Genomic DNA, 115343 nt, shown 5'->3' on the forward strand with positions numbered 1-115343 from the left:
AAAAATGGATTAAAAGAATGTTATTCAACCTTGCTTGATTTAGAAAATAAAATAAATACAGTAAAAGAACAAATAAATTCAGCAAATACTAAGCTTACGTATGCAAAATCACAAGTTGATATAGGTATGATGACTGAAAATAACTACAAAGCTGCAGTATTAAAAAGTAAAGATTTAGATACTTCATTAAGACAATTGATTAATACTTATAATACTTTGAAGGAGTCTATTCAAAAACCTTGGATCTTAAAAACTAAGTAAAATAATATAGGGGATAAATAAAATCAAACCAAACTATAAATCCTAACTTTATAGTTTGGTTTGATTTCTCTTAAGATATTTAATTGAGTTATGGTGGTAATAACCATAGTATATTATAACTAGAATAATTACAATTTAATTACAAGGTATACTTTAGTATAATATTCAAAAAAGCATTTTGATTATATAATGAATAATAGAAAATATGATAATAATAAGATTATTTTAAAAGAGATAATTATTCTAAAAAGAATATTATCTCTTTTAAATATGAATGAGTTATTAAAAACTTTTGAGAGGATATGATTAAATTATGGGAAAAATTAATGTAGTAATTGTTGACACAACAGGAAATAAGGAGAGAAAGGTAGGATTACCTGACGATATTAAAATAGGAATTATAATGGTTAAACTTGTAGAGAAAATCAAACTTCCTTCAATAGGGCCTGATGGAAATCCAATTAGTTATAAATTTATTCATAAGGTTTCAGGAAGGCAGCTCTTAGAAACTCAGACACTTACAGATGCCAATATAAAAGATGGTGATGTTTTAAGATTACAACCAGAAATAACTGCAGGTGCATAACTATGGAAGATATATTAAATTTAGATATTAATGAAAATAGGTATTCACGATTTGAACTTATACCTTGGTGGAATCAAGAACTTCTACATAATTCAACTATAATGGTCGTTGGTGCAGGAGCAATTGGAAATGAACTTATTAAAAACTTAGCTTTGCTAGGGATTGGAAAAATATTAATAGTTGATATGGATAAGATTGAACAAACTAATTTAACACGGTCAATCTTATATCGTATGAGTGATATAGATAAATATAAAGCAGATGCAGCAGTGGAAAAAGCTATGGAGATAAATCCAGATGTTACGGCTATTCCATTAAAAGTTAATGTAGCTACAGACATAGGGCTTGGAGTATTTAGAAAAATGGATATTATTTTGGGAGGTCTTGATAATAGAGAAGCACGCCTTTCAATTAACCAAGCTTGTTATAAGGTAAATAAACCCTGGATTGATGGAGCAATTGAAGTATTAAATGGATTTGCTAGAGTTTTTGTTCCACCAGGTCCATGTTATGAATGTACTATGACAGAAACTGATTGGAAGTTAATTAATAAGAGAAAATCTTGTGCCTTACTTACACATGAACAAATGCTTGAGGGCAAAATCCCAACAACTCCAACTTCCTCTTCTGTTATAGCTGGAATTCAAGTTCAAGAAATGCTTAAGTTGTTACATAATGATAGAAACTTACCAACACTTGCAGGAAAAGGTTATGTTTTTAATGGCTTGACTCATGATTCCTTTGTAGTTGAATATCAAAGAAAAGATGACTGTATGAGCCATGATACCTTTGAAGTTATTAAGGAAATGCCTTGGTCTGCAAGAAATACTTCCATTAGTGAAATGTTAAAGCAGGCAAAGGAAGATTTAGGTGAGGAAGCAATTTTGGAATTCGATAGAGATATTGCAACTACTGCAGCTTGTGTTTGTGGAAATTCAAAAGAAATATTTAATGTGGTAAATAAGCTGAAAAATAGAGATATTATTTGTGAAAAGTGCGGAAAGACCATGAGATTTGAGACGATCCATTCTATTTCTGGAAATGAAGAATTTTTAGATAAAAAGTTATTTGATATAGGAATTCCGTTGTTTCATATTATTAGTGCAAGAAGTAGATTAAACTATATTCATTATGAATTAACAAGTGATAAAAATGAAGTTCTAGGAGGTCTATTTTAATGAATGCAAGGTTAAGAAGAATTACAGCAGATTATGAAGAAATAAAAAAGAATTTTGATGGACATAAAAATATAATTGTTGAGCCTATTGGAATTGAACCAGCTGAAAAATATAAGGTTACATATTATATAAATGGGATTTATTTAAATGGAGAAGGAAAAATTGAAACTTTAAACAAGCATGTTATCATGATTACTTTACATTCAGAATATCCAAGATATAAGCCTATTTGTACTATTGAAACTCCTATATGGCATCCTAATTTTAAAGATGGACAAATTTGTATTGGTGACATATGGGGAGCTGGTGAAGCCTTATCAGATATTGTGATAAATATTGGGGATATGATTCAATATAAATCATGGAATTCATTTAGTCCACTTTCTGCAGATGCAGCAAAATGGGCAATCGAAAATAAGCATTTGTTTCCAGTTGGAAATATAGATTTATGGACAGGTGAAGAAATTTCTGAAACTCAAGCTTCAAATTTTGATATAGATATACTAAGTGATGATGAAGCAATAGAGGAAGAAGAAAGTTTTAATGTCGTAGAATCATTGCAAGCAGAAGAAAAGGTAATAATTGAAAATAATGAAGATAGTGAAATAATTGAAAATGGATTAGAAATAGCTACAACACTATTAGAAGAAGCACAAGAAAATGATTTTGATATTACAGAAGAAGAACTTGAAGGGATTGAATTTGTTCCAGCAGCAGCCAGACTGCAAAATAGTCAGCCTGTAGTTACTAAAGAGAAAAGAATTAATTTTAAAACGATATTTTTTAAAGGAATTTTATATGGATTAATCGGTGGAATAATTGGATGGATATTATCAGAACTTGCTCCTATTAGTTATGAAAAAATACTTGCATTCAAGGGATATACTATCCATGGCCTTGCAAGAGATTTTGCTTTAGGGAAAATTACCAGAGAACAATATTATTCAATAAGAGGAACAGCTGTTATAATTGATTCTTGTTTATTTTCTTCAATTATTGGAGGGACAATTGGTGCTTTCATGGGAGCTGGTGAAGGATTATATTATGGATCAAAGAAAAAAGCTCTTAAATATGGATTTATAGGACTTGTAGTTTCTCTTCTTATTGGATTAGTAGGTGGCTTTTTAGGACAATTATCATATACTTTACTATTGCATGATAATAGAAATGCTTCAGAGATTTATGAAGGCTTTGCTAGAGCTATTGGATGGGCTGTTTTAGGAACAGGAGTTGGAGTATCAGTTGGGTTGATTAGAGCTGAAAAAATAAGAATAATTAATTGCTTATTAGGTGGGATTATTGGTGGATTTATTGGTGGTTTTCTATTCAATTTCATAGCAGAAGGTTTTAATATTGGTGAATTTGATGGAGGAATAGTAGCAAGAGGTATAGGCATTACAATCATGGGAGCGTTGATTGGTCTTGGCATAGGTATGTTAGAGCAATTTGCGAAAACTGCATGGTTAAAGGTAGTGCGTGGCGAGTTTGAAGGAAAAGAATATCTTGTATTTCAAGGGATAACAAGCATTGGAAATAGTGGAAAAAATACTATTGCTTTATTTAAAGACAAATTAGTTGCTCCAAAACATTGCGATATAGTTCAAGAAGGAAATAAATATGTAATTATAGATAAAGGTTCACCATCAGGAACCATTGTAAATGGTATGAGGATAACAAGGCATGTATTAAAAAAAGGAGATGCAATTTCAATTGGAAATTCAGTTCTTGTGTTCAATACAAAATAATTTTAAAAGGAGAATGGCGTGAGAATTAAAAATGTAGTTACAGTTTTTATTTGTATACTTTTAATGAGCAGACCTGTTGCTGCTATGAATTTTGTCCCCGAAAATCTTTATAATTCAGTTACAGTAATTTATACAGATAAGGGAATGGGAAGCGGCTTTGCAATTGATAAAAATACAATCATTACTAATGCACATGTGGTTAACGGGTTCAACACAGTTACAGTAAAGTTATACAACGGGAAAAGTTGTGTTGGTAAGGTTTCGAAAATTGATAAAAATATTGATTTAGCTTTAATTCAAGTGGAGGAAGCTTTAACACCTCTTAAACTTGTTTCTGAAGATAATATTGCAATAGGCAAAGAGGTATATGCAATTGGAGCACCTGAAGATATTCCATATACGATGACTAAGGGAATAGTTTCAGCGAAGAATAGGAAAGTAAAGAATCATGAATATATTCAAATCGATGCTTCAATAAATTCAGGGAATAGTGGTGGACCTCTTATTAATGAAAATGGAGAAGTTATTGGAATAAATACTATGAAATTATTAGATGCAGAAGGAATTGGCTTTGCAATAGGAACTTCAACTATTAATAACTTTGTTAATAATACTGTACCTGAAAGCAGCAATGCTAATAATGATCAAGAAGAAGATAATAATTTAAAACAAAATGATATAGAAACTAATTATAAAAAAGTCTTAGCAGAAAATGAAAAGCTAAAGATTATTATTATGGTTCTGGCTATATTACTAGTTATAGCAACGCTGGTAATAATAAAATTACAAATTAAGAAAAAGCAAAAAAGTAAATATGATTTTGAAATAGATATTTATGAATAAAAACAGGGGGAGATGAAGATGGATTTTACAGGGAAAATATGCCCTTACTGTAAAGGTGAGTTTAAAGAAGATGATGAAATTGTCCTTTGCAGTATCTGTGAAATGCCCCATCACAAGGAGTGCTGGGTTGAAAATCAAGGGTGCACAACCTTTGGCTGTACAGGAACTATTATGGGAGTTGATAACTATAGCGGAGAAGCAGTTTGTAAGAGATGTGGAACAGCATATATTGATGGACAAAGATTTTGTAGCTACTGTGGAGGAAATCTTTTAGACAATGGATTTGAAGATTCATCGCAGTTTGGATATTCTTATGGAAACCAGCAGACTTCGAGTAATACAACACAACAAAATTCATTTAACATAAATTACGGCTCACAGAATAAAGTAGATGAAAAAGAAGATATGCGTAAATTTATTGGAGAAAAACAAATTTACTATGTAACGAAATTTGATAACCTTGATTATTTTAATAAAAAATTGAGTTGGAACTGGGCTAGTGCATTTTTTGGTATGTATTGGTATCCATATAGAAAAATGTATAAGATTTCTATAATTTATTATATATCGAGTCTTATTTTTGGACTAATACCTGGTTTCTCAGGAATCTCAAGATTGACCTTTTTCATTTTATCTGGGATGTTTGGAAATTACTTGTATAAACGTCATGTTGAAAAACATCTTGAAATAGCAAACGCTATGGATAATTATATGAAGCAAGATTATCTATTCAAAAAAGGAGGAACTAGTACTTGGGCTGTATTGGCAACTATAGTAATTACAGTAATTATGCTTAATGTGATTGCAGGTTTGTAGTGTTGGTTTTATTAATAAATGGGAGGGAATAATGTTGAATTATATAGGGAAAATATGTCCATATTGCAAGGATGAATTTAAAGAAAATGATGAGGTTATTAGTTGTAGTGCATGTGAAATGCCTCATCATAAAGAATGCTGGACACAAAATCAAGGATGTACAACTTTTGGCTGTACAGGAATCATTACGGAAGCTAATGATACTTTAGCTGAAAAATGTGGAGAAATTTATGAAGATGGAAAAGGTATTAATACTGCTATAGGTAATATGAATTATAAAGATCAGCAGCAATATGATAATATCTCAAATAATTTAAATAGCGGCAGAAATATAGATGAAGAGATATATACACTTATTGGAAAGAATCAGGAGTATTTTTTACCAAAGTTTGAAGAATTGAATAATAGAAAAAGTAAAATGAGTTGGAATTGGGCAAGTGCATTTTTTGGAGCATACTGGTATGCATATAGAAAAATGTATATAACTCAAATTTTATATTATATAGCATTTTTTTTGTATTCAATGCTTCTAAACATAATTATGATTATGTTATTACCAGCTGGATTTAATAGAAATAAAGATCCTTTAGCATATTCAACATTTGAACTTTTCAATTTTGTTGTACCTTTTTTACTATCAGGTTTTTTTGCTAATTATATTTACAAATGTCATATTGAAAAACATATTAAAAGAGCAGATGATATTGAAGATTGTGAAAGGGAAAATTATTTGATGAATAAAGGCGGAACTAGTGGATTAGCATTAATGATTTTTTTAATTGTCAATGTATTTATCAAAATTATGTTTAGGGGGTGAATTTAAATGAAAGAAATTGAAATTGTAGAAGATGAAAAGATTAATGCTTCTAATGAAACGATTAAGTTGCCTGATAATTTTATCACGATTGGAGAAACGGACGTTAATGATGTAAAAATTTATATTAAACAAGATGTATATAATGAAATTGAAAAATTTTCAAAAGCAGACACAACTCGTGAACGTGGTGGAATTTTAATAGGTGATTATGCAGAAGTTAATAATAAAAAAAATGTTATAATTTCAGATTTCATTGAAGCAAAGTATACAGATGCTACTGCTTCAACCTTAACATTTACACATGAAACTTGGAATTATATTCATAATGAACATGAAAATTTATATCCAGATAAAAAAATCTTAGGCTGGCAGCATACTCACCCTAGTTACGGAATATTTTTATCGAATTATGATATCTTTATTCAAGAGAATTTTTTTAATCTTCCCTGGCAAATTGCGTATGTGGTTGATCCAATAGCAGGAACAAGAGGTTTTTTTCAATGGAAAAATGATAAAGTTGAAAAAACAAATAGCTTTTATATCTTTGATGATATTGGTAAAAAGCTTGAAATAAAGCTTGATAAGTCAAATAAGAGTAAAGGAAAATTGAGTTTATTTTCTTTAATAACTTTTTTTATATTAGCTAGTGTATTGGTATTTACAATATTTGAAGGCACTGAAAAAATTAATTATGAAGAAAAACAAAATGAACTGCTTATAGCTAATAATCAGCTAACAACTGAAAAAGATGAATTAACAAAAAAGCTACAAGAAAGCAAGGAATTAATAGAAAAATTACAACAAGCTGAAAATACACCAAAGGAAAATAAAAAAACAGACGAAGTAGATAAAGATATTTTAAAATTAAAGCCTTATACAATACAAGCTGGAGATACATTAAATGAAATCTGTAAAAAGCATAATCTTGATTATGATAAAAATAAAGCTTTGGTATTAAAAATAAACGGAATAACAAATGAAGATAAAATTTATGTTGGAGAAAAATTGTATTTACCATTAAGTTAGGAGAATTCGTTATTGAAGAGAATTTTTTGAGGCAACCGATGGAACACCAAAAGACTTGAAACATTCTAGGCATTCAGATATAATTGATGATCATTTAGGGGGTGGTATTGCAAAAGTTAGTTGGAAAAAAGATGTTAAAAAAATTATATTAGGGATTTTTGTATTTTTAGAAGAGTAAGATTAAATTAAAAATATTAGGAAAAGCTGAGTTGTTTAAATTTAATAGCTGTGAGAACGTAGAATTTAATAGTTAATTATATATTAATTTGTAATGATTAGAAGGAATTTAGCATTTTATGTATAATTATATATATGAAAGGGGTAGGCGTTAATGGAAGAAATAAATATTAGGAAAGTATTAAACATGTATAAAATGTTTAGTAAAAGACAACGTGAGGTATTAGGGAAACTTATTGAAACAAGAGAAAGTTTTACATTTGAAGATTTACAACAAGCGCTTCAGGATGATCCAGAAGCAAAAGAGATTTTGCAAAAGATACATTTTGTTGCAGATGGAGAATATGAAAAGGCAGGTATATCTAAACCTGCATCTAAATCTGAATCAACTGATAATAATGTAAAAGAAATAAATTTAATGATGTGAAAAAATTGAACTCTAGAAATAGAGTTCTTTTTTTGTTCAATAAAATAATCAGTTTAATTTAGTATAATGATTAATTATTTTTTAGAATTTATTGCAACACTTTTCTGAGCTCAATTGTATTATAAATAGAAAAATAAAGAAAAAGGTTATATAACTTAGAAGGAGAGATAAATTTATGAAAAAAGCGATGATTAGTTTATTATGTGTTAGTACAATTATTGGAGGAGCAATTCCGGTATTTGCAGCTGATAATCAATTAGATAGTGATACAATGCATATTATGAGTGATCCAATCTTGATTTCAACTAATGAAGGTATTAATAAAGCTAATGACATTATTATAGAAGGTAAAAATATAGATCTAGGAAAACTAAGCGTTGTTATTAAGGATGGTAAAGTTTTAGTGCCTCTAAAAGTTACTGCTGAAGCTTTAGGTTTTAATGTTAATATTGATAAAGATAATAACGTTGCATTATTAGATAAAGATAGAATAAATGCATCCATAACAATAGGAGAGGATACTTATTACTATTCAAACTTGATTGGAAAGGGAAAAGATGTGGTTTGTGGTAAAGCAATTGGTACAGGAGCATCACCTATAATAATTGATAATGAAGTATATGTTTCAATTAAAGTATATAATTCATTACTTAGAGATGAAAAGGCTATAGGAAGCTTTTGGTGTACTACAAAAGATGGACAAAATATTTATGTTGATAATGGAAATATCGTTATAGGCTGGAAATTAATAAATAATAAATGGTATTATATGAATAATGATGGAACAACCAAAAAGGGATGGATAAAAACAAATAGTAATTGGTATTATGTATATGACAATGGAGAGATGGCAGTTAATACTACTACACCAGATGGATATAAAGTGGATAAAGACGGAAAATGGGATTTTGGAAAACAGATTCAAAAATTAGCGATAGATGGGATAGCAAATCCAATAGAGGAATTTAAAACTATAGAAGATGCTCAAAAAGTTTTAAAGTTTAAAATTTTAACACCAAAAACAATACCTGAAAAATATAATGTGAAATATATTAGTACTATTTCAAAACAAACCTTCCAAATTTGCTATAGTAATGGTGATAACGAAATTTTGTTTAGAATAGGACAAGGAATTGAAAATATCAGTGGAGATTATACTGAGTATAAGAACAATGATATAGTTAAGGTAAATAATAAAGATATTAAATTAAGTGGAAATGATGAGAGTGTAAAACTTGCAACTTGGAAAGTTAATGAGATGTCATATTCTATTTTGGTTAACAAAGGAATGAAAAAAGATGATATTATTAATGTAATAAAGAGTACTTTTTAGTATTGGTTAAGGTTTATAAATACAATTTAGGGGTGGACAAGAATACTAATTAAAATTAATTTGGGCCTAGATTAATTTTTAATAGTTTCTTGTGCGACAAGATGGAAGGATGAGTTTTATAATGAATGTGGTTTCATTGCGTACGGATGAAATTATCTCACAAGATTTAGATCATTATGGAAATATGCTGCTGAGACTTGCATATTCATACATGAAGAATATTTATGATGCAGAAGATGTGGTACAAGAGGTATTTGTACAGCTACTTAAAAATATAGAAAAGCTCGAAAGCGATGAATACAAGAAGAATTGGCTTATTTGTGTTGCAAGAAATATCTGCAAAAATAAATTAAAATCTGCATGGTTTAAAAAGCATGTAGAGTTAACGGAGATGCCATATTATGATGAGTACAAAGATAGTAATGTACTCAATAAGGTTATGCAGCTTCCACTAAAATATAGAGAAATTATTTATTTATATTATTATGAAGATTATACAACAGTGGAAATTGCAACTATAATAGACAAAAAAGAGGCAACAGTACGTTCATTGCTAAGCAGAGGAAGAAATATTTTAAGAAGTGAGTTAAAGGAGGAGTATGATTTTGAGTAAGAAGTATAAACAAGAATTAGATAAAATCGTTATGAGCGAAGATATGAAACAAAGAATACTCAATAATGTCCTCAATAATAATATAGAAGCCAAAGGTATAATACCAACAGTTGTAAAACCTATAAAGTTTAAAAGGAACATGCAGCTGGCAGCAGCTTGTTTTACAGTAGTAATATGTCTAAGTGTTGTTAAAAGCCATCCTGAATTATTTAAACCTGAAACTAGCAATATAAAACAAAATCAAGAGATTAGTAATAATGAGGAAAATAAAATTTCTAGTAACAATGAAGAGAATAAAACTATAAATAATAGTAAAGTACGTGATACAGATGATAATAAAAATCATACATATGATAGTGGTTTGGATAGTACAAGTGATAATGCTGGTTCTGGAAAACATGAAAATTTAAAGACTGATATTAGCAGAAATGCTGATGATAAAAAAGGTACTACAGTTAAAAATGAAAATAGCAATAATAATAATTTAGATAAAAAAGAAAATCAAGTACCAATAGAGAAGAAAGATAAAAATCCAAATGTCTCACAAGTTAATTCTAGTATAGCACCAAATACAAATAAAGAGCCACAAACTAATGAAGCTGCTCCAACAGAAAAGGCTAATGAGCCAGTAGTCACGAGCTCAGCCCCACAAACTAATGAAAATGGTAAAGAAGCTAATAATGAAAGTTTGGAAGATAGTTCAAAGGAAGCAGCTGACAATGAAAATAAGGAAAAAAATATGAAGAGAGAAAGTGATGATGAATCAGATTCTGCTCCTAAGTTTATGATTTCTACCTTTTCTTCAAAAGAATATAAGACAATAGAAGAGGCTGAAGCAGCAGCAAAGCTTCAAATAAAACCAATAGATACATTACCTAAAGGATTTAATAAAGATAATATTAGTGTTATTGCAGATACTACAATACAAGTGGGATATAGCAATGGACAAGATTTTATTACTTTTAGAGCTGGTAAGGACAGTGAAAATATCAGTGGAGATTATAATGAATATACAATTAAGAAGACTACTAAAATTAATGGAATAGACGTAAATTTAAATGGCAATAAAGATAAACTATATAATTTAGCTACTTGGAAAAAGGATGGCATATCCTATTCAATTTCTTCAACCAATGACATTAATGAAAATGAAATGGAAAATATGGTAAAAAGTAGTTTAAATAAGTAGTATCAAATACAAAATTGGAATTTTGAATTAAATGTAGAGTAAATTTCCTGTCTTTATTTTGAGGAATTTAGGGTTGCTTGTAATATTATTTCTTATTATGGTAACACTAATCTTTGAAAGGAGGCAGGGAAATGAAAAATAAAATTGAAAGATTTTTATCTTGCATATTGATATCTATTCTTACCATTTTATTAATACCAATGCAGCTAGTTTATGCAGCACAACCAGAAGATAATAGTAAGGCTGAAGGAACGAATATTGAAGCAAGATCAGCTTTATTAATGGAGCCTATGAGCGGAAAAATAATTTATGAAAAAAATGCAGATGAAAAATTTGCACCAGCTTCTGTAACAAAAATTATGACTATGCTGTTAACCATGGAGGCTGTAGATAGTGGCAAAATAACTATAGAGGATAAAGTAACTTGTAGTGAAAATGCTAAAAAAATGGGTGGAAGTACAATGCTTTTGGATACTGGAGAAATTAGAACTGTAGAGGAATTATTAAAAGGTGTAGCAATTGCATCAGGAAATGATGCAGCAGTTGCGCTTGCAGAATATCTAGGAGGTACAGAAGCGGATTTTGTCAATATGATGAATACAAGAGCTCAAGAGCTTGGAATGAAAAACACAACTTTTAAAAACTGTAATGGTCTTCCAGCAGATGGGCATTTATCAACTGCAAAGGACATTGCTATAATGTCTAAGGAATTATTGAAACATCCAAAAGTCTTAAAATATACAGGAACTTATATGGAGACAATATCTGAAGGAAGAAAATCACCTATTGAACTTGTTAATCATAATAAACTAGTAAGATTTTTTGAAGGCTGTGATGGATTAAAGACAGGTTTTACAGATGAAGCAAAATACTGTATCAGTGCAACAGCAACAAGAAATGGTGTAAGGATGTTATCAGTAATTATGGGAGCACCTACATATAAAATTAGAAATCGTGATGCCGGAGTATTACTTAATCATGGATTCTCAAAATATGAAGGTAAAAAGCTTATTTCAAAAGATGAAGATGTAGATAAAATTTTTATGGATGAACAAACTGATAAATATTTTATGGCAAAAGCTAAAAATGATTTAACTGTTATATTACCTAAGGGGGAAAGTAAAGAACTTGAAAAGAAAATCGTTATCGATGAATTAAAGAAAGAATATAAAGTCGGAGATATAGTTGGGAAATATGAAGTATATTTAGGTAATGATAAAGTTGGAGAAATAGAAGTATATTGTGATAGGGATATTAAGAAAGGTAATATATTTGATAATATTAAATACAACATCAAGAATCTTTTTGAAAAAGGTGTTTAAGTTAAGCGTATAATATTCTCTTTCAGTAAAATAGAATTTAATATGGATAATGTTTTATGGACTGTCTTTAATAAAAGTATATAATATTTGAGTAAAGAATTTAATTTTTTCTTAATGTATTGTATAATGGTTTAGTTTAAGACAGTTCATATTTATTGTTTTTAAGGGATTTTTAATCTTTCTTGTCTTGAAGCATATTAATTGTTATTATATATTAGAGTGTTTAAAATTATACAATTTATTATATTTACTAAATTTATTATGGAGGTAAAGAAGTATAATGGAACTTCCAAAAATTAAAATAAATGATTTTGAAGGCCCTTTTGATTTATTATTACATTTAATTAGAAAAAATCAAATGGATATATACAATGTTAAAATATATGAAATAACAAATCAATATTTAAATTATCTTAATGAGATGAAGGAAATGGATTTAGAAATAACTTCTGAATTTATTGTAGTAGCAGCTACATTAATTGAAATAAAGTCAAAATATCTATTACCTAAAGCCAAAAAAGAAGATGAAGATGAAGAGGATGACGAAAAGAAATTATTAGAGAAACTTATTGAATATAAGAAAATCAAAGGAGTTTCTGCATTCTTTAGAGAAAGATATGTAAGTGCCGGAGATGTATATGGTAAGAAACCTGAAATAATTGAAGAGCGAAAAGATAATATTGTACGAGTTGATTTGTTAAAAGATACAAGCCTTATTGAATTATATAATATTTATAATAATTTGTTAGAGATTTATAACAATAAGCAAAATAAAAATAATGTAATTCAAAAAAAGATATACGTAGATAAATACAAAATAGAAGATAAACTTGAGTTTATTAAGGCAAGATTAATGAATGAAAAAATAAGCAATTTTGATGAGCTTACAAAAGAGTGTGAATGTAAATTAGAATGTGTTGTAACTTTTTTAGCTTTGCTTGAAATGATTAAGCAAAGGATGGTTAAAGTTTATCAAAGTGATAATTTTATGAATATTTTAGTTGAGAGGAGAATGGATAGTGAGTAAAGAAAAAGGTATTCAAATTCCATTTTTAGATGATTTAAAAAAGAATGCTTTAAAATCAGCTATAGAAGCTTTACTTTTCGCAAGTGGAGAACCGTTAAGTCTTCAGGATTTGGTTAATCACCTTGAAGAAAAATCTAAACTTATAGAAATTATTATTCAAGAAATGATAGAGGAATATGAAGTAAATAAAAGTAGAGGAATAAAATTAATTTGTATAAAAGGAAGTTACCAATTAGTTACAAAATCTGAAAATGCAGATTTTATACAAAAACTTCTAAAGAAAAATAAGAGACAATCATTATCTCAGGCTTCAATAGAAAGTTTGGCTATAATAGCATATAAGCAGCCAATAACAAGGATTGATATTGATGAAATCAGAGGAGTTAAGTCTGAAAGTGCATTACAAAGACTCATGGAAAAAGATCTTATAAAAGAAGTTGGAAGGCTAGAAGTGCCAGGTAGGCCAATATTGTATGGAACAACAGATGAATTTTTAAGACAATTTGAATTAAAAGACTTAAAGGAACTTCCTTCTCTAGATTTGTTTGGACAAGACGATTCTGAGGAAGATATAGAAGAAACAAAGGAACAAGTCTAAACAATATTATTAATAAATAAAACCAGATTTTTATAAATTGAAAGAGAAATAGAAAATTTGAGTAAATCAAATAACTATTTCTCTTTTGAATTAAAAAATTAGGAGTGACTCGAGGCATATTTTGTATGCCTAAATATTACTGCTGTCATCGCAATAACATTCATTGGTATCATGCTTAACATTACTATCAACATTTGTAGTATTACCATTATTATCATTTTTATTCTTTTTACACATATCTTTTACAAGACTTTTTATTATATCTAGTATTTGAGGAACGGTATCTACAATTCTGTCATAAGTTGTATCTTGATCTACAGGAAGCATTCTTACTCCATCTGGCTTTACAACTAAAAATGCAACAGGTTTAACTGAAACTCCTGCACCAGATCCGCCACCAAAAGGAAATACTGTGCTGCTAAGGTTTTGCTTTTCATTGGAAAATTCACTACCACCAGATGCAAAGCCAAAACTCAATCTTGATACTGGAACAATATAAGTTCCATCTTTTGTTTCAATGGCTTTACCAATTACGGTATTAACATCAATCATATCTTTAAGATTTTCCATAGTACTTTTCATTAAGTTTTCGACATGTTGTTCATTTGACATAATAAATCCCCTAAATTAAGGGGTCACCTCCCTTGGCTAGTTATATATTTTAACAATAATATTGTTATGTATATAATGTTGGCAAGAGATAAGAAAATTATACTTGAAGTTTCAAATTTTAGTAAAAATTTATCCTCAAAAATTGGGTTGATTTTAAAATTAAATTTTCTTATTTTAAAAGGTATACTTGAGAGAATGAATACTAGTGATGGTATTTGACATAGTACTCCATAAGAAATAGCTGTTTTAGCTGCATCGTTAAAAGAATAATCTAAAATTAATTTTATTCTTAAATATGGTTTGAACTTTGAATGATATAAATCAAATATAAAAGATTTTAAATCAAGATATTTATAAAATATTTTGAAAAGGTCCTCTTCTTTTTTATCTAAGTTAATATTTTCTTTAAATTTATCTTTTTTTTTTGAAGTTAAAGTAATATTGTAGAATTTTATATAATAATCATCCGAAGAATAGTAAATACTAAATTTAATAGGAATAGGTAAAAATAATATAAATAATATAACTAGTACAATAAGAAATAAGTTCATAAAATTCCTCCAAACTCATACTATTATATAATTATTGACTACAATATCCAAAAATAAACCCTAAAAAATATTTAAATTAGGTTTAAAAAATTTTTTTCAAGGTAAACTAAACTCAAAGAGTAAATTTAGAAGGTGATAAATATGCAGAAAGGTATTAAGAGTATTGCTATTATATTATTCAGCCTTATTTTTATTCAGTCATTAAGCCTAAATGTATATGCAGAAAACATAACTGGTACTAATTTTAAGGTAAATGCAAGGTCAGCAATAGCTTTAGATAAAGAAACTGGCACTATTTTATTTGAACAAAATGCATATGAGTTAGTTCCAATGGCAAGCACAACAAAAATTCTTACGTCACTTATTGCTATTGAACAAGGAAATTTGGATAAAAAAGTTACTATAAGCAAGAAAGCAGCAAGTATTAGAGGATCAAGAGTTGGTTATAAGGCTGGAGAGGAAATTGTATTAAAAGAACTAATATTTGGTCTTATGTTTAAATCAGGCAATGATGCGGCTATTGCTATTGCTGAAGAATTGGGAGGTTCCATTGAGGGATTTTCAGAAATAATGAACCATTATGCAAGGGGAATAGGAATATTAGATTCGCACTTCGAATCTCCACATGGATTGGACAGTAGTAATCATTATTCTACTGCTTATGATTTGGCGATGCTTACATCAAAGGGAATGGATTATGATTTGTTTAGAGAAATAGTAGGTACTAAACAAATTTCTAAAGAAAAATATAATTTTACAAGAGATTATAATAATATAAACAAAATTCTTTGGATGATTCCAGGGGCTAATGGAGTTAAGACAGGGTATACAGGTCAAGCTGGGAAATGCTTAGTATCATCAGTTAATAACAATGGAAAAGATATTATTATAGTTGTGTTAAATTGCCCTGATAGATGGAAAGTTACAGATAAAATCTACAATCATGTGTTAGAAAAAGTAGCCTTTGGAAGTAATACTGTTAAAGAATTAGTATAATTATATATTATGGATATCCAAATTAATAATCAAACTTATAATTGGAATATACATGCATCATTGAGAAATTATAATCATAACACTACACTAGAAATTAGATACATTTTTCTGGAAGCAGGCATGTGAAATTGAGCTGATGATGGTTATTAGTGGAAGGTTGTTTCATTTTCTGCTTGTCATAAATTTACTTTAGGAACATGCAGAAATGGGTGCAACCTTCCACTTAGAACCTTCCAGCGAAAATTTCACTAGTCCTGTGGAAGATAAATGTATCTGATTTCTGTAATTGTTGCATAAGTCTAATTCTCACTTTGGACATCTATAAGAATTTGAGAGTAAAAGATAGTCATATTATATGATAGTTCTTTTACTCTTATTATTGTTTTATTCCTAAATGTAACTACTTATATTTTAGTAAAGCAGTTGTGCTACAAGAACTCATAATTTTTGTGTCAAATTAAGTAATTTGAAATAATCTAATATAGAGAAGCAATTTTATCTAAAGGAGAAAGAATGGTAAAAGAAGCTATAGACTGTATAGATGCTGGAACTGAATTTTGCCCTTGTAAATTAGCAGAATATGGACAATGTTTAATTTGTTCTCAATGTCAAGGAGAGGAATTTTGTGACTGTTTAAATTGGAAGGGGGTTTGCATATATCAAGAATTCTTTAATAATAACAATGTGGCAAAAGAAGGGCGCAAAACTTATAAATGTAATATAAAAGACATAACAAATTATAACGATAAGTTAGTTAAAATTGAATTTAATGCGCCGCATAAACTTGTTTTAGACTTGGTTAAACCAGGAAGTTATATTTTTATACGAACTGATGGAAATAATTACTTTGACATTCCTATATCGATTATGAATTGTGATATAGAAGAAGATGCAATAACAATTGCAGTTGAAATTAGAGGAATAAAAACTAACAAACTGCTTTCTGTAAAATCTAATGATAACATAGAAATAAGAGGGCCATATTGGAATGGTGTTTTTGGAATAAAGAATATATTTGCTCAAAAGCAAAAAAAGGCATTAGTTTTAGCAAGAGGAATTGGACTTGCTCCTATGTTGCCTGTTATAAGAAAATTAATTTTACAAGATAATGAAGTACAAGTTGTAATAGATAAAAGTCCATTTGAAATGAATATTGCACAAGAATTTTTAGATAATTATAAAGTAAATGTTTCAGAAAGCTCTTTGTTAGATAAAGGCAGCATTTCGGATCATGCTAAGGTAATTATAAAAGATGCACTTAAAAATGATACAAATTATATTCATATAGCTGGAGCAGATATTTTAACTTATGGAGTTATTAATTATTTAGATGAGCTTAATAGGAAGGATGTATCTCTTTCATGTTGTAATAATTTTAAAATGTGCTGTGGTGAAGGCATTTGTGGCGCGTGTACGTCAAGATTTTCAGGTCATAGAGTAAAAAGATTCTGTAAAGAGCAGGCAGACCCAAGAAGTATTTTTGAAGGGAGAAGATATATATGAAGATTGTTATTGTTGGAGGTGGGTGGTCTGGCTGCACTGCAGCAGTCGCTAGCAAGAAAGCTGGTGCAGACGTTACATTAATAGAAAAGACAGATTTACTATTGGGGCTTGGAAATGTTGGCGGCATAATGCGTAATAATGGACGATATACAGCAGCGGAAGAATTGATTGCTTTAGGCTGTGGAGAATTAATAAAAATTACAGATAGAGTTTCAATTCATAGAGATATAGATTTTCCAGGACATAAGCATGCAACTCTTTATAATGTAAATATGATTGAAGGAGAAGTTTGTAAATATTTAAAAGCTTTAGGTATTAACATTATGATGGAAAGTAGAGTTAATGATATTAACTTTGATGGCCAAAAAATTAAAGGAGTTTATCTAAGTAATGGAACTTATATAGATGGCGATGTATTTATAGAAACTACTGGAACCACAGGACCAATGGGTAATTGCCTTCGATATGGTAATGGATGCTCTATGTGTGTATTAAGGTGCCCATCTTTTGGACCAAGAATTAGTATAAGTGAAAGATGTGGTGTTCCAGATATTCAAGGCGAAAGAGGCGATGATATATTAGGAGCATTTTCAGGATCATGTAAATTAGCAAAGGAAAGTTTATCAGAAGAAATTAGAAATGAACTAGATACTAAAGGGGTTGTTGTGTTAAAGGTACCTAAGGAAGATATAAATTATGACAAGCTTAATACAAAGGTTTGCCAGCAATATGCTTTGAAAGAATTTGCGGAAAATATCATTCTTCTCGATACGGGCCACGCTAAATTGATGACGACTTATTACCCGTTGCATAAACTAAGAAAAATTAAAGGCTTGGAAAATGTAAAATATGTAGATCCATATGCGGGAAGTAAGGGGAATTCTATAAGATATTTATCTGTAGCACCAAGAACTAACGATTTAAAAGTTGTTGGGGTTGATAATTTGTTTTGTGCTGGCGAAAAAAGTGGCTTATTTGTTGGACATACGGAAGCCATAGCAACTGGGGCTTTAGCAGGACATAATTCTGTGAGATTAGCAATGGGAATGCCATTATTAATTTTGCCTTCTTCAATTGCAATTGGAGATATAATAACTTATGCAAATGAAAGAGCTGGAAGTAGAGAAGGAAGAAAGGATAGATATACATTTGCAGGATCTGTATATTTTGAAAGAATGAAAGAACTTGGATTATATACAACTGATGTGGCTGAAATTAGAAGGAGAGTTGAAAAAGTTAATTTAGATAATGTTTTTAATCAAAGATTATGCTGAAAAGATATTTCAAAAATGAATAAATTTTAAAATTTATTTTTGATATATATATAGAACAAAAAGTCAAAAAATTGAATAGTATATATTAACAAAAGAATAGGAGATGGTGAACATGTCAAAACATTCTAATTCTTGTTGCTGCTGTAAGTGTAATTCTTGCTGTTGCAATACAAGACCTAGCTGCTTCGATTGTTGTTGCGGTTGTGGAAATAATATGGGAGGATGCGGCGGTTTCGGCGGAGGCTGTGGTGGCGGATTTGGCGGCTGCGGCGGCGGATTTGGAAGCGGATTCGGCTGTGGCGGCAGCTGGATTTGGATATTATTAATTTTATGCCTTGGTGGAAGATCAGGCTGTGGAGGATTTCTCTGGTAATTTGATTAATCTTAAGGTATAAAACTATAAAGTAGCCTTATTATTAAGTGATAGAAACGCTAAGGAAGTTTAGCGTTTCTATTATTTTATGAATAATAAGATTTGAAAGTTGTATTATATAGTTTAACAAGATATAATTTAAAATGTTGACATGGAAAATATATTTTGATTGAGAGATAATATATTGTAAAAAGAAGTGTTCAAAACATATAGATTTCCAAAGAAAATCTACTTTAATTGATTATTGATGCCCTAAAAGGGTACCCTGTGGGGTATTAACCATTACAATATATTTGATTTATGGAGTGATTAAAGTTATGGAAGAAAGATTGCAAAAATTTATGGCTAGCTGTGGAGTAGCGTCTAGAAGAAAATGTGAAGAACTAATACTTGCTGGGAAAGTAAAAGTTAATGGCATATTGGTAAGTGAAGTTGGAATTAAGATTGATCCTACAAAAGACTTGGTAGAGTATGAAGGAAAAGTAATAAGTAAGGAAGAGAATAAAGTATATATAATGCTTAATAAGCCGGAAGGTTATATAAGTTCAGTTAAAGATGAAAAGGGAAGGCCTACAATTTTGGATATAGTAAAAGTTAAGGAGCGTATTTATCCTATAGGTAGACTTGATTATGATAGTTCTGGATTATTGCTACTAACTAATGATGGAGAAATATATAATAAAATAATACATCCTAGAGTGGAACTTAAGAAAAAGTATATAGCTGTTGTTCAAGGAGAAATAAGCGAAAAAGATATTAATAAATTTGAAATAGGTATAGATATTGGCGGATATATTACAGCTCCAGCTGAATTAAAAATCTTAAGTTATGAAAAAGATTTATCAACCGTTGAAATTTCGATTCATGAGGGAAAAAACAGACAAATAAGAAAGATGTGTGCAGCCTTAAATCATGAAGTGTTGTCATTAAAAAGAATAGCTATTGGAGATATAAAACTTGGATATTTAAAAAGAGGAGAATTTAGAATTTTAAATGAAAATGAAGTAGAATATCTAAATTCTTTATAGACATTAAGTTGGTATTTATTTGATTATATGAGTAATTTATTGAACATTTAGAAATAAGATGTTAAAATTAAAATAAGATATTACAATTTGATAATAGGGTGGCACAATATGGATGAATTAAATAACGAAAATAGCAAAGACTTAATGAGATTAATTCAAGGTAAATTCATTAGGTTAAGTAAAGGACAAAAATTAATAGCTGAATACATATTAAAGAATTATGATAAGGCTGCATTTATGACAGCTGCAAAGTTGGGAATATCAGTAGGAGTGTCAGAGTCAACAGTTGTTAGATTTGCAATTGAGCTTGGGTTCTCAGGATACCCTAAATTACAAAAGGCTTTGCAAGAGTTAATAAAGAATAAGCTTACAACAGTTCAAAGGCTAGAACTTAGAAATGATTATTATACTGATGGTGATGCATTAAAAGGTGTGCTTAAGGCAGATATGGAAAATATAAGAGCAACCTTAGAGAAAATAAACGAAAATACTTTTGAAGATGTAGTAAAAAATATTTTTGAAGCGAAAAGAATTTATATCATAGGACTTAGAAGTTCAACTGCTTTAGCTGAATTCTTAGGATTTTATTTAAATATCATTTTGCAAAATGTTAAGATAGTTAGTTATGGTATTTCAGATGTTTTTGAACAAATGATTAATGTTGGAGACGGAGATTTAGTTATAGGAATTGGTTTTCCAAGGTATGCTGCAAAGACTATTGATGCTTTAGAATTTGCACAAGACAGAGGTGCTAAGGTAGTTGCATTAACAGATAGTTTGTTATCACCTTTAGCATCTAAAGCAGATCATACATTGATTGCACAAAGTAATATGGCATCGTTTGTAGATTCATTAGTGGCTCCAATGTCAGTAATAAATGCATTGATTATTGCCGTTGGAATGAGAGAAAAGGAAAATATCTCTGATATTTTTGGTAATCTAGAGCAAATTTGGCAGACATATAACGTATATTCTTATAATAGTAAGAATGTAGCTGACGAATAAAAAATGAAATTAATTAATAAGCTGCTCTCATAAAATTGAGAGCAGCTTATTAATTAGTAAGAGAATGGAGAGGAAGTTGTGAACATAGAAATTAATATGCCTGAAAATGTAAAATATATTATTAATACGTTAATGACGAATGGATATGAAGCATATGTTGTAGGGGGATGTGTTAGAGATAGTATTTTAAATAGAGAACCTAAGGATTGGGATATAACAACTAAAGCAAAACCTGAGGAAGTCATAAACCTATTTGATAAAGTCATTTTGACAGGGTTAAAACATGGAACTGTTACCGTTATTATTAATAAAGAAAATTATGAAATAACAACTTATAGGACTGATGGTGAATATGAGGATAATAGACATCCTAAAGAAGTGAAGTTTGTAAACTCTTTAAAAGAAGATTTAGCAAGAAGAGATTTTACTATAAATGCAATGGCTTACAATGAAAGAGATGGTCTTATTGATTACTTTAATGGAGTTAAGGATTTAAATAGTAAAATTATAAATACTGTAGGAGAGGCAAAAAAAAGATTTGAAGAAGATGCTTTAAGGATGCTTAGAGCAATAAGATTTTCCGCTCAATTGAATTTTGAAATTAATTATAATGTATTAGAAGCAATAAAAGACCTTAAAGATAATTTGAGAAAAATTTCTAAAGAAAGAATAAGAGAGGAATTTAATAAAACAATAGTTTATAATCCTAGAAAACTTCAGTTATTAAAAGATACTGAAACTTTTGAATATATTATTGAAGGCATAAGCAGCATTTATGACTTTGATCAAAATAATCCGTATCATAGCTATGATTTATATGAACATACACTTTTAGCTACAGAAGCTATTGAACCAATTATCCACTTAAGATTAACCATGCTTTTGCATGATCTAGGAAAAGTAGTTACTAAAACTACAGATGAGAAAGGAATTTCACATTTTTATGCTCACCCTAGGGAGTCATTGAAAATTGCAGAAAAAATACTTGGTACTTTAAAGTATGACAATAATACCACTAATAAAGTCCTAACTTTGATAGAATACCATGATTGCACTTTAAAAAGCAAGGTTTCAATAAAGAGAATGCTAAATAAAATAGGAGAAGAATTATTTAGAGATTTATTAAGAGTTAAATGGGCAGATGCTCTAGCACAAAATCCTAAATATTTTAAAGATACTGTAAAAAACTTACTTGAAGTAGATGAGAAGCTAAACATAATTATTAAAGAAAGAGAATGCTTTTCAGTGAAAGATTTAAAAATTAATGGTGAAGAGCTTATTGCCTTGGGATTTAATAAAGGAAAAGAAATTGGAGAAACGTTAAAATATCTATTAAACGAAGTTATTGCAAATCCAGAATTAAATAAGAAAAGTGAATTGATTAAATTATCAGAAGCTAGATTAAATGAAAATTCTATAATATAAGTAAAAAATATTAAATTGAAGTTAAATTTTTATGTAAAAACTAGAAAAAAATATTATAATAGATTAAGATAGGATTTTTTATGCAAAAGTGAAGTTTTTTGTATAATATGAACTATTGTAGAAAATAGGTAATTAATAAAGTTATTAGAGGTGTTTTTATGAAATCACTAGTTTTTACCAGTATACAGGAAGCATTAGATGCTATAAGGAAAAATAATGATAAGGGATATGTTTTATTTTCAAATGTTGAAAAAATATTAGAATTATCAAAGATGGTTAAAGCAAATGTTGTGCTTTGTTCTACTGCTGGAGAATATGGGAAGAATGGATATGAGGAAGGAATTATTTCGGGTTTTGAATATGAACTCGATCAGGCTGAAGTTGTAGAAATACTTTATCCACCAATAAAAAGTGTTTCAAAGTTAAAAGAAGCTTATAGCAAAGTTAAAAATAATAGTAATGCATTTGCACTATTATTATGTGATGGATTAACAGGGATGGAAGAGAGTATTATTACAACTTTTTATTTTGCTGATGATAATTTTAAAATTATTGGTGGAAGTGCTGGAGATAATCTGAAATTTAAAGAGACCTTTATTTACATTGGAGGTAAAAAGGTTCATAGTGTTGCAATATTTTATAATGCTCAAAGAAGGACAAGTTTAATAAAAGAAAATATTTATGAGCCGAGTGGAAAGAGATTATTGGTAACAGCTGCAGATACTATAAATAGAACTGTAAAAACTTTTAATAAGGTTCCAGCAAGTATAGAATATGCAAGAGTGCTAGGTGTAACAGAAGAAAACTTACCTAACATGTTCATGAATAATCCATTAGGAAAAATATATAAAGATGATGTTGTTATTGCATCACCAATGAAGGTAAATGCTGATAAGTCTATTACTTTTTATTGTCAGGTTATACCAAATACTTTTGTAGAAGTTTTAAAACCTATTGACCCAGATGAACAAGTAAAAAGGACTTTAGGAAGACTGCCTTTTAAACCTAGCTTCATATTTTCTGTGCATTGCATTTTAAGAAGTTTAAAATTTAAAGAAGAAAAACTTTGGAAAAACATTGATAAAGAGATTATATCTTGTTGTTCTAATACTACTGGATTTATTAGTTATGGAGAACAATATTATAAAGCTCATGCAAATCAAACAATGGTAATGTTAATTGTGGAATAAAAGGGGAGAGGAAAATATGTTTAATTTTTTAGGTAAAGACAATAATACGGACAAAATTGATTCTAATATTAATGCTGCTGAATTAAATAAAGTAGAAGAAAAAGAATTTGGATATACAAATGAAATTTTTGATTTAGCAAATCAAATTCAAAGGAATATTGATGTTTTAGTTAATGAAGAAGGAAGTATAACATATGGGTTGGATAGCATTTTAAAAGGTTCAGAAGTTACAACGGAACAGACGGACCATGTAAATGAACATCTTAAAACTTTATCTGAAAATAGTGATAATACAAAACGATTAGTGGACGGAGTATTTTTAAGTCTTGATAAATCAAAAGAAGAAATTAATATGGCAAAAAAAGATTTTAATGAAATTATTAATCAAGTTCAATCAATTTCATCTGTATTTGATGAATTTAATGAAGTAATTTCTGAAATTCAAACTAATTATAATAGTATTCAAGGACTAGCCTCTATAATAACTGGAATTGCTGGACAAACTAATTTGCTTTCTTTAAATGCTTCAATTGAAGCAGCTAGAGTTGGCGAAGTAGGTAAAGGTTTTTCAGTTGTTGCAAATGAAATAAAAAAACTTTCTTTAGATACTCAGGATAATGCAAAAGATATTATGACTTCATTGAAAAACTTAACACAGTCTATGGAAAGATTAATGAGTAAATCGAATGATGGAGTTAATGTAATAAATAAAACCAGTGGAGTTATCGGAGCGTCATCTACTATATTAGATAGGATAGCTAAAGCCGAAGCAGAAGTACATAAAGATTTACAGGAAGTTCAAGTTTCACAAATTAATAATTTGGAAGGAATAAAGGAAATATCAACCAATTTAGTGAAATTAGTTGACAAGTCAAAATCTGAAAATCAGGAATTAGAAGAAATTATCTTTAGTATACAGAAAAAAGCAGATTGTTATACAAACATATTAAACTATCTAAATCAAATTAAAATTTTAAAAGATCAATCAAATAGTTAATTTAGTAATAATATTACATTTACATATGCAGAATTTTAGTATATAATCGTGAAAGAAACAAAACTAGGGGTGCATTAAAACGCTGAGAGAGCTTAATAGCTTAACCCTTTGAACCTGAAGTGGTTAGTACCAACGCAGGGAAGTGAGTTTGCCTATTATGAGAAGTTTACATTGAAAAATGATAAATTTATAAGAAATAGTTCAAGCTTTCTATCCTTGTGATGGAAGGCTTTTTTGTCGTATATAAGGAGATGAGAACAATGCTTGAATTTAATAATGTTACTTTTAAATATCCAGAAGATGATTATACAATGATAAAAGATTTATCATTCTCAATAGAAAAAGGTGAATTTATTTCTATTATAGGTGCCAGTGGCTGCGGTAAAAGTACCATCTTTAGGTTAATAAATGGATTGGAAAAAATTCAAGGTGGAAAGATATTTGTTAATGGGAATTCTATAGAAAATATGAAAAATTATAGTGCATACATGCCTCAAAAGGATTTACTTTTTCCTTGGAGGACTATAGGAGAAAATCTTTCCCTGCCAATGGAACTTCAAAAAATTAATAAGAATGAAAGAGAAAAAAGAATTTTAGATATGCTTAAGGAAGTTGGTTTATTAGGTTACAAAGATAAATACCCTAAGGATTTATCTGGAGGAATGAAGCAAAGAGTTGCTTTTGCAAGAACTATACTAACTGGTTCAGAGTTGCTTTTATTAGATGAGCCATTTAGTGCTTTGGATTCATTAACAAAAATTTCAATGCAAGAATGGCTATTAGAAGAATGGAGGTATTTTAATAAAACTATATTATTCATTACTCATGATGTTGAAGAAGCTGTTTTTCTTTCTAAAGCTATATTTGTAATTCATGATAGTCCAATAACTCATTTAGAAAAAATTGAAGTGCCTCTTGAATATCCTAGAAACAGAAGCTTCCTGCAAAAAACACAAATTATGCAATTAAAAGAAGACCTTATAGAAAGACTTAGACAGAAGGTGAAATTATGAAGAAAAACCTGCCAGCTATAATAGTAATATTAGTCATTCTTGGAATGTGGCAAGGAATTGCTGTTATCATAAATGCACATTATATATTGCCGTCACCAACACAAATATTAGCAAAGTTATGGTTGCTTAGAGAACCTTTATTTATGGTACATTTACCAGCAACAATGGGAGTAACGATTCTAGGACTGTTTATTTCTGTAATTTTCGGATTGGCTTTGGCTATAGTGATGGATTTGAATGAAAATATAGAAAATGCCTTATATCCAATTATAATAGCATCTCAAACCATACCAACAACAGCTATTGCACCTTTATTTGTACTATGGTTTGGATATAGTATATGGGGAAAAGTTTTGGTAACAATATTAATAACTTTTTTTCCAATAACAATTTCAGTTTATGATGGTTTTAAGTCAACTAAAAGAGAAATGGAAGAATTATTAATAACTTATGGTGCAAGTAAAATGGATATTTTTATAAAGCTAAAAATACCAACAGCGCTTCCAGCCTTCTTTTCTGCAATAAAAATGGCAGTGCCATTAAGTATTATTGGTGCAGCAATAGCTGAATGGCTTGGAGCACAAAGTGGGTTAGGGTATTTTAGCAAAAGAATGATGAGCCAGCTAGACGGTGCAGGTGTTTTTGCACCTATTGTATTGCTTTCAATAGCAGCAATGATTATTGTTGCAATAATTAATATAATTGAAAAAAGAATGACAAAATGGAGAAAGGAGATTTAACAAATGAAAAAAAGAATTTTAGCATTAGTTATGTCATGTTTAACAGCTTTTACAATAGTAGGTTGTAACAAGGCTGAAAATAAACAGGAGGCAGATAAAAATAAACCTCTTGAAGAGGTAAGTGTTGTACTTGATTGGTATCCTAATGCAGTCCATGGATTTATTTATGATGCAATTGAAAAAGGATATTATGAAAAAGAGGGCTTAAAGGTAAATATACAATTTCCTTCAAACACTAATGATGCAATAGCGCTTACAGCAGCAGGAAAAGCTGATCTGGGAATTTATTATTTACAAGATGTTGCAATGGCAAGAGGTAATGAAGGTATTCCAGTAAAGGCAGTAGGGACTATAGTTCAATCACCTTTAAATATAGTACTTTCATTAAAAGACAAGAATATTAAGAGTCCTAAAGATCTTGTTGGCAAGAAAATAGGTTATGCTGGAACAGAACTATCTGAGGCTATTATTGGCACAATGCTTGAAAATGTAGGAGCTAAAAAAGATTCTGCTACTACAGTAGATGTAGGTTTTGATATTATGAATTCAATGACAACAGGAAATGTAGATGCAACTATTGGTGGTTTTATCAATCATGAACTTCCTGCTTTAGAGGAACAAGGGTTTCAAATGAATTATTTTTCACCAGCAGATTATGGTGTGCCAAACTACTATGAATTAGTTTTTGTTGCAGGAGAAAACAACCTTGATAAAAATTCAGATAAAATAAAGAGATTTTTAAAAGCTTCAAGGAAAGGCTTTGAAGATATGAAAGCTAATCCAGATGAAGTCCTTAAGCTATTAATGAAAAACCAAAATGCAGAAAATTTTCCACTTAGCGAAAATGTAGAAAAGAAGAGCTTCAAAACTTTAATTCCTGTTATGGAAACTAAAGATGCTAAATTTTTATCACAAGATACAAAGGTTTGGCAGGATAATATTGATTGGCTTACAAAGAAGGGACTTTTAAAGAAGACCTTTAATGCATCTGATGTTGTTGAAAATTTAGAATAAATATATCAATAAAATATTAATCCCAGTAAAGTTTTTATGGAATAAACTTACTGGGACTTTTAAAGTTTAAATAAACTTTTGCTATTTAAGAAATTTGACTACTTCCTCAAATACTGCTTCTTTTTCACATTCTATTGTTATATTATGTCCACATTTTCTTAGACATACATCTTTAATTTGTTTTGAAGTTACATTTTCCTTTATTACTTCAACGCCTTTTTCATTAATTGAATTATCCTTTTCTGAATGAATTATTAGCAAAGGCTTAGCGATCTTATTTAAATCAGTTCGTGCGATTTTTTGAAGTTTACTTAATTCATGAACACAGGATAATGGTATTTTATTGTAACCTAATAAATATTTTGATTCCTCTTCAGGGCGTTCACTTGGAGGCCATTCAGTATATTTCATAAAATGTTTTAATAATGGAATAAACATAGCTCTTTTATCTTTAGTCATTAGAGCCGGTGCTAACAATACAAGCTTATCAACATGGTAGTTTTCACCAAGGATTAAAGATAAAACACCTCCCATAGAATGGCCAATTACATATATTTTACTGCAAGAAGTCTTGAGCTTATTATAGGCTTGAACAACAGAACTTATCCAATGAGCATGTGTTGAAATTTCAAAATCCTCTACAGTTGTACCATGACCTGCAAGCCTCATACCATAAACGGTATAGCCTTCACCTATAAGATTTTCACCTAATTCCCTTAATTCAGCTGGCGTTGAGGTGAATCCGTGTATTAGCAGGCATCCAACATCATTTCCTTTAATAAAATATTCATCTTTAAGGTTTATATTTTCCATATGTTATCCTCCAATGCAAATACATGATGATAGTTGAGCTATCATCAAGATATATATATTATATCATTAGAAACAATTAAAACAATATTTACGATTTAATATCTTTCTCTGTACTCTGAAGGGGTACAGTTTCTATATTTTTTAAATATTTTTCCAAAGTAACTTATTCCATTAAAGCCTACTTCAAATGCTATTTGAGAGATTGGTTTATCACTTTTTAGTAGTAATTCAGCGGCTCTTGAAATTCTATATTCCATTAGATACTCAAAAGGGGTAATTTTTAGAACTCTTTTAAAACAGCGACAGCATTCACTTTTACTTATATTAGCTGCTGAAGCAATATTATCAAGAAAGATGTCTTCTGAATAATGTTTATGTACGTATTCTAAAGCGAGTTTTACTCGTTCGTTATCATACGATATAAGAGAAGGTGATATGTGAATTTTATCTTTTAGTTCTTTAATTAAATTAAGCAAAACAATGCATAAATGACTTTTTATTTCTAATTCATAAGCATAGGTTTTTTCATGAGATAAGTCAAATACTAATTTTAATTGATCTAAAATATTTTTTTGCCAATGAATATTAGGTGTTAAATAAATATATTTTAAATTTTTGCTTTCAATTAAAGGAGTGATATATCTTTTTTCGATTAATGATTTTTCACTTCCACCAATTAAAGTTCTATCAAAATCAATAGAAAACATCATACAATTGTTGTTATCATAAGGTTTAATTTGGTGTAGTATATTTGAATTTATAAAAATTCCTTCTCCAGGAGATAAGATTATTTTTTCATTTTCAATAAAAACAACTACTTTTTCTAAAAGTGAATAAGAAAATTGAAGCTCTTTATGCCAATGCCATCTAATATAGCCATCTTCGAAGAGATTAAATTTATCTGTATAAACAGCTAGTGGAAAATCGTAAGAACCATGCTTTACTGTTTCTTGTAATTTATCGTTAACTTCTATTCTTGTTGCCTGCATATTAATTATCCTCGCTAATATAGTTATAATTTTTGATAATATATTAATTGTAAACCCGTAAATATAATAATAAAATTAATATAGATTTTATAACATAAATCAATATATTTGCAATTATTATAGACGATATTTCTAAGTTACTACAAGCATTTTAGTAAAAAAATTTTATGTTTATAATATTTCTATAGAAAGTGAGTGGAAATCTAGTGAATTATAAATTGAGGTTAAAAGGAATTATCCTTGTAATCATAGGTGCAATGTTGTGGGGAGTATCTGGTACAGTTGCTCAATATTTATTTCAGAAAAAGGCTTTTAGTCCAGAATGGCTTGTTGTTATTCGCTTACTAGCTTCTGGAATAATATTATTGATAGTTTCTTATATAAAAGGAAATAGAGATATTCTGGAAATATGGAAGGTGAAAAAGGATAGAGTGAATCTCTTATTATTTGGAATTATAGGAATGGTAGGCGTCCAATATACATATTTTGCAGCAATAAAATATGGAAATGCTGCAACTGCCACAATACTTCAATATTTATCTCCGGTGATAATTACTTGCTATTTGGCTTTCGGTACTAAAAAGATGCCAAAACTTCAAGAGTTGATTGCTATTCTTTTAGCTATGTTAGGTACATTTCTTATTATTACAAAAGGAAATCTTACTACTATAGCTATTTCTAAGCAAGCTTTGTTTTGGGGAATAAGTTCTGCCTTTGGAGCCGCTTTTTATACTGTACAACCACGTAAGCTTCTTGAAAAATGGGGATCAATTTTAATTGTTGGGTGGGGAATGTTAGTAGGGGGGATAGCGTTTAGTTTTATTCATCAACCTTGGATTTGTGAAGGGAAATGGTCAATTGAATCCATATTAGCAGTTGTATTTGTAATAATTTTTGGGACTTTAATTGCTTTTACCTGCTTTTTAGAAAGCTTAAAGTACATTAAACCAACAGAATCAAGTATATTATCTTCAGCTGAACCTTTGTCAGCAGCTCTGCTAGGGGTATTGTGGTTACATGAACAGCTTGGAATAGAGCAGTGGTTAGGGACTTTATGTATTATAATTACAATAATAATTTTATCCTTTGTAAAAACAGAAACTAAAAGTCAGAACGAAATAATTTGTAAAGAAAATTAATAGTTATAATTCATAACAAAATGCCCTATAAATAATGTGCTTTTAGCATAATATTTGTAGGGCATAATATTATTATTTATTTATTTATTTATTTGTATTTCAGTTCCTAATTTATATTTATCAATAAATTTTATTATAGGATCAAAATTTACTTCTACAGTTTTATCCTTGTCAACATTATTGAATTCGACAATATAGCCAAGAGCGTCTTTAGGGTCTTTAGAAATATCAATTTGTCTATTACCACGATAATAATCATGAACATTTTCTGTTTGGTCAAAGTTGTAATACATATTCATATTACTTGCTAAAAGCAGACTTTCTAATTCATTTGTGCCTTTGCAATAAACCTTTAACGTAGTATCTGTTCTATTTATATTATAGATTTCTCCTTCAGTTTTATCATTAAAAGTAATTAATTTAGTATAATTAACCTTATCAGTAATATTTTTACTGAGTTGATCATGTTTAACGTTTTTATTTAAATCTTTGTAAATTTGTTCTCTTTGATCCTCAGTTACAGTTGAGATTATTGGTATTATACTTAAATTACTTTGAGTTTTCAATTTATCATAAGTTGCAGCTTCAGAATCACAAGTGCCAGTTATAATACGACTATTTATATCTCCTCCTGATGAATATCCAGAATGACGTAATTCATAAAAATTATTACCGGCTTTTAATATCAAATTTGTAGTATCTGCAGGTGAAAATCTATACTTATCATCTTTAGATTGATTTTCAGGTGCACTATAGGTAATCTCTGTTCCTAACATATTAGTTTCTAAATTTTTAATTGTAAAATTAGCATCTGGTACATCGATTGATAGAGCTTTTTCAAATGAATTCTTAAAGGAATCAGAAAAATCAACATTAGTTTCTATTCCCGCATTAATTTTGTATTTAGGAATTACAACATCAATTCTCAATATACCTTTTTCAGGTAAGTAATCTTTCCTTGTATCTTTTTCAAACGTAATTTTTAGTGTTTTACCATCAATATTTTCATATGATGTACTACCTCTAGAAGACTTATTATTTCCATAGGACATAATAATATCTGCAAATTCATCCATGTGATGATCATCCATTGGGGTTGGACATTTTATTGAAACTTCTACTTGTAATTTGTGTTTAGTTGCTTTTACACTATCTATTGATATTCTTACTCCATTTTTTTCATAATTGCCGCCAGTGCCAACAATATAGTTTTTATCAGTTGTTAAAGTTGAAGTAGTATTATAAGTAGAAGTTGCTTGTACATTATCAGCTGCTAAAGTAGGCATTTCTAAAATTCCAATCGTTAAAGCTATTCCTAAGACAGAACTTAATAATTTAATTATTTTTCTATTAATCATATTATCGCCTCACTTTTAATAATTTAATGTATTTATTTTTATTACAAAGCTTAAAGGTATTTTTCATAAATTAATAATCATTAATCTGTAAGCTTAATTTCATTTTCTATTTTATATTTATCTATAAGGATAATATTATCATCTAAATTTATATTCAGTTCTCTGTCTTTGTCAGGATCTTTAAGTTCTACAATATAGCCTAAAGCTTCATTTGGATCTTTGTACAAAGTAATCTCATTACCATTAATATAGGTAGCATTATTCTCACCTTTTACATAGGCATAATGTGCAAAAATATTGCTTGCCATAAGTAAGCTTTCTTTTTCAGATGCGCCCTTCAAATGGATTTTAAAAAGTCCATTATTTCGTTCTATTTTGTATATTTCTCCTTTGGTTCCATCAGAGAAAGTATAGTCTTTAGGATAGTTTACATTATTTTTGGTATCTTTAGTGGTTGTAGAAGTTTGATCTTGAGAAATTTTATTAATATAGTCAAAATCATTTTCTGTAATATAAGAGATTATAGGTAAGATACTTATATTTTTTTCATCTTTAACCATATCATAAGTTACTAAATTAGTTTTATAATTACCCATTAATATGTCACCACTTGTAGAGTAGTTACCATTTGAGTCGATTTTATAATGCTTATCACCTAATTTTAATAGCATTATTGAATTCCAAATTGAATTTTCTCTATAGTCAGTTGAATCATCCCTTTTTGGTTCAGTGTAATTAACTCTTAAACCAATATTATCAACATCAAGTTCATTTAAGGTATAATTAAATTCTGGGATTTTGCCTGAAACTTTTTGTTCGAAGACATTTTTAAAAGAATCTGTAAAATCAACAGGTGCATCAATTCCAAGGTTAACTTTATGTTCTGGTAGGGCAATATCAACTCTTAAATTCCCAGCTGATGGATATTCATCTTTGTAATTATCTTTTTCTAGAGTAATAAGCATAGTTTTGTTATTAATGTATTTTCTTGAAATATCACGTGTACGACAATTAAAATCATTGCCATATGTTAAGGCAAAAATTGAATCAGTATGACTTGAAGTGTCAAAAGGTGTAGTACTTTCAATTTTTATTATTGCTTTTATGCTGTGTTTAGTGGCTAAAGCTTTATCTAAAGTAACTTTAATACCATTTTGACTTGCAATTTTGTTAATGTTTACAAAATAATCTTTGTTTTGTGTATATGTGACAGCGGCCTGAGTTGTAACATTACTAATCTGTGAAGTTATAGAAGTATCAGCAAAAACTGATGATTCCATCACTCCAACTGTCATCATGAAGCCTATAATACCTAAAACTGGACCTAAAATTTTGCTTAATTTTTTATTAATCATTTATACGTCCTCCTTATAAAGGCACTACAAATAATTTGTTTTCGTAGTGCCTTTTTGTATTATTTAGTTAATTGTACTTCGGTTCCAAGCTTATATTTATCAACGTATTTAATCATTTGCTCATTAGTTACTTCTATAGTTTTATCTTTATCTACATCATTAAATGCTACAATATATCCAAGGGAATCTTTCGGATCTTTAGAAATATTGATTTGACTATTACCACGATAATAATCATGAGTCTTTAGTGCTTCATCCAAGTTATAATGAATATGCATAGTGCTTGCCAAGAGTAAGCTTTCTAATTCATTTGCACCTTTACAATAAACCTTTAAGTTATTATCAGTTCTGTCAATATTGTAAATTTCTCCTTCAGTTCCATCGTTAAAGGTAAAGAATTTAGTGTAATTTACTTTATCAGTCATATCTTTACTAAGTTGATCATGCTTGTTATCCTTACTTTTATTTAAATCATTATAAATCTGTTCTCTTTCATCATCTGTCATAGTACAAAGTATTGGCAATACACTTAAGCCATTTTGATTTTTTATTTTATCGTAAGTTGCGGCTTGTGCATTACAGGTACCTATATAATCATGCTTGTCTCCATCAACTGAAGAGCCACCAGAAGGAAGCAATTCATAAATATTACTGCCAGCTTTTAAGATTAATCTTGCATTTTCGACTTGTGAAAATTCCTTAAGATCATCTTTTGAATCAAGTTCATGTGTGCTGTAGGTAATTTGTGTTCCTAATGCATTAGATTCTAATTTTTTAATTGTAGAATCAATTTCTGGAACATTAATAGATAAATCTTTTTCAATTGTGTTTTTAAAGGATTCAGTAAAATCAACATTTGTTTCTATTCCTGCATTAATCTTATATTGAGGTATTACAATATCTACTCTTAATGGCCCTTTTTCAGGGAAGACATCTTTATCGGTATCTTTTTGCATAGTAATCATAAAGGTATTGTCATCAATATTTCTATAGGATGTACTGCTTCTATTAGATTTATTATTTCCATAGGACAATATAATATCGGCAAATTTACTAATTTGATTACTAATAGGAGTCTGGCCTTTTATTAAAATTACTACCTTTAATTTATGTTTTGTTGCTATAGCACTATCTATTGATATTTTTAGTCCATTTTTTTCGTAGCTGTTGTTACTACCTACAATATAGTTTTTATTAGCCGATAAGTTTGAAGTTGCACTGAAAACAGAAGTAGTTTGTGTATTTTCTGCAGCAAGAACTGGCATTTGTGTAAATCCAATAGTTAAAGCAATTCCTAAAACGGAACTTAATAATTTATTTATTTTCTTATTAATCATATAATCTCCTCGCTTTTAGTAGTTTAATGTGTTAATTTTTATCTAGAAAGGTAAATGATAAATAATGAATATTAATCAGTAAGCTTAATTTCATTTTCTAATTTATATTTATCAATAAGTCTTATACTATCATCTAAATTTATATTTAATTCTCTATCTTTTTCAGGATCTTTAATTTCTACAATGTAACCTAATGCTTCATTTGAATCTTTGTATAAAACAATATCGTTATTATTAATATAGGTATGATTTTTTTCATCTTTTGCGTAGGTATAATGTATAAACATACTATTAGCCATAAGTAAGCTTTCTTTTTCAGACGAACCTTTTAAATAGACTTTTAAAAGTCCATTAGTTCGTTCTATTTTGTATATTTCACCCTTTGTTTCATCAGAGAACTTATAATCTTTTGGATAATTTACATTGTTTTTTTTATCTTTAGTAGTTGTTGAATCTAAATCATGAGAATTTTTATCTACATCTTTAAAATCATCCGTTGTCATATAAGAAATTAAAGGTATTATACTAATATTTTTTTCATCTTTAACCAAATCATAGGTTGCAAGATTAGTTTTATAATTTCCCATTAGAGTATCACTAGATCCTGAATAGTTACCATTTGAATCAATTTTGTAATACTTATCACCTAATTTTAATAGCATTATTGAATTCCAAATAGAATCCTCGTTAGAACTTTTAGCCTCATCCCATTTAGGTTCAGTATAATTAATCTTTGTACCAATAACATCAGCTTCAATAGAATTTAAAGTATAATTAAAGCCAGGTATTTTACCTGATATCTTTTTCTCAAATACATTTTTAAAGGAATCTGTAAAATCGACAGGAGATTCGATTCCGATGTTCACCTTATACTTTGAGAGGGCAACATCAACTCTAATATTTCCTTTTGGAGAATATTCATTTTTATAATTATCTTTTTCTAGGGTTATAATCATTGTCTTGTCATCAATATATTTTTTTGAAACATTATCGCTACGACAATCAAAATCGTTATCATAGGTTAACTCATAAATGGAATCGCTATAGCTTGATTTATCAAAAGGCTTATCACTTTCAATTTTAATTATTGCTTTTATGTTATGCTTACTTGCTAAAGCTTTATCTAAAGTAACTTTAATACCATTTTGGGTTACAACTTTGTTAATATTTATATAATAATCATTATTTTGTGTAGAAGTGACAGCTGCTTGAGTCGTTACATTACTAATTTGTGAAGTAGTGGAAGTGTCTGCGAAAACTGGTGATTCCATTACTCCAATTGCTAGCATGAAGCCCATAATACCAAGAATTGGCCCTAAAGTTTTGCTTAATTTTTTATTTATCATTTAGACGTCCCCCTATATTCGTTTTGCTCTTATTTGGCTTGTAAACCATTATATTACCATAATGGTATTTTATCACTAATAATAGGTTATTCCAACTTAAAAATACCATAATTTTATAATATTAAACATTTATCAATAGATGAAATATATTAAATATTTTGAAAATTATGATATAATAAATATATTAATAGTAATCAAATGAAATAATATTTATGAGCAATCATAAAGTATGGAGGGGTATAGAAATGGAGAAAGTTTTAGAATCTATGATTGAAGTAGCACCAGTAATAAAGAAAATATTTGATGAAAAATCTGCCATTGTAATTTGTGATAAGGAGACATGTTTATATAGTTCAGATGGGACAGAAACAAAAGCAGCTACAGAAAAGGGTAAAATATTAGACAGGGAGATACTTAAAAAGTCTGGAATTGAAGAAGTTGTATTCAAAAACAAAAAAGTGTTAAATACTTTATTGAAAAAAGAAATTCATGGTGTAGATACAAAGTCAATAATAATCCCAATTTTAAATGAAAAAAGCGAAGTAGTTGGGATGCTAGGTATTAATACTAATACAGAAGAATATAGGAATATTCTGTCATCTACAGAAGAATTGAATAATTCACTAAAAGAAACAAATTCCACAGTTTCAGAAATTGCTAGTAGTGCTGTGAAGCTATCTGAAAAATTAAATTATATGGTTGATAATACGAAAGCTACAGAAAAGTTAATAGACGAAAGTAGTCAAGCTGTAACCCTAATTGAAAGTATTGCTAAGCAATCAAATCTTCTTGGATTAAATGCTGCTATTGAATCTTCTAGAGCTGGTGAGTATGGAAAGGGGTTTTCAGTTGTTGCTGGTGAAATGAGAAAATTAGCTTTAGATAGTGGAGAATCTTCTAAGAAAATTTCAGCAGCACTTGCTGACATGAGTGATAGTATGAAGGAAATAATCGATACAATAAATGAGCTGGGAGAAATATCTACTACACAAGCTGCATCTTTGGAAGAGGTATCAGCTACCATAGAACATATTTCTTCAAATTCAGAAGTGTTATTCAAACATATCAATAACAACTAAATTTGTTTATGCGATGATTTAAATATTATGAAGTCGTAAAATAGTTACTTATTAGAAAATAGTGAAAATATTAATAAGAATTAGGGCATCACTGGTAAGTAGAATTATTTATGATGCTCTTTTTAATTATAGATCTGGTTGATAAGTAAGCTGAAATATATAAACTTAAAATTTCTAATGTAATATATGGAGTAAATATGTATTATTTAGAAATAAAAAAAGGAAAGTAGATTTATATGTAGAATAAGTAAAATAATATATAAACATTGATAAAGCTATGGATAATAGGAGGGGATTTAATGCAAAAGAGGATTCTTTTTGTTGATGATGAGGTTAAAATATTAAAATCATTTAAGAGACTTTTCATGGATACAGATTATGAGATATTATTAGCTGAAAGTGGTAAGGAAGCATTGGAAATTCTTGAAAATGAAGAAATTGATTTAATAGTAAGTGATATGAGAATGCCTAATATGACTGGATATCAGTTATTGAGTGAGGTTAAAAAGAGGTTCCCACATATAGTGCGTATAATTCTTAGTGGGTTTGCAGAGGAAAGAATTATATTTGATTCATTACAAAAAAACATAGCTAAATTATATATTTTAAAACCTTGGGAAAACACTACACTTATTGAAACTGTAAATAATGTGTTCAAAACAGAATATGCATTAAAAAATAATAAAAATGTACTTAAATTAATAAAGAGTGTAGAAGAACTCCCAACAATTAAAGAATTGTATAAAAAAATCATTGATGAAATAGAAACTAATCAAGGGGTTAATAAAGTAGTAGAAGCTTTAGAAGGTGATAATTCCATTGCGATGAAATTACTACATATTATAAATTCTTCACATTATGCGGTAAAAACTGGATCAATTAGAAGAGCTGTTGCATTTCTTGGATTAGATAATTTTAAAAATATAGTGATTTCATCAGCTTTTATTGATAGTTTGGGGTTTGAATCAGCTGAAAAAGAACTATTGAAGACTTTATGGAAACAATCATTTATAGCTAATAGAATTATTAGTTATATATATACAGAGTTTTTGAATGAAAAAATTCCGGAAACTGAAATGAATGTAGGTCTATTAAATAATATAGGCATGGCTTTTATGATGTATAATTTTCATGACAAATATGAAGAAATTTTACAGGAAGTTGATAATAAAAAAGGTGATTTAATAGCATTGGAGAATAACTGTTTTGGTACAAATCATCAGGAAATTGGGGGATACTTGTTAAAACTATGGGATATGCCTTTTCCTATCATTGAAGCAACAATGTATCATCATAATCCTCTTGATGAAAATATCATCAATAAAAGAGTTGTATATGTTACACATATTGCTGAAAGGTATGCTTGGGATACACTTGGAGAAAAAAACTATATGAATCTAAATGAAAATGTATTCACTGAATTAGGAATGGAAAAAAAGAGTTTTGAGATAAAACTTAAAGATATTTTACAATTACATGGGATATTATAAGTATGAAGTGTGTAACTAGATAGTTGTTCTGGTAATAAAGAGGATTGTTATTAAAATATTAAGACAATCCTCTTAAATATAGGATTTTGAAATGATAAATGATTATAGGTTGTTTTTTTTAGCAATGAGAAGTTGAAGTTTACATAAAGTGTTACTGAATTTTCAAAGCCAAACCATGACAATTAAATTTATGGAGAGGAGTATTACCAATGGCTGATTATCATAAATTATTAGAAGAGCAATTAGCAAATTACGTAGGTGAAGAAGAGATTCCAGAAGCATTTAAAACTTTTTTGGAGTCGGTTAACTTTGCTTATACGGAATTTGAAAAAGATAAGGCTTTGATGGAGAAAACTAATTGTGAGTATGCTGAAAGTATTGAAAAAATGAAAGCTCAAATAGCTAGTCAAGAGAAAATGGCTACAATTGGACAACTTTCAGCAGGTATAGCACATGAAATTAACAATCCATTGGGGTTTGTTAAAAGTAATATTAACACCTTGGAAAGCTATATAAATAAAGTGAAAAAGTTCTTAGAATTGTCAAATGATGCGGAAAAAGAATTAGAAGAGCATTATGAAGACATATATATGGAAATTTTTAAAGATGCTATTGAGTTTAAAAAGAAAAATAAATTAAAACTTGTTTTTGAAGATATGGATGATATTGTATTAGATAGTGAAGAAGGAATTGGAAGAATTGAAAATATTGTAAAGAGCCTTTTGGGATTTGCAAGAGGAGCAGCATCGTCTAAGCTTGGAGATTGTGATTTAAATAGTAATATAAACTCAACTCTCACAATTGCTAATAATGAAATAAAGTATTATGCACAAGTTGAAAAACAACTTGAAGAAATACCAATAATTAAGGCAATTAATGGTGAAATTAATCAAGTGATATTAAATTTATTAGTAAATGCAGCACACGCAATTAAGACAAAAGGGATTCAAGGCATAATTAAAATTCACACTTATTGTGAAAATAATTATGTAAAATGTAAAATTAGTGATAATGGAATTGGGATTTCAAAAGAAAATCTTAATAATATTTTTAATCCTTTCTTTACAACTAAGCCAATTGGAATTGGAACAGGTCTTGGCTTAAGTATTTCTTATGACATAATAGTAAAAAAACATTGTGGATCTATAGAAGTAGACAGCATCTTAGGAGAAGGTACGACATTTATTATTTCACTACCTATAGATATGAAGAAAAAATCTTTATGATTAAAATGTGTAGTTAAGGAGTGTTTTAATATGAAAATACTTGTTGTTGATGATGATAGATTTAACCTTACAGTTGCAAATGAATTTATACAAAAATCTGGAATAGAATGTGAAGTTACTCTTTGTAATGACCCAATAGAAGTTGAGGGATTGATGAAGGAAAAGAATTTTGACATAGTATTTTTAGATATTGTAATGCCTAAAATGACTGGAATTGATGTTTTAAAGCAAATAAGAAAAAATCAAGATTATAACAATATTCAAGTTATTATGCTTACATCACTAACTGATAGTAAGAGTTTTAAAAGTTGTTTTGAAAATGGTGCAGATGATTATGTAAATAAACCAATAAATAAAATAGAGTTTTTTGCTAGATTTAAAGCAGCCGTAAAAACAAGAAATAATGCATTAATGTTAAAAGAAATGTTTGATAGGATAAAGAAGCAGAATAAAGAACTTTTGGAACTTAATAAAACTTTAAAGGATACTCAATTTCATGTTATTCAAAAAGAAAAAATGGCTGCAATTGGAGAACTTGCAGCTGGAGTTGCTCACGAAATTAATAATCCATTAGGATACCTTGGTAGTAATTTAGAAACCTTGGCAAAATTTGTTCCTAGAATACAAACCATGATTGAAGAATATAGAACGTTTATTAGTAAACAAAAAACGCTCGTGGAAGATAGAGATATTAATGAAAAGATATCTCGAATAAGAGATATAGAGAAACAATTGAAGATTGATTTTGTTATAAGTGAAATTGGAGAAATAATTAAAGATTCAACTGATGGGGTAGACCGTGTTTCAAAGATAGTAGGAAGTCTTCAAAGTTTTGCAAAAACAGGATTTGAAGATGAAATGGTCTTAAATGACTTGAATATGATTATTGATGAAGCTGTATTGCTTTTAAATAATGATTTGAAAAGAGTAGCTATAATAAAGAAAAATTATGGAGGAATTCCTAATATATTTTGCAATAAGAGTCAGATTGGACAAGTTATTTTAAATTTGATTACAAATTCACTTCAAGCAATAAGCAGTCAAAATAGATTTGATGGAGAAATAATTATAGAAACTTATAGAGAAAACAATATGGTATGTTGCACAATAAGTGATGATGGGCCAGGAATAGAAGATAATATTATAAGCAAAATCTTTAACCCATTTTTTACAACTAAAGAAGTTGGTAGTGCTACTGGCGTTGGACTAAGTATTTCTCATGATATAATAGTAAAAAAATATAATGGTGAATTTGATGTTGAAAGTATACCCAATATAAGAACAAAATTTAAATTTAAGTTACCTGTAGGAAATAATTAAATAATTGTATAAATGTTCAATTGTCATTGACAATTGAACATTTATCATTTAAATTGATTGTTGTTTTAACTAATCTTGAATTTATCTTGTTCATCAATTAGATTTTTTGTCATGTCATTTAAAGTTACTGCTGTTGAAGCCACATCATTTGATAGGTTATGCATTTCATCTGCTGAAGCTGTTATTTCTTCGGAAGATGCTGAAATTTCTTCTGCAATAGCCGATAGGCCTTCAATTTTGTTTAAAATATCTTCTTTTTCAGTATTTACTTCTGTGGCTGACAAATTCACAGCCTGTACTTTTGGAATTACAGTTTTAATTGCAGCAATTATATTTTCAAAGGAGTTCATTGTTTCATTTATAATATTTACTTGACCATTAAGTTCTGAATTCATATTATTAGTATCTTCTGTAATTACAATAGTATCTTTAGAAATATCAGATATTAATTTTGTGATATTTTCTGAAGATGTTTTTGTTTGTTCTGCTAAAACTTTAACTTCATTTGCTACAACTGCAAACCCTTTTCCAGCATCACCAGCAATAGCAGCTTCTATTGATGCATTAAGTGCCAATAAGTTTGTTTGATCTGCTATCGAATTTATTATGTTGACTATACTATTTACCTCTTTTATATTGATTCCAAAAGCAAGTATTTTATCAGATAAAGTTTTAAAAGAAGAGCTTATGCCACTTACTGAATCCATTAATAGTTTCATATTCGAACTACTATTATTTGCAAGTTCGTTCATTGAGAGTGTATTTTCATCTATATCTTTGATGTTATCTACTATGTTTTCAAGTTTACTGCTGAAATTGTTCAAAATACCAGTGATTTCTACTAAATCATTAGCTTGTGCATTAATTCCGCTTGCCACTTCTTGCATTGAGCTTGCAACATTATCTGAAGATAGAACCATATTTTTAGATATATTTGATAAGTTACTTGAATTTGTATCTATTACAAATGAACTATCTTTAGATACTGTTATCATATCCTTAATTGAATTCTGCATTTTATTCATAGAATTAGCCATATCGCCAATTTCATCGTTATATTTTAAATATTTATCACTTATCATATTAGTAAAATCTCCAGTAGCTAAAATATTTAGAGCATTTGAAGAATACTTAATTCTTGTAGATAATCGATGAGAAATAATATATATAATTATAACCCCTAAAATTAAGAAAAATACCGATCCTAATGTTGTAGAGATTTTTAAGGAATCAAGCTCAGATAAAAGTTCACTTTTTTCTAAAATAACAACTACAGACCATTTCTCTTTTTCTATTGGTGCAAAACCACCATAAGATTCTTTTCCGCCATAAGTGTATGAACTTAAGCCTGTCTCTCCATTAATCATTCTTTTTTGCATTTCAGCTATAGCTTTAAGAGATGGATCTTTTTCAGCTTCTTTAATTGAATTGTATTGGCTTAAAGGCATACTTGGATCTTTAAATGCAATACTGTTACTTTGACTATTAATCATATATGCACTTCCAGTTTTACCAAATGATATTTTTTTAATTAAATTACTAAGTTCCATACCATCTCTTATTGATACTAATACACCTACAACAGATTTATCATCCTTAATTGGCACTGAATATATCATTATAAGTGCATTTTTTTGTTCATTTGGTATAGGATCATTAACTAGATTTTCTCCAGCCATTGATTTTTTAAAATAATTAGTATCCTTTATATTGCCTTGACTACCATCAGTATAGGTTATATTACCATTAGCATCAGCATATCCCATCTTAAGGCTTCCATTCCTTTTAGCTTCAGCTTTTAAAATTGTCATTAACTTATCTTGACTATCATTACTTAAGGAAGCAACTTTTGCAGTAACCTCCATAGAATTTAATTGATTATCTAAATATGCTTGAACAGTATTCGAGGCTTGTGTTGCAATTTGAGGTAGAGTTTTTTCGATATTTGACACTAAAGCATTTGATGCATCAATATATGAAATAATTCCTAGACCTGTGCTTACAACAAGTAATAAGATACTTATTAATATAATTAGTTTAGATTTTATAGACTTAATCATCATAGTGAATCAGCTCCTTAAATATATGTAGTTTCTATAAGACTAACTTTGGTTTTTATGATTTCTTTTTATTATCTTGTAAGTTTAAATCACGAATTTTAATTAGTAATTCCTGAAGCCTTAAGAAGGAGTGGGAAAGTTCTAATATTTCATTTTCAGATAGAACTTTAAATTTATCTAAAAATTTACTTTCGCCTGCTCCTGCCACAGAGAGAATAAGGTTAATAGCCTTAGCAGATAGTGATAGATAGATGACCCTTTTATCATTTTCATCCTGCTTTTTTACTATATAACCAAGTTTATTTAAAGTATTAATGCTTCTACTAGTATTTGGAATTGTAATGTTTAATTTCTTGCTTATTTTTGTAGCTGTAGTTGTCCCTTCAAAATGTATAAAATTTAAAATTCTTGAAAGTAGTGGTGTTATTTCTGAATTAGTAAGGTCTGGTATTAGATCTATAAATTCAACACTAAATAAAGTGTAAAAGTTAACCATGTTTAAAATTAAATTTTGAGATTTATCTTTATTCATAAATTATCTCCTTTAACAATTATTATTTCTTGAAAAAAATTATAACAGAATAGTTATCATTTAACAACTATTTTAGAAAAAATTAGGCACGTGAAAATAAATAACAAGTCAAAATTAAAAAATAATCTTCAAGATAGCTGGTCTTTTTTAAAATGATTCTAATTGCAGAAAAGTTCCGTATTGCAGCATAGCTGCTCTTTTCTAAGGTGCATAGCTGCTCCTTTTAAAGGGGTATAATTTGTGTGACTAAATCACAATGAAATTTTTAAAAAAAGTATATAATAATAATAATAAAATCGATGTTAATGGATAATAGTGAAAAAATATCCAATTATAATTTACTATTGTAGGAGGGAATATTTATGAAGAGAAAAATTTTAATTGTAGGTGGAGTTGCGGGAGGGGCATCTGCAGCTGCAAGATTAAGAAGGCTAAGTGAAGAAGATGAAATTGTTATGTTTGAAAAGGGGCCTCATGTATCTTTTTCAAATTGCTCACTTCCATATCATTTAAGTGGATTGATTGATGAAGCAGATAAAATGGTATTAATGAGTCCAGAAAAATTCCTAGTTCAATATAATATTCAAGCTAAAGTAAATAATGAAGTTTTATCAATAAATAAAGAAGAAAAATATGTGGTCGTTAAAAATTTAGTGTCTGGTGAAAGTTATAAGGAAAATTATGATAAATTAATATTATCTCCAGGTGCAAAGCCGATTGTACCAAATATTCTAGGAATTGAAGAAGCTAATATTTTTACAATAAGAAATGTTGTTGATATTGATAAGTTAAATAAATACATAAAGTCTATTGATGTAAAGGATATAGCTGTTATTGGCGGAGGTTTTATTGGAGTTGAAGCAGCAGAAAATTTAAGGGAAGCAGGTTATAATGTAGCTTTAATTGAAGGAACAGATCAAATACTAAGACCTTTTGATTATGATATGGTCCAAATATTACATAAAGAAATTTATGACCATGGTATAAATTTAATAGTTGAAGATAAAGTTGAAAGGTTTGAAAAGGATACAGTAATTTTAGCATCAGGTAAAAAAATTAGTTCTAAAGTGGTAGTTATGGCTATAGGAGTGTCACCAGAAACTACACTAGCAAAAGAAGCAGCTATAGATATTGGGGAAACAGGTGCAATAAAAGTTGATCAGAATTATAGAACAGCTGATAAGGATATATATGCAGTTGGAGATGCAATAGAAGTTTATAATGCATTAACTCATACAGTAGCAAAATTATTTCTTGCGGGACCAGCACTAAAACAAGCTAGAGCAGTGGCTGATCATATAAATGGGAAAAAAGCTCTAAACAAAGGATATATCGGGTCGTCAGCCATTAAAGTTTTCGATTATAATGGAGCGTCAACAGGCTTAAATGAAGCTCTTATAAATGTTCTTAACATGAAAATAAAATATGAGGTTGTAAGAGTTATTCTAAGTGATAAGGTTGGTATAATGCCAAGTTCGGCACCAATGCATTTTAAATTGTTATTTGAAGTTCCAACAGGAAAGATTTTAGGTGCTCAGGCCATAGGAAAAGGTGATGTTACAAAGAGAATAGATGTAGTGGCTACAGCAATAAAATTTGGAGGAACAATTGAAGATTTAAAAGATTTAGAATTATGTTATGCACCACCATTTTCAACAGCAAAAGATGTAGTTAACTATGCAGGTTATGTTGGATCTAATCTTTTAAATGGAGATTTTAAACAAGTTAATGTGGATTTAGTGAGAGGATTAGTAGAACATAATGCTTATATAATTGATGTTAGAGAAAGAGGAGAATATGCTAATGGACATATTAAAAATGCTGTAAATATACCATTAAGCGAACTTAGACAAAGAGTAAATGAAATACCCAAGGAGAAGCCTGTATATCTTCACTGCAGAACTGGCCAAAGAAGCTATAATGCTACATTAGCACTTCAAAATTTAGGCTATAACAATGTCTACAATATTACAGGAAGTTTCTTAGGATTATCTTTCTACGAATATTTTAATGATAAAACTAAGAATAGGGAAAGTATATTAACTGAATATAATTTCAGATAGATTATATGAATTTTTTTGAAGAGAAATTTCATATATTTATGAATAGAAATTATTAAGAGGCTGATATGAGAATTTATTTTAATTTCGCAACAATTGATGAATTACTAGGAATTGATTGTGATTTTCATAGACAACAAAAAGAATTTGATTTAGAAGAATTAGAACAATATGATGGAAAAAATGGGAAACCTGCTTATGTATCAATAGAAGGAATAGTATATGATATCAGCAATGAATCAATCTTTGAGGAAAGAAAAAATAAGGAAAGCCTTGCTGGCAAAGATTTGACAGAATTATTTAGTTTAAGTCTTAAAATTAATACTATAATTAATAGAGCACCTATAGTTGGTGTAATTGGAGATGACAGGTATGCAGAAAGTAAAATTCTTACTAGAGATAAAAAACATAAACATGAGAAAAAAGAAAGTTGCAAATATCAAGAATTCTATATAAAGGAAACCCTTTCAATGTTAGAAAAGATTATTTCAAAATCAATTAATGAAGTACTAGAATGGCAAGAAAACCTAATAAAATGTCCAGGAGCAGCAGCTCAATTGGGAACGGTAAATAAAAGCGAAGTTGGAAAAAGTAGTACTGGTAGTTCAACTGGTGTATATGGATTAGTAGGTGGTGCATCTGGTGGAGCAGGGGGAGGATTAGGTGTTGCAATAGTAAATGTTGAAAAGGGAGGGGGGGGGATGACAAATCAGGATACAGGAAAAATGATAGCACCAGGTTCTGCCGGAGGAGCTACAGGTGGTGCAGTAGGGAGTCTAGGTGGAACTACTTCAACACCAACTACTACAGCACCAACTGGAAATACGGGAGGAATTCTAAGAAAAGAAGAAAAAGATGTTTGCTGTAAAAAATTGGATGAAGAAGATTAATATTAAAACTTGATTATAGTATTAAAATATTATATACTCAATTAAGAAGATAAATTAATATTGATTAGATACGGTTGGGTAAATTTTATAATTTACTTTCAAGCAATTGGTTTCTGGGGTGGGAAACTCATTTTGAGTTTTTCCATCTTTTTTTGTGTTTCATTTTAAATGAATTTTTAATTTGATTTATAAAATACTTACTGAGAATATGAAGAAGGAGAGAAGTTATGAATAATAAAATCAAAAGAAAAGTGATAAATCCATTTTTACATTTTTTTAGGAGTGAGTCTTCAAGTGGAATATTACTATTGGTATGTGCCATTGTTGCAATAATAATAGCAAACTCTAACTATAATCATATATATGAGAATGTACTTAATGCATATATATCAATAGGTTATAGAGAATTATCTATATCAATGTCTGTTCATCGTTGGATTAACGATGGATTGATGACTATATTTTTTTTAGTTGTTGGAATGGAAATAAAGAGGGAAGTTGTGTTTGGGGAACTAAAATCTTTTAAAAGGACTATACTTCCAATTTCTGCGGCTATAGGTGGAATGGTTGTTCCAGCAATTATTTATGTATTATTTAATATTGGAGAACCAACAATTTCAGGTTGGGGAATACCAATGGCTACAGATATAGCTTTTGCATTAGGAATGCTTTCCTTAGTTGCAAAAAATGCACCTAAAGGTATAGTTGTTTTTCTTACAGCATTAGCGATAGTCGATGATTTAGGAGCTATTCTTGTGATAGCAATATTTTATAATAGCCAAATTTCATGGCTTGCTCTTATTATGGGGCTAGTGATATTTATAAGCATTTTGCTAGCAAATAAATTAAAAGTTAAGTATGTATCAGTTTATATTATTTTGGGCATATTGCTTTGGTTATGTTTTTTGAAATCAGGAGTACATGCGACAATAGCTGGAGTACTACTTGGAATGGCACTTCCTATTGGAGAAAATATTCATAAATTTAAATCTTCAATGTTATATAAGTTCGAACATAAATTAACTTCTTGGTCAAGTTATGTAATAATGCCAATTTTTGCTTTTGCAAATTCAGGGATAGAAATTAGTTTTGAAACTTTTTCTAAGGACATATTTTCGCCAGTAAGTTTAGGGATTATATTTGGACTCTTTATTGGAAAACAGGTTGGAATATTTGTAACTTCTTATTTATTAGTCAAATTTAAAATTGCAAAGTTTCCAGCAAGTGTAACTAAAAGACATTTATATGGAGCAAGTGTTTTGGGGGGGATTGGTTTTACAATGTCAATATTTGTTTCATCGTTATCTTTTACTGACATGGAGATACTATCAATGGCCAAAATATGTATAATGATTGCTTCAGTATTATCAGCATTATATGGAACAATAGTATTTAAAGTTATCAGTTTTAAGAATAAAAGAATTGCCTAATAAGTCTTATGAGAAAATTATAATATTTAAAATTTTAAATAGCAAATTCTTGTTAGAAAAATATATGATAACTTGGCAATTTTAAAATAAAATTATTATTTAATATTGATTATTATTTAATAATATGTTATTATAAATTTAAGAAATTAAGAGAAAGGATTTAAGGAGTGGATTAAAATGGGAAATTTAATAAAAATAAATATGTACGCGGAAAGTAAACAGAAAAATGGTACAATATTAGATTTAAAGAGATTAGAAGCAAATATTGCAACTTATAATATTTGGCTAGAAAATAATCATAGAGAGGACAAAATAGAAACTTATGAAGAGTTTTTACAAATTATATAAAAAGCTTTAAAAGGCAGATTAAATTAAAAGATTTAACCTGTCTTTTAAATTTTTAAATAAATTATAGCTTGTCACAATATTGACATATTTATCTTATATTATATATATAAATAATTTAATTATTTATCCCTTACCAAATTTAAATTATTACCCAGTATTCAGAATAATCTATTTACCCTAGTAGATTATTCTTTCTCAACATTAAAAGTAGTAAACATTGCATAAAATGGTTACTACTTTTTTGTAATTTTGTCGAATAATATTTCTTGGAATATTAAAATAAATCTAGATTATAGTGTGATAATATGTTAATATAAAATTAATCAAAAGATATAAGAAATACTTGTGATATATCAGAAAGTATGTTGATAAACGTAGAAAAATAAGGTATTTTAAAACACTAAAGTTTATATTGTCCCTCTTTTTAATAAAAGTGCAGTCATTAAGTTGTCTGCACTTTTTATTTCTACAATTTATTTGTAATACAAAACTCTAAATAATAATTATGGAAGAATATTCAAAAACATATTATACTAGTAAATAAGAGGTGATTTAAAAATGAGGAAACTTTTATCTGGGTTACTTTCAATGATACTGATTTTAGGGACAGTTCAAGTTGGAGCTTCAGCTCAGTGGAGACAGAACATTGATAGCAGCTGGAGTTGGATAGATGATGGACATAATATTTTTAGTGATGGTTGGAAACAAATTAATGGGAAATGGTACTATTTCAAACAAGGTAAGATGCAGACTGGCTGGCTAAAGTATTGTAATGTAGCTTGGTATTATCTTGGAAGTGATGGAGCTATGAAAACTGGTTGGTTGAAAGATGGAAATGCAGTTTATTTTCTTGATGAGAACGGAGTACTTATTACAGACAGTGTTTTCTGCGGTTTATATTTTGATTCAAATGGAACCGCTTTTTTAGAAGATAATAAAAAAGTGTTAGTTGATAATGAGTATGTTAAAATTACATACTTAGGTATTGATAAACATGGACCATATTATAAAAAAGTAGAGATTCAAGTTGAGAATAAAAGTGAAAAAGAATTATATATTGAAAGTAGCAATATTTTAGTTGATGGGTATGAAAAAAATAGTTGGATCAATCTTGATATTGACAAAGGACAATCTTTATATACTTTTATAGGGTTCTACAAAGATGACATTAAAACAAATTTTGACAACATAAATGGCAATATTGTCATTAAAACATTTAAAGATATGGCTTACTTAAAGGAAGAAGGTTTCACGATTAAAATTTAAATAATAAACTAAATTTTAAATTAAATAGTTATTTTTAAGAAAATGTGATATACTGTTAGAGGCTAAATTGCACAAAAACTTAGCCAGTAAAAGTAGGTCAGGTAGAAATACCTGATCTGTTTTTTACATTTAAATGAATAAATTCCATGAGAAAACCATATATAAATATGCACTATAAAGGTATAATTTATATTGTATCAGCTTAGTTGTTAGTTGATATTCTCATAATCTTTATATTTTATATGAATGCAGCCATAATTGGCTGCATTTTTTAGTTTCACTGAAGATTTATTCTATAAATAAAGGATTTTATATATTATAGTAGAAGATATGTATTTAGAAGTAAAATTAGTATTTTTAACTAAGAAAAATATTAATATTTAAGTTTTCTTGATATTTTAGATAGAATTATAAAATGAAAAGCTTGTAGGAGTTGAGAATAATGAGTTTTAAAACAATAATTAAACTTATGGATATTAAAACACTTGTGGCAGGGTTAGTTCCTGTAATTCTTGGATCAATTTATTCAAAATATGCTTTTGAAAGAGTTAATATCTTATATTTTTTATTATTAGCTTTTGCCATGATATTGATTCAAAGTGCTACGAATATGATTAATGATTACTTTGATTTTAAACGTGGAGCGGATGTAAATAAGAGTTCTGATGAAAAAGCTTTAATCAGTGGAGAAGTAACCACAAAGGGAGTTTTGACAATTATATTTTTTTATCAATTAATCGCCTTTATAATAGGTGTTTTTATTGCTAGTCAGACAAGCTACTACATACTTCTTGTTGCAATTCTAGGAGGAACTATTTCAATTTTATATGCCTTTGGACCAATGCCTATTTCTTATACGCCAATTGGTGAAATTGTTTCTGGATTAACAATGGGGATAGGAATAACGACTACAGTAATATATATTCAGTCAGGTGTCTTTAATTTAAGCACTATATTAGTTGCAATTCCAACAGCATTATTTATTGGAACAATCTTACTGACTAATAATTTAAGTGATATAGTAGAGGATAAAGAAGCTGGTAGAAAAACGTTGCCTATCATTTTAGGTAAAAAAAATGCCGAGAAGTTATGGATGTTTAATGTGGTAATATTATTTCTCTTAACTTTAGGATTAGTACTAATTAATATATATCCTTTAATTATATTAATACCAGTAATTTTACTATTTCCATATAAATCAATTTTAATTTTCTCATCCTATGAGAAAACAGCTGAAACAAAGGGCAGAAGTATGGGACTTATAGGCCAAGTTGGAGTTAAATATCATTTTAGTATTGTTATTGGCTTGGTGATAGCTATTATTATTAGGTGAATGCTTGAATCTTGGACATTAAGCTGAAAAATATAATAGTGTGAATGAGGAGAACTAAATTTAAATATAGTTCTCTTTCTTTATTTGTGTAAGAGAACATACGTTGGTTATTTATAAAGAGTATGGTTTATATACAAATTAAAAAATAAAATAAGGGAACTTTTTACTATAGTTATTTATCTTAATAGTGTAAGGAGGGATAGCAGTGAGTATTGGAACTAAAGTTTTGCGATTTTATAATTTAAGTAAATACAGAGCGGATGAAAGCATAAATGAGAAAATTAATAAAACAGAATTTATTGAGCTCATTGAAGCTAATAAATTGCCTTTATATAGGCTTGCAAAGGGAATAGTTAAAAATGAACATGATATACAAGATGCTGTTAATGAAAGTATATTAAAAGCTTTTGAAAATTTAGGGAAGCTTAAAAATAGGGAGTGTTTTAAGCCTTGGCTTATGAGAATTCTTGTGAATGAGTGTTATGCATTACTAAAAAGGCAAAAGAAGGTCAAGCTTGAAGAAAATATGACTATTTATGATCTGTATTATGAAGAAAATAATCAGCATGAACTTATGGATGAAATAGATAAATTAGAATTAGAATTTCGAACAGTTTTAATACTTTTTTATTACGAAGATATGAGCATAAAATCTATAAGTGAAGTATTAAACATTTCTCAAGGAACGATAAAATCGAGATTAAGCAGGGCAAAAGCTAAACTTAAGGTTATATTAGATGAAAGTGAAGGAGGAGTATAGATGGGAGATTTTGATGATTTAGTTAAGTCTAAAATAAAAAATGAAAATTGGGAAACACCAAAAGCTTTTGACAAATCAATAAGTACCTCCTTAGATAAATTGGAAAATAGAAAAACAGGTAGAATAATATCGCGTAAAGTAATAGTTATAGTTGCAGCAATTATTGTTTTAAATGTTACAACTGTTTTTGCAATAACACCACAGGGAAAGGAACTCATAAAAGGTGTTGTAGACTTTTTTAGTGGGAAATATGAGCAAAAGTATATATCAGATAAAGGTAAATTTGATGAGTTTAATAAAGCTATAGGTATTTCTGTAGAAGACAAAGGTATAAAGGTAACACTCGATAACATTGCAGTTGATGATAGCTTTTTAAATACTTTTTATACAATTGAAAGTACTGAGCCTATAAATAAAGTTGAAAAAGACACTCCGTGGACAGCTAATTTTGCAGCACCATTTCTTATAACAAGTATCAATGGTGACGACAGATATTCAGGAAACAATAATAATTTAGATGCATATTTTAAGTCAGATAAAGTGCTTAAGGTAATGAAAAGGGAAAATATTTCTCAAGTTAATATTAATGATACTTTTAACTTGAAAATAAAATGTGATGAGATTTTTGGGAAAAAAGGAAGCTGGGAACTTACTACTAAGGTTAATAAGAATGATGTTAAGGTTGATACCACTTCTGTTAATCCTAATAAAAAAGCAACTATTAATTTAAGTGATTATCAGCATAACATAAATATTGATAAGGTTATATTATCACCATTTGGAAATCAAATAGTTATATCAGAAGAAACTAGCAATGATAGATTTTTTTCCTTATTTGCATTATTTGACGATAAAGGAAATTCACTAGATGTACTTAATACTGATTTAGCCGGAAGTCGCTATGGAAAGGTCACAAATTCTTATGAATTTATAAAAGCAAATAAAGAAACAAAGTTTATTACATTAGTACCAATAGAATGGAAAGGTGAAAATATAAAAAAGAAGCTTATATTAAAGGAATTGTACAACCTTCCAGTAACATTAGATATTAGTAAAAATGGAAAGATAATAATTCAAGATATACAATTTGATAAGAATGTAATAAAAATAAACTATAAAAAAGATGGTGTAGTAGTATATGATCCAAGCTTGAATTTTTATGATGAAAAAGGAAATGAAATAGATTTGGGAGAAACTTATTTAGTAGATAAAGTTGATAGAGAAAATGGAACATATACTGAAATACGTACATTTGCAAATAATAATGTAAATTTGAGCAAGATTAAAAAAATAGGTTTTTATTCTCAGGATGATTATAAAATTCTAAGAGATCAAGCAATAAAAATTGATTTTAAATAATATATATAATTAAATTTAGGAAGTTCAAGTGTTAGAGAAAATATAACACTTGAACTTTTTTTTAAAATGGAATAAAAATAATATGTATATAATTAAGCATCTTTTTGCTCAATAAAATAAAATTTTTTAATAATTGATTTTTATTATTGACAAAATAATAAGAAGATTAATATAATATACATATGAACAAGTATTCATATATTCAAATATTCACAAGAAAAGAGTGATAAAGATGGAGAATAATAATAGCAATAATATTGAAGTTTGCAATTGTACAATAATTCATGAAGATATAGTTAGTAAAGTAAGAGGATCCATCCCGGAAGAGGAAACGCTTTATGATTTAGCAGATTTATTTAAAGTACTCGGAGATTCTACAAGAATAAAAATCTTATGTACGCTATTTGAAGCAGAAATGTGTGTTTGTGATATAGCAGCAGTACTTGGAATGACTCAATCAGCAATTTCACACCAATTAAGAGTTCTGAAACAAGCAAGGCTGGTAAAATATAAAAGAAGCGGAAAAGTTGTATATTATTCCTTAGATGATGAACATGTTAAGCATATATTTGATCAAGGATTGATTCATATATCTGAAAGAAATTAATTTTAAGTTTGGAGGATAAAGTTATGGAGAGTAATATAAAAATAGCACCTAGCACTGCTAAAGCTAAATTATCAAATGAAAACCATCTTAAACAAATAAAAAAAGAATTTATTTTAGAAGGACTTGGATGTGCTCATTGTGCAGCTAAAATAGAGGAAAAAGTTAATGAATTAGATGGAATTAATTCTGCAAATGTGAATTTCATGACAAAAACTTTAACCTTAGAAATGAAAGAAGCTAATGGAATGGAAGAGCTAATAAATTCTGTAACTAACGTTGTTACTAATATTGAGAGCAAGGTCAAGGTTAAAGAAAAAATAAATACAAAACTCTTGAAAAAAGAAATTTTACTTGAAGGTTTATGCTGTGGAAACTGTGCAGCAAAAATAGAAAGAGAATCTCAAAATATAGATGGAGTAAAATCAGCAGTAGTAGATTTTATAGCTACAAAGCTAATAATGGAAATAGATAGTCCATCTAAACAAAGTGCTATTATAGATGAGGTTGAAGGAATTGTTAAGAGGATTGAGCCAGACGTTAAGGTGGTTGTATTAAATAAAGATAATGCTTCAAAAAACTTGGAGGAACATGAAGAGGATGGACATCATCACCATGAAAGTGAAGGCAGTAAGAGTGAAATGATAAGACTTGCTATTGGTGCTTTGATTTTTGGAGTAGCAACTGCTATGAAATTTCCAAACTATATAGAATTAGTATTGTATTTAATAAGTTATTTGCTAGTAGGTGGAGAGGTGATTTTAGGTGCTTTAAGAAATATACGAAGAGGTCAAATCTTTGATGAAAATTTCTTAATGAGTGTAGCAACTATTGGCGCCTTTGCTATAGGAGAATATCCAGAGGGTGTAGCAGTTATGCTTTTCTATCAAATAGGTGAAATGTTTCAAGATATGGCGGTTAATCGCTCAAGAAAATCTATTACAGCACTTATGGATATTAGACCAGATTTCGCTAATTTAAAAGTGAATAACGATATTAAGAAAGTTGAGCCAGAAGAAGTTAAAATTGCTGATATTATTGTAGTTAAACCAGGTGAAAAAGTACCTCTAGATGGAAAAGTAATTGAAGGAAATTCTATGGTTGACACAGCTGCATTAACTGGTGAATCTGTTCCTAAAGAAGTAGGCATTGGGGATAGCATTTTAAGTGGAGTAATCAATAAAAATGGACTTTTAACTATAGAAGTTGAAAAAGAATTTGGAGATTCTACTGTTGCTAAAATCTTAGATTTAGTACAAAATGCAAGCAGTAAGAAGGCACCTACTGAAAATTTCATAACAAAGTTTGCTAGGTACTATACACCAGCAGTAGTTTTTGCAGCATTAGCACTAGCTGTGATTCCACCACTTGTTATAGAAGGTGCAACATTTTCAGAGTGGATTTATAGAGCTTTATCATTCTTAGTAGTATCTTGTCCATGTGCTCTAGTTGTATCTATACCTCTTGGTTTCTTTGGTGGAATAGGTGGAGCATCAAAAAATGGAGTACTTGTTAAGGGTGGAAATTACCTTGAAGCCTTAAATGATGTTGAAATGGTTGTATTTGATAAAACAGGAACTCTTACAAAAGGTATATTCAAAGTTACAGAAGTAAATGCTGAAAATAATATTTCAAAAGACGAACTTATAGCTTGTGCGGCTTATGCAGAAAATTACTCTAATCATCCAATAGCAGTTTCAATATTAAAGGCTTATGGCAAAGAAATAGATAAGGATAAAATTAAGAACTATGAAGAGATATCAGGTCATGGAGTTAAAGTTGTTATTGAAGGTAAGGAAATTTTGGCTGGTAATTATAAGTTGATGAACAAAGAAAATATAGATTACAATCAAGTTGAAACAATAGGAACAGTAGTCCATGTTGCAATTGAAAGAAAATATGCAGGATATATAATTATTTCAGATGAAGTAAAAGAAGACTCTGCAAAAGCTATGAAAGCCCTAAAGGCACTTGGTATTAAGAAAACAGTTATGTTAACTGGAGATAATAAAGCTGTTGGTAGTAAAATTGCTAAAGAATTAGGAGTAGACGAAGTTCATGCTGAATTATTACCAGATCAAAAGGTTGAAAAATTAGAATTATTATTTAAAGAAAAATCATCTAAAGGCAAGATAGTATTTGTGGGAGATGGAATCAACGATGCACCAGTTTTAGCTAGAGCTGATATAGGAATAGCGATGGGTGGAGTTGGGTCAGATGCGGCGATTGAAGCTGCTGATGTAGTTATAATGACAGATGAGCCTTCAAAAATAGCCACAGCAATAAAAATTGCAAAAAAAACAAGAAGCATAGTAATGCAGAATATAGTTTTTGCATTAGGTATTAAAATTATAATATTGGCTCTTGTAGCAATTGGTTTAGGAACTATGTGGGAAGCGGTATTTGGAGATGTTGGAGTTGCACTCCTTGCAGTTTTAAATGCCATGAGGGCAATGAAAGTTGATAATATGTAATATAGTAGTTATAGAATTTAATTAAATAATAATTAGTTATTAGAAGTAGATTAGGTATTTATTACTTGGTCTACTTTTTTATAGAATTCTAGAACTTTTGAATATAAATTCTAGAAGCCTTAATTTGAGAAGTGGCTTGTAAAATAAAGAGTGAAATATGAGACAATGAAAAATAAATTACTTATATATAAAGATTATTTTGATTTTTTGAGTAATTTAGTTTATAATGTTCACGTGAACAACAACAATTTGACGACTTGTCAAATGGAATAGAGATATTCTTTATAATTCAAAGAATATTAATTTATATTATATATGAGGTGGAAAAATGGGAAAAATAGTTACACTAGGAGAGATGATGCTTAGACTTTCACCATTAGGTTATGACAGATTCTCTCAAGCTAAACAGTTTAATGCATATTATGGAGGTAGTGAAGCAAATGTTTCAGTTTCACTTGCTAATTTTGGAAAAGAAACAAGCTATATAACTAAGCTTCCAGCTAATGATATAGCTCAATGTGCAATTAATGAATTAAGAAAATATGGTGTTGATACAAAAGACATAGTAAGAGGCGGAGAAAGAATAGGTATTTATTATTCTGAATACGGAGAATCACAAAGACCAACTAAGTTCGTTTTTGATAGAAAAGGTTCTTCAATGGCAGAAGCTAAAAGAGAAGATTTTGATTGGGATAAAATCTTTGAAGGTGCAGAATGGTTCCATTGTTCAGGAATAACTCCAGCGCTTTCAGAAGAATGTACTAAAATTACTTTTGATGCTGTTAAGGCAGCTAAGGAAAAGGGATTAACAATAAGTATAGATTTAAACTTTAGAGAAACTCTATGGGATAAAGCTTCATTTAGCAAAACTATAAGAGAACTTTTACCATATTGTGATGTGGCTCTTGGAAGTATTGAGGAGGCTCAAATGGCTTTAGGAGAAAAAGAAGATGAAAAAGCAGACTGTAAAGAAATACTTAAAAAGTTTGTTGAAAAATTCGAAATGAAATATGCTACAATAATTTTAAGAAACAGATTTACAGCTGAAAATGTAGATTGGACAGCAGTTCTTTATGATGGACAAACTTTTTATAATGCAAAGAAATATGATATACATGTTATAGATAACATAGGTGGAGGAGATGCTTTTGCAGCATCACTAATCTATGCAATAACATCAGGATATTCAACTCAAGATATAATAGAATTTGCAACAGCTGGTTCATGCTTAAAATATAGTATGATGGGTGATGCTAATTTATCAACAGTGGCTGAAGTTGAAAGCCTTATGTATGGAGATGCTACTGGTAAAGAAAAAAGATAATATTCTCAAGTTTTATAGAAAAGCTGCCTAAGGCAGCTTTTCTATTTTTGCACTTGTTTTCCATATTCATTTGAGGGAAGGGCAAAATTTTTAAAAAATATTATAAAAATGGCTTGTTTCTGAATATCCAACTGTATCTACTATTCCTTTAATAGATAGATATTTAATATGTGTTTATGTTCTAAATGTAATAAAAATATATTTGTCACAAGATGGTGACAATAAGCAAAGGAAATAATAGTAATATAGGGAAAATATCAATGAAATTAACTTAGATAATAATTTTAGTCAAATATTGAGAAAATTTGAGATTAGCAAGATGTTTTAATAGGGAATATAATATAATTGTCACTAAGTGGTGACACAAAATATTAAAGGAGTGATAACTATTGAGTAATAGAGAAAAAAATATTGATTCCTTAAGAGCCTTATGTGCCCTATTTGTAATAAGTGTACATGTTTGTGCACCTTACCTTACAGCCAATCTTAATGTTTTTAATTCAGACTTTGGGATTTCATCTACAATTCAAGTTTTTGCAAGAGTTGCAGTTCCTGTTTTTGCATTAATAAGTGGTAGGTATCTATTAAGTAATTGGGATGAAATGAGTTTAGCTGGCTTTTATAAAAAGAAATTTTCTAGAATTATAGTGCCTTTCATTTTTTCAATTATTATTTATGGCATACTAAGAATATTTGGTGAAAAGACTGCAACCTTTACATCTTATATTACTGATACTTTGAATGGGACTCCTTATGAACATCTTTGGTTTTTTTATATGATAGTTGGTTTATATGCAGTAACTCCAATATTATACAAAATCAAAAACAAACTTTCTGCTAAAGCTTTTAGAAATTTAGGATTTGTATTTCTTGTAATGGCAATAATAAGCGAAATGGTGCAAGGAGCACTTGGTTTTAAATATATTCCTATATTCTATTTTGTAGATTATCTTGGATTTTTTATAACAGGTTATACTTTGAAAGATTATAAACCAAAGTTCAATCCAAATATCTTACTTTTGATTTATTTATTACTCAGTATTTTGAGAGGAAGTCTTGCTTTAGTTTTACAGGCAAATGGCAACTTACTTTGGAGGTGCATGCATCTTTCTTCTGGACCAATAAACACATTAGCGGATATATATTTATATTTGTTTTTCAGTAATTTAAAACTTGAGAAATATAGATTAGCTAGTATAGGTAAATACACCTTGGGAATTTATATTATTCACGATATGTTTGTTCATGGAATAATGTATTTTACTAATAATACATTGACTGGAGTACTATTTGTTGATATATTCCTTTATTTAGCAATAGTCTTTAGTGTATCACTGCTAATAACAAAGTTAATGTGGAAATGGAGTTTCACAAGAAGAATAATTAAATAAAAAGGACTTAAGAATTATATGAGGAGGTTTTAGCATGGTTCTAGTAAACTGTGTATGGAAACAAGAAGAGATAATAAAAAATATAGAGGCTTTAGAATATAAAGGAGAGCAATTATTTAAACATGTGAAAACTGAAGGAATGAGAATGTATTTTGATTCTATATTAGAAGATATGGCACGAAATATAGATAAATCATCGTTTATGGAATATATGCTCATAATGAAAGCGATAATGGAGATTCCCGGAAGTGCAGCCCTTGCAGTTAGCGTTTTACCTGTTGTTAATAATAGCGTCTTTGAAGGTTATAAGTATACAGTATGCAGACCTAGTACACCAGTAAATAGCCAGAGACTTCTAAGGTAGAAGCAAAAAGAAAAAGGCGTAGAAATGAACATTTAAAGCTGATAGTTATGGCTGAACAATAAATTTAGTGTTATATTCAAAAATTTTATATTAGTAAATATAGTTATGAAGGTTTATAATAAAGTTGTCACTAAATAGTGACTATGTTATATAAGGAGTGATTTATTTTTGAATATTACAATTATTACTTCAGAAAATAGAAGACTATATCCAGCAATAATATATAGTCTTGAAGATAAAGAACAAAAGAACCCAATTCTTGATTTAGATGATATTTACGATTTATTATATAAAAATCAAAACATTTTAGTTATTTCAAGTCAATTTGATCAATATGGCAAGGAACTTAAAATATTCAATGGTGAATTGGGCAAATCAGATATAAAAGCAATGTTTGCATCAAAAGAGATTAAAGAAGGAAATGAATTAGATTCTGTCATGACTTTATCAGAAGCAGCTAAGAAATGGGGATTATCTAATGGATCAACTATAAGGAAAGCAATTGAAAGAGGAAAGTTTCAACCAAATGAAATAAAACATGCGGGTGATGTGTGGGTTACAACTTATTCAGCAATGGAAAGAGTATTCGGTACAATTAAAAATGAAGAAGATGCATATGTAATATATGATGATTTTGAAACGTTGTATTTTACTAAAGCCTATTGGGAGTATGCACAGTCAGCATATTTTAGTAATCCTGTAGTTGACGTTAAGACTGGAAATTTGGAAATGAAATATCAATATATAAAAGATGTATTTATTAAAGGGTTAAAGGCATTATGGGATAAGCAAAAGATAATTATAAAGAAAAGTAGATATAACGATGATATTAAACAGATAATTGGTACAGAAGAGGAATTTTACTTATATATTGAATTATTTCGAAGTCGAAGAAATTTATCGTCAGAATGGATTGATAGATTACTAAATGATTTAAAAACTTTTTCTAAATAAAAGTGTATTTTAACAGGAATTTAGATTTTATCTGGATTCCTGTTAATTTATAAAAGCAACAATTTTTCATAAGCATTTACGGACATTTCAATGGTAAGAATGTATAATTTGGAAGTTTTATATAACAATTTTCTATACGTTGCACTAATATATTGTTATAAGCAAGGGGGGATATAAATATGTTTATTAAGAGATGGCTAAGAAACATATTATAAAAATATATTATGTAAGGGGAGTTGTGAAATGGAAGAAGGTTATAGTGTTCATTATGGAATGGTTGATGTGTTACGTCTATTATTTGCAATTGCAGTTGTATCAGTTCATACAATGGCTTTTAAGTCAATAAATGAAGACTTATGGATTGCAACTAGCATGGGAATTTCTAGACTTGCAGTTCCATTTTTCTTTATAGTTTCAGGTTATTTTTTATATAATCGAATTAAATCAAATAAGGAACCTAAATCAACCTTAAAGAGATTATTAATACTTTATGCTTCATGGGTTGCTATAGAAACTGTTACATTAATTCCAATTGTTTTGAATAGTTTAAATATGCCGTTAATAATGATAGTTGAAAGGTTTTTGTTTGTTGGTATTACAGGAAGTCTTTGGTATATATCTTCTTTAATTATTACAATTTTTATAATAGCACCATTACTAAAAAGAGATAAAATAATACAGTTGCTTATAGTAGGATTTATTTTATATTTATTTGGAACAACTGGGGATACTTATTATAAATTTTATGAAAATACTATGATAAATCCATTAATTAAAGGTTATACTCAAGTATTCTTATTACCACAAATAGGTATTACTGAATCAATTCTTTTTGTAACTTTAGGTGCACTGATAAACAAGCTAAGATTAAGTGAAAAAGTTAAATGTGCGGGAAAACTCAGTATAATTTCAATAATTATATTGCTAATTGAGGCATTTGTATTAAACAAAACTGGGATAGCCAAAGATGCAAATATGTATTTATCTGCTATTTTTGCAGCTCCACTTATATTTATTTGGGCTATTAATTATAAGAGAAACATTTCAAATAATATTGCAAAAATATGCAAGGAATATAGTGTAGGAGTATATTGTTCTCATCAAATTATAATGATTGGACTTATGATGTTTTTGCCTATAGTTGCTGCTAATACTATGATTAGATTTATATCAACTTTATGTATTTCAGCATTAGTTATCACATTACTTAGAAAAACAAGAGCAAAAAAAATTCTTTTGAAATAGATATAATGAAATCCCCTGAATATGTTCGAGGGATTTTTTAATTTTGTAATTTTAGATTAATTGACAATTAATGAATGAACCTTGATAATAGCAATATAGATATATAGTAAGATTTAGAAATGAGGATGGTAATTATGGTATTTTATTTTTCTGGAACTGGAAATTCACTATATGTTGCAAAAAATATAGCTTTAAAACAAAATGAAGAAATTATTTCGATTGCAAAAGAAATTAATTTAAGTAAAGAAGTATATGAGTATAATTTAAAATTAAATGAAAAAATAATATTTGTTTTTCCAATATATTCATGGGCACCACCTAAAATGGTGTTAGAATTTATAGATAAGTTAAAAATTAATAATTATCAAGGAAATTATATAAGTTCAATTGCAACTTGTGGTGAAAATATAGGTAATACTATGGAATTATTAAGTAAAAAGTTGCAGGAGAAAAATTTGAAGTTAAATAGTGGTTTTTCAATAGCAATGCCGAATAATTACATTATATTTGGAGATGTATATAAAAAGGAAAAGAATGAAGAATTAATTAACAATTGTAATGTTATATTAGAGAATATAAATAACTTAATAAGCAATCTAGAAAGAGATAAATTTAATGTTGAAAAAGGTAGTTTACCTAAATTACTGACATTTATCATAAATCCAATGTTTAATAAATTTGCAATAAGTACTAAGAAATTTTATGCAAATGATGATTGTATAGGCTGTAAAGTATGTGAGAAGGTATGTAATAATAATTGTATAAAAGTAAATAAAAAACCGGTATGGGGAGAAAGCTGTTCTCAATGTTTAGCTTGTATAAATTATTGTCCTAAAAAAGCTATACAATATGGGAAAAGTACTTTAAATAAAGGAAGATATACAAATCCAAATATAAAATTAGAGGAAATGTTCGTACGCGGAGTTATATAAGTAAGGAATTAAAAAAGTATTGAAGAACAAAGTCTTCAATACTTTTTTAATATTTAGGTTGAGATTACTAATAAAAATTTTAAGCTATAACTTATTTATCCAATCCAAGCTCCATTTGAACCTAATTTGTATCCATTAACATAAGTATTAGCAAGCATAGCACCATTTTCGTTTAAGTAATACCATGCACCATTATCGTTTAACCATCCAATCTTCATTGCACCTGAAGGTTGTAAGAAGTACCAAGTACCTTTGTCATTAAACCAACCAGTTTTCATAGCGCCAGATTCACTTAAGTAATACCAATTTGTACCTTCTTTTATCCAACCTTTAGCCATTATACCATCAGTTTTCATATAGTACCAAGTACCATTATTAGAAAGCCATTGACCTTTAACTTGGACTCCATCATTATTGTAGAATAGCCAGCCGGCAGTAGTATTTACCCAACCTTTATTTACAGTTGGAGTATTATTATTATTTGTTGTTGAAACTTGTCCTCCTATCAATGAGTATACTTCTTGGCTTTGATTCCAAATAACGATATTACTGTCATCATAAACAAACATTTTATTGAAAGAACCATCAACTTTATATACTTTTATCCAATCTGTATTATCATCCCATTTATAGAGATACCCACCTGATAATCTCCATAAGTTTCCGTTAACATCTGTATCAATGGCGACTTTATTATCAATAACTTCGGCTACTTCACTTGATTGTTCACTTACATTTGTATAGTTATAAGAGCTTTTTGAACTTAATGTTATAGTTTTGGTTTTTATAGTATTTCCGCTTATACTATAATTAATTAATTTATCATTATAAATAGTATAGTTGTTAAGCAAAGTGTGATTTGAATCTAAAGCATTACCGTTGTCTTGTGAAATTATATAGCTAGTTACTGAATTAGCATATTTCACTCCATTTATATTACCAGAAGCTTGAGCTTTTGAAATTTTTTGAATAACATTAAAGCTTATACTACCAGGGACTGAAGCATCAAATATAGATTTCCCTGCAATAGTGACTCCATTTATTTTAGTTATTGCAACACTAGAATTTGATGATGTTACAGTGATTTTAGCTTTTCTATATATAAACTTACTGTCTTGACCAATAACATCTAAATTCGTTGAGCTAACACTGGCTGATATGATTTTAGTTGCACCTGCTCCATCATATTGATCATTAGTATTTAAAATAGTTGCTGTTTTTTCAGTAGAACCATTGTTTGTTGTAATTCTTAGGGATCCAATATTATAGTCTGCATCAATATAGTTTCCATTTTCATCAGTATAAACATTTAGTGAAGTTGCATTTCCATTAGTTGTTTTATCAGCAGTATATTGAATTCCATACCAAGGGGTAGAGAATTTATTACCTAATAGTTCTTTATCAGCTAAACTTTTTAGAGTTGATGCATCAGCTGAAGTATACCTTCCATCAGAATCACGTTTTATATTTTTTCTTAAAGCTGTTGCTGCATCATCTTCTGCATTTTCTTTAATAGATTTATCTGTTAGCGAGCCAGTAGTTAAATCAATAAAATATTTTCCGTTTTGAAGTGAAGCATACTTTGAACCATAATTTTCAACCGATGAACCACTGTCAATGTCTGATAAATTATTAAGCTTTCCATTTGATAAATAGTTGGCTGAATCTTCGCTATTATTAACATTACCATCAATATAAAATTTTCCATCTTTATAAGCTATTGCATTATATATAGTACCTTCTTGAGTATTGGTTTTCTTGTAATCAATTGCATTGGCAGGTATTGTTGAAATAATAGCTGCTGCAACTAAGAGTGATGCTGTTTTGCTCATTCCTTTTATCATATTAATTCCTCCATTTTTTGTTATAATTGCTGATTTTATAAAAATGAAAGCTTTATTTAACTTTCTTGCTATAATATACAATAGATCTTAATACAAAGGGGACTTTTTTTAGAAAAGAATCGAAAACAAAATGTTTTTGGTATACATTGTATAATTATGTGTTATTTATGATATTACAAATTAATGTTTGAATTTTAATTTGTATTTTATAAATTAAATAGAATTAAAAGTACCTGAAATGAATAAGAAAATTGTATTATGTAGTGATAATGTGGTATATTAGAACAGCAGTATTATTATTCTTTATTAATATAACAATAGTAATATAAGAAGAAAAATGAAAGTTTTAATTACATTATATATAATAAATTTATCTTAGAAGTATTAAAAATCAGGGAGAAGATGATATGAACAAAAACATTAAGAAAATTATTATTACTGCTTTTACGGTGATTATGCTTGGGGGGATTTCACAATTAAATAATTTAAAGCTCTTGTCAACAGAGGCTCATGCTGAAACTGGCAATTTAACAATAATTAAAATAAAAACATATAAAGAAGATGTATCGAAGACTTATAATGATGAAGTGCAAGGAGATGTATATCTAAGAACTCTTAGTATAAGTGATGGTGATTTGAGTTTTTCTAAAGAAAAAAATAGTTATGATGTTGAAGTTGATGATGGAATTAGTGAAATTGCTATAATTGCAAAACCAGATTGTGATAATAATGAATATGATAATTATGAAATTACAATAAATAATGTAATTGTTAAAAAGGATGATAAATTCAAAAAGATAGTATCGTTAAATAAGGGAAAAAATATAATAAAGATAACTGTTAAAAATAACAAGGATGAAAAGCGAACTTATACAATTAATATTACAAGAGCAAAAGCATCATCAGATAATGATAACCCTAATAATGAGGCAATTACAGCTTTAAATATAAAAGCAAACCAGTGGGTTATGGTTAATGGAAATTGGCAATATAATGATTCTCAAGGGAATCCAGTAAAAAACAATTGGATAAAAAATTACTATTTAAATGGAAATGGGAATGTAGCCACAGGATGGTTATATTATAGTGGAAACTGGTATTACTTGGGAGGCGATGGTGCTAAAAAAATAGGTTGGCAATTAGTTGGTGAAAAGTGGTACTATATGGATGCTGAAGGAAGAATGCAAACAGGTTGGATTAAAGACACGGATGGAAAATACTATTATTTAAACACTAATGGTGAGCTGACTTATAATAATTTAATTTATGAAAATAATTAGATCTTGATAAAATTTGAAGATATATAGTATATTACTCAGTAGGTTTTAAGACTGAGTAATATACTATTTTTTGTTTAGTTGAAACAGCCTAATCCCTTAAGCTTACTTTCATTTGTAAATTTTATAAAACTTATATCAGGTAAAGCTCCATCAGGTCCTCTATCTTTTGTAAGCTGGCTTGTGTCAAAACTTTGAAAATTATCAGCTGAAATCATTGAAGCATCGAGGTTCCATGAATTATTTGAATTATTTTCTGATGGAAGGTTAGCTTCATCTAAGGTATTATTTTTATAAGAAAGATTGTAATGTAAAACTTCTTTTGTACCTGGAACATCTATAGGATTGCTTATACTTTCGCATTCAACTATATTAAAGTTTCCTTTCTTATTATTATAAGCAGTGTTATTTGTCCAAATTGCTGATTGTCCTGGTTGATGATTAGCATAAAAGCCATGAGCGCCATTATTTACAGAAAGACAGTTTTTAACAGTATGGACTGGAGGCGTAAAATCTATTGCTTTTTTCCCCCAGCCACCAATCTTAAAACCATTAGAATCTCCTCCAGCATTCATATTGAAGGCCCAGCAAGAATCGAAGGTATTAGCACCTTTTGAACTAATACAATCATAACCATCATCACTATTGTTCCAAGCACGGCATTCTTTAAAGGTAACTCCATCTCCATGAGCTCCAAAGCCATCAATGTTTCCAATTGATATACCTTTAACACCAATATTATTATAGGAATCACATCTAAAACAAGCTCCTGTGGCATGTCCTGTAAAATAGAAGCCAATAGCTTGATTATCAGAACAAGTAACTTGGTTAAAAGTGGCATTTCCTTCTATTCTAAAACATTCAGATTGCTTTTGACCCCCTACAGGAACCCCTGTAACTTTTATTGATTGAAAAGTTACATCTTTTGCTGATGGTTTTATATAAAAGGCTGCTACACGTTTTGTAGTTGGCATATTTGAAAAATCAAAAACTGGAACATCACTTGAAGAATAAGCTTTGTATGTAATTCCACTTTTAGAAATTTCATTTACATAATTATAAATGGCATCTGAATCATTAATTGAAAAATTTTTATAAGTACCACCAAGTATGTAAACTGTATCACCAGAAGAAGCTGCCTCTTGTGCTTTTGAGAAACTTGCAAAGGGCTTTTCTAAGGTGCCAGGATTATTATCACTTCCATTTGTTGCTATAAAATAGCTTTTTGAAGTAACAGCAGGTACTGAAGAAGAGGTACATGCTGTTATTACTGTGCTTAATAAAATTGTAATGGAGCATAAACATAGTCTTTTTATTAATTTATTCATAAAAGTTCTCCTAACAATAATTTGTAATTTATTAAAATTAATAATACATATTAATTAAATGAAGATATGTAGATTATACAATAATTGGAGTTTGTTGCTAAAATATATGATAGAGGTATTATGTGAAATATAGGTGAAATTTATAAAAATTAATTCTATAATCATAATTTTATAATGAGTACAAACTTAACAGAATATTCATGAATTTTTTTGTTGACGTATATTGACACCTTATAATAAGGTATGATATACTACATACAACTTAGGGGAGTAGCTTACAAGCTATAGAGCCAACAGCCGGTATTTTAGATGCCTGGTTCTATACTCCATACGGAAAGCAAGACCTTTGATATGATTTAGTCATTACTAATCAATTCAAAGGTCTTTTTTTATATATTTTGCTAAATAAATTGTTCAAGACATAAAGATTTCCAAAGCAAATCAACATTCATTGGTAATTGAGTATTGACATTGATAATTGCAATATATGCCTAAGATTATTAAATTGGAGGGAAAGAATATGAACATATATTATTTAATTTTAGTTTTACCAGCAATAGTTTTTTCGCTTTATGCTCAGTTTAAGGTAAAAGGAACCTTTGATAAATATAGTAATTATGGAAATGCGAGAGGCTTAACTGGTGCTCAAGTTGCAAGAAGAATTCTTGATAGTAATGGACTTTATGAAGTAGCTGTAGTTCCAACTGAAGGAAGCTTGACCGATCACTATGATCCTTCTAAAAAGGTAGTAAGATTATCTGAAACAGTATATTATAGTAATTCAGTTGCAGCAATTGGAGTTGCAGCACATGAGACAGGTCATGCAATTCAACATAAAGTAAAATATGCACCACTTCATTTAAGAAGTAGTCTTGTACCAGTTGCAAATATAGGATCTATGGCTGGACCATATATGGCTATTTTCGGATTAATGTTCCAAGTTTCTTGGCTTGCAGAACTAGGTATATTGTTTTTTGCAGCAGCAGTAGCCTTTTATCTTGTAACTTTGCCAGTAGAATTCAATGCAAGCAGCAGAGCACTTTTAGAATTAGAGACTCAAGGATTGCTTAATTATAGTGAAATTGCTCCTGCAAGAAAAGTTTTAAATGCAGCTGCCATGACGTATGTTGCTTCAGCTATAACTGCTATTGCTAATTTACTTAATCTCGTAATTCTATTTATGGGAGATAGGGACAGAGAATAATAAAAAGGAGGAAGATTTTATGCTTAAAAATAAAAAAGGGTTGCCTCAGTTTCTTACTGTGGCAGTCATAATTACAATACTAATAAACATAGTAATATACTTTGTTTCACAATCAAACTATAAACAAATTGATTATAGTGAATTCCTTACAATGGTAAATAACAAGCAAATTGAATCTGTTGAAATCGATAGTGATAGGCTTGTAATTACACCTAAAAATGAAGATAATGCTTCTGCTTTAAACAAAAAATTATATTATACAGGTAATTTAGATTATCCTCAGTTAGTAGACAAGTTATATAATGCAGATATAAAATTTACTACACCTGTTAAGAATACTCGACTTCCAATAATTAGCTTTTTACTTTCGTGGATTTTACCTTTTGCATTATTCTATTTTCTTGGTAATTTCCTTATGAAGTCTATGGGCAATAAGCTTGGAGGAGGCGCAATGTCTTTTGGAAAAAGCAATGCCAAAGTATATGTTGAAAAGACGACAGGCGTGAGCTTTAAAGATGTAGCTGGACAGGAAGAAGCAAAGGAATCTCTTAAGGAAATTGTTGATTTTCTACACAAGCCTGAGAGGTATACAAAGATAGGAGCTAAGCTTCCTAAGGGAGCACTTCTTGTAGGGCCTCCAGGTACAGGTAAGACATTACTTGCTAAAGCAGTAGCAGGAGAAGCAAAGGTGCCTTTCTTCTCACTTTCAGGATCAGGCTTTGTTGAAATGTTTGTAGGAGTTGGTGCTTCAAGAGTTAGAGATTTATTTTCACAAGCAGAAAAGCAAGCTCCATGTATTATTTTCATAGATGAAATTGATGCAATAGGTAAGAGTAGAGATGGGAATATAGGTGGAAATGATGAAAGAGAGCAAACATTAAATCAGCTTTTAGCTGAAATGGATGGCTTTGATTCATCTAAAGGAGTTGTTATTCTTGCAGCAACAAATAGGCCAGAAGTTCTTGATAAGGCTCTTTTAAGACCAGGACGTTTTGATAGAAGAGTTATTGTTGATAAACCTGATTTAAAAGGAAGAGAAAATATTCTTAAGGTTCATTCAAAGAATATAATTATGGATGAAAGTGTAAAACTTAATGATATTGCTCTTGCAACAGCAGGTGCTGTCGGCGCCGATTTAGCTAATATGGTTAATGAAGCAGCTTTAAGGGCAGTAAGAATGGGAAGAGATAAGGTAAAGCAGGAAGATTTATTTGAAGCAGTTGAAACTATAATTGCAGGTAAAGAGAAAAAAGACAGAGTTATGTCAGAAAATGAAAAAAATATAGTTGCCTTCCACGAAGTTGGACATGCACTAGCTTCTGCACTTCAAAAAAAGACTCAGCCAGTGCATAAAATCACAATTGTACCAAGAACAATGGGAGCATTGGGTTATACTATGCAGATGCCTGAGGAAGAAAAATATCTTATGACAAAAGAGGAGATATTGGAACAAATAGTAGTGCTACTTGCAGGAAGAGCAGCAGAAGACCTTGTGTTTAACGAAGTAACAACAGGTGCTTCTAATGACATTGAAAGAGCTACTAGCCTAGCAAGACAAATGGTAACTATGTATGGTATGTCAGATAAATTTGGAATGATTGGACTTGAATCAATACAAAATAGATATCTTGATGGACGTCCAGTTAGAAATTGTTCAGATGAAATTTCTGCTGAAGTTGATCGTGAAGTCATAAATATTATAAATAAAGCTTATGAAAAGGCAAAGGAACTTTTGAAGAGCAATATGGAAGCTTTAGGTAAAATATCATCTCATCTTATTTTTAAAGAAACAATAATGGGAGAAGAGTTTATGGAAATTTTAAATTCAGTCCAAAATAAAGAGTTAGCGAATGCTTAAGCTATAGATATCAATGCGCAGAATTAGACTTATGTGGTAACTTACCGAAATATGATACATTTATCTTCCGCAGGACTAGTGAAATTTTCGCTGGAAGGTTCTAAATCTGGATTACATTTATACGTAAAACTCTTAAATTGGATATATAAAGAATTGAGCAGAAATAATTTATAATTATGCGAAAAGCTCTACTTATAAATATAATAGGCACTAAAACATCTATAAATTGTAGAGTTTTAGTGCTCTATTTTTATAATTAGTATTATCTTAATCTATCAGAGGAATTTGAAGAACTTATTACTTCTCTTTTTTTTGAACTATGTGCTTGGTCAGAGTCTTTTTTTGAATTTGTGTCACTAGTTAATTCTGAGGGGGAATTTAATATTTTTAAACCTGGTACATCATAAGCATTACGAACCATAACGTTGTTCTCCTTTCATTTTTCATAATTTATTCAAACTTATTTTATCTAACAAGTATATTTTATCTTTATTTATTTCGTTTATACAGGAAGTTTATAACAATAACCTTGAAAATGATAAAAATAAATGCCATTATAATATGTATGTAGTATTTTAATTTTGAGTGAAAATTTTTTTTACTATATACGGTACAAGAGATTTATTTAAAAACTTAAAGATTTCCAAAGGAAATCAACATTAATTGACCATTTATAATTGAAAAATATGTAGTTAGCTGAAAAATGCATGATTTAATTGGAGGTGAAAATTTTGAATTCATATAAGGCAACAATTCTTTTAGTTATAGTAGCTATTGGATTTTTTCTTACATATCCATTTAACAACACTTTTGCAGGAGGTTTGCTAAGCAGTGTTTTTGGTGCTGCAATGATTGGTGGTTTAGCAGATTGGTTTGGAGTAAGTGCATTATTTAGAAAGCCCCTTGGAATTCCTTTTAAAACAGAAATTATTCCAAGGAATCGTGAAAAGATCTTTAATGCCTTAAGTGATATGGTGGGGGAAGAATTGCTGACCAAAGATAATATAAATGAAATGATTAATAAGAATAGCATATCAGGCTTTTTTATTAAATATCTAAGTGAAAATAAAGACAATAAAAGCTTAAAGGAAGTAGCTTCAAAAATAGTTAGGGACATAGTATGGAAGATCAGTCCAAAAGAAACCGGTAAATTAATTGAAGGCTTAATAAAGGAAAATATTCTTAAAATAAAAATTTCTAATATAATAGCAGCAGCAATTGAGGTGTCTATAAACAAAGGATATGACTTGAAAATTATTGATTTTATAGTTGATGAATTAATTAAGCTTACAAAAACAGAGCAAGCAGCCAAGTTAATTGTTAAATTAGTAGAAGAAACGATGAAATCTTATGAAAAAGGAATGAAGAGGAGAAGATTTGTAAATTCAATAATATTTGATATGATTTTGCAGTTATCTCCTTATGAAATTTCCCTTCAAATTCAAAATAAATTGATTGATTCGCTAGGAGAATTTAAAAATCCTACAAATCAAACTAGAGTTGAATTTATGATATGGATAGACCAGAAAATTAAAGAACTTAAAAGTGACTCAGCACTACAAGAAAAAATAGAAAATTGGAAGGCTCAGCAAATTAATAGTGAGTTGGATTTACATAGTAAAATTGCTAATTTCATAGAGAATATTAGAGATAAAAATTTAGAAAATTCTTCTGAAGTTGACAATTTAAATATGAAAATTGAAGAGCAGCTTAATAAACTAATAGATGAATTTAAAGTTAATATTGAATGGCAAAAGAAGCTAGATTATAAAGCTAAAGGATTATTGTTAGAGTTTGTTGATAATAATCATAGTAAAATTGGTTCTATGGTTAAAGAAAATCTAAATAAATTTTCTAATGATATGATAGTTAACTTAATTGAAACTAAGGTGGGGAATGACTTACAAATGATTAGGATCAATGGTTCCGTCGTTGGAGGCCTTGTTGGTATGATGACCTTTCTTTTGACCTTTTGGATTTAGTTGAGGTGTAAATATATGAAAAATAAAAAATTAGCAAATAAAATATTAGTGTTTCTATTTCTTGGATTTGGCATAATTACACTTTTTAGAATATTTATTTTGGATAATTTTAATGTAAGAATGTTAAGTTTTACAATTGAGGCTGCTTTAGTTGGTGGGATTGCAGATTGGTTTGCAGTAACTGCTTTATTTAATAAACCCCTTGGTTTTCCATGGCATACAGCAATTATACCTAAAAATAGAGATAAAGTAATAGAATCGGTCTCAGTTATGGTAGAAAGTGAATTATTAAGTCCTAAATTTCTTGAAGGCAAAATAAATGAAATTCATATAATAGATTTATTAATAGCCTACATAGATAAACATGATACGAAAAAGAGCATTGCTAAATTGATAGCAAAATATGGTCAAGAAGCTATAGGCAAAATTAATAGTAATGAAATAGCAGGTTATATAGAAGCGTTTTTAAAAAATAAAATTAAAAGTACTAAGATATCTCTAAAGTTAAAAATGTTGGTTGACTGGGCAATAAAAAATGGTGAATATGATAATTTTTTAGAAAAAATCATAGATGAATTAATTGTCTTTATAAAGAAAGATAGTACAAGAGAAGAAATATATAATATACTTAATGACGTTGTTCAAAAAAGAAAAAGTGAAACTAACGGCTTAAAGCAAATGCTATTAGAATTATCCTTAGATATTGCACAAGGAACTAATAGCTTAAACTTAAAGGATGCAGCTATTTCTATACAGGAAACTTTACTTCAAATACTAATAAATATGAAAGATAAAAATGATCCAATGTACATAAGATTAGATGAGATGCTTAAGGAAAATATAAAAAAAATGGAAACAGACCTTGTAATAATTAATTCAGTAGAAAATTGGAAAGAAGAAATAATAAGTAAAATCCAATTGAAGGAGGAACTTCAAAAGCTAATTGATGGAACTATTAAAATTACTGCTAACCTTCCAGCTGAATTAGAGAGTCATAATACAGAATGGAGTACATCAAGTAATGTTAAAATAATTAAGTGGCTTTTAATTCAAGTAAACCGGTATTGGTTAAACTTTAAACAAGATGAAAAAATTAAAAAATGGTTGGAAGCATATATTAAAGAAAATATTATGAAGGTATTAAATGCAGAACATCATTTGGTAGGAACTATGGTAAAGGAAACTTTAAACACCTTTACAAATGAGGCTCTTAATGAATTTATTGAAAGTAAGGCTGGAAATGACTTACATTGGATTCGCATAAATGGTTCAATAGTAGGTGCGGTAGTTGGTGTGATATTATATTTATTTGTAAATTTATTTTACGGGCCAGTTGTTGCTCCAATTATTAGAGGTTGGTTTTCTATGTGAAATGTAATTTACTGTTCATAAGTACTAGAATTAAAGAATTTTAGAATATAAGTTCTAAAGAATTTAAGAATTTGCTTGAATAATGCGGGTTAGAAAGATTTGTGTTATGTTATTATAAAAGGAATACTTAAAAATTGTTTTGAGTATTCCTTTTGATCTTTATAAGAGTTAATTATATTAACAATTTAAGTGTTGAATTTTTATTTATTGAATTGCTTTGATATTTGATACTTTTACTACAATTATTAAATAATCCATTCTTGATTTCTTTAAATAAGCCTGTAAAATGTTCTTTGTTCTTATTGAGCGAGAAATTAAAGTCACTATGCGATATTTGAGATGTGTTTGTTAATAGTGAATTTAATTTTTTATCAATTTCCTTATTTTTAGTTTTATAGTATTTTTGTTCGGTTTCTAATTTTTCTATTTGTTTATCTATTGAATTTGATAATTCTTTTAGAGTTGAATTACTTAATTTTAAGGTTTTTGAAGACATATCTTTAATATTAAGTTCGTATTGTTCTGATGAATTGTTGCCTATCGTTACATTTAAATCTGTAGTTGAAGCATGTTCATAGGTAACACCAGTAATAGTTACACCATGTTGTATATCTGCTCCAGCTTTACTGAATTCAATAGTTAACCCTTTTGAATTTCCTTCTTTTGTTATTGTTACAGTATTGCCTTTAACAACAAAGTCACCTTCTTTAGATGCTTGTCCGTCTATCATAAAGCCTTCCCCTGGGACTATAGATAAGTCGCTTCCATGGAGAATTATATCATGTAACTTGCCGGCTTGAGGTCCTTCAGGATTTATTCCATCTTTAAATTTTATACTTAATGTGCTATTTGGACCAGCATCTCCTAAAGCAGTAAGTTTTATATTTGTATCTTTAACACCAGCAGAATCTTGTAATTCAGCGGTAACACCAAATTTTTCTTTGTTGGTATTAATATAGTCTGCTAACTTTGACATAGAATAGTTATCAGAAATCTTAATTTCTTGATCATTAATAACTAAAGTTCCGCCAGCAGAAACAGTACCAGTATTTCCCCTTAAAGTGTAAGTTGCTGGTTTTGCTAATTCTGTTACTCCACTACTCATTACAGTTTTACCATAAACTACAGCATCATCTAATTTGCCAGCATGAGGTCCTTCAGGGTGTATTCCATTTTTATATTCTACAGTTAATTTACTATATTCACCTGGTTCCCCTAAAGCTGTAAGCTTTAAATTTGTATCTTTAACACCAGCAGAATCTTGCAATTCAGCAGTAACACCAAATTTATCTTTATTGGTATTAATATAGTCTGCTAATTTTGTAATAGGGAAGTTATCAGTAATTTTTATTTCTTGATCATTAATAACTAAAGTTCCACCAACTGATACTGTACCAGTATTTCCTCTTATGGTATAAGTAGCAGCTTCACTTGATTGTATACCACTGCCACCACTAAAGGCTACATTTGGTGCTATAACAGAGTTGTTTGGAGAGGATACTGATTTTATTACAGTGTCAGCACCTTCGCCTTCTAAGGTATACTTCATTTTGATGATATTATCAGTTATATTTGTATTGCTGGTTACGGCGGCAGATTTATTATTTTTAACTATATTTGCTATTTCAGATTGATTTGTATCAGAAAGTTTATCAATATGATCAGCAAGTTTGGATAAAGTATCTTTATCCATATAGTCTCTAACATTTGTATCTGCAGGTATTTTGTTTATTAGTTTTTTTATTTTCTTCAAGTCATCAATAATTTTTGTTGCAGTATCATTAGATTTTTGCACAATTGACTTTGCCTCAAGAGCATTATCAATTTTTCTGAATAACTCTTCATTTTTTAGGCGATTTTTCTTGTCTGGAGAAAAATCAATACTTGTTTTCATATGATGGGAACTTTTATTTACCTTGGAAGAATTTTTGAAATTAATATTTGAAGCTTGTACTGAAGAAAGTACAGAATTTCTAAATATTAAATTGCTAGATATTTTCATTTTATTTCACTCCTTTCTTAATAGACAAATGATAGTATGACTTTTTTACTATATTTACCTCAGAATTATTTTCAATTTATTTATCGGAAGAAAAATTAACCACTTAAGATATAAAAAGTTAAAATACAACAAAAAATATAAATATAACTCAAAAAAATACAAAATTCGAATTCGATGTATTACGAATTTTAGAGATAAAATTACTTATATTAAATGAGTAAAAAGAATGTTTTTAGCTGAGTCGTAAAGAGAAATTAATTAGTATAATATTAGGATAAAGATTTGGTCTGTATAAAACATTAGCTTTAGCTTAATACCATAAAATGTTAGACTGATAACATATTAATTTAAAAAATATTGGAGGTACTGATTTATGACAGTAGATATTTTTAATGCATAGCAGAGGCTGTTGCATTATTATAACAATGTGATGAAATAGCCTTTGCAAATCCTAAACCATGAAGAAATAGGAGGAGCAAAATGAGCTATTTAAAAAAATACGAATGGGAATTAATTCCTAAAAATTTACCATTAGTTAAAAGAAATTGTCCTAAGTGTAATGAAAAAGCACATTATATTAATAGTGAAAAATTCAGAGTAAATGCAAATAAAAATAATATTGATATTTGGTTAATTTATCAATGCAAAAAATGCAAATCCACTTTTAATATGCCAATATATGAAAGAACAAAACCAAGTGATATTAACAAAGATGATTATGAAAAATTTCTTTCTAATGACAAGATGTTAGTTAGAGAATATGCTTTTAATTTAAGTATATATAATAAAAATAAAGCTGAAATTTTTTTAGAAGATGTAGGATATGAGGTTATTCAAAAAGAATTAAAAGCCCATAGTGTAAATAAAAACGAGTTAATCATTGAGATTGTTTGTAAATATCCAATAGAATTAAGATTGGACAGGCTTTTAAGCGATAGACTTGGAGTATCAAGGAGCCAAATTAAAAAAATGCATGAAAAAGAAATGATATTCATTAAAGATGATAAAAATTCATTAAATACAAAAGTAAAAAATGAAATGGAGATACATATTGTTAGGTCTCCAGAGAATAAAGATATGCTGCAAGCAATAGTAGTATAGGTCATTCAATAAATTTAAAGTACGAATTATTTATTGTAAAGAACATTCTAAAAAATACAAAATCTATGATTTTGTATTTTTTAGAATGTCATTTTTTATATAAGTAAAAGTTTTATCTTCACCTTCATTTGCAAGCTTATTAAGTAAAGTTTCTAAAAGTTTACGAACATCATTATGTAAGACGTAATAATGCTTCCTATTTTCATAATAATCTAATGAGCTTTTATCTGTGTAATTTTCTTTTAAATAATTTTTTGAAGCACAAACTCTATCTATAAACATTTCAACAACATAATTAATAGGCATTTTCATTCCCATTAAGCCATCAGCTTCGTTTGAACCATAATCTATCCAATATTCAAAATGGTGTCTATTTCGTCCCTTATGATGTAACCATGCAGAAGAATAACCTTCAACAGTTTTTTGGACTCCATTAGGACTAACATATCCACGATAATATTTTATCCCAGCTGAAAATTCTATAAATGAATATTTAGAAAGATCATGAAGTAACCCTTGTTTATATAAACCTACCTTAAAACAATATTTCATAACTAATAGTTTATGATACGTTATAGTCTTAAAATGATTAATAATATTCATAATTTCTCCTATTTTTTAAAATTATCATTATCTAACGAGTACAAGCTAATATTATTATATATTTTTTCAATTTAAATATAAAGAGGAAAAGAGACTAGCATATTATTGATATGTGTTATAATAGAAAATAAAGTAAAAAGATACAGATGTTTGTAAGGAGCGATGGAACAAATGATAGTAAAAAAATTAGAAGAATATATGATTGATGAATGCGTTGATTTGTATATTGACACATTTTCAAGAGAACCATGGAATGACGTATTTGAATCAAGGGTGCAAGTTTTAAATTTTTTAATAATCATATAAAAAACAATTACTTTTTAGGATATGTTGCAATTATAGATGAGAAGATTACAGCATTAAGTATTGGAATGAAAAAACCTTGGATTGAAGGAATGGAGTACTATATAGATGAATTTTGTGTAAGTTACTCGATGCAAGGGAATGGCATTGGAAGTGAGTTTTTAAAAGAAATAGAAAAAATGAATGAATTAAAAGGAGTAAATAGCATAATTTTGAATACAGAAAAAGGGTATCTGTCCTATGATTTTTATATAAAAAATGGCTTTAATTCAATCAATGATTTAGTTGTTTTGGGAAAATAAAAAAGATAATACAAATTAATTTATATAAAATTTAATTAGTTGAGGCGTATATGAAAAAGAAATATTTTTATAATAGTTTATTGATTTGTATGATATTTATGCAGCTAATGGGATGTAATAATCAAAAGATAAAATTGAATAACAAATCAGGTGATAATAGTAGTTTTGCAACTTCAATTACTAGTGAGAATGCTACAACAAAAATTGTTGATTATAGTAAAGCATTTAATGGTATTGAGGGCTGTGCAGTATTTTATAATAACGATAAAAAAGAATATCAATTTTATAATAAAGAAGCCTGTGAAATAGAGGTATCACCTTGCTCTTCATTTAAGATAATTTCAACATTAACAGGTTTAAAGAATGGAATATTAACTTCGGCTGATACAAAAATGAAATATAATGGGACTAAATACCCCTTAGAAGCATGGAATAAAGATTTAACTTTAAAAGAGGCATTTCAAACATCATGTGTTTGGTATTTTAGATCTGTTATTGATAAAGTTGGTCAAGATAGTATGCAGGCGGAACTTAATGAGATTCACTATGGGAATTGTGATATAAGAGAGTGGAAAGGCGGAAACATTAATTTGCTACGTGAATTAAATGGTTTTTGGTTAGAATCTTCTTTGAAAATTTCACCAAAGGAACAAGTAAATGTTCTATCAATCATTTTTGAGGGTAAAACTGATTTCTCTCGTAAAAACATTGAAACTCTAAAAGAAATAATGTTAGTGGAGAGAAAAGGCAATATTTCTATATATGGTAAGACAGGGACAGGATTTAAGAATAATGCTTGGTTTGTTGGTTGGTTAGAGAATGGAAGTGAAAAATATTCTTTTGCAGTTCATTTGAGTGATGGTAAGGGTAAGGATATTTCAGGGCAAATGGCAAAAGAAATTGCACTTAAAATTATAAGTGAATACTATTAAGATAAGTAATGAAGTAATGTTGAGTTTATTTTAATAATATAAGGGAGATAAATTATATGAATAAAGTTTTGGTACTTGGAGGAAGTGGACTTCTAGGAACAGCTATAATAAAGGAAATGGATAAATATGAGAAGTATGAGATTTATACAACCTATTATGAGCATCTGCCTTCAATAAATAAAGAGTTATGTTTTAAGCTAGATTTAGAAGATGTTGAGAATATTAACTGTATTTTAAAAAATATAGAGCCTAAGATTGTTATATCTTGTTTAAGAGGAGATTTTGACAAACAGTTGATTTTGCATACAAAAGTTGCCAAGTATTTGAAAGAAAATAATGGTAAATTGTATTTCTTCTCTACGACAAATGTATTTGATAATGATTATAGCAAGCCACATTATGAAGACGATGCACCTAATTCAAGAACCGATTATGGAAGATTTAAAATTGCATGTGAAAAAAGCATTATTGAGATATTGAAGGAAAATTCATGTATATTAAGAATTCCTCAAGTTTGGGGAAAAGATTCTCCAAGGCTTACAGAACTATTAAATACAATTAATAATAATGAAGCTATAACTGTATTCCCAAAACTTTTTCTTAATGTTAATTCAGATGAAATGATTGCAAAGCAATTAAGTTATATTATAGAAAATAGATTGATTGGAATTTTCCATTTGGCCTCAGAAGATATTGATAATCAAAGTAGCTTTTATAAAAGATTAATAATGAAATTAGGATTTGATAATACACTTATTAATGAAAATTTAGAAGAAGAAGGTTATTTTGCGCTTGAATCAAAAAGGATGAATGAATTTCCCGAGTACTTAAGAGTAAATAGCAAAGCGGTAATTAAATATCTAACAGCCAAATAATAATAAAATTTTGAAAGAAGGTTTTTATATGCATAACTGTGCCTTATGTTCTATTCATGCATGTAACAAAGGAGAATTAGATAAAGCTCCAAAAAATTGTCCAAGTCTTGATGAAAATATAGAAGATATGAAAGAAATATATAAAGAGGAAGAAAACTATAGAATTGCGAAAGCATCAGCATTAGTTGTAAGTAAAGGATATTGTGAAAAGACAAGGTTAGAAGAGATAATGGATTTTGCAAATAGATGCGAATATAAAAATATAGGTATAGCGTTTTGTATAGGATTAGCTAATGAAGCTAAAATGTTAAGTAAGATCCTTAAATATAATGGATTTACTGTAAATTCTATCATCTGCAAGAATGGAAGTATCTCAAAAGAATTTATTGATATAAAGTCAAATGCGCCAATGTGCAATCCAATTGGACAAGCTGAATTATTAAATAAAGCAAAAACAGATTTAAATATCCTTTTAGGATTGTGTGTAGGACATGATTCGCTATTTATAAAATATTCGGAAGCTCCAATAACTATTTTTGCTGTAAAAGATAGAGTTTTAGCACATAATCCATTAGGAGCAATATATCAAGCGGAATCTTATTACAAGGATAAATTATTCCCTGAAAATTGAAACTTCCTACTACTAAAGTAGTAGGTTTGGTATTAAAAATAGTCAAATAATAATATTGAAATAGATACCATGAGAGAGTAAAATGTATTTAATATAAAAATAAGAATGCAATGAGGCATATGTAATTCTCTAGGTTTAGAGATCATATGTCTTTTTTTTATTAAATAAAGGAAGGAAGTTTTATATATGCGTAACTTAGAAACTAATGATTGGATGGTTATTAATAATATTGTTTATCAAATTAATTCTATAGAGGATTCAGTGACCATGAGAAAAAACTTCCTTACTCAAATGGCTTTGATTTTAAATTTTGATAGTGCTGACTTTTATATTGCAGAAGAATTAAATAGTCATACCTTAATTAATCCTGTTTTTTATAATTATATACCTAAAGCTGATGAAAATTATATGGACAAGTATGATGGTATAGATTATAGCAGAGGGTTAATGTTTGGAGGAAAAAGCAAAGTATATAGGGAAAGCGATATAATTTCAGAAGAAAAAAGAGTTCAATCAGAGTATTATAAGAAATATTTTGAGCCAAATAATTGGCATCACACTTTAAATATGATATTAGCTAATAAGGGACAATTTGTAGGAGTGGTTTGTTTTTTTAGATTAAAAGGGAAAGAAGATTATACTTACGAAGATTCTTTTATACTTGATATGATAAAGGAACATCTAGCATTTAGATTATTTCAGGATTTAAATAAAAGTACTGCTGGAAGTGAAAAAATATCGGTTTCTGAATGTGCTAAGACTTATAGTTTAACAAAGCGAGAAGAATCAGTATTACATGAACTTATAAATGGAGCTGAGAGCAATGAAATCAGCAACAAATTATGTATTACACCAAATACTTTAAAAAAGCATGTGTTGAATATTTATAGAAAACTAAACATAAAAAATAGAATTCAGTTATTTAAAATGGTTAAGGAAAAAGAATAAAGTACTACTTTATAAGTATATATATCTTAAAAAGTATAATTAAAATGGTGTTTTTGGACAATTGTTATAAATAGTTTTTGATAGTATATTATTCACAAGAAGTAGTTATCAAAGCTGAGTGTAACATATTTTCATATATTAAATTATTGGGGAGGGATATTACGTGAAAGAAATTGTACTAATTATAAGACCAGAAAAATTAGAAATTGTAAAAAGTATTTTAGATGAATACCACTGTGGAGGTATGACAATTTCAACTGCAATGGGGTGTGGAACTCAAAGAGGTTCTGTTGAAGGTGTAAATGAAATTAAAGGGCTTAAAACAAATATTAATTTATTACCTAAAATTAAGGTTGAAGCAGTTGTAGAAGATAGTGTTTTAGAAGATATATTTTTAGCTGTCATAGACAAAGTTGGAACTGGACATGTTGGTGATGGTAAAATATTTGTAAGAAATATTGAGCAAGCTGTTCGTATCAGAACAGGTGAAAGAGGAGAAAAGGCTTTATAATTATATATATGCAAAGGCGCATGAAGATTAATTTATCTTTATGCGCCTTTTTGATCCTTTTGAAATTAAGGTTGTGAAAATGAAATAAAGAGAATAGAAAGATAACCAATTACGAAAATTTTATAAGCTATAAGTAATATTTGATAAGAGGAGTGAGTTATATGATTAAAAGAACATTAAAAAAGTTTATGGCAGTTGTAATGATGGGGACTATAATTACAGCAAGTTTAGCAGGGTGTGGATCAAGCTCCAAGCCAGCTGCTAGTGGGGATTCTAGCAGTGCAGCTTCAAGCAGCAAAGAATTAAACGTTATATGTTGGTCAGAATATTTGCCAGATGAAGTTGTAAAAGGCTTTGAAGATAAATATGGAGTTACAGTTAATTTGACAACTTTTACAGATCCAGATGAAATGCTAGCTAAGATGAAGTCAGGTGCTAAAGGTACTTACGATATGATAATTGGACCAGCACAAGATATAAAAACTTTAAAAGATCAAGAACTAATTCAAAAGGTTGATACAAGTAAAATTGAAAATTACAAAAATCTTGATGAGCAATATTTAAAAGAAGCAAATGATCCTAAAGCTGAATATAGTATTCCTTATTTAGGCACAAGCATTTTGATTGCTGTTAATACTGATAAAATAAAGGATAATATAAAGTCCTATAAGGATTTATTAAATCCAAAATATAAGGATACAATGGTGGTTGTGGAAGATGCTAGACCAATTGTCGGTATAGGTTTAATGGCAAGTGGTTATAAAATCAACGATACAAGTGATGAAGGGTTAAAGAAAGCTGAAACTTTTTTGACACAATTAAAACCAAATATTCATGCCTTTAATGGAGATAGTCCAAAAACTTTATTATTAAATGGTGAATGTTCCTTGGGGCTAGTTTATGGTGGTGAATGTGCTTTAGCGGCAGAACAAAATCCTGCAATAAAAGTAGTATATCCAGAGGAAGGTATTTATTTTACTTTTGATATGATGATGAAGACAAATGGAGCTAAAAATCCTGAAAATGTAGATTTGTTCATGAATTATATTCTAGATAAAGATGTTAGTGCAACTATTTCTAAAACTTTCCCTTACGTAAATCCTAATAAAGCAGCTAGAGAGGTTTTAGGAGATAAATTTAAAAATAACACAATTGAGAATATACCAGAAGCAGAAATGAAAAAGAGTCAAGGTTTAGTTGATATTGGAGATAATGTTTCAAAGATAGTTGACTTATGGACTAAGTTTAAAGGATAAAAATAACTCGCGTTGGAGGGGATGAAATGTCTGAGGTTATCGTAAAAATAGACAATGTAAACAAACAATATGGAGAAAATCATGTAGTTAAAGATTTAATTCTTGATATAAAAAAAGGTGAATTTTTAACAATGCTAGGTCCTTCTGGTTGTGGTAAAACCACAACCTTAAGGATGATAGCTGGATTTGAAACACCTACTAGTGGAAATATTTATATTGAAGGAGAAGAAATTCAAAATACCGAACCTTATGCAAGAGAAGTAAATACGGTTTTTCAAAATTATGCTTTATTTCCTCATATGACTATTTATGATAATTTAGCTTTTGGTCTAACCGTAAAAAAAGTAAATAAGGCAGAAATTAAAAAACGCGTTACTGAAATTCTTGAGTTGGTACAATTAGTTGGTTTTGAAAATAGAAAGCCTGATCAATTATCTGGAGGGCAAAAGCAAAGAGTTGCCATAGGCAGAGCGCTTATAAACAATCCTAAAGTTTTATTATTAGATGAACCTTTAGGAGCCTTAGATTTAAAGCTTAGAAAGCAAATGCAATTTGAATTAAAAAGACTTCAAAAAAAATTAGGAATTACTTTTATTTATGTAACCCACGATCAAGAAGAAGCTCTTACTATGAGTGATAGAATTGCAATAATGTATGGAGGAAATTTAGAGCAGATAGGTACTCCAAAGGAGATATATGAAACACCGAAATCTAAATTTGTTGCCGATTTTATAGGGGAGTCAAATATTTTTTATGGGGTTGCCAATAAAATAAATAACGATGTATTAGATGTTAAATTAGAAAATGGAAGTGTATTAGCAGTAGATTCACAAATAAGTGATAATGAAATAATTTATGTTTTAGTTAGACCAGAAAATATAAAGTTATCAAAAGAACCAGTAGAAGGCTTTAGCCTTTTTGGAAAGGTTAAAGAACACATATATATTGGTAATGTTAATAAGACAATTATTCTGCTTCCAACTGGCATGGAAGTTAAAATGAACACTACTCCAAAAGTAGAATTGCTGCCAGTTGGTTCGGAAATCTGCGTTTATTGGGAAAAAGAAGATGCTGTGGTTATTAAATCGCAAAGTCAAGAAATCTTCAATATTGTTGATAATCCAGTATTTACAGCAGAAAATCAAATAAAGCATTAGGGGGGATTTAAATGAATAAAAAAGGAAAAATAAATTTACCTCTTATCACAACAGTTGGACCAGTTTCTACTTGGATGATTTTGCTAGTTGCAATTCCATTTTTATATGTATTTATCATGGCCTTTATGTATAAAGATCCAAGTGGAGGAGTAAAACTTGGTTTCACTTTAGAAAATTTTAAACAAGTATTTGATCCATTATATTTGAAGATATTTGGAGAATCGATATTTATTTCACTGTTTACAACTATAGTATGCATAGTAATAGCTTATCCATTCACCTATTTTATAGCTCAGAAAACAACTATAAAAAAGACTGTATTTATGGCAATGGTTATAGTTCCATTTTTAGTTAGTTCTTTAATAAGACTATTTGGGTGGATTAATATATTAAGAAAAGATGGGATATTAAATTCCTTACTAATAAAATTAGGTTTGACTCAACAGCCATTAGAATTAGTTTATAACACTACAGGGGTTATGATAGGGCTTGTATATATGTTATTACCTTTTATGATTTTACCTTTATATAGTTCTATTGAAAAGCTTGATAAATCTTTACTTGAAGCTTGCAGTGATTTAGGAGCCAAACCAGCAAAGGCCTTTTTAAAGGTAACCTTACCGCTTACTATGCCAGGAATATTTGCAGGAAGCATTTTGGTATTTATACCAGCTTTAGGATATTTCTTTGTTACTGATATACTTGGAGGAAGTAAAACTCAGGTTATAGGTAACATTATAAGAAATCAATTTATAACAGCAAGAAATTGGCCATTAGGTTCAGCAATTTCAATTTTCTTAATAGTAATTACCTTGATTTTAGTATGGTTATATCAAAAATCAGGTGGAAGTATGGATGATTTAGGAGGGATATAAATGACAAAAACTCAAAAAAGAAATATAACTAAGGTTTTAAAAAATATATATATTTATCTAGTTTTCTTGTTTTTATATCTTCCTATTCTGTATGTAATTATTTTTTCATTCAATACTTCAAAGTTAAATATTGTTTTCGAAAGCTTTACCCTTCAGTGGTATGGAAGTTTCTTTAAAAACAGAACGCTTATGGATGCACTCATGAATACCTTGATTGTTGGTATTTTAAGTACTGTTTTTTCAACAATTATTGGAACAATTGGCGCTATTGGATTAAGTAAATATAGGTTCAAAGGAAGAGGTATAATAGATAAATTATTATATATTCCTATTGTAATTCCAGAAGTAGTACTAGGAGTTGCTTTACTATCAATATATTCAATATTAAGTGTTCCATTAGGGCTATTAAGTTTGGTTATATCTCATATTACCTTCAGTATCCCTTTTGTTGTAATTACAGTTAGAGCAAGACTTGCTGGTTTTGATAAGTATTTAGAAGAAGCAGCTATGGATTTAGGTGCAAATAGAATTGTGACTTTTTGGAAAGTAGCACTGCCACTTATAATGCCAGGAGTTTTATCTGGTGCAATGCTTGCATTTTCTTTATCTATTGATGATGTTGTTATTAGTTTCTTTACAACAGGACCAGGAAGTACCACTTTACCACTTAAAATTTTCTCTATGGTAAAGACTGGAGTAACACCAGAAGTAAATGCTTTATCTACAGTAATAATGCTAGTTACTATTGTAATAATAGTAATTAATACTTGGTTTCAAGTTAAAAAATTAAAAGCAGTTAAAGCATAAGGACGTGATAAATATGATATATGATGTTGTTATAAAAAATGGAACAATAATCGATACGAAAGGGTTAAGAAGTACTGTTGGAAACGTTGGAATATTAGGTGGAAAAATAAGTGTAATAACAAGAGAAAATATTGTGGGTAATATGGAATTAGAGGTGGAAGGGAAAATAGTATGTCCTGGAATTATAGATATTCATGCTCATGTTGAAGGTAATTTAGATTGTGCTAGGGTTTTGGTAGCTATGGGCGTTACAACTGTATACAATGGGAATTGTGGAATGTCACCAGATAATTTTAAAGAATTCTTTAAGGAAAATGAGAGTTTTTTGATAAATCAAATAGAGCAAATAGGACATACTGCTTTAAGAGAGAAGGTTGGGGTTAAAGACAGATATAAAGCTGCAAATGTAGAAGAAATTGAGAAAATGAAAGAACTTTTAGAAGAAGCTTTTAATTTGGGAGTCAGTGGTTTATCCTTTGGTCTTGAATATGTACCAGGAAGTTCTAAGGTAGAAGTTTTAGAATTAGCAAAAGTTGCAGCAAAATATGGAAAGTTAATATCTATTCATACAAGAGCTGATTGTTATGGAGGTCTTTCTTTCTTAAGAGAAGCCATTGATATTTCAAGGAAGACAGGAGCAGCAGTGAATATTTCACATTTAGTTTATCAATTTGGAATGGGGATGGCAACGGAAGCTCTTCATATGGTAGAAGATGGATTAAGAGAGGGTTTAGATATATCCGTGGATAGTGGTTTATATAGTGGGTTTGCAACTGCAATTGGAAGTGCAGTTTTTGACGAGGGGTGTATTGAAAAATGGGGTTGCGATTATAATAGTTTAATTGCAGGAACTGGGAAATATAGAGGTCAGAGGTTAACGAGAGAAATGTATGAAGAGCTTAGAAAAGATTTTCCTGAGGATACTGGAATAGGTATGGTAGGGATGGAATCTGAAGTCTTCGAGATATTAGAAAAACCATATATTATGGTGTCTACTGATGCAGGGACAATGTACGACAAAGGGATTCCAGGACATCCACAAGATGCAGGAACATATCCTAAGTTTTTTAGAACTATGGTAAGAGAGCAAAATAGAATTAGTTTGATTGAAGCTATCAGTAAATGTACTTATATGCCTGCAAAGCGTCTGGGATTAATAAATAAGGGAATTATTGATATTGGCGCAGATGCAGATATTTTAGTATTTGATCCTAAAGTTATAGCAGACAAAGCAGATTACCCTTGCTTTGGAGCAACAGACACAAGACCAGAAGGCATAGAATATGTTTTTGTTAATGGAGTTATGGCAGTAAAAGGAAACGAAGTTCTAGGAGTAAAACCAGGAAAAACCCTAAAGTCCAAACACGAACTATGGACTTGGTCCAAATAACTGTAAGCCGTAAATTGTAAACTGAGAACTGTAAATTATCTAAAATCAACTGTTAACTTTAAATTGTTAACTGTAAACTGAATAAGTGAGGTGTATTATGGAAATTAAAAAGATGTATATTAATGGAGAATGGGTAGAAGCTATTTCAAAGAAAACAAGAGAGGTAATAAATCCAGCAAATGGACAAGTTATTGCTCTTACTACTGAAAGTGGCACTGAAGATACAAAATTAGCAATTGCTGCTGCAAAGGAAGCTTTTTATGGAAAAGGCGAATGGAGAAGGATGAATGCTCAGGCACGAGCTGATATTTTACTTAAAATTGCAGATAAGATTTCAGAAAAAAGAGATAAATTTGCAATGTTAGATACTATAGATAACGGCAAACCTCTTCGTGAAGCTGAGGGGGATATTGATGATGGAATTCATTGCTTTAGGTATTATGCAGGATTAATTACAAAACCTTATGGCGGAGTTTATGATGTTAATGATGGCTTTGGTGAAATGCATTCTTATACAGTTCATGAACCAGTTGGCGTATGCGGTCAAATAACTCCTTGGAATTATCCATTTTTAATGGCAGTTTGGAAATTGGCTCCAGCAATTGCTGCAGGGAATAGTGTTGTATTTAAGCCAAGTTCAAATACACCATTATCAACTATTGCTTTATTTGAGATATTTGATGAAGTTGAACTTCCAAAGGGGTGTGTAAACTTAGTTTTAGGTTCAGGTGGAACTGTAGGTCAAGAAATAGCTGAAAGTAAAGATGTAGATATGGTTACTTTCACAGGAAGTACAGAAGTTGGGCAAGGAATAGCAAGAGCAGCAGTTGGAAATCTTAAAAAAGTTGGTTTAGAGCTAGGTGGTAAATCACCTAATATTATCTTTGCTGATGCTGATTTTGAAGGTGCAGTAGAATGGGCAATGGTTGGTATTTTCTTTAATCAAGGGGAAGTTTGTTCAGCAGGCTCTCGTATAATTATTGAGGAATCACTAAAGGATAAATTCGTAGCTCGTCTTGCAGAAAAAGCAAATGCAATGACAATTGGAAATCCTGTAAATAACCCTGATATGGGGCCATTGGTTTCAAAAGAACATATGGAAACTGTATTGAAATATATTGAAATAGGAAAAAAAGAAGGCGCAACTTTAGTTTGTGGTGGAGAACGTTATATAGAAGGAGAATGCGCAGAAGGATATTATGTAAGACCAACTATATTTGACAATTGTACATCGGAAATGACTATTGTAAAAGAAGAAATTTTTGGGCCAGTTGTTACTATACAAACCTTTAAAACCGAAGAAGAAGCTATAGCTTTAGCAAATGATACAGTTTATGGTTTAGCAGGAGCTGTATTTACAGCAAATGGAACTAGAGGCTTAAAGGTCATAAAAGAAATCAGAGCTGGTATCACATGGATAAACTGTTATAATCCAACCTTTAATGAAGCGCCTTGGGGTGGTTATAAAATGAGTGGATATGGACGAGAATTAGGTGTGCATGGTTTAGAGGAATATCAAGAAATCAAACAAATTAATATTAATTTAACACCAGGACCTATTGGATGGTATGAACATTAAAATAGTCTTTAATATAGGAAAATGAAAGATGCTGTAGCTACGGCATCTTTTTATTTTGTACTTGTAAGTTAGAATCGGATTGAATCACGAAATTAGTTTTTCATTTTAGGGAAGAGAATTAAAAAGTTAAGTGAAAAGTTAAATTCGTGATTTAGATAAGGCATTGAAAATGTTACACTAAATTCAATTTTAGATGATAAAATAAGTTAGCTAAATGCCAAATAATGCAGTTATTTTATCATTATAAGCATATTTGGGCATCAGAAATAGGTAGCCGAACTTTCTGTGCAAGACTAAATTCCGCCTACCTTATTATTTGCAATACTAAATTCTTGAACTTAGTATTCTGCTATAAGATATGATATAAATAACACAACGGCAATAGAATGTCAATGGTAAGACGAACAGCAGAACTGTGCATATACGGTTCTTTTCAATAGTTCTATTTAGATAATTAGGAAATAGTTAAGCCACTACCAGGATCAATCATCTCAAATGCATGATAAAAATAGTTCGACTACCTTGAATGAAAACCGAGATTCTACATTTGAACAACTGCTGGAATTCTTGAATTTACGTCTAAAATAGTGGCTTTTCTGCTTTCATTTTTTATATTACACAGATATAATCAAACTATAACAGGCTTTTTTGACTGATTTTTGGGCATACTAAAGAGATGTCTGAAAATCTCTTAAAAAAAGTAAATTCCACACATCTGAATTTACTTATTCATAAAAATGAATTTGCCTGCAAAGTTTAATTCAACTTTTCTTAACTGAGAAGTAGTGGTTTTAACACTATTCTATCTGATTCAATTGCTTGTAAGTTTAATGTTTCTAGCAAGTTCGGATCATTTAACAACAGAGCCAGCTCAAATGGAGTACGACCATTTAAACTGGCTCTTGTTGTACTATTGATATTGTTTACCAGCAAAGTCATATCCTGCTGTGAAAAGTTATCCAACGATTGTCCCTTTGGAATAACCCTACGTATATACTCATGATTTTTCTCTAGTTTTCCTTTCTGCCAGGATGCTAGTGGATCACAATAAAATACCTTCGTACGGAATTCACCAGAATCTGTTTTTTCAATGGATTCAGGATCTTTAAATTCTGCCCCATTATCGGTTAGTATGACGGGGAAGTTTTTTCTAAAACTATCCAATCCCAAAAGATCTGTCAGCATATCAAAGATTTCTTTCACACATTTCTGGTTACAATCGTTCAGAAGAAAAATCAACATTAGACTACTGTTTCTAAAAAGCATGGTCATCATTACTTTTCCTTTGTGATTGGAACCATGAACTGTGTCCAATTCAACCACGTTCATATCATAATGTTCAGTGATATATTTCTGAAAGTCTTTATAGGTTCTACGTTCACGATAAGTGTAATCTTTAAGCGGTTCCGTACATTTCTTCTTTCGTGCTTTGTACTTTACCTTTTTAGGAAGATCAATGTTTCTCGCAGTGAAAATTCCCTGGTCAATATAATTGTAGAGTGTTTTGATCGAACAGGGAATTTCATCTTTATGGACTGTAAAAATATGAGCGATGGATTGCCCCTTCTGAATAAGCGGTGTGAGTAGACAATCCAATTCGTAGAGCTGCTGCCTGGATAGTGAAATTCCTTCTCTTGAAATTCTCAACTGTTCTATATAAGCGGTATGTGCGGCATTGGCCCTGTAGTAAAAATGTGGCTGCTTGCAATCATATATCATTCCACAGCCATTACATACGTAAGGCGCACGTTTTGTATACCTGCATGTTTCAGAACAATATCTCAGACACATGCTTCGACAGTCCGCCTTATGGCATAGATGACAACACCTGCTTTCAGGGCAATCATTGCAAAGATGTTGTATAGAGCATCTATATCTATTTAAACAATCATTGATATTTGATGTACGAAGCGTATCGCCTATGCGGTGCTTCCGAATTTCTTTTGAAATTGTGCTTTTATCCTTTCCTACTATTTGTGAGATATAGGTCAATGAATAGGAATGATTCAATCCCTCTTCAATATCATAACGGTCTTGAAGAGTAAGATGTTTCTGGTACTTGTCATTTGAATTTTCCATGTAGACTGCCTCCTTTTGGCAGGCAAATATCATGTGAATATTATACATCTTTTGCAAAGGTAAACTCTAGAGTTCATGCAAAACTAAATTCTAGAGTTATGTATGATTAAATTCTACTTATATTAATAAAATGATACTTCAAATTTCATTTAAGGAATAGTTCGACTAGATTTATGTGCAAGACTAACTTCATGTAAGATGAATTTACTATTGCAATCATGAAGTTACTTTTTCATTTTAGCGAAGAGAATTAAAAAAAGTATTGACTTAGAGTTAACTCAAAGTAGTATGATTAAAACAAGAATTAAACAAAATTTTATCTGTACTATTTATAATAAGATTATAAGCATACTATAAAAATTATATTGTGAAACAGCAATTAAGCTGCACTGAGGCTAGCTATGATAGAAATAAAGAGAATAATTATGGCTATGAATTTAAGGAGGACAAATTAATGAAAATAATTGAACAAGAATTATTAACAGGAGAAAGAGCATTATTTAACAGCGAAGCTTTACAAATTTCATACTCGACATTTGCTGATAGGGAGTCTCCGTTAAAGGAAAGTAAAAATATAAATATAGATCATACTATGTTTAAATGGAAGTACCCACTATGGTATTGTAGAAATATTGTGCTAGATGATAGTACACTTTTTGAAATGGCTCGTTCAGGAATTTGGTATACTGAAAATATTACTATAAAAAATACTATGATTGAAGCTCCAAAGACATTTAGGCGTGCAAAGGAAATTATATTAGAAAATGTTAATATGCCAAATGCGGATGAGACATTATGGAACTGTGATGATATTTCATTGAAAAATGTGACAGCTAAAGGAGACTACTTTGGTATGAACAGTAACAATATTAATGTAGATGGATTTCAGCTTGTGGGAAATTATTCCTTTGATGGAGGGAAAAATATCGAAATTCATAATGCAAGAATGTTGTCAAAGGATGCCTTTTGGAACTGTGAGAATGTAACGGTATATGATTCTTTTATTTCTGGAGAATATTTGGGATGGAATTCTAAGAATTTGACTTTTGTAAATTGTACTATTGAGAGTCTGCAAGGTTTATGTTACATTGAGAATCTTGTGATGAAAAACTGTAGATTATTAAATACTACTTTGGCTTTTGAATATTCTACAGTAGATGTACAAATTAATAATATGATTGATAGCGTCATGAATCCAGCATCAGGTATAATTAGAGCAGAAAGAATTGGGGAACTTATTATGGATGCAACTAAGATTGATCCTAAAAAGACGCAAATTATAGCGGAAGAAATAAGACATGCAGTATAGTCATTTTAATTCTATTCTTAAATATCCCTGCAGATTGGCAAAAATTCAAAAAATTGTAATGCAGTATATTGACATTTCAATGGTTGGAAGACTTGATGAAAATAATAAGATAGACGATAGATGAAAATTTTTGATAAGTAGAATGATTTATGGGGAGGATTTAAATTGAAGTACGATTTTGATACTATTATTAGTAGAAAAAATACAAATAGCGTTAAGTGGGATATTCCTCAAGAAAAAGACATTATCCCTATGTGGATAGCTGATATGGATTTTAAAACAGCAGATCCAATTATTAAAGCTTTAGAAAAGAGGGTGCAACATGGAATTTTTGGATATGCAGGAGTTCCAGATGAGTTTTATGAAGCTGAAGTTAAATGGTGGCTTCAAAGGCATAATTTTAAAATAGAAAAAGAATGGATCGAAGTTACAACAGGTGTTATACCATCTCTTTCAGCTGTTGTCCAAGCTTTTACGGAGCCTGGAGATAAAGTTTTAATTCAGTCACCTGTATATAATTATTTTAATTCATCTATAACAAACAATAAGTGCAGTATAGTATTAAATGAATTAAAATACAATGGTGATTTCTACGAAATTGATTTTAAAGATTTTGAAGAAAAGGCTGCAGACGAAAAAGTGAAAATTTTCATATTATGCAATCCTCATAATCCTGTTGGAAGAGTTTGGAGTGAAGATGAACTTAAAAAGCTAGGTGATATATGTATAAAGCATAATGTAATAGTATTAGTTGATGAAATTCATAGAGATTTAGTATATAGAGAAAATAAGCATATTCCTTTTGCAGCTATAAGTGAAAGTTTTTTAATGAATTCAATTACCTGTACAGCACCAAGTAAAACCTTCAATATTGCAGGGCTTAAAACTTCAAATATAATAGTAGTTAATGAGGAATACAGAAAAAAGGTAAATAGGTCATTAAATATAAATGAAACAATAGAACCTAATGCTTTTGGAATTGAAGCTTTAATTGCTGCTTATAATGAAGGCGAAGAATGGTTAGAACAATTATTGGATTATTTACAAGGAAACAGGGATTATTTAATTTCTTATATTAATGAAAGAATTCCTAAAATAAAGGTAGTAAAACCTGAGGCTACTTATTTAATTTGGATTGATTGCAAAAATATTGGAATAAGTTCAAAGGAACTGAGCGAGAAGATTTTTGAAAAGGGTAATTTAAGAATTAATGATGGACGTACATATGGTGAAATAGGTGAAGGTTTTATCAGAATAAATATAGCATGTCCTAGAGCATTACTGACAGAAGGATTAAAAAGGCTGGAAAAAGCTATTAAGGGAATTGAAATAGAGATGCTATAATTTGAACAAAAGGTTTTATAAATTAAAAAATTCAAACTTAATTATAATACTTTCAAGAGAATATAAAGCTTTATCTGAATAATAAGTATTAGAATTTTAAAAAACTCTATATACTGCTGAATAAGATATGGGATAATAATAAAGTGGCTGTTAAATAAAAGCAGCCACTTTATTATTAAAGATAAAATTGTTGTAGAATTAAAGTTTTCAGTCTTTTCGGACAACGCTAACTTTTTATTGCTAGGTTCTCTGCATAATATGAACAGCAATGAAATTGGATTATTTTTTTCTATATTCTGTTGGATTACATCCATAATATTCTTTAAATTTCTTATAAAAAAAGCTTGTATTTTCATATCCTATATTTCTAGCAACATCTATTACAGGCATATCAGAATTCTTTAAAAGGAAACTAGCCTTTTTTAATTTTGCTTCTTGAAGCACATAAGTAAAATTATTACCTTGAAATTTTTTTATAATAGAATTCAAATAATTAGGATGAAAGTGAAAATGTTCAGCAACAGATGCTAAAGTAGCATCTTTATAATTGTTTTGTATGTAAAGAATTATATCTGTAATTTTTGTATTTTTTAGTAAATAGTAATTTTCAGAATTAGATTGTTTTTGAAATATTTTCAATAGTTCATAAAAGATTATTATCATATAACTGTTAATAACTTCATTTGAACAAGGTGAAGTATCAAAATATTCACAAAGAACATCTGTCATTAACTTATTAAGTTTTTCTGAAGCTCCGGACTTAAAAAGCATATAATCATTGTAATCACTGCTTTGATATATTGCATGAATAAAAAAACTTGAAATCAAGTCATTTTCAGATAGACGATTTAGTAAGATATCATCAAGATGTTTTTTGCTCATAATACAATTTATAATAATATCATTTTCAGAAGTCTCCTCAATTGAATGTTTAGCATTTGTGTCCAATATGCAAACTTCGTCTTTTTTCATTACAATATTTTTTCCATTTACAGTTTGATGGAATTCACCTGAATAAACATAGATCATCTCAATATAATTATGATGATGCTCAGGTGTTTTAGTATAGCGCGGATGAGAAACAAATACAATATCATCCATTCTATTAAGTATGACATCAGTAGTTTTTTTATTAAAATCAATAAAAAATTTTTCTAAGGATATTCCTTTTGGAAGAGGAAATTTTCTCATTATATATTCATCAAATTTTGTATTTTTAATAAAAGATTTTAGTGAGTTAGTGTTTGTAGGATCTATATTGCTGGAAATAAACTTTTCATAAAAAGTATGTTCTCGCAAAAAAGTATCAAGCTCAAATGAATTCATATAAACCTCCATCTAATAAGTAACTATGGTGATTCAAATAGCAATACAAATTGTTGTTGTATATTATTATTTCAAATTTAATTGTTTTCAATAGTGTTTATATTAGTAATTTAGCATAGAAATAATTAAAATACAAATCTATATAATTAGTCTATTTTAGTTTTAAGAAAGTTATATAGAAGTTTGAGTTAGTTGTATAAAATATTTGAATTGGTTATTAAACAAGAAAAAAGTAAATGATAAAATGTTTACATGAAAGGCTTTTCAAAGAACAATTAACTATAACTAAAGAAAACGATTAATAAAATTAATACAGGAGGTCTTCATTATATATTAATTAAGAAAAATGAATAATAAAAATTTGTATTATATAAAAAGATACAATAATTTAAAAATACATAAATGAAATATCAAAACATGCATTGATTTTAAGGTATATAAATAGAGAAAAATGCAATGGAGGAAATATATATGAACAGTTTAGATAAAAATAATTCTTTTAATAAAAGTGAAAAACTATCATTTAGTGAAAAATTGGCATTTGGTGGAGGAAATATTGGTGCAACTTTAGTAATGCAGACAATATCATCGTTTTTAATGTTTTTTTATACAGATGTATATAAAATAAGTGCAGTTGCTGCAGGAAGCCTATTCTTAGTAGCAAGAGTATTGGATTCAATAGTTGACTTCAGTATGGGTTATTTAGTTGATAAAACTAAAAGCAGATGGGGGAAATTTAGACCATATGTAATGTTTGGCTGCTTACCATTATGTGTATTGGGAGTGTTATGTTTTACAGTGCCAGATTTTAATGATACAGGAAAATTAATATATGCTTATGCAACATATTTATTGGTAATGGTACTTTATTCAGTTGTAACAATACCTTGCACAGCAATTTTACCTGCTATTACACAAGATCCAGATCAAAGGGTTAAACTTAACAATTATCCTCAGTTTTTAGGGATGGCAGCATTAATGTTTGTAGTAACATTTACAATGCCTTTAGTAGAAATGCTTGGTGGAGGAAACCAAGGAAAAGGTTTCTTTACTACAATGGTTATATATTGTTCAATTGCTTTATTACTTTTTATATTTTGGTCTATGAAAGTAAGAGAAAGAATTGTTATAGAAAGTAAAGAAGAATTAATATTAAAGGAAGCATTACCAACTTTATTTAAAAATAAATACTTATTATTACTAGTAGGAACGTTTGTTTTTTATATGTCAGGTTTTACTATTAGAAATACTATCCAAATGTATTATTTAATTTATTCTGTTAAAAGACCAGACTTAATACCAACTGTTGGATTACTTTCTATGCTTCCATTAATTTTAACTATACTTTTAGTTCCAGTTTTAGTTGGTAAGATTGGTAAAAAGAATGCTTTAATGCTTGGAATTGCTATTGTGTTACTTTCCAATATAGGCCAATATTTTGTTAGCTTTGATAATATAACAATGATATGTGTATTAACTGTAACAGGCGGTATTGGTGGAGGATTATTTGTACCATTGGTATGGGGAATGCTTCCAGATACAGTTGATTATGCTGATTGGAAATTTGGTAAACGTACAGAAGGGATTATAAGTTCTACATTTATATTTGCTCAAAAAGCTGCTTCAGGCTTAGCTGGGTATATTGTAGGTATTGTATTAGTATTTGTTGGTTATATTCCAAATGCTATGCAATCAGCTGAGACAATGAAAGGTATATCATTCTTATATAATATAGCAGGAGCAATTTTAGTAGGGATAGCATTAATATTTATGTTATTTTATGATTTAGATGCCAAGAAATACAATAAAATCATAGAAGATTTGCATAATAGAATAAAGAAGGATTAGTTAACAAGTATATGCAATAAATATAATTTACGATAAGTATAGAAATGGAAGGTCAATTATGAAGATAGTTAGATTGAGAACAAATCATTTTAAAAATCCACTAGGTTGTAATGTAAGTGATTTAAGTCTTTCGTGGGTCGTTGAAGAAACAAATGCTAAAAAACAAGAAAGTGCACAAGTTATTATTAGTAACAATGATAAATTTAATTTAGAATCTATAATATATGATAGCGGTAAATGCAAAGATGCTGATAGTAGATCCTTTAGACCTAATATTAAACTTGAACCATGTACTAGATATTATTGGAAGGTTAAAGTTATAGGAGATAATGGAGATTTAGCAGAAAGTGATATAGCTACATTTGAAACTGGAAAAGTGAATGAATCTTGGAATGGCATTTGGATTACACCAGATCTTAATAAAGATGTTCATCCATATATGAGAAAAGACTTTGAAGTTGATGGGAGTATTAAGTCAGCTAGAGTTTATGCAACAGCAGCAGGAATTTATGAAATGGAAATTAATGGTGAGAAAATTTCGGAAGAATATCTTCTTCCTGGATATTCTGTTTATGATTGCTGGATGCAATATCAAACTTTTGATGTTACGAAGTATCTTAAACGAGGAAAGAATGTTATAGGAGCGATGCTTGGAAAAGGATGGTTTTCAGGACGCTTTGGTCTTGGAGGGCTTGAAAATACTTATGGGGATAGAATGGCGCTTATATGTGAACTTATAATAACTAAAGAAGATGGAAGCAAAATGATTATTGCAACTGATGAAAGCTGGAAATCTCATGCTGGACCAATTTCTAAAAGTGGTATTTATGATGGAGAACATTATAATGCAAACAATGAAATAAATGATTGGTCAAAGGAAACTTGTGATGATAGCAATTGGACTGGTGTAAAGCCAATAGAATTAAAGGTTGGAGCTATGGAAGAACGTTTAAGTCCACCTATTATAAAACATGAATATTTTAAGCCAAAAAAAATAATTACACCAAAAGGAGAACTTGTTTTAGATTTTGGTCAAAATATGGCAGGTTGGGTAGAATTTGAGGTTAACCTTCCAAAGGATGCTAGAGTTTTTATGCAATATGGGGAACTACTTCAAAAAGGATATTTTTATAGAGATAATTTAAGAAGTGCAAAAGCAGAATATGAATACATTTCAAATGGTAAAAAGTCTCATGTAAGACCTCATTTTACTTATTATGGCTTCCGCTATGTAAAAGTAGATGGGATAGAAAATCTTAATCCAGATGATTTCAAAGCATATGCTATTCATTCACATATGGATGAACTCGGAGAAATTAAGACTTCAGATGAAAGAGTTAATCGTCTGATTTTAAATGCAAAATGGGGTCAAAAAGGTAATTTTGTAGATATTCCAACTGATTGTCCACAAAGAGATGAACGCATGGGATGGACTGGAGATACTCAAGTATTCTCAGGAACAGCAAGCTTTTTTACAGATACAACAGCTTTTTATAATAAGTATATGAAAGAACTTAGAGAAGAACAAAAATTAATTAATGGATCAGTACCTGTAATAATTCCACGTGTCAGAAACCAAAGAGAAGTAGGAACAGGTCATGGTTCAAGTGCTTGGGGAGATGTAGCAACTATTCTTCCATGGACTACTTATCTTTACTTTGGAGATAAATCTATGCTTGAAAAGCATTATGCTGCCATGAAAGCTTGGGTAGATTATATTATTAGAGAAGATGAAGCTGATGGTGGAAAACGTCTTTGGCAAACAGGAGACCATATAGCAGATTGGTTAGCACTTGATAATCCTGATAAAAGTGACATTTTTAATGGAGGAACAGATCAATATTATGTTGCAACTGTATACTACTATTATTCAGTAAAATTAGCTGCTGATACAGCAGAAGCTATTGGAAAGAAGGATGATGCAGAATATTATAGGAAGATTCAAAAGGAAGTTAAAGAAGCCTTTTGCAATGAATACATTACTCCAAATGGAAAGATTTCTATAGATACACAAACAGCTCATGTACTTGCATTATTTATGGATTTACTTCCAAAAGAACATATCAATAGAGTAGCTGAAGCCTTAAAGACAAAGCTAGTAGATAAAGGTATACATTTAGACACAGGATTTGTAGGAACACCTTATATATGTAGAGTGCTTTCTAGCGTAGAAGCAAATAATTTTGCTTATAAATTATTAATAAATGATGATTTTCCAAGCTGGCTTTATAGCATAAATAAGGGAGCAACTACAATTTGGGAACGTTGGAATTCAATAAATACAGATGGATCTGTAAGTAGTACTGGGATGAACAGTATGAATCATTACGCATATGGTTCGGTAGTTGAATGGATTGCTAGAGATGTGTGTGGATTAAATCCTGTTTTTGATAAACCAGGCTTTAAGAAAGCTCTTATTAAACCTCAGCCTTTTGCATACTTAAAGAATGCAAATATTAAATATAAATCAGCTTCAGGAACTTATGTGAGCAGTTGGGAACTTTCAGAAGATGAAAAAGTTAAATATGCTTTTGATGTACCATTTAATTGTGAAGCTGAAATAATTCTTCCAGATGCTAAACTTACTGATGTGGTTTTAAAAGGTGATAAACCTATTAATATTGAAGAAAGAGATGGAAATGTAATATTAAAGGTAGAGGCTGGTAAATTTGAAGCAGTGTACAAGCCAACTCAGGATTATTATCCTTGCTTAAATATAAATAGTTCACTAAAAGATGTTTTAGAAAATGAAGAAGGAATAGAAATTCTTCGTAAATATATAGGAGCGAGTTTAGATGGATTTCAAAATATTCCTGAATTACGTGATATGTCATTTAATAAACCACTTACAGCTAATCCGATTTTTGGGCCACTATCTCTTTTAAATCAAGAACAAATTGATGCATTAGCAATAGAGTTAAGCAAGTGCAGAGTTAAAATTTAAATAGAAAAAGTGTCAATTTAAGCAATATTACAGTAGATATGAGTTTGTAAGAGAAACTAAACAGAGACATGTTAGGGATGTTGTAAAATTTTATGACATCCCTATATAAATAGAAAAGATTAAAGACAGTAATTAGCGGTATTTTTATTAGCGGCTGAATATAGATTATTAGCTTCAGCATTTTTATCAATATTATTTGGTATGCTGATAGCAATTTTAAAAAAGAATATGGAGGTATGATATGAAAGTATTAGATTTTTTTAAAGTTGAAAAAATTTCAGAGAGTATTACTAGAATTTTTGGTACAACTGGTGAATTAATGTATTTAGCACAAGGAAATAATAAAGCAGCGCTTATAGATACTGGAACTGGTGTTGGTAATTTATGCGAATATGTTAAAGAACTTACGGATAAGCCGATTGTAGTAATTATTACTCATGGACATGTAGATCACGCATCTGGAGCGCCAAATTTTGAAGAAGTATACATGAATCATGCTGATGATGAAGTTTATAAGGAACATATTGATTTTGAAGTGCGTAAAGGTTATGTTCAAGCCCAATACAGAGATTTTGATAAGATTATAGAGAGTGATTATGTACAACCAAAGAGCTCCTCAGTTTATAAGGAATTAAGAGAAGGTGATACATTTGACCTCGGAGGAATAACCTTAGAAATTTATAATGCAGCAGGGCATACAAAAGGACAAATGGCAGTTCTTTTTAAGGAAGATAGAATATTAATGACTGGAGATGCGGCAAATCAAGCAACTTTTCTATTTGATAAATATTCCCTTGGGATAACTAGTTATGAAAAATCCATGAAAGATTTATTATCAAAAACTGAAGGAAAATTTGATAAGATACTTTTATCTCATGGAACAGGTGATGCACCAAAGGAATTATTAGAAAATATTATTAGTTTGTGCGAGGATATTAAGACTGGAAATTCTGATGATATACCATTTGATTTTATGGGTCAGAGAGCATATATTGCAAAAAAGGCAAATGAAAAATTTGAGCGTATTGATGGTAAATTTGGAAATATAATTTATTCAAAAGAAAAAGTTAATAAGTAAGTCTAATAAAAGGATGTATGTTGTAAAGAAGTTTGGATTATAAAAAACAGTATGTATTCAAAATAGATTTAGTTAATAAAGTTTTGCCATAATACTGTGGCAAAACTTTGCTTGAACAGAAGCTGTATTAAGAAAAATAATAATATATAATACGTATAGGCAGGTGAGCGTATGTATTTAAACGATAAACGTTTTTTAAAATTATTTAAATTACTTTCTAATAGTAAAGCTCCTTTGAAAAGTGAGGAGATATGTGAGAAATTAGATATTGCACCAAGAACTTTACGGAATGATATTAAAAAGTATAAATCAATATTTTCAGAAAATGGGGTTGTATTAGTATCTAAACCAGGAGTTGGATATTCCTTTGAGATTTTTGATAAAGATTTATATTATAAATTTATTCAAGAAATTGTAAAAAACGAAACGCAAGGGCAGTATTTAATACCAGTTTATCCAGAAGAGAGAATAAATTATTTAATAAAATTATTGTTAAGTACTGATAACTATATAAAAATAGAAGAATTAGAGGAACAACTTTTTGTAAGTCGTTCAACTTTAACAAATGATTTAAAAGAAGTTAGGGAAAGGCTTGAATATTATCATTTAGATATTGAAAATAAACCTAACTATGGAATGAAAATTATTGGCGAAGAATTTAATAAAAGAGCATGTATTTCAAAATATTATTTTTACACAGACACATATGATACTGTTGTCTTAAATACAGTAAAAGAAGAGAATAAAGAGCTTATTAATAAAATATTGTATGATACTATCACTAAAACTGATTTTACACTTACGGATATAGGTTTTCAAAATCTTGTGATACATCTTGTAATTGTACTAATGAGAATTGATAAATCAATCGAGGATGAAAAAATTGAAGATATCTATAAAAATCTAGAATATGAAAAAGAATTCAAAATAGCATGTTTACTTGTAAGTAAGTTAGAAGCACAATTCAATGTAAAGTTCCCTAAAAAGGAAATATACTATATAACAATTCATTTATTGGGTAAAAAATCATTACAATATAGTAATGATGCTTTAGCGATTAGCCAGGACACCCAAGATCTGATGAATTATATATTTAAACATATAAAACAAAACTTCAAATTAGATTTTTCACAAAATTTTGAACTATTTACTTGTTTAGCCCTGCATTTCCAACCTATGATGAATCGTTTAAAATATGGGCTTTATATTGATAATCCTTTAATTGATAAGATTAAAAATGAAAATCAATTAGCGTTTGAAATATCTCTATATGTTGGAAGTATTATTAAGGAAGTAAAAAAGTTTGATGTTAATGTTAATGAAATTGGATATATTGCATTACATTTTGCATTGGCTCTTGAAAGGCTTCACGAAGAAGTAAGAAGTAAAAATATAATTGTTGTATGTGCAAGTGGAGCCGGAAGTTCACAAATTTTATTATATAAATTAAAACAAAAATTCAAAAACTATATTAATAATATAAAAGTGGCAAAACTATATGAATTATTAGATATAGACCAAAGTAAATATGATTACATTATATCAACTGTTCCAATTGTAATTAATACTCAGATCCCTGTCATTAATGTACAATATTTTTTAGATGAAAACGATGTTGAATTAATAAAAAACATATTTGCTGAAAATGAAAATGACTATTCTTTCATAAATGAATACTTTAAGGAAAACTTGTTTTTTAAAGATTTAAAAGGAACTACAAAAGAAGAAGTACTTAAAAATATGTGTTATGCAATCAATAAAGAAATTGATATTCCATTAGATTTTTATAATTTAGTTATGGAAAGGGAAGAGATGGCATCAACAGAATTTGGCAATAATATTGCACTGCCACATCCGATTACACCTATAACTAATTCAACTTTTGTAGCTATAGGAATGCTTGAGAAATCAATAAAATGGGATAAACAACAGGTAAAGTTTGTGTTTTTAATCAGTACACAAAAGGATAATACTGAATCTTTAAGTTTATTTAATGAGAGCATAACTGCTTTAGTTTTTAATAAGAAGGCAATGGTTAAATTAGAAAAGGAACCAACTTTAGAGAATTTTAAAGATATTATAAAAGAAATGGCTATGCAAGAAAGAGAAAATACTATTGACAATATATTCGAATAATAAGCTTAGTTATTTTATAAAAGGAGAATTTATATATGAGAATAGTAATTTGTTGCTCCCAAGGAATGTCATCGAGTATATTTGTCAGAGCCTTACGAAAAGAGATAAAGGAAGAAAATTTAAAATACACTGTAGCATCAATAGGTATATTTGAATTATCAAAATATATAGATAAGGTTGATGTTGTGCTTCTTGCACCACAAGTAAAATATGCCTTCAAAGATATTTCGCAAATAAGTAAAACATATAGTGTACCTACAATATTAATTAACGAAGGTGACTATGGAATTATGAATGTGAAAAAAGTCTTAAAATATATAAAGAATGAGCACAATCTAAAATAACATGCCATAATAATTATATTAAATTAGTTAGATAGAATATGTAGAAATGCTTATTCTATTTTTTTTTGACAAGCATTAATTTAAATTATTTTAAATTAGATAATTGATTAATAAAATGCCACAGTTATGTGGCAGTTTATTGAGTTAACATATATATCAACATACTTTATTATAAGTACATAAGGCAAAGCAAATAGTTAATTATAGAAAGAGGTAGTAGTAATGAGAAAAATCGTATTATTATGCAATGCAGGAATGTCTACAAGTGCTTTAGTAACAAAAATGAGGCAAGCTGCTGAAAAAATAAATTATGAATGTGAAATTAATGCATATGCAGCAGCAGAGGCTTCAAATGTAGCTAAAGAGGCAGATATTGTGTTCTTAGGACCACAAGTTAAATATATGCTAAGTGAAGTTAAAGAAAAAGTTAATCCAGTTCCAGTGGAAGTTATTGACATGATGGTGTATGGAATGATGGATGGTGGAAAAGTTATTAGTAGAGCAAAACAAATATTAGGAGATGCATAAATGGAAGGATTAGAATTAATAAGTTTCAAAATTATATCAGCAGTAGGAGAAGCAAGAAGTAATTATATTGAAGCAATTAGAGAAGCTAAAAAAGGAAATTTTGAAAAGGCCGATACCCTTATAGAAGAAGGGGCAAAGATATTTATAGAAGGTCATCATGCACATTTTGAATTAATTCAACAGGAAGCAAGTGGAAATTCAGTTATACCAACATTAATGCTGATGCATGCTGAAGATCAATTAATGAGTGCAGATGCATTTAAAATTATAGCACAAGAGTTTATTGATGTTTATAGAAATGCAAACTCTAAATAAAATTGTATTTAAAATATGGGAATTATGTTCCCATATAGATTATGTAATCGTATAAAAACTATAATAAGGTTTTAATACGAAAATATTAAAAGTTAATATTATTAACAATATTAATAATATATAAAAAAATAGGGGGAATTTAAATGGCTATTAATTTAGACAAAGTTCAAGAAAAAATACAACCAATAACAGCTGCAATTGGACAAAATAAATATTTGCAGGCCGTAATGAAAGGTATGATGATGATATTACCTGCTACAATAATGAGTGCCTTTGCAACTTTACTAAAAATATTTCCAATCCCTGCATATCAAAATTTCATCGCAAGTAATGGACTGGCAAAATATTTTGATGTGCCTATAAATTTTACAAATAACTTTATGGCAGTACTTGTTGCATTTGCAGTAGCTTATGCATTAGCACAAAGTTTTCAAGTTGATGCATTTCCAGCTGGATTATTATCTATGGTATCATTCTTTATTCTTACACCATATACTTTGGGAGAAATGGGGCCTATGGGGCAAGCATTTAATATTTCTAATCAATGGTTAGGTTCTCAAGGAATGTTTACTGGAATGATTGTTGCATTTGTAACAGCTAGATTATATGTGGCTATTGTCAAAGGCGGAATTGTTATAAAAGTACCTGACAGTGTTCCAGAATTTATTGCCAAATCATTTTCGAGTTTAATTCCAGGTATTATAATATTATCGATGTTTACAATTATTTCAGCAGTATTTAGCAATACTAGTTTCGGAAGTATACACACATTAATTTATACATTCTTACAAGCACCTTTAACTTCATTAGGTTCAGGAATTGGATCTGTTGTTATAGTTGCTGAATTAGCAGCATTATTATGGTTCCTTGGACTTCATGGTCATGCTGTTACATTAGGAGTAGTAGCTCCAATATGGCAGGCAATGGATGCTCAACAGCTTGCTGCATTTTCGTCAGGAAGTGCATTACCTAATGTTACAGGGTTTGCTTTCTTTATGACTTACACAGCAGGAAACTTATTACCATTTGCAATTATGTTAGCATTCATGGCTAAAAGTGCAAGATATAAAACTTTAGGTAAAGTTGCTGTTGTTCCAGCAATATTTACAATTGGTGAACCATTAGCGTATGGTGCTCCGTTAGTAATGAATTTTGCTTTCGCAATACCTTATATAATACTAGATGGTGTTATAATGGCATTGGCTTATTATTTCACTGTTGCTGGAATTATTCCACCAGTAGCAGGTGTAAATACACCAGCAGGTACACCGATATTTCTTTCAGGATTTATACAAGGCAGCTGGAGAATCGCTGTGTTTCAAGTTTTAGCATTTGTAATTAGATTCGTATGTTGGTATCCGTTCTTTAAAATGGCTGATAATACAGCGGTAGAGGAAGAAAGAAAAGTAGAATTAGAAACTGCATAATTTGAATAAGTTCTTATCTTATTAGGTATTTTGCTAAATTAAGATAAGAACTTTTTCTCAATTGAACAACTTATGATATTTTGGAAGGTTTTTAATAAAACTTCTAATTATACATAAATTAAATAATTGGAGGTAATTGGAATGATTAATGAAACTTATTTGTTATGGGAAAAAGAAGAGCATACTTACTCTGTTAAAGGTAACTTTATACCCAATGTCGTTACTTATATTCATGAAAAAGATACTGAATTAAGGCCAGCTATGATAATAGTTCCAGGTGGAGGGTATTGTGTAGTATCAGACACAGAAGCTGAAATTGTAGCAAAGGAGTTTTATAATAAAGGATATAATACATTTGTTGTTACGTATACAACAAATCTATTGATGACAACACCGTTAAAGTTTCAGCCTTTGAAGGATCTATCCAAAGCTGTTAAGTTTGTAAGAAAAAATGCAAAACAATTTTCTGTAGACCCTAATAAGGTAGTTATATGCGGATTTTCTGCGGGAGGGCATGTTACTGGAAGCTTGTCAGTTCATTTCGATGCAAGAGAACTAGTTCTTGATTCAGAATATGAAGGGGTAAACAATCGTCCAGATGCAGTGATCTTATCATATCCGGTTATTACTTCAGGAGAATATGCTCATAAAGGTTCATTTAAAGCACTTTTAGGAGAAGATGCAAATTTGAAGGAATTAGAATATATGTCGTTAGAAAAGCAAGTAAATAAGAATACACCTCCAACATTTTTATGGCAGACAGCAACAGATGACGTTGTACCAGTGGAAAATAGTTATTTATATGTAGAGGCATGTAAGAAACATGGAGTAACCTTTGAACATCATGTGTTTGGAAATGGAGGACATGGAATGTCCTTAGCTAATGAAGATTGGGCATCTGGAAATTTCGGTAGAGATTATACTATGGAGCAATATTATGAAAATATACAATTTATGATAGATAATAATATGGAATTGCCTTCTCCGTTTAATAAGATTAGAGAGATTTCTAAAGGTGCACGGGCTAGGGATGTAATCAAAGAAGAAATAAAGAAATTGGCAGTGCAGAAACAGAGACAATCTGATAAAGGAATTGCAATATGGCCAGAACTAGCTCATAACTGGTTAAAAAAAGTACTGAGCATTTAGGAGTGCATTAGGATTAGGAGGAGTTATCGAATATGGAAATGAGCAATATTAAAATTAATAATGAGGATTTATGTATAAAAGTAGATTCCAATTCATTAATGATAAGTTGGATTACAGATGTAAAACAAACAGCTTATGAAATTATAATAGCAAAAGAAAATGTTAATATTTATGAAGGCAACAAAGTAAGCTCTGCTGATAATATAATTTATATAAAAGATTTACAATTAGAGCTAGAAACAGAATATATAGTTTTAATAAGATTATGGAGTGAATTTGATAATTGTATTAAAAGTACAAAATTCAGAACAGCAGTGTTTGGTGACTTTGTTGGTAAATGGATATCAAATGGTGAAAAATTAGAAAATGAAATCGACTATTATAAGGATAATAGAAATTGTTTAATTAGAAAGAAATTTGATGTCAATAGTGGAATAAAGGAAGCTTTTTTATATATTGTTGGATTAGGATATTATAATGTATATATAAATGGCACAAAAGTTGGAAAGGCTGAATTAAATACTGATTGGACGAATTATTCTAAATGTGTTTACTATGATGTGTATGAGGTCAGTAAATACTTAACTAAGGGCGATAATATAATTTCTGTAGAATTAGGAAATGGATGGTACAATCCAGCACCATTAACATTGTTTGGAAAGTATAATCTTAGAGATGTATTAGACATTGGAGAGCCAAAATTAATTGCTGACTTAAGAATAAGCACAAATTCCAATGAAAAGTTGATTATAGCAACAGATGAATCGTGGGAAACAGCTAAAGGGGAATATCTTTTTAATAATATATATTTAGGTGAAAGATTTGATGCAAGATTAGTTAACGAAACTTGGAAAGAAGTAAATTCTGTAGATATTACATGGGAAAATGCTGTATTAACAACAGCACCAGGTGGGAAATTAAATGCCAGCTTTATTGAAAAGAGTGAAAAAACTAAAAGTGTTGAGGTTAAAAGTGTGACAATAAATGAAAATAAAAATGTATTAATAGATTTTGGAGAAACAATAGAAGGATTTATTGATATTAGATTTAGTGGAGAAGCTGGGCAAGAAGTAGAATTAATTTATGGAGAAAACTTAAACCCAGATGGAACAGTAAATGTAATTTCAACTCTAGCAGGATTCGTTGGAAGATTTTTTGGGGATGATCAAGTACCAGGAGGACCTGGAACGCCTAAAATTGCAGATCAAAGAGATCTATGTATTTTAAATGATGGGACAACACATTATGTAAATAAATTTACCTATCATTCTTTTAGATACGTTGAAGTTAAAGGAACAAAAATAGAAAATATTAATGAAATTAAAGCTATATATGTAAATACAAAATTAAAAGAAGTTGGTTCATTTGAGTGTTCAAATGAATTATTTAATAAATTATATTATGTTGCAAGGGATACAAAATTAAATAATATACATTCACTTTTTGAAGATTGTGCAAGAGAGAGATTTGGATATGGTGGAGATTTAGTGTGTTTAGCAGCTTCTCAAATGTTTATGTTTGATACAGAAAATTTATATGAAAAAGTAATGAAGGATTTTAGGTACGACATAAGAGAAAATGGAGGAGTTCCAGAAACAGCACCTTATATGGGAATAAAAAGTAATGGTACAGGAGATGGAGCAGGCCCACTTGGATGGCAATTAGTATATACCTATATAATTAAAAAATCTTATGAATATTACGGCAATGCAAGGCTTGTAGAAAGTGAATATAAGTATGTAAAAAATCAAGTGGATTACTTAATCAGTCTTGGTCTTGAGTATTTATCAAAATGCTGTTTAGGTGACTGGGGAAGTGTTGATGGTGTTGAAGTTAACAACAGAAAACAATCTCCTGCACTTGAATTTACAGCAAGTTGTTTTTACTATTATCACATATATTTAGTATCTGAATTTGCTCAAATAACCGGTAATGAAGAAGATTATATTAAATATAGAACTAAAGCAGAAGAAGTAAAAGATACGATTATTAGTATATATAAAAATGATGATGGTACTTATGCAGATAAAAGCCAAACAAGTTATGCATTTGCTTTATTCTTTGATTTAGCGAATGAACCTGAAAAGCTTGCAAAAGAATTTGCAGATAAAATAAAAGATAAAAATTATTATGTGACTTGTGGTATTTTTGGAATGTTTATGACATATGAAGTTTTAAATAAATATAATCATCAAGATATTATTTATAAATGGATTAATAATAGAGGAGATAATACTTTTTATAGTATGCTTGAGAGAGGTCAAAGTACTTTAAGTGAGTATTTCATTTATGGAGAACCAGGTTCAGATAATCATGCAATGTATAGCTCATATATACAATGGTTCTATGAAGGCTTGGCAGGAATAAATATTTCTAAAAAAACATATGGTGCAAAGGATGTATTTATAAAACCATATTTTGAAAAAGAAATAGATTTTGTTAAGTGTAGGTATAAATCAATACAAGGTGATATTGTGAGTAATTGGAATAGAAATGAAAATATTATTTCCTTGCATATTGAAAAGCCTATTAATTTAGAGTCTTGTTTATTAGTTTTAGATAAAAAATATAAACAATCTCTTCAAGAATTCAAAATAGAAAAAGAAGATGAAAAATATGTTTATATAGATATATCGGCTTTTAATGAGGAAGTAAATGTGAAAATATACGAAAGCTATAATGCGTAATGAAAAAAGTGGCAAACAGTGGAATTTTTGAGTGAGAAAATAGTTAAGTAAAAAAAACAAGCAAATATAAGCTAAGGATGTTGTAAGATTTTATAACATCCCTATTCGAGTATAATAATATTTATAAAAGGAAGTGGTAGTATTCTATTTGTTAAGCAATGTAATTGGATCAGTAAATATGAACAAAAATATGTAAAAATGTATATGTCTTAATAAAGTGCCACAATTATGTGGCATTTTATTGAGTGCACAAATAATTTAATATATTTTATAATAAATGCATAAATGAAAAGGATTTCCTTTGCTGTAACAATCATCAAAGAAATTTCATTTATATAAAATATATTTTAAATAAATATACAGGGGGAAAGTATATGTTAAAAAGAGTTACAAAAGTTACAAGTTTATTAGTAGCTGCTGCATCAATTGTATCGATAGTTCCAGTTATGGCAGCAGATATTAAAAAATTTGATGCTAAGGAAGGCACTATCTATAATGCAATTGTAAAAGGCGGAGGAAAAGCCATAATTGATGGGGAAATAAATGGTGAAGATGAAGCAATTTATTATGTTGCAGGTGGAAAATATACTAAATTAGATAATGCAAGTCCTGGGGATGAAATAAATGATATTGTTGAAGATAAATATCTAAAAATGAACGACGGTGACTATTATATAGACTTGACTAATGGAGAAAAGACAGAAAAGTATATTGATCAAAATATAAAAGATGACAGAGCAGAGGCTTTGAGAAAAAAATAAAAAGCGATAATGATGGTAGATTTAAAGAATCAGAATATACAGGCAAAATTGTAGCAGCAGATTGTGTTATTGGAGGGGCTACAACTACTTGGAGCCAATATCAATATGAATTAAAAACACCGAGTTTAATAGGGCAAACAAAATCTAAAATTTATGCTGATCCTAATGGAAATTATGTTGATGCAGATTATAACGTAGGTAAGGTTAAGGTGTATATTACAACAGGTTCTAGTATTACTATTGAAAATACAGGAGATACTTATGATGCAAAGGCTGCAGATGGAAAAATCTATGAATATAGAGCTCAAATTAAAGCTGGATTTCAAGTACCACCACCTGGAGCACCACCATTCAACGATTCACCATATTGTGAAAATCCGGATGATTTTTATAGAATAGCAGAACTGTCAATATGGAGAAAAGAAAAAGTAGGTGGAGATGGTTTATTCCATAATATAACAGATTCGGTTGTTTTTGGTGCGACAAATAACCACCATCCTGCTGTACTTGGCAGTTCCGATGCTACGTATTATAGTACTGGAAATAGTGATGCTGCTAATGAAGCTGCTTCTAATGATTATGTAGAAGTAATGCAAAGTATTTCAAAAGCACAAGATTCAGGAGAAGTAGATGGAATAAAATATGCAAAGGATGTAAAATCTTATTTTGTTACAGATAAAGATGGGAATACAGAAAACATACTTGGTTTGGGTACTGATGGTTCTGGTTATGCTATGATGTCAGGTAATCCATATGGACTTCAAAGTGTTCTTATTGATGGAGCTAACAAAAAAGTATACGCACAAACTGTTAGCTTTAAAACAGAAAATGGTTATAGCTATATAGATTTAGGTGATAAAGACGATACTAGTTTCGATGATTTTCAAACAGGAGGTGGGCAACTTTTTGTTTTAGATGGAGGATACATAAAGAAATGGAATAACAAAGATGCCTTTGAGAAATTATATAAAGTGGATGGCGGTATGAATAAAATGTCTGTCGATAATCCTGGTGGCATAATTGTATGGAATCAAGATGATGAAATGTATTCTGTAATAGATATACCTCCAACAGCTCCAGCAGGAGATAAAACAGCAGTTGTTGTAAAAACAGGTTGGATAAAAAATGATGATGGAACTTGGTCATATTTCAAAGCAGATGGAACTAAAGCTACTGGGTGGCAAAATATTAGAAATAATTGGTACTATCTAAATGCTTCTGGCGTAATGCAAACAGGATGGATTAATGATAATGGAATTTGGTATTATTGTACAGGATCAGGAGAAATGCTTTCTAATACAACTATAGATGGGTATGCATTAGGCGCTAATGGAGCTTGGCAAGGTAATTCGTCAGATATTTCTGGAAAATTAAACTTAGTAAAAAGTGATAAAGTAGCAAATTATAATTACTATATTTATGATGCTGCTAAAGATAAATATCAATCAATAAGAAGTGATATTTTAACACCTAAATATTACATTTTTGCAGGCAATAAAACTAAGGCAGAAGCTAACGAGTTAATTGCAAAACTTGGATTATTAAAGAATGTTCAAGATTGGGCAGGACAAGTATATGTTGTAAATCCAATAGATGGTAAGACATATGGAAATGATGATAAAGAAGCCTTTATAGACTTAGTTGGAGGAGCAATCAGCAATGTAAAGATAATCGGAATTGATGATGGTGCAACATTTGCTAATAATTATCTTTCACAATCATGCTATTTTGTAGCAGGTATGATGCTATATGGTGGACAAATAAATGAAAATGTAGCCAAAACTGATGTAGTACCTGTATATTTAAGTAATAGTGGGAATACAGCAATTGATTATTATAAACAGTTAAATAATTCTACAGTAGAAAGTAAAAGTGATAAATATTCATTATATACTAATGCAGATAAACCATTGCAAGCTGTAGCAGTAGCATCAAACCAAGAAACCCTAGCAGAAGCTTTTAATAATGCATGGGACAGTGTTTTATCAAAAAATTATCGTCAACATAATAATACAGCAGAATTTTATAATCTTAGTGCAAGAAGTGCTACTAAAGATTATGAATTGATAAAAACGCCTATTTTTAAAGATTTAGGAATAACTTATAATCAAGAAATTAATCAAAGTGTGTCAGGTATGAATGGAAAATATACTTGGTTTGAATATGTACCTAACACTGTTACATCAAGTAAGGCTAAAAGTGTACCTTTAGTAATATCATTACATGGAAATCAAAATGACCCAAGAATCCAAGGCGATTCTACAGGATGGCCTGAATTAGCTGCAAAAGAAAACTTTATAGTAGTATCTCCTGAATGGCAATCAAAAGATTCTAATTACTTCAATGTTGATGGCTTAGGCGATGATGGAGTTATAAATTTAATTAAAGACTTACAAGTTAAATATCCTCAAATTGACCCATCTAGAATTTATGTAAATGGACTTTCGCTTGGTGGTGCAGAATCTTTCAAATTAGGGTTAAAGAATAGCAATATATTTGCAGGTGTAGCTATTACTTCTGGAGTTAATGTATTTGCAGATGAAGTTACAAAAATAGCAGATACTTATAAAGGTGGAGAAGTTCCATTATTATATATGTGTGGAGATCATGACTTCTTCCAAATGATTCCTGTAGATGGAAGCAGTAAATTTGGAACTCAATTCTTATTTGGTAAACAAGTATGGGATGAAGATAAAAATGTACATATCTTTAGTTCATTACAAGCTTATGAAAAAGTAAATGGATTACCAGTGAGTGAAATGAATATGAAAGCTAATGAATACTATGGTATTGCTCTAGATAATCAACGTTGGACTAAATTAGGTGATAAGGATATGTATGTAGGAACATTATCGAATAATAATGGAGTGGTTATGGAATTAGCAGCAGTTAAGGATTTAGCTCATTGGAATTACAAACCAGAAGCAGAATATCAATGGAATTTCCTTAAGAAATATAGTAGAAACACTGAAACAGGAAAACTTAATTTTAATAAGTAAAAATATAGAATAAACTTTAAGCATTAAAGGAGGTTAAATCCTCCTTTTGCTGTTGATGTGGGAAATACAAGTTTATTTTAGATAAAATTATATTAACTAATAAATGGAGGTAGAGTTATGTCAATTAAATTTCCAGAAGGGTTTTTGTGGGGCGGGGCCACTGCTGCAAATCAATTTGAAGGAGCATATAATGGAGATGGGAAAGGTTTATCAATTCAAGATATATTGCCAAAGGGATTGAGGGGGCCTATAACGGCTGAACCAACAGATGATAATATGAAGCTTATAGGAATTGATTTTTATCACAGATATAAAGAAGATATAAAACTATTTGCAGAAATGGGATTTAAGGTATTTAGATTATCAATTGCATGGTCAAGAATATTCCCAAATGGTGATGATAAAGAACCAAATGAAAAAGGTCTGCAATTTTATGATAACGTATTTGATGAATTAGCTAAGTATGGAATTGAGCCTTTAGTTACAATTTCACATTATGAAACACCATTAGCTCTTTCTAAAAATTATGATGGATGGGTTGATAGAAAGCTTATAGGATTCTTCGAAAATTATGTTAAAACAATATTCACAAGATATAAAGACAAGGTAAAATACTGGATTACATTTAATGAAATAAATTCAGCATTGCACTCACCTTATATGAGTGCAGGTGTATGGACTCCAAAAGAACAATTAAGTAAACAGGATTTATATCAAGCTATGCATCATGAATTAGTGGCAAGTGCACTTGCAGTTAAAATTGGTCACGAGATAAATCCAAAATTTAAAATTGGATGTATGATTCTTGGAGTACCTAATTATCCATTATCTTCAATGCCAAGTGATGTTATTAAAACAATGCAACAAGATAGAGAAAATCTTTTCTTTGCAGATATTCACGTAAGAGGAAAATATCCACGATATATGGATAAATTTTTTAAGGAAAATAACATAGAAGTAAAAATGGAACCAGAAGAGGAAGAAATACTAAAAAATACAGTAGACTTTGTTTCATTTAGTTATTATATGAGTTCATGCGCGACTTCAGATACTGATAAGAATAAAAAAGGAGAGGGAAATATAATTTCAGGAGTACCAAATCCATATTTAAAGGCATCTGAATGGGGATGGCAGATAGACCCAGAAGGATTAAGATATATTTTAAATCAGCTATATGACAGATATCAAAAACCACTATTTATAGTAGAAAATGGTCTAGGGGCTGTGGATGAATTAATAATAGATGAAAATGGAAATATGACTGTAAATGATGATTATAGAATAAACTATTTAAATGATCATTTAGTTCAAGTTGCAGACGCTATTGAAGATGGTGTTGAACTTATTGGATATACTACTTGGGGATGTATAGATTTAGTAAGTGCATCAACAGCTGAATTTAAGAAAAGATATGGTTTTATATATGTAGATAGAAATGATGATGGTAGTGGAACGTTAAAAAGATATAAGAAAAAAAGTTTTAATTGGTATAAAGAAGTCATTGCTGCGAATGGAGCAAATTTAAAAGAAAAATAAAGATTATTTTTATAAGAGATATTATCAATTCTATTAGGTTTCTGAACAATATCGTGAAATTACTAAGGAATATCTTTTAATGGCATGTTATTATGTATATCACAGGTATCAGCCTTTTTAGCTGTCTCGTAGTACCAATGCTTGTATTTTAATAAATGAAGTATTTTTTTAGGACTTATTTTAGTAAAATAAGTCCTTGTTTCGTTTGCTTCTTAATTTGTAAAATAATACTAATATACCAAGAATATTTTTAAATAAAATTTATGATTTACATTAGTTTTTATTTAATTATTTCTTCTTGTACTTTTTTTAGAAACGCTTCAGAAATTTTTGGGAAAACCTGATATTTTCTCCAAATAATCATGAGAGTGGTTTCTAAATTTGGTTCTAACGGACGAAAGCATAGAGTGCTTTGACCTGAAGTGTTAATTATTTTATCTAAACATAAGGCATAATAATCTCCTTCTTCAACCATTAATGAAGCATTAAAGATTAAATTATAGGTTCCAATTATATTTAATTTTCTTTGGTTTCCACTAATCCACCCTGCTATTTCATTCTTTACCATTCCTTGGCTGGAACACAGCAATGGGATTCCTCGTAAATCTTCTGGAGTGATTTTTTCTAATGAGGCAAGAGGGCTATCTTTTTTCATTAGTACACCCCATGTATCATGAAAAGGTAGTCTTAAATAATCGTAATGAGTTAAATCTATTGGTTCAATAACAATACCAAAATCTAGTAATCCAGCATCAATTTTTTCCGCAATCTCCTCCGCTTTTCCGCTAAATAAGTGGAACTTAACTAGAGGATGTTTCTTTTGCATGGAATCCATTGATTTAGCAATAATACGCATTCCTTCACTCTCGCCACAACCGATATAAAGATCTCCAATTAAAAGTTCTTCGTTAGCCATAACCTCAGATTCTGCCCGTTCTAA

At 29.2% G+C, this 115343-nt stretch carries 100 protein-coding genes, 1 riboswitch and 1 other annotated feature (2 of these 102 only partly in view); of the genes, 82 read left to right on the forward strand and 18 right to left on the reverse strand.

The window, feature by feature from the left end; genetic code table 11:
• The 15 genes from CSPA_RS13720 to scpB form a co-directional block, all read left to right on the forward strand.
• Positions 1-261: the final stretch of a TolC family protein gene (locus CSPA_RS13720; RefSeq protein ID WP_015392901.1), read on the forward strand. Its footprint begins 1044 nt before the window's first position; the window shows 261 of its 1305 coding nt (coding positions 1045-1305); its start codon lies off the left edge, out of view; its stop codon occupies positions 259-261.
• Positions 262-574: 313 nt separating this feature from the next.
• Complete coding sequence (locus CSPA_RS13725; protein WP_015392902.1) at positions 575-847, forward strand: EsaB/YukD family protein; 273 nt, start codon at positions 575-577, stop codon at positions 845-847.
• A 2-nt stretch (positions 848-849) separates the two neighbouring features.
• A complete protein-coding gene (locus tag CSPA_RS13730; protein WP_015392903.1) occupies positions 850-2025 on the forward strand; it encodes a HesA/MoeB/ThiF family protein in 1176 nt (391 codons plus the stop codon).
• Positions 2025-3770, forward strand: coding sequence for an FHA domain-containing protein (locus CSPA_RS13735; protein WP_015392904.1), 1746 nt, complete (start codon positions 2025-2027; stop codon positions 3768-3770). The genes CSPA_RS13730 and CSPA_RS13735 overlap by 1 nt, the downstream gene beginning before the upstream one ends.
• A gap of 18 nt (positions 3771-3788) precedes the next feature.
• Positions 3789-4613 carry a S1C family serine protease gene (locus tag CSPA_RS13740; RefSeq protein ID WP_015392905.1) on the forward strand — a complete coding sequence of 275 codons (825 nt, stop codon included), beginning with the start codon at positions 3789-3791 and terminating at the stop codon, positions 4611-4613.
• An 18-nt stretch (positions 4614-4631) separates the two neighbouring features.
• The gene (locus tag CSPA_RS13745; RefSeq protein WP_015392906.1) at positions 4632-5429 is read left to right on the forward strand and encodes an RING finger protein; all 798 of its coding nucleotides are present in this window, start codon (positions 4632-4634) and stop codon (positions 5427-5429) included.
• Positions 5430-5460: 31 nt separating this feature from the next.
• On the forward strand, positions 5461-6246 hold the full coding sequence (locus CSPA_RS13750) for an RING finger protein (protein ID WP_015392907.1): 786 nt from the start codon (positions 5461-5463) through the stop codon (positions 6244-6246).
• A gap of 6 nt (positions 6247-6252) precedes the next feature.
• Entirely contained in the window at positions 6253-7272 is a 1020-nt protein-coding gene (locus CSPA_RS13755) for a LysM peptidoglycan-binding domain-containing protein (RefSeq protein WP_015392908.1), read from the forward strand.
• 331 nt (positions 7273-7603) lie between these two features.
• A complete protein-coding gene (locus CSPA_RS13760; RefSeq protein ID WP_015392909.1) occupies positions 7604-7876 on the forward strand; it encodes a hypothetical protein in 273 nt (90 codons plus the stop codon).
• 175 nt (positions 7877-8051) lie between these two features.
• On the forward strand, positions 8052-9209 hold the full coding sequence (locus CSPA_RS13765) for a stalk domain-containing protein (protein WP_015392910.1): 1158 nt from the start codon (positions 8052-8054) through the stop codon (positions 9207-9209).
• A gap of 121 nt (positions 9210-9330) precedes the next feature.
• The gene (locus CSPA_RS13770; RefSeq protein ID WP_015392911.1) at positions 9331-9822 is read left to right on the forward strand and encodes a sigma-70 family RNA polymerase sigma factor; all 492 of its coding nucleotides are present in this window, start codon (positions 9331-9333) and stop codon (positions 9820-9822) included.
• Entirely contained in the window at positions 9809-11011 is a 1203-nt protein-coding gene (locus tag CSPA_RS13775; RefSeq protein WP_015392912.1) for a hypothetical protein, read from the forward strand. The genes CSPA_RS13770 and CSPA_RS13775 overlap by 14 nt, the downstream gene beginning before the upstream one ends.
• A gap of 131 nt (positions 11012-11142) precedes the next feature.
• On the forward strand, positions 11143-12333 hold the full coding sequence (locus tag CSPA_RS13780) for a D-alanyl-D-alanine carboxypeptidase family protein (protein ID WP_015392913.1): 1191 nt from the start codon (positions 11143-11145) through the stop codon (positions 12331-12333).
• Positions 12334-12613: 280 nt separating this feature from the next.
• Positions 12614-13360: a segregation/condensation protein A gene (locus CSPA_RS13785; protein WP_015392914.1), complete on the forward strand. Its 747-nt coding sequence runs from the start codon at positions 12614-12616 to the stop codon at positions 13358-13360.
• Positions 13350-13958 (forward strand): SMC-Scp complex subunit ScpB, encoded by a 609-nt coding sequence (gene scpB, locus CSPA_RS13790; protein ID WP_390624472.1) that lies wholly within the window; start codon positions 13350-13352, stop codon positions 13956-13958. The genes CSPA_RS13785 and scpB overlap by 11 nt, the downstream gene beginning before the upstream one ends.
• Before the next feature lie 129 nt (positions 13959-14087).
• On the opposite strand, the gene ytfJ is transcribed toward scpB, so the two are convergent.
• The gene (ytfJ, locus tag CSPA_RS13795; RefSeq protein ID WP_015392916.1) at positions 14088-14570 is read right to left on the reverse strand and encodes a GerW family sporulation protein; all 483 of its coding nucleotides are present in this window, start codon (positions 14568-14570) and stop codon (positions 14088-14090) included.
• A 23-nt stretch (positions 14571-14593) separates the two neighbouring features.
• Entirely contained in the window at positions 14594-15121 is a 528-nt protein-coding gene (locus tag CSPA_RS13800; protein ID WP_015392917.1) for a DUF2953 domain-containing protein, read from the reverse strand.
• A 141-nt stretch (positions 15122-15262) separates the two neighbouring features.
• Between CSPA_RS13800 and CSPA_RS13805 the strand changes: the two genes are divergently transcribed.
• The 12 genes from CSPA_RS13805 to CSPA_RS13860 all read left to right on the forward strand — a co-directional run bounded on the left by CSPA_RS13805 (position 15263) and on the right by CSPA_RS13860 (position 27679).
• Entirely contained in the window at positions 15263-16117 is an 855-nt protein-coding gene (locus CSPA_RS13805) for a D-alanyl-D-alanine carboxypeptidase family protein (protein WP_015392918.1), read from the forward strand.
• Positions 16118-16630: 513 nt separating this feature from the next.
• Entirely contained in the window at positions 16631-17620 is a 990-nt protein-coding gene (locus CSPA_RS13810; RefSeq protein ID WP_015392919.1) for a sulfide/dihydroorotate dehydrogenase-like FAD/NAD-binding protein, read from the forward strand.
• Positions 17617-18894 (forward strand): FAD-dependent oxidoreductase, encoded by a 1278-nt coding sequence (locus tag CSPA_RS13815; protein WP_015392920.1) that lies wholly within the window; start codon positions 17617-17619, stop codon positions 18892-18894. The genes CSPA_RS13810 and CSPA_RS13815 overlap by 4 nt, the downstream gene beginning before the upstream one ends.
• Positions 18895-19006: 112 nt before the next feature.
• Positions 19007-19267: a hypothetical protein gene (locus CSPA_RS13820; RefSeq protein ID WP_015392921.1), complete on the forward strand. Its 261-nt coding sequence runs from the start codon at positions 19007-19009 to the stop codon at positions 19265-19267.
• Positions 19268-19584: 317 nt separating this feature from the next.
• Complete coding sequence (locus CSPA_RS13825) at positions 19585-20295, forward strand: pseudouridine synthase (RefSeq protein ID WP_015392922.1); 711 nt, start codon at positions 19585-19587, stop codon at positions 20293-20295.
• A gap of 108 nt (positions 20296-20403) precedes the next feature.
• The gene (locus tag CSPA_RS13830; RefSeq protein ID WP_015392923.1) at positions 20404-21300 is read left to right on the forward strand and encodes a MurR/RpiR family transcriptional regulator; all 897 of its coding nucleotides are present in this window, start codon (positions 20404-20406) and stop codon (positions 21298-21300) included.
• 78 nt (positions 21301-21378) lie between these two features.
• Positions 21379-22725 carry a CCA tRNA nucleotidyltransferase gene (locus CSPA_RS13835; protein ID WP_015392924.1) on the forward strand — a complete coding sequence of 449 codons (1347 nt, stop codon included), beginning with the start codon at positions 21379-21381 and terminating at the stop codon, positions 22723-22725.
• A gap of 158 nt (positions 22726-22883) precedes the next feature.
• Positions 22884-23915: an FIST signal transduction protein gene (locus CSPA_RS13840; RefSeq protein ID WP_015392925.1), complete on the forward strand. Its 1032-nt coding sequence runs from the start codon at positions 22884-22886 to the stop codon at positions 23913-23915.
• A gap of 16 nt (positions 23916-23931) precedes the next feature.
• Complete coding sequence (locus CSPA_RS13845; RefSeq protein WP_015392926.1) at positions 23932-24912, forward strand: methyl-accepting chemotaxis protein; 981 nt, start codon at positions 23932-23934, stop codon at positions 24910-24912.
• A gap of 55 nt (positions 24913-24967) precedes the next feature.
• Positions 24968-25070, forward strand: a riboswitch (TPP riboswitch).
• Positions 25071-25172: 102 nt separating this feature from the next.
• Positions 25173-25925, forward strand: coding sequence for an ABC transporter ATP-binding protein (locus CSPA_RS13850; RefSeq protein ID WP_015392927.1), 753 nt, complete (start codon positions 25173-25175; stop codon positions 25923-25925).
• Positions 25922-26665, forward strand: coding sequence for an ABC transporter permease (locus CSPA_RS13855; RefSeq protein ID WP_015392928.1), 744 nt, complete (start codon positions 25922-25924; stop codon positions 26663-26665). Before CSPA_RS13850 ends, CSPA_RS13855 begins: the two co-directional genes overlap by 4 nt.
• A gap of 3 nt (positions 26666-26668) precedes the next feature.
• On the forward strand, positions 26669-27679 hold the full coding sequence (locus CSPA_RS13860; protein WP_015392929.1) for an ABC transporter substrate-binding protein: 1011 nt from the start codon (positions 26669-26671) through the stop codon (positions 27677-27679).
• Between the two features lie 81 nt (positions 27680-27760).
• Here the strand turns inward: CSPA_RS13860 and CSPA_RS13865 are convergent, their stop codons facing one another.
• Both CSPA_RS13865 and CSPA_RS13870 read right to left on the reverse strand, forming a co-directional pair.
• A complete protein-coding gene (locus CSPA_RS13865) occupies positions 27761-28492 on the reverse strand; it encodes an alpha/beta hydrolase (RefSeq protein WP_015392930.1) in 732 nt (243 codons plus the stop codon).
• 95 nt (positions 28493-28587) lie between these two features.
• Positions 28588-29481 carry a helix-turn-helix domain-containing protein gene (locus tag CSPA_RS13870; protein WP_015392931.1) on the reverse strand — a complete coding sequence of 298 codons (894 nt, stop codon included), beginning with the start codon at positions 29479-29481 and terminating at the stop codon, positions 28588-28590.
• Between the two features lie 206 nt (positions 29482-29687).
• Between CSPA_RS13870 and CSPA_RS13875 the strand changes: the two genes are divergently transcribed.
• Positions 29688-30620: a DMT family transporter gene (locus tag CSPA_RS13875; protein ID WP_015392932.1), complete on the forward strand. Its 933-nt coding sequence runs from the start codon at positions 29688-29690 to the stop codon at positions 30618-30620.
• 80 nt (positions 30621-30700) lie between these two features.
• Here the strand turns inward: CSPA_RS13875 and CSPA_RS13880 are convergent, their stop codons facing one another.
• The 4 genes from CSPA_RS13880 to CSPA_RS13895 all read right to left on the reverse strand — a co-directional run bounded on the left by CSPA_RS13880 (position 30701) and on the right by CSPA_RS13895 (position 36016).
• Entirely contained in the window at positions 30701-31978 is a 1278-nt protein-coding gene (locus tag CSPA_RS13880; protein WP_015392933.1) for a hypothetical protein, read from the reverse strand.
• 80 nt (positions 31979-32058) lie between these two features.
• The gene (locus CSPA_RS13885) at positions 32059-33333 is read right to left on the reverse strand and encodes a DUF4179 domain-containing protein (protein WP_015392934.1); all 1275 of its coding nucleotides are present in this window, start codon (positions 33331-33333) and stop codon (positions 32059-32061) included.
• 59 nt (positions 33334-33392) lie between these two features.
• Complete coding sequence (locus tag CSPA_RS13890; protein WP_015392935.1) at positions 33393-34670, reverse strand: hypothetical protein; 1278 nt, start codon at positions 34668-34670, stop codon at positions 33393-33395.
• A gap of 71 nt (positions 34671-34741) precedes the next feature.
• Positions 34742-36016, reverse strand: coding sequence for a DUF4179 domain-containing protein (locus tag CSPA_RS13895; protein ID WP_015392936.1), 1275 nt, complete (start codon positions 36014-36016; stop codon positions 34742-34744).
• Between the two features lie 245 nt (positions 36017-36261).
• Between CSPA_RS13895 and CSPA_RS13900 the strand changes: the two genes are divergently transcribed.
• The 4 genes from CSPA_RS13900 to CSPA_RS13915 all read left to right on the forward strand — a co-directional run bounded on the left by CSPA_RS13900 (position 36262) and on the right by CSPA_RS13915 (position 41131).
• Entirely contained in the window at positions 36262-37095 is an 834-nt protein-coding gene (locus CSPA_RS13900) for a methyl-accepting chemotaxis protein (RefSeq protein ID WP_015392937.1), read from the forward strand.
• A gap of 299 nt (positions 37096-37394) precedes the next feature.
• Positions 37395-38585, forward strand: a complete 1191-nt coding sequence (locus tag CSPA_RS13905; RefSeq protein ID WP_015392938.1) for an HDOD domain-containing protein — start codon at positions 37395-37397, stop codon at positions 38583-38585.
• 209 nt (positions 38586-38794) lie between these two features.
• Entirely contained in the window at positions 38795-39811 is a 1017-nt protein-coding gene (locus CSPA_RS13910; RefSeq protein WP_015392939.1) for a sensor histidine kinase, read from the forward strand.
• A 30-nt stretch (positions 39812-39841) separates the two neighbouring features.
• Complete coding sequence (locus CSPA_RS13915; RefSeq protein WP_015392940.1) at positions 39842-41131, forward strand: response regulator; 1290 nt, start codon at positions 39842-39844, stop codon at positions 41129-41131.
• Between the two features lie 65 nt (positions 41132-41196).
• Here the strand turns inward: CSPA_RS13915 and CSPA_RS13920 are convergent, their stop codons facing one another.
• Together CSPA_RS13920 and CSPA_RS13925 are read right to left on the reverse strand one after the other, a co-directional pair.
• A complete protein-coding gene (locus tag CSPA_RS13920; protein ID WP_015392941.1) occupies positions 41197-43194 on the reverse strand; it encodes a methyl-accepting chemotaxis protein in 1998 nt (665 codons plus the stop codon).
• Between the two features lie 52 nt (positions 43195-43246).
• Positions 43247-43723, reverse strand: coding sequence for a MarR family winged helix-turn-helix transcriptional regulator (locus CSPA_RS13925; RefSeq protein WP_015392942.1), 477 nt, complete (start codon positions 43721-43723; stop codon positions 43247-43249).
• 362 nt (positions 43724-44085) lie between these two features.
• Here CSPA_RS13925 and CSPA_RS13930 point away from each other — a divergent pair, with 362 nt between their 5' ends.
• The 16 genes from CSPA_RS13930 (at position 44086) to CSPA_RS14000 (ending at position 62457) form a co-directional block, all read left to right on the forward strand.
• Complete coding sequence (locus CSPA_RS13930; RefSeq protein ID WP_015392943.1) at positions 44086-45786, forward strand: FAD-dependent oxidoreductase; 1701 nt, start codon at positions 44086-44088, stop codon at positions 45784-45786.
• Between the two features lie 65 nt (positions 45787-45851).
• Positions 45852-46673, forward strand: coding sequence for a cytochrome b5-like heme/steroid binding domain-containing protein (locus tag CSPA_RS13935; RefSeq protein WP_015392944.1), 822 nt, complete (start codon positions 45852-45854; stop codon positions 46671-46673).
• A gap of 72 nt (positions 46674-46745) precedes the next feature.
• Positions 46746-46801 (forward strand) — a sequence feature (sodium ion sensor (DUF1646 type); this cis-regulatory element may regulate processes involved in with the transportation of sodium ions).
• Between the two features lie 99 nt (positions 46802-46900).
• Positions 46901-48103 (forward strand): Na+/H+ antiporter NhaA, encoded by a 1203-nt coding sequence (gene nhaA / locus CSPA_RS13940; protein WP_015392945.1) that lies wholly within the window; start codon positions 46901-46903, stop codon positions 48101-48103.
• A 177-nt stretch (positions 48104-48280) separates the two neighbouring features.
• Positions 48281-48451: a hypothetical protein gene (locus tag CSPA_RS30160; RefSeq protein ID WP_015392946.1), complete on the forward strand. Its 171-nt coding sequence runs from the start codon at positions 48281-48283 to the stop codon at positions 48449-48451.
• A gap of 558 nt (positions 48452-49009) precedes the next feature.
• Positions 49010-49717 (forward strand): PspC-like choline-binding domain-containing protein, encoded by a 708-nt coding sequence (locus tag CSPA_RS30780; RefSeq protein ID WP_015392947.1) that lies wholly within the window; start codon positions 49010-49012, stop codon positions 49715-49717.
• A gap of 442 nt (positions 49718-50159) precedes the next feature.
• Positions 50160-51050 carry a prenyltransferase gene (locus tag CSPA_RS13950; protein ID WP_015392948.1) on the forward strand — a complete coding sequence of 297 codons (891 nt, stop codon included), beginning with the start codon at positions 50160-50162 and terminating at the stop codon, positions 51048-51050.
• A gap of 205 nt (positions 51051-51255) precedes the next feature.
• Positions 51256-51810: a sigma-70 family RNA polymerase sigma factor gene (locus CSPA_RS13955; RefSeq protein WP_015392949.1), complete on the forward strand. Its 555-nt coding sequence runs from the start codon at positions 51256-51258 to the stop codon at positions 51808-51810.
• Complete coding sequence (locus CSPA_RS13960) at positions 51811-53169, forward strand: DUF4179 domain-containing protein (RefSeq protein WP_015392950.1); 1359 nt, start codon at positions 51811-51813, stop codon at positions 53167-53169.
• A gap of 232 nt (positions 53170-53401) precedes the next feature.
• The gene (locus CSPA_RS13965) at positions 53402-53776 is read left to right on the forward strand and encodes an ArsR/SmtB family transcription factor (protein ID WP_015392951.1); all 375 of its coding nucleotides are present in this window, start codon (positions 53402-53404) and stop codon (positions 53774-53776) included.
• A 23-nt stretch (positions 53777-53799) separates the two neighbouring features.
• Complete coding sequence (locus CSPA_RS13970; RefSeq protein WP_015392952.1) at positions 53800-56247, forward strand: heavy metal translocating P-type ATPase; 2448 nt, start codon at positions 53800-53802, stop codon at positions 56245-56247.
• Between the two features lie 328 nt (positions 56248-56575).
• Entirely contained in the window at positions 56576-57571 is a 996-nt protein-coding gene (locus CSPA_RS13975; protein ID WP_015392953.1) for a sugar kinase, read from the forward strand.
• Between the two features lie 389 nt (positions 57572-57960).
• The gene (locus tag CSPA_RS13980) at positions 57961-58962 is read left to right on the forward strand and encodes an acyltransferase (protein WP_015392954.1); all 1002 of its coding nucleotides are present in this window, start codon (positions 57961-57963) and stop codon (positions 58960-58962) included.
• Between the two features lie 34 nt (positions 58963-58996).
• Positions 58997-59326, forward strand: a complete 330-nt coding sequence (locus CSPA_RS13985; RefSeq protein WP_015392955.1) for a hypothetical protein — start codon at positions 58997-58999, stop codon at positions 59324-59326.
• Between the two features lie 168 nt (positions 59327-59494).
• Positions 59495-60280 (forward strand): helix-turn-helix domain-containing protein, encoded by a 786-nt coding sequence (locus CSPA_RS13990; RefSeq protein WP_015392956.1) that lies wholly within the window; start codon positions 59495-59497, stop codon positions 60278-60280.
• Between the two features lie 243 nt (positions 60281-60523).
• On the forward strand, positions 60524-61525 hold the full coding sequence (locus CSPA_RS13995) for an acyltransferase family protein (RefSeq protein WP_015392957.1): 1002 nt from the start codon (positions 60524-60526) through the stop codon (positions 61523-61525).
• A gap of 134 nt (positions 61526-61659) precedes the next feature.
• Positions 61660-62457, forward strand: a complete 798-nt coding sequence (locus CSPA_RS14000; RefSeq protein WP_015392958.1) for an EFR1 family ferrodoxin — start codon at positions 61660-61662, stop codon at positions 62455-62457.
• 95 nt (positions 62458-62552) lie between these two features.
• Here the strand turns inward: CSPA_RS14000 and CSPA_RS14005 are convergent, their stop codons facing one another.
• Entirely contained in the window at positions 62553-64301 is a 1749-nt protein-coding gene (locus CSPA_RS14005; RefSeq protein WP_015392959.1) for an N-acetylmuramoyl-L-alanine amidase family protein, read from the reverse strand.
• 407 nt (positions 64302-64708) lie between these two features.
• Here CSPA_RS14005 and CSPA_RS14010 point away from each other — a divergent pair, with 407 nt between their 5' ends.
• Positions 64709-65581: an N-acetylmuramoyl-L-alanine amidase family protein gene (locus CSPA_RS14010; RefSeq protein WP_015392960.1), complete on the forward strand. Its 873-nt coding sequence runs from the start codon at positions 64709-64711 to the stop codon at positions 65579-65581.
• 74 nt (positions 65582-65655) lie between these two features.
• Here the strand turns inward: CSPA_RS14010 and CSPA_RS14015 are convergent, their stop codons facing one another.
• A complete protein-coding gene (locus CSPA_RS14015; RefSeq protein WP_015392961.1) occupies positions 65656-66906 on the reverse strand; it encodes a right-handed parallel beta-helix repeat-containing protein in 1251 nt (416 codons plus the stop codon).
• 520 nt (positions 66907-67426) lie between these two features.
• Here CSPA_RS14015 and CSPA_RS14020 point away from each other — a divergent pair.
• Both CSPA_RS14020 and ftsH read left to right on the forward strand, forming a co-directional pair.
• On the forward strand, positions 67427-68110 hold the full coding sequence (locus CSPA_RS14020; RefSeq protein WP_015392962.1) for a zinc metallopeptidase: 684 nt from the start codon (positions 67427-67429) through the stop codon (positions 68108-68110).
• A 19-nt stretch (positions 68111-68129) separates the two neighbouring features.
• Positions 68130-69968 carry an ATP-dependent zinc metalloprotease FtsH gene (ftsH, locus tag CSPA_RS14025; RefSeq protein ID WP_015392963.1) on the forward strand — a complete coding sequence of 613 codons (1839 nt, stop codon included), beginning with the start codon at positions 68130-68132 and terminating at the stop codon, positions 69966-69968.
• A gap of 262 nt (positions 69969-70230) precedes the next feature.
• Here ftsH and CSPA_RS30165 read toward each other — a convergent pair whose 3' ends face one another.
• The gene (locus CSPA_RS30165; protein WP_015392964.1) at positions 70231-70389 is read right to left on the reverse strand and encodes a hypothetical protein; all 159 of its coding nucleotides are present in this window, start codon (positions 70387-70389) and stop codon (positions 70231-70233) included.
• A gap of 301 nt (positions 70390-70690) precedes the next feature.
• Between CSPA_RS30165 and CSPA_RS14030 the strand changes: the two genes are divergently transcribed.
• Both CSPA_RS14030 and CSPA_RS14035 read left to right on the forward strand, forming a co-directional pair.
• Positions 70691-71950 (forward strand): DUF445 domain-containing protein, encoded by a 1260-nt coding sequence (locus CSPA_RS14030; RefSeq protein ID WP_242838587.1) that lies wholly within the window; start codon positions 70691-70693, stop codon positions 71948-71950.
• A gap of 15 nt (positions 71951-71965) precedes the next feature.
• Positions 71966-73321, forward strand: a complete 1356-nt coding sequence (locus tag CSPA_RS14035) for a DUF445 domain-containing protein (RefSeq protein ID WP_015392966.1) — start codon at positions 71966-71968, stop codon at positions 73319-73321.
• A gap of 172 nt (positions 73322-73493) precedes the next feature.
• Here CSPA_RS14035 and CSPA_RS14040 read toward each other — a convergent pair whose 3' ends face one another.
• Positions 73494-75323, reverse strand: a complete 1830-nt coding sequence (locus CSPA_RS14040) for a hypothetical protein (RefSeq protein WP_015392967.1) — start codon at positions 75321-75323, stop codon at positions 73494-73496.
• A gap of 480 nt (positions 75324-75803) precedes the next feature.
• Between CSPA_RS14040 and CSPA_RS14045 the strand changes: the two genes are divergently transcribed.
• Entirely contained in the window at positions 75804-76424 is a 621-nt protein-coding gene (locus CSPA_RS14045; RefSeq protein ID WP_015392968.1) for a DUF1062 domain-containing protein, read from the forward strand.
• Positions 76425-76487: 63 nt separating this feature from the next.
• On the opposite strand, the gene CSPA_RS14050 is transcribed toward CSPA_RS14045, so the two are convergent.
• Complete coding sequence (locus CSPA_RS14050; RefSeq protein WP_015392969.1) at positions 76488-77027, reverse strand: DUF5662 family protein; 540 nt, start codon at positions 77025-77027, stop codon at positions 76488-76490.
• Positions 77028-77189: 162 nt separating this feature from the next.
• On the opposite strand from CSPA_RS14050, the gene CSPA_RS30905 reads away from it, so the two are divergent.
• The 13 genes from CSPA_RS30905 (at position 77190) to CSPA_RS14110 (ending at position 88593) form a co-directional block, all read left to right on the forward strand.
• Complete coding sequence (locus CSPA_RS30905; protein WP_335620368.1) at positions 77190-77333, forward strand: hypothetical protein; 144 nt, start codon at positions 77190-77192, stop codon at positions 77331-77333.
• Between the two features lie 44 nt (positions 77334-77377).
• Entirely contained in the window at positions 77378-77632 is a 255-nt protein-coding gene (locus tag CSPA_RS30910) for a GNAT family N-acetyltransferase (protein ID WP_335620459.1), read from the forward strand.
• 50 nt (positions 77633-77682) lie between these two features.
• The gene (locus CSPA_RS14060) at positions 77683-78564 is read left to right on the forward strand and encodes a serine hydrolase (protein WP_015392970.1); all 882 of its coding nucleotides are present in this window, start codon (positions 77683-77685) and stop codon (positions 78562-78564) included.
• A 56-nt stretch (positions 78565-78620) separates the two neighbouring features.
• Positions 78621-79439, forward strand: a complete 819-nt coding sequence (locus tag CSPA_RS14065) for a sugar nucleotide-binding protein (protein ID WP_015392971.1) — start codon at positions 78621-78623, stop codon at positions 79437-79439.
• A gap of 28 nt (positions 79440-79467) precedes the next feature.
• Positions 79468-80070 carry a DUF1847 domain-containing protein gene (locus CSPA_RS14070; protein WP_015392972.1) on the forward strand — a complete coding sequence of 201 codons (603 nt, stop codon included), beginning with the start codon at positions 79468-79470 and terminating at the stop codon, positions 80068-80070.
• 186 nt (positions 80071-80256) lie between these two features.
• Positions 80257-81018, forward strand: a complete 762-nt coding sequence (locus tag CSPA_RS14075) for a helix-turn-helix domain-containing protein (protein WP_015392973.1) — start codon at positions 80257-80259, stop codon at positions 81016-81018.
• Between the two features lie 163 nt (positions 81019-81181).
• Entirely contained in the window at positions 81182-81529 is a 348-nt protein-coding gene (locus CSPA_RS14080; protein ID WP_015392974.1) for a P-II family nitrogen regulator, read from the forward strand.
• A gap of 161 nt (positions 81530-81690) precedes the next feature.
• Positions 81691-82785 carry a polyamine ABC transporter substrate-binding protein gene (locus tag CSPA_RS14085; protein ID WP_015392975.1) on the forward strand — a complete coding sequence of 365 codons (1095 nt, stop codon included), beginning with the start codon at positions 81691-81693 and terminating at the stop codon, positions 82783-82785.
• A 26-nt stretch (positions 82786-82811) separates the two neighbouring features.
• A complete protein-coding gene (locus tag CSPA_RS14090; protein ID WP_015392976.1) occupies positions 82812-83942 on the forward strand; it encodes an ABC transporter ATP-binding protein in 1131 nt (376 codons plus the stop codon).
• An 11-nt stretch (positions 83943-83953) separates the two neighbouring features.
• On the forward strand, positions 83954-84817 hold the full coding sequence (locus CSPA_RS14095) for an ABC transporter permease (RefSeq protein WP_015392977.1): 864 nt from the start codon (positions 83954-83956) through the stop codon (positions 84815-84817).
• The gene (locus tag CSPA_RS14100; RefSeq protein WP_015392978.1) at positions 84818-85624 is read left to right on the forward strand and encodes an ABC transporter permease; all 807 of its coding nucleotides are present in this window, start codon (positions 84818-84820) and stop codon (positions 85622-85624) included.
• A gap of 13 nt (positions 85625-85637) precedes the next feature.
• A complete protein-coding gene (locus CSPA_RS14105) occupies positions 85638-87014 on the forward strand; it encodes an amidohydrolase family protein (protein WP_015392979.1) in 1377 nt (458 codons plus the stop codon).
• Between the two features lie 97 nt (positions 87015-87111).
• Positions 87112-88593, forward strand: a complete 1482-nt coding sequence (locus CSPA_RS14110; protein ID WP_015392980.1) for an aldehyde dehydrogenase family protein — start codon at positions 87112-87114, stop codon at positions 88591-88593.
• A 771-nt stretch (positions 88594-89364) separates the two neighbouring features.
• On the opposite strand, the gene CSPA_RS14115 is transcribed toward CSPA_RS14110, so the two are convergent.
• Positions 89365-90672: an IS30 family transposase gene (locus CSPA_RS14115; RefSeq protein WP_015392981.1), complete on the reverse strand. Its 1308-nt coding sequence runs from the start codon at positions 90670-90672 to the stop codon at positions 89365-89367.
• A gap of 454 nt (positions 90673-91126) precedes the next feature.
• Here CSPA_RS14115 and CSPA_RS14120 point away from each other — a divergent pair, with 454 nt between their 5' ends.
• Positions 91127-91981 (forward strand): DUF3737 family protein, encoded by an 855-nt coding sequence (locus CSPA_RS14120; RefSeq protein ID WP_015392982.1) that lies wholly within the window; start codon positions 91127-91129, stop codon positions 91979-91981.
• Between the two features lie 165 nt (positions 91982-92146).
• Positions 92147-93325, forward strand: a complete 1179-nt coding sequence (locus CSPA_RS14125) for a MalY/PatB family protein (protein ID WP_015392983.1) — start codon at positions 92147-92149, stop codon at positions 93323-93325.
• Positions 93326-93604: 279 nt separating this feature from the next.
• Here CSPA_RS14125 and CSPA_RS14130 read toward each other — a convergent pair whose 3' ends face one another.
• Positions 93605-94651 (reverse strand): AraC family transcriptional regulator, encoded by a 1047-nt coding sequence (locus tag CSPA_RS14130; protein ID WP_015392984.1) that lies wholly within the window; start codon positions 94649-94651, stop codon positions 93605-93607.
• A 471-nt stretch (positions 94652-95122) separates the two neighbouring features.
• Here CSPA_RS14130 and CSPA_RS14135 point away from each other — a divergent pair, with 471 nt between their 5' ends.
• The 13 genes from CSPA_RS14135 (at position 95123) to CSPA_RS14190 (ending at position 114403) form a co-directional block, all read left to right on the forward strand.
• Positions 95123-96499 carry an MFS transporter gene (locus CSPA_RS14135; RefSeq protein ID WP_015392985.1) on the forward strand — a complete coding sequence of 459 codons (1377 nt, stop codon included), beginning with the start codon at positions 95123-95125 and terminating at the stop codon, positions 96497-96499.
• Positions 96500-96557: 58 nt separating this feature from the next.
• On the forward strand, positions 96558-99443 hold the full coding sequence (locus tag CSPA_RS14140) for an alpha-L-rhamnosidase (protein ID WP_015392986.1): 2886 nt from the start codon (positions 96558-96560) through the stop codon (positions 99441-99443).
• A gap of 241 nt (positions 99444-99684) precedes the next feature.
• Positions 99685-100521: an MBL fold metallo-hydrolase gene (locus CSPA_RS14145; RefSeq protein WP_015392987.1), complete on the forward strand. Its 837-nt coding sequence runs from the start codon at positions 99685-99687 to the stop codon at positions 100519-100521.
• 171 nt (positions 100522-100692) lie between these two features.
• The gene (locus tag CSPA_RS14150; protein ID WP_015392988.1) at positions 100693-102657 is read left to right on the forward strand and encodes a BglG family transcription antiterminator; all 1965 of its coding nucleotides are present in this window, start codon (positions 100693-100695) and stop codon (positions 102655-102657) included.
• A gap of 35 nt (positions 102658-102692) precedes the next feature.
• On the forward strand, positions 102693-103001 hold the full coding sequence (locus CSPA_RS14155; RefSeq protein WP_015392989.1) for a PTS sugar transporter subunit IIB: 309 nt from the start codon (positions 102693-102695) through the stop codon (positions 102999-103001).
• A gap of 222 nt (positions 103002-103223) precedes the next feature.
• The gene (locus CSPA_RS14160; protein ID WP_015392990.1) at positions 103224-103529 is read left to right on the forward strand and encodes a PTS sugar transporter subunit IIB; all 306 of its coding nucleotides are present in this window, start codon (positions 103224-103226) and stop codon (positions 103527-103529) included.
• Entirely contained in the window at positions 103530-103844 is a 315-nt protein-coding gene (locus CSPA_RS14165) for a PTS sugar transporter subunit IIA (RefSeq protein ID WP_015392991.1), read from the forward strand.
• 143 nt (positions 103845-103987) lie between these two features.
• Positions 103988-105271, forward strand: a complete 1284-nt coding sequence (locus CSPA_RS14170) for a PTS sugar transporter subunit IIC (protein WP_015392992.1) — start codon at positions 103988-103990, stop codon at positions 105269-105271.
• 141 nt (positions 105272-105412) lie between these two features.
• A complete protein-coding gene (locus tag CSPA_RS14175) occupies positions 105413-106420 on the forward strand; it encodes an alpha/beta hydrolase (protein WP_015392993.1) in 1008 nt (335 codons plus the stop codon).
• A 32-nt stretch (positions 106421-106452) separates the two neighbouring features.
• Positions 106453-109107 (forward strand): family 78 glycoside hydrolase catalytic domain, encoded by a 2655-nt coding sequence (locus tag CSPA_RS14180; RefSeq protein ID WP_015392994.1) that lies wholly within the window; start codon positions 106453-106455, stop codon positions 109105-109107.
• A gap of 374 nt (positions 109108-109481) precedes the next feature.
• Positions 109482-109868 (forward strand): hypothetical protein, encoded by a 387-nt coding sequence (locus tag CSPA_RS30575; protein WP_015392995.1) that lies wholly within the window; start codon positions 109482-109484, stop codon positions 109866-109868.
• Between the two features lie 209 nt (positions 109869-110077).
• Positions 110078-112867, forward strand: coding sequence for a CE1 family esterase (locus tag CSPA_RS14185; protein WP_015392996.1), 2790 nt, complete (start codon positions 110078-110080; stop codon positions 112865-112867).
• Between the two features lie 117 nt (positions 112868-112984).
• Positions 112985-114403, forward strand: coding sequence for a glycoside hydrolase family 1 protein (locus tag CSPA_RS14190; protein ID WP_015392997.1), 1419 nt, complete (start codon positions 112985-112987; stop codon positions 114401-114403).
• A gap of 280 nt (positions 114404-114683) precedes the next feature.
• On the opposite strand, the gene CSPA_RS14195 is transcribed toward CSPA_RS14190, so the two are convergent.
• A protein-coding gene (locus CSPA_RS14195; protein ID WP_015392998.1) for a LysR family transcriptional regulator crosses the window boundary here: on the reverse strand, positions 114684-115343 show its 3' portion. It continues 222 nt past the right edge of the window; only the last 660 of its 882 coding nucleotides appear in the window; its start codon lies off the right edge, out of view; its stop codon occupies positions 114684-114686.

Origin of the sequence: Clostridium saccharoperbutylacetonicum N1-4(HMT) (assembly GCF_000340885.1) — a bacterium.
In the GTDB taxonomy this organism is placed as follows: domain Bacteria; phylum Bacillota; class Clostridia; order Clostridiales; family Clostridiaceae; genus Clostridium; species Clostridium saccharoperbutylacetonicum.

Coding starts and splice junctions, on each gene's coding strand:
- CSPA_RS13755 (WP_015392908.1), top strand. CDS start 6,253: ATGAAAGAAATTGAAATTGTAGAAGATGAAAAGATTAATGCTTCTAAT.
- CSPA_RS14120 (WP_015392982.1), top strand. CDS start 91,127: ATGAAAATAATTGAACAAGAATTATTAACAGGAGAAAGAGCATTATTT.
- CSPA_RS30165 (WP_015392964.1), bottom strand. CDS start 70,389: ATGGTTCGTAATGCTTATGATGTACCAGGTTTAAAAATATTAAATTCC.
- ftsH (WP_015392963.1), top strand. CDS start 68,130: ATGCTTAAAAATAAAAAAGGGTTGCCTCAGTTTCTTACTGTGGCAGTC.
- CSPA_RS14015 (WP_015392961.1), bottom strand. CDS start 66,906: ATGAATAAATTAATAAAAAGACTATGTTTATGCTCCATTACAATTTTA.
- CSPA_RS13970 (WP_015392952.1), top strand. CDS start 53,800: ATGGAGAGTAATATAAAAATAGCACCTAGCACTGCTAAAGCTAAATTA.
- CSPA_RS13725 (WP_015392902.1), top strand. CDS start 575: ATGGGAAAAATTAATGTAGTAATTGTTGACACAACAGGAAATAAGGAG.
- CSPA_RS13845 (WP_015392926.1), top strand. CDS start 23,932: ATGTTTAATTTTTTAGGTAAAGACAATAATACGGACAAAATTGATTCT.
- CSPA_RS13855 (WP_015392928.1), top strand. CDS start 25,922: ATGAAGAAAAACCTGCCAGCTATAATAGTAATATTAGTCATTCTTGGA.
- CSPA_RS13885 (WP_015392934.1), bottom strand. CDS start 33,333: ATGATTAATAAAAAATTAAGCAAAATTTTAGGTCCAGTTTTAGGTATT.
- CSPA_RS14045 (WP_015392968.1), top strand. CDS start 75,804: ATGAGCTATTTAAAAAAATACGAATGGGAATTAATTCCTAAAAATTTA.
- CSPA_RS14005 (WP_015392959.1), bottom strand. CDS start 64,301: ATGATAAAAGGAATGAGCAAAACAGCATCACTCTTAGTTGCAGCAGCT.
- CSPA_RS14160 (WP_015392990.1), top strand. CDS start 103,224: ATGAGAAAAATCGTATTATTATGCAATGCAGGAATGTCTACAAGTGCT.
- CSPA_RS13735 (WP_015392904.1), top strand. CDS start 2,025: ATGAATGCAAGGTTAAGAAGAATTACAGCAGATTATGAAGAAATAAAA.
- CSPA_RS13865 (WP_015392930.1), bottom strand. CDS start 28,492: ATGGAAAATATAAACCTTAAAGATGAATATTTTATTAAAGGAAATGAT.
- CSPA_RS14075 (WP_015392973.1), top strand. CDS start 80,257: ATGCGTAACTTAGAAACTAATGATTGGATGGTTATTAATAATATTGTT.
- CSPA_RS14000 (WP_015392958.1), top strand. CDS start 61,660: ATGGTATTTTATTTTTCTGGAACTGGAAATTCACTATATGTTGCAAAA.
- CSPA_RS13995 (WP_015392957.1), top strand. CDS start 60,524: ATGGAAGAAGGTTATAGTGTTCATTATGGAATGGTTGATGTGTTACGT.
- CSPA_RS13810 (WP_015392919.1), top strand. CDS start 16,631: ATGGTAAAAGAAGCTATAGACTGTATAGATGCTGGAACTGAATTTTGC.
- CSPA_RS13820 (WP_015392921.1), top strand. CDS start 19,007: ATGTCAAAACATTCTAATTCTTGTTGCTGCTGTAAGTGTAATTCTTGC.
- nhaA (WP_015392945.1), top strand. CDS start 46,901: ATGAATAATAAAATCAAAAGAAAAGTGATAAATCCATTTTTACATTTT.
- CSPA_RS13900 (WP_015392937.1), top strand. CDS start 36,262: ATGGAGAAAGTTTTAGAATCTATGATTGAAGTAGCACCAGTAATAAAG.
- CSPA_RS13765 (WP_015392910.1), top strand. CDS start 8,052: ATGAAAAAAGCGATGATTAGTTTATTATGTGTTAGTACAATTATTGGA.
- CSPA_RS13880 (WP_015392933.1), bottom strand. CDS start 31,978: ATGATTAATAGAAAAATAATTAAATTATTAAGTTCTGTCTTAGGAATA.
- CSPA_RS14100 (WP_015392978.1), top strand. CDS start 84,818: ATGACAAAAACTCAAAAAAGAAATATAACTAAGGTTTTAAAAAATATA.
- CSPA_RS14050 (WP_015392969.1), bottom strand. CDS start 77,027: ATGAATATTATTAATCATTTTAAGACTATAACGTATCATAAACTATTA.
- CSPA_RS14060 (WP_015392970.1), top strand. CDS start 77,683: ATGAAAAAGAAATATTTTTATAATAGTTTATTGATTTGTATGATATTT.
- CSPA_RS30905 (WP_335620368.1), top strand. CDS start 77,190: ATGGAACAAATGATAGTAAAAAAATTAGAAGAATATATGATTGATGAA.
- CSPA_RS13830 (WP_015392923.1), top strand. CDS start 20,404: ATGGATGAATTAAATAACGAAAATAGCAAAGACTTAATGAGATTAATT.
- CSPA_RS30160 (WP_015392946.1), top strand. CDS start 48,281: ATGGGAAATTTAATAAAAATAAATATGTACGCGGAAAGTAAACAGAAA.
- CSPA_RS13960 (WP_015392950.1), top strand. CDS start 51,811: ATGGGAGATTTTGATGATTTAGTTAAGTCTAAAATAAAAAATGAAAAT.
- CSPA_RS14070 (WP_015392972.1), top strand. CDS start 79,468: ATGCATAACTGTGCCTTATGTTCTATTCATGCATGTAACAAAGGAGAA.
- CSPA_RS13975 (WP_015392953.1), top strand. CDS start 56,576: ATGGGAAAAATAGTTACACTAGGAGAGATGATGCTTAGACTTTCACCA.
- CSPA_RS14115 (WP_015392981.1), bottom strand. CDS start 90,672: ATGGAAAATTCAAATGACAAGTACCAGAAACATCTTACTCTTCAAGAC.
- CSPA_RS14170 (WP_015392992.1), top strand. CDS start 103,988: ATGGCTATTAATTTAGACAAAGTTCAAGAAAAAATACAACCAATAACA.
- CSPA_RS13965 (WP_015392951.1), top strand. CDS start 53,402: ATGGAGAATAATAATAGCAATAATATTGAAGTTTGCAATTGTACAATA.
- CSPA_RS13730 (WP_015392903.1), top strand. CDS start 850: ATGGAAGATATATTAAATTTAGATATTAATGAAAATAGGTATTCACGA.
- CSPA_RS30575 (WP_015392995.1), top strand. CDS start 109,482: ATGTTAAAAAGAGTTACAAAAGTTACAAGTTTATTAGTAGCTGCTGCA.
- CSPA_RS13825 (WP_015392922.1), top strand. CDS start 19,585: ATGGAAGAAAGATTGCAAAAATTTATGGCTAGCTGTGGAGTAGCGTCT.
- CSPA_RS14040 (WP_015392967.1), bottom strand. CDS start 75,323: ATGAAAATATCTAGCAATTTAATATTTAGAAATTCTGTACTTTCTTCA.
- CSPA_RS13780 (WP_015392913.1), top strand. CDS start 11,143: ATGAAAAATAAAATTGAAAGATTTTTATCTTGCATATTGATATCTATT.
- CSPA_RS13800 (WP_015392917.1), bottom strand. CDS start 15,121: ATGAACTTATTTCTTATTGTACTAGTTATATTATTTATATTATTTTTA.
- CSPA_RS14020 (WP_015392962.1), top strand. CDS start 67,427: ATGAACATATATTATTTAATTTTAGTTTTACCAGCAATAGTTTTTTCG.
- CSPA_RS13985 (WP_015392955.1), top strand. CDS start 58,997: ATGGTTCTAGTAAACTGTGTATGGAAACAAGAAGAGATAATAAAAAAT.
- CSPA_RS14105 (WP_015392979.1), top strand. CDS start 85,638: ATGATATATGATGTTGTTATAAAAAATGGAACAATAATCGATACGAAA.
- CSPA_RS13860 (WP_015392929.1), top strand. CDS start 26,669: ATGAAAAAAAGAATTTTAGCATTAGTTATGTCATGTTTAACAGCTTTT.
- CSPA_RS14140 (WP_015392986.1), top strand. CDS start 96,558: ATGAAGATAGTTAGATTGAGAACAAATCATTTTAAAAATCCACTAGGT.
- CSPA_RS14190 (WP_015392997.1), top strand. CDS start 112,985: ATGTCAATTAAATTTCCAGAAGGGTTTTTGTGGGGCGGGGCCACTGCT.
- CSPA_RS30780 (WP_015392947.1), top strand. CDS start 49,010: ATGAGGAAACTTTTATCTGGGTTACTTTCAATGATACTGATTTTAGGG.
- CSPA_RS13925 (WP_015392942.1), bottom strand. CDS start 43,723: ATGAATAAAGATAAATCTCAAAATTTAATTTTAAACATGGTTAACTTT.
- CSPA_RS14065 (WP_015392971.1), top strand. CDS start 78,621: ATGAATAAAGTTTTGGTACTTGGAGGAAGTGGACTTCTAGGAACAGCT.
- CSPA_RS14150 (WP_015392988.1), top strand. CDS start 100,693: ATGTATTTAAACGATAAACGTTTTTTAAAATTATTTAAATTACTTTCT.
- CSPA_RS14155 (WP_015392989.1), top strand. CDS start 102,693: ATGAGAATAGTAATTTGTTGCTCCCAAGGAATGTCATCGAGTATATTT.
- CSPA_RS13785 (WP_015392914.1), top strand. CDS start 12,614: ATGGAACTTCCAAAAATTAAAATAAATGATTTTGAAGGCCCTTTTGAT.
- ytfJ (WP_015392916.1), bottom strand. CDS start 14,570: ATGTCAAATGAACAACATGTCGAAAACTTAATGAAAAGTACTATGGAA.
- CSPA_RS13760 (WP_015392909.1), top strand. CDS start 7,604: ATGGAAGAAATAAATATTAGGAAAGTATTAAACATGTATAAAATGTTT.
- CSPA_RS13870 (WP_015392931.1), bottom strand. CDS start 29,481: ATGCAGGCAACAAGAATAGAAGTTAACGATAAATTACAAGAAACAGTA.
- CSPA_RS13775 (WP_015392912.1), top strand. CDS start 9,809: ATGATTTTGAGTAAGAAGTATAAACAAGAATTAGATAAAATCGTTATG.
- CSPA_RS14165 (WP_015392991.1), top strand. CDS start 103,530: ATGGAAGGATTAGAATTAATAAGTTTCAAAATTATATCAGCAGTAGGA.
- CSPA_RS13920 (WP_015392941.1), bottom strand. CDS start 43,194: ATGATGATTAAGTCTATAAAATCTAAACTAATTATATTAATAAGTATC.
- CSPA_RS13745 (WP_015392906.1), top strand. CDS start 4,632: ATGGATTTTACAGGGAAAATATGCCCTTACTGTAAAGGTGAGTTTAAA.
- CSPA_RS13935 (WP_015392944.1), top strand. CDS start 45,852: ATGAGAATTTATTTTAATTTCGCAACAATTGATGAATTACTAGGAATT.
- CSPA_RS13805 (WP_015392918.1), top strand. CDS start 15,263: ATGCAGAAAGGTATTAAGAGTATTGCTATTATATTATTCAGCCTTATT.
- CSPA_RS13815 (WP_015392920.1), top strand. CDS start 17,617: ATGAAGATTGTTATTGTTGGAGGTGGGTGGTCTGGCTGCACTGCAGCA.
- CSPA_RS14085 (WP_015392975.1), top strand. CDS start 81,691: ATGATTAAAAGAACATTAAAAAAGTTTATGGCAGTTGTAATGATGGGG.
- CSPA_RS13930 (WP_015392943.1), top strand. CDS start 44,086: ATGAAGAGAAAAATTTTAATTGTAGGTGGAGTTGCGGGAGGGGCATCT.
- CSPA_RS14130 (WP_015392984.1), bottom strand. CDS start 94,651: ATGAATTCATTTGAGCTTGATACTTTTTTGCGAGAACATACTTTTTAT.
- CSPA_RS13890 (WP_015392935.1), bottom strand. CDS start 34,670: ATGATTAATAAGAAAATAAATAAATTATTAAGTTCCGTTTTAGGAATT.
- CSPA_RS14145 (WP_015392987.1), top strand. CDS start 99,685: ATGAAAGTATTAGATTTTTTTAAAGTTGAAAAAATTTCAGAGAGTATT.
- CSPA_RS13910 (WP_015392939.1), top strand. CDS start 38,795: ATGGCTGATTATCATAAATTATTAGAAGAGCAATTAGCAAATTACGTA.
- CSPA_RS14135 (WP_015392985.1), top strand. CDS start 95,123: ATGAACAGTTTAGATAAAAATAATTCTTTTAATAAAAGTGAAAAACTA.
- CSPA_RS13905 (WP_015392938.1), top strand. CDS start 37,395: ATGCAAAAGAGGATTCTTTTTGTTGATGATGAGGTTAAAATATTAAAA.
- CSPA_RS14035 (WP_015392966.1), top strand. CDS start 71,966: ATGAAAAATAAAAAATTAGCAAATAAAATATTAGTGTTTCTATTTCTT.
- CSPA_RS13750 (WP_015392907.1), top strand. CDS start 5,461: ATGTTGAATTATATAGGGAAAATATGTCCATATTGCAAGGATGAATTT.
- CSPA_RS13850 (WP_015392927.1), top strand. CDS start 25,173: ATGCTTGAATTTAATAATGTTACTTTTAAATATCCAGAAGATGATTAT.
- CSPA_RS14110 (WP_015392980.1), top strand. CDS start 87,112: ATGGAAATTAAAAAGATGTATATTAATGGAGAATGGGTAGAAGCTATT.
- CSPA_RS13770 (WP_015392911.1), top strand. CDS start 9,331: ATGAATGTGGTTTCATTGCGTACGGATGAAATTATCTCACAAGATTTA.
- CSPA_RS14095 (WP_015392977.1), top strand. CDS start 83,954: ATGAATAAAAAAGGAAAAATAAATTTACCTCTTATCACAACAGTTGGA.
- CSPA_RS13915 (WP_015392940.1), top strand. CDS start 39,842: ATGAAAATACTTGTTGTTGATGATGATAGATTTAACCTTACAGTTGCA.
- CSPA_RS14010 (WP_015392960.1), top strand. CDS start 64,709: ATGAACAAAAACATTAAGAAAATTATTATTACTGCTTTTACGGTGATT.
- CSPA_RS13895 (WP_015392936.1), bottom strand. CDS start 36,016: ATGATAAATAAAAAATTAAGCAAAACTTTAGGGCCAATTCTTGGTATT.
- CSPA_RS14090 (WP_015392976.1), top strand. CDS start 82,812: ATGTCTGAGGTTATCGTAAAAATAGACAATGTAAACAAACAATATGGA.
- CSPA_RS13950 (WP_015392948.1), top strand. CDS start 50,160: ATGAGTTTTAAAACAATAATTAAACTTATGGATATTAAAACACTTGTG.
- CSPA_RS13840 (WP_015392925.1), top strand. CDS start 22,884: ATGAAATCACTAGTTTTTACCAGTATACAGGAAGCATTAGATGCTATA.
- CSPA_RS14180 (WP_015392994.1), top strand. CDS start 106,453: ATGGAAATGAGCAATATTAAAATTAATAATGAGGATTTATGTATAAAA.
- CSPA_RS14175 (WP_015392993.1), top strand. CDS start 105,413: ATGATTAATGAAACTTATTTGTTATGGGAAAAAGAAGAGCATACTTAC.